Genomic DNA, 113250 nt, shown 5'->3' on the forward strand with positions numbered 1-113250 from the left:
ATTCGCGGGTATGCAGCAGCAGAAGCGAAGCTGTTGAAGGCGCTCAATTGCACTCAGGGTCAGCGCTATCTTGAAATAGCGGAAGCCGACCAATCGCAGGAGGAATTCCTGTGGGGCTGGCTGGACAGGGTGGAAATCTGATGGACGTCTTCAGCATGCTGCGTGGTAGCGCCGGCACAATATCTCTTAGCAGAACGCAGGCCGCACTTGGTTTCCTGGTGTGCAGCTGCTCAGTAGGCTGGCAGGCCTATCAGGGGACGCTATCGGACGTGATTTTCGGCCTGTACTTCGGCTTCTGCACTGCCGGCTACCTTGGCGCTAAAAAGCTGTCAGGCGATAAGGCGATAAAAGAGCAGCAAATCGACGCGGGTATGAACCCGGGAGAGAAATCATGAGTTTCATTGAAATGCTGATCGCCGGTGCATTCGCTGTGTTCGCAATTGCTGCCGGTGCCTTTGGTATTGGTCACTCAAAGGGGAAGGGGAAAGCCGAACAGGCCGCTACCGAGCGTGAAACCAAAACCAAAATCGAACAGGCTCAGGCTGCTACTGAGCGCCAGACCAAAACCAGCAAAGAGGCCGCTGATGTACAGGAAACCGTTACTCGCATGCCTGGCAGCAGTGTTGATGACGAGCTGCGGGAAAACTGGATCAACAAATAACACGGTTGTTGTTGATACGGCCTGCAATTGGGTGAAGCCGATCTTCGTTACTGAGGCCGATATTCTGACCATGGATGAACGCACCAAGCGATCCATCCTCACCCACAACAAAACGTGGAAAGCTAACTGCGCGACGGAAGCCAAATGAGTGCTTACTCCATCTACAACATCATCTCCGGCGGCTGCATCGCAGCGCTGCTTATGACGTGGCTTTTCTTCTGGATTTACTTGAAGCAGGAGCGACGGCATCGCGACGAAATCAGGAAGCTGCAGCGTGAGGTTGTGATGGAGATAAAGAACGCTCACAAGATGAACTAGCTGGACAACCCCAAGAAGATCCATCCACTACTGCAAAGCATCATCGCCCTGCTGCATGGGGCAGGTCCTCTCCATCCCGATGATTATCGAGTTTAGAGGAATACTGCGTCTCACACGCGCGCACCAATACACAGAACCTTTCAGGATGACCCTTGAGGATACCGGTTTGGCTATCGGTGCCTTCTGTGGGCCGGACTCCTGTGTGACAAGGTTCATCACTAAAAGGTAAATACCGATGCAATTAGTTGAAATAAAGAAGCTCGACCTGGTAACCAACAGTGCCGCCATCTCCGAAGGCGTTGGGCGAGACCATGACACCATCATCAAGCTGGTTGACCGCAACATAAGTGACCTTGAGGAATTCGGAGAGGTCGGATTTGAAATCCGAGCTGGGTACAACAACTCTCGGGTTCGCGTCGCGTTATTAAATGAGCAACAAACCACGCTGCTGATCACCTACATGCGGAACAATGAAGTTGTGCGGGCATTCAAAAAGCGTCTGGTCGCTGAGTTCTTCACTATGCGTGGCGCATTGGCGAAGAAGAAAATGGATCGCAACTCTGCGCGTCTGGAATACAAACCGATGACTGACGCCATCAAGCATGAGCGTGAAGCTCAGGGCAAGCAGATTGCTCCGCATAACTTCAGCAATGAAGCCGACCTGATTAACCGACTGGCGCTGGGCATGACCGCGGCTAAGTTCCGCGTACATCATGAGATCGGGAAGAAAGAGCCGATTCGCGATTACCTCACACCAGAGCAAATCCACTGCATCACCGAGCTACAGCGCGCTAATACCGTGTTCATCAGCATGGGGTGGGATTTCGATCAGAGGAAAGAAGTGCTGCGCGGGATGTTCGAACGCAACCATCGTCAACCGCTTATCGAAGAACAGCACCACCTTGCAGCGTAAAAAAGTTGAGAGCCACTTTCACAACGGCTTTTATCACAATGCCCGTTTTAACAAGCGGGCACGATGATGACTGTCATCATCTCCTCCTGTGTCTACGGTTAGCACTGCTGTGAAGCAGCGCGAAGCTGGAAGTTGAATGGTGTTAATATTTCCTCAAGTGAAATTAGGTATAATGCCGGAGCCATATGGCAAAACCATATAAGGATGCGAAATGAAAAACGGCATTTATAAGGTTATTTTTGACAGTAATGTTAACCGCAATGGTAACTGTGATGGGATTGTTACCGTTCGGGATGATCGCCTTAATGGTGGTGACTATGTTTGCTACTATCAAGGTGTGTTTGATGGCAATAAAATCTCATTGAAGGTCGTAAGGCATAATCCAAACGACACCACTGTTTTTAATGGAGTGGATAACGTTGATTTAGATTTGACGTTAAATGAATTGCCAGGAGGAACAGTGTTTAAAGGGAGCGTGAAAGGACGCCCTGGTTTGGTTATCGCCGGAAGCATGCATTATTTGAGCGATATCATCTAAATATAAGCCGCCTCCGGGCGGTTTTTATTGCCATTACAAAGTTCGCCTGCTGGTTGGTTTGATAATGCCGTAACGCTTTAACACAGCCAATCTGATAACCAGGCATGCGGTTTTGATGACATGATTGATAGATGGTGCATAAGCAATTGCTAAAGAGATTTCTAACTCAGTAACCATATTACCCCCTATAGAAAAGAGCAGGCAAATTCCTGCATCAATAATGGTCTCTATTGCACAGTGAATGGATTGAGTGCCAATGGCAATCACCACTTTCCCAATAGTGAGGGTTAAATCAGAAAGCACTTCCTGCGGAAAATTGGACATATTCTCAAGCAAATAAAGAGGCTTTTAATGTCCGACATCTACAAAATCACCATCACCACCACATCGAAAGAAACCTTCACCGGACTGATGAAGCGCAGCCAGCCTGAAATCGTAAACGGCTTCGTTGCGCTGGCGACCGACACGGGTGAATGGCGGTACTTCCGCCCGGATAGCGTGGAGCAGTTCCACTTTGTGCCGGTTGCAGAGGAGGCATCAGATGGCAGCGTGCAATCTGACGATTCAAGTGAAAGTGAAGTGGTGGCTCCCGTTGTATCTCAGGACGCTGACACTGATGTGTCTGATGATGCGGTCCGAACCTGACTACGAAAAGGTGAGAGCATTCATTGTTAAGCATGGCATCAACCAGAAACTGATGGTGACGCCAGTAGAAGATAAAACGGAGTAACCAATGAGCAAACCGGACTGGGAGGCATTGAAATAGAGACCAGCCCGTATTTGTTGGGGTTTATTGATTAATCCTCTTTAGCAAACTGCTCGTATTCAGGCCAAGCTGCAAAACCTATAGGGCGCTTTGGTTCTTCCGGATTGAGTCTTTTTTTCTTTAAAAGAAGAATGTTTATTTGGCTTACATGTTGCACTAGTTCAACTGGACTCCCATCTTCAAGCTTGCCTATAAACGATATCAATGACGGATCCCAATAACTAATGCCGGTAAAATGAAATTCGACTACGCGACCAAAACTTGCCAATTGCCCACCTACTTCATGGTCTTCATCAAGAGTGCGATGGAAATCATTTATCCAGACGATAAGCCGCCGGTGAAATTCATTTGCAAAATTACCCGTTACAGCAAACTGTCTATCACCTGCATCCTTATGCATTTTGGCCATAACTTCGAGATGCGCCGCTGAATCAAGGTGTGTCAGTGGATTGAAATTATTCATTAAATGATTCCTAAAAGGAAAAAGAATGGCACTCACCGACAAACAAGAAATGTTCTGTCGCGAGTACCTCATCGATTTAAACGCTACACAAGCGGCTATTCGGGCGGGGTACAGCGATAACACCGCCCGTAAGATTGGCAGTGAAAACCTCACAAAACCAGACATTGCGCAACGCATCATTGACCTTAAATCAGAGCGCAACGAAAGGGTAGAGGTAAATGCAGACTACGTACTGCGTCGCTTGGTTGAGATAGATGAAATGGATGTGCTAGACATCCTCAAAGATGACGGCGGCCTGAAGATGATTCACGAATGGCCCAAGGTCTGGCGCACCACGCTGAGCGGTCTGGATATCCTCACCACGGTCACCAACTTTGATGAAACGACCATGGAGAACATCCTCAAGAAGATAAAGTGGCCTGACAAGGTGAAGAACCTTGAGCTGCTAGGCAAGCACATCGATGTGAATGCTTTCAAAGAGACGGTTGACCATAAGTCATCTGACGGAACCATGACGCCGAAGCCAACCGTTATCCAGTTACTCCCTGTTGAGCCGAAAGCATGAGTGAATCCGTTCAACTTCCTATCCCGGCTAAGCTTGCTCCGCTGTTCACTGCTGTAGATAAGCGTTATCGGTGCTCACATGGTGGTCGTGGCAGCGCCAAGACGCGCACATTCGCGTTGATGACCGCCGTAAAGGCTTATCAGTCAATGATGAACGGCGAGAGCGGCGTAATCCTCTGCGCACGTGAGTTCATGAACTCGCTTGAAGAGTCGAGCATGCAGGAGGTGAAGCAGGCAATTCTTTCGGTGCCGTGGCTGGCCGCTAATTTCGACATTGGCGAAAAGTACATCCGGACCATTGATAAAACGGTGACCTATGTATTCGCCGGCCTGCGCCATAACCTCGATAGCATCAAGTCGAAAGCGCGCATCCTGCTTTGCTGGGTTGATGAGGCTGAATCAGTCAGCGAAATAGCCTGGCAGAAGCTGAGCCCGACCGTTCGTGAAGAGGGATCAGAGATTTGGGTGACGTGGAACCCGGAGCGAGACGGTAGCGCCACGGATAAGCGTTTTCGCAAAGAAGCCGGCGACGACTGCATCACCGTTGAGATGAACTATACGGACAACCCGTGGTTCCCTGACGTGCTGGAGGGTGAGCGACAGAACGATCAGAGACGCCTCGACCCGGCAACATACGCATGGGTTTGGGAGGGGGCTTACCTCGAGAACTCCGATAAACAGGTGCTGGCCGGAAAATACCGGATTGCTGATTTCTCGGAAAATCTCTGGAAAGAGGCTGAACGCCTGTTCTTCGGCGCTGACTTTGGTTTCGCAAAAGACCCTAACACGCTGGTGCGCTCTTTCATCCTGCACAACCGGCTGTACATCGAGTACGAGGCATACGGTCAGCAGACAGAGCTCGACCACATGCCAGAGCTATACGACACAATTCCCGGATCGCGTGACTGGCCCATCAAGGCTGACTCCGCGAGGCCCGAGACGATCAGCTACCTCAAGCGGCAGGGATTCAACATCTCGGCTGCCGAAAAATGGCAGGGAAGCGTTGAGGATGGGATCGCGCATCTTCGCGGCTTCGACGAGATTATCATTCACCCTCGATGCAAGAACGTGGCGCGCGAGGCCCGGATGTGGTCGTACAAGACAGACCGCATCACCGGTGAGGTATTGCCTAAGCTCGCCGACGGCTATGAACACTGCTGGGACGGCATTCGCTACGGTCTCGACGGTCACATTAAGCGTAAGGGTCAGGTGGCCGGGATGATGATACCGAAGCGCCTGCAAGGAAGATGACTATGGTCAAATGCAACAAACATGGTATTTGGCTTAACCCTCCAGTGGGATGCTGGAAGTGCTATGAGCATAAAATTAAGCAGTTGAGTAAAAGGGAGACTTTCATATCACCTAAAGCACCATCAATCCCACCGATAAAGCGTTAACGGATAACTCATGAATGACAAATTAACTCTCGCCGTCAATCACGCGCTGAATGACGTCAGGCTTGCCCGTGCGCGTGCTATGGCACTCAACCCCGGAATGGGGCTGGATGCGAAACGTGAGAGCGCATGGTGCGAATACGGCTTCAAAGAAGAGCTTACGTTTCATGACCTGCACAAGCTCTATCGTCGCGGCGGTATTGCTCACGGCGCGGTAAATAAGCTGGTATCGAATTGCTGGAGAACGAACCCTCAAGTAATTGAAGGTGAGCAGTCTGACGACTCGAGAGAGCTTACTGCTTGGGAGAAAGACAGTAATCAGGTATTCACCCATCGCTTCTGGCGTGCATTCGCTGAGGCGGATAAGCGGCGATTGGTTGGCCGCTGGGCTGGCATCCTGCTGCACGTTAAAGACAGCAAAAGATGGGATGAATCAGTTGTTAAAGGCAAGGCGCTTCAGAAGATTTCACCGGTATGGGCCAGCGCACTAAAAGTTGGCAGCCGTGACAATGCCGGCACCATCACAATGTGGCAGTACACCGAGTCACTTTCTGATGGCAGCACGGCGCAACGGAGCATTCACCCTGACCGAGTGCTGATTATTGGCGACATGTCTGATGATGCGATCGGCTTTCTGGAGCCCGGATATAACGCCTGTGTCAGCCTCGAAAAAGTTGAGGGAGGTTCGGGAGAGTCATTCCTTAAGAACGCAGCCAGGCAGCAGAATATCAACTTCGACAAAGAGGTCGATTTCAACAATCTGGCCTCAATGTATGGCGTTACCGTTGATGAGCTTCAGGAGCGCTATAACGAAGCTGCCCGCGAGATTAACCGTGGTAATGACACGCTGCTGATTACACAGGGTGCACAGGTCACGTCGATGGTTAACGCGGTTTCTGACCCGTCACCAACTTATGACGTTAACCTTAAAACATTCAGCGCATCGGTAGACATCCCATCGCGCATTATCGTCGGTAACCAGTCTGGCGAACGCGCCAGCACTGAAGACCAGATTTATTTCAACGGGCGCTGCCAGTCACGCCGCGGCGACCTGTCGTTCGATGCTGAGGACATGGTCGATAAACTCACATATCTGCAGATCATTAAGCCTGTGGCTAAGTTCAGCATCGTGTGGGATGAGCTTAACGAGCAGTCACCATCTGACAAGCTGGATAGTGCGGTGAAGATGAGCAATATCAACCAGACATCTTTAGCCTCTGGTGAGCAGGTGTTTACGGTCGATGAAATCCGCGTGGCCGCAGGTTACGAGCCAGGCGGGGGCGAGCCATTACCGGAGAGTGAGGAAGATGGCGAAACTGAAGAAGAAGCCGAAACCAGCAATACTTCCGACCAATAAGCTAGACCCGACCGGCGTTGACAGGCTGGAGCGCGGGGCTATGCGTGATTACGCGAAACGCCTGAAGCAGGTCAGCGCCCGATACATTGAACTGCTAAACCGCATCCCGGCGGAGCCTGTAGTAAACCAACGATACACCTTCCAGCTAGACCCGACCATGCTGTCGATGCTCTTGCAGAACGGCGATTCTATCGTGGATGAAATCCTGTTGCGGGGAGGCGAGTTCAACCCATGGCTGTTTCAGGACTACGTTTCGCCATCGTATCAGCGTGGCACGGCGCAGGAGTTTGCCAATCTTTCTCAGCAATCCCCTGCATACGAAGCCGACCGCGGCAGCGTGCAGGAAATACTTCTAAGCGACGCCTATCAAAGCCGGTTAATTCTGGTGAGAGCTCGCACCTTTGAAGATATGAAAGGGCTGGCTGCAGATGTGAAGCAGGATCTGGCGCGAATCCTGACAGATGGCATGGGTCGAGGACAGAATCCGAAAGAAATAGCCAGGCGACTGCGCGACCAGATAGGAATCGAGCAGGGTCGAGCTAACCGTATAGCCAGAACGGAAATAACCACCGCACTACGGCGTGCAAGATGGGATGAGCACGACTCAGCCAAAGAAGATTTGGGCCTGAATGTCATGCTGCTTCACCTGTCTGCCCTTAGCGCCACAACGCGTCAGGCGCATGCTCTACGCCATGGCAAGCTCTACACCTCGGAAGAGGTGCGCGACTGGTACAGCATCAACGGCAACTCTATCAACTGCAAATGCTCTCAAGTCACCGTGCTGGTAGATGAGAAGGGCGTGCCGCTCAATTCCTCAATAATCGATATCGCCAAAAAAGAGTTTGCCCAGACATGGGGGAAACGCATGGCAACCAACAAATCACATCACTGCTGCGACCATAAGCACGCGGCTTAATCGAGAGATAACCATGACTATGCAGGTTAACGTCACCACGAGGGTGAACAGTCAGGCTATTCGCCGTGAGACGTATAACGGCCGGCCGCATTTGGTTCTGCCGAGCTACACGCTGCCGGCCAACGTTGTGATGAACGGCGGTCTTTATCCGGAATCGGAAATCAACGCCCACTATCAGGGGTTGGAAGGCACGCTGGCCCCGCTCGGCCATCCGACTGTAGACGGAAAGTTTGTCTCCGCTTTCTCCCCGGAGGGCATCAACGCCGGACACATTGGCGCATGGAACCGCAACGTTAAGAAATCAGGAAACCGCGTTTATGCAGAGAAGTGGGTTGATACCACCGTAGCGAACCAGAGCGAAGGGGGGCGTGAACTACTTGAGCGTGTGGCCGCCATTGAGCGCGGTGAGGACGTTCCGCCGATTCATACCAGTGTAGCCGTGTTCCTTGACCAACTTGAAGCCACCGCGGATCAGCGGGCGCAAGGCATCGAGTGGGTTGCCAAAATCAACGCAATGGACCATGACGCCATCCTGCTGCATGAAGTCGGAGCTGCACAGCCTGAGCAGGGCGTCGGCCTGATGGTTAACGCTGATCAGGCTAAAACGCTACAGGTTAATTCCGGTGCGCTGATTGGTGAGTCTTACCGCGAACGTGAGCGTCGTCTTGAGCAAGCTGCCCGAGACAAGTTTGCAACCGGCCCGGACGATTACGCGTGGATTGCTGACTTCACCGATTCACAGGCGATCGTCATCCGTAACGGCGGTGATGCACAGGTTTACGGCTACAGCACCGAAGGCGGCAAGATCACTTTCGAAGATACCGGCGCAAAAGTAGCGCGGCAGGAGTCGTGGGTCGCCATCGCAGCCAACAAAATCAAATCACTTTTCACTCCGCAGGAAGCTCCTGCAACAAACCATAAAACGGAGGGCGACATGCCTTTAACCAAAGAAGAACTGGAACAAATCGGCAGCATGGTTAGCGAGGCTGTGGCGACCAATACCGAGAAGGCAATTAAGCCGCTCTCTGACAAGGTTGATGCACTGCAGGCCAATCAGGACAAGTTGTCTGAAACCCTGACCGCTAACTCCCGCGCTGAAGAACAAACAAAACGCGATGCAGTTGCCGCAGTACACGGTGAAATCGTGGCAAACGCACTGTCAGGTGAAGCTCTTGACGCGATGTTTAAATCCCTCGGCGAAGCCGCCCCGCTGGGCACTAACTCCGCCAAAACTCACCCTGTGACCGGCGCACCAGATCCGGCCGCTTACTTCGGAGGTGCTGCATAATGCCACGCTATCGCCGCGTTAATATCGACGGTCAGTCACTATACAAGACTGAAACCCGCGCCACCGCCTCAGACCTGCTGCCGGGTACTGCCGCTGTCATCAACGACGACAACGAGTTCGCTCAGGCTACTGCGCTGGCTGGTCGCCTCTATATCATCGACGTTGCTTACCATCAGGGTCTGAAAATCACCGAGGCGGTTCCTGCCGGCGATTCCGCCGTCGGCAACTACGTCGAAGAAGGGCGTGAACTTGCGCTGCTTTGCGTGCCGGGAACCTATGCCAAAGATGACCCCATCAAGCTTGGCACAAACGGTCAGTTTACCAAAGCTACTGCAGACACCGATTCGGTGATCGGCTACAGCCAGGACGATGCGACCATCGCGGCCAGTAATACCGATTTCATCCGCGTGCGTATGCGTGTCGGCACCGTTGCCGCAGCTGCTGGCGCTTAATCAGGAGAATAAGAATGTATTTTACCGCTGAAACACTGGCTGCTAACAGCCGACTGCGCGGACACTGGAATGAGCTGTGGGCGAACCGTGACATCTTCAATGCTCAGCACGACATGATGGTCAACGCGTTCCGCACGCGCATGACGCATGAAATGCTGGCAGCGAATGCCATCGGCGGCTTCACCCGCGAATTCTGGGCTGAGATTGACCGCCAGATTATCCAGATGCGCGATCAGGAAATTGGCATGGAAATCGTCAATGACCTGATGGGAGTTCAGACAGTTCTTCCGATCGGCAAAACCGCCAAGCTCTACAACGTGTCTGGCGATATCGCTGATGATGTATCTGTCAGCATTGACGGTCAGGCACCGTACTCCTTCGACCATGCCGAATTCGGTTCAGATGGTGATCCGATTCCGGTATTCACTGCCGGTTACGGAGTTAACTGGCGTCATGCTGCAGGTCTGAGCACGGTAGGCATCGATCTGGCGCTGGAGTCGCAGTCCGCGAAGATGCGCAAATTCCATAAGAAGCGCGTTAACTTCTACCTGAATGGTGACTCAAGCATCGTGGTTGATGGTCTGCCGGCTCAGGGCATGAAGAACCACCGCAACACGCAGAAAATCAACCTCGGTAGCGGTGCCGGCGGAGCTAACATCAACCTCACCACTGCAACCCCGGCACAGTTGCTGGCGTTCTTCGGCCCGACCGGCCCGTTTGGCCTGACAGCCCGCACTAACAAGGTAACTGCTTACGACAAGCTTTGGGTGAGCCCAGAATTATGGGCCAACATGGCGAAGCCGTATCTGGTGGATATTAACACCGGAACCAATGCGCTGCTTAGCGGCACAGTTTTGGATGCGATCAGCAAGTTTATCCCGGCTAAATCTATTCAGATGACCTACGCGCTGTCAGGAAATGAATTCCTTGCGTATGAGCGTCGTCAGGATGTGATTTCCCCGCTGGTAGGTATGGCTGTCGGTGTCGTGCCACTGCCGCGCCCTATGCCGCAGAGCAATTACAACTTCCAGATCATGTCTGCTGAAGGTCTGCAGATTAAGAAGGACGGCGAAGGCCTGTCCGGCGTGTTGTACGGCGCAAACCTGGCATAAGGAAACATCATGGCTGAGAAATACGAAGTAATTAAGCCGTGGCACGGCGTAGCAAAGGGTGATGTGGTTCAACTGGAGACTGTTCACCCGGCGCTAAAATCTCACGTCCGCAAGCTCTCGGACAAAGCATCAGCTGAACTGGTGCCGGCCACTCCGGATGCTGGCACAGACAAGCAAGCGCGCAAAGCTGCGATCGTCAAACGCCTGGATGAACTCGGCATTGAGTACAAAGGCAATCTCGGCGTTGACAAGCTGGCAGAGCTTTTGCCACAGGGCGAGTTAGAGAAGCTTTTCCCCGCTGAATAACGGCCGCCGCTAAGGCGGTTTTTTTATGCCCCGCTCCGGCGGGGTTATTTTCATGGAGTCGATGATGGTAAATCTTGAACAGGCGAAGGAATACCTGACCACTCAGGGAATTACCATTCCCGATTTTGTTCTTCAGGCTCTCGTAGATCACGCCAACAGCATTCAGGAATGTCTTGATGCGAATTATCCGGCATCGACCGCGCTGCTGATTCAGCTTTATTTATTGGCTCTTATGGGCCTCGGGCAGGGTGATAAGTACATCTCCAGCCAGACAGCTCCAAGCGGTGCGTCTCGCTCATTCCGATACCAGTCTTTCACCGATCGATGGAAATCCTCAGTGAACCTGTTGCGCGGCCTGGATAAGTATGGCTGTGCTACCTCGCTGATCCCTGCAGACCCGACAGCAACGCCGGCTTTTGCTGGTATCTGGATCGGGAAGGGTGGATGCATGTGCGGAGATAAATGATGTCATGGATATCAGTAGCCATCCGACTGCCTCGTTCATTCACCCGCGTATGGGTGATGACCGACAGTGGTCGTGAAACTACCGGCTACGTTAAATCGGACGGCGAGTGGCATATCAACTGTGAGCGCATTAGGGCGACTGGCGCGATGGTGATCCGCTGGAAGGAGGGCTGATGTCGGCAACAGCAAACTGGTCATACACCGCCATTGCCACTATCTGGCGCAAGCTGGAAGGCACTGACGAATACGGAGATCCGCTGGGATATGCCGAACCTGAGCAAATCCTCTGTGATTACGAAGGCGGCCTGTCGAAGAGAGTCGGAAGCCTGGGAGCTGAAATTGTCGTGAAAAACACCGTCTGGACGGAGTTCTCTCTGGCAGATGCCGGTGATTATTTGCTGATTGGCGCATCGACAGAGGTTGACCCTGTTGTGGCAGGCGCTGATGAAGTGCGGCAGGTAATTCGCTATGCAGATACGTTCGACCGACTGACGGATGACTATGCCATCCTGACCGGAGTCTGATATGGCCGGCAAAGTTAGAGGAATCACCCAGGCGAAAGCAAACCTCGACAGGCTCATCAATGACGTGCAGGGGCGCAAGGTTGTCCGGGCTATTCAGTCAGCACTAATCATCGGTAGCTCACAAGCTGCGCTTTATACGCCAATCGACACGTCCACGCTGTTGAATAGCCAATACCGCGAGCTGGAAGTTAACGGAACGAAAGTTACTGGCAGAGTGGGGTACTCTGCGAATTACGCTGTTTATGTCCACGACCCTAACGTGCCTCAGACATTCCGCCGCTCTACAGCTCAGAAAGAGTTCCTGACTAAAGGCTTCGAAGACACAAAAGACGCAATTGACCGCGTAATGAAAAAGGAGATGTCGTTGTGACCCCTCCAATGCATCAACGAGTGAAAAACCTGATTGTCGCAGCCGGTTTAACGCAGGGATACACCGTTCAGGCCCTTACCTGGACTGACTCAGGAAAACTGACCGACCGCTTCATCGTTTTCCGGCCAAACGGCGGCACAGCAGTAGACAGGGATATCGGCTCTGACCATTACGTACTTGTCGATCTGATTTCAGGAAAGGCTACTGGCGAATACGCAAATTCAGAGGCGGATGCACAAGCCATCATCGACTACGTGCAACAAAACCCCATCACCGACCCCTGCGTCGGGCAAATCACCAACATGGGCGGCATACCATCCCCGGTTTTAACGACTGAAGGGCGTATGGTCTGGCGTCTGCAATTTGCCTGTTTTTACGGCGAAAGTTAAAAACCAAAGAGGAATTACCCATGGCAGCAAATTGCCCAACAGACAACACAAAGTTGTTTGGCCGCGCCATTGTGCTCGAAGTAGCTGATGGATGTGCAGATACAGTACCGCAGGAATCCGAGTGGAAGGCGCTTGCCGCTGGAACATCAAAAACCTTTGATCTCAGCCCAAACTCAGTCACATCCGAGGCGGATGATTCAAAAGGCTACGTAGAAAGCATTGTTACCAATGCCGATTTGACGATCTCGTTTGAAGGCGAGGTACGGCAAAACGATCGGCTCGACCAATACGGCGTTTACCGACTGCTGAAGTACTTCAATACTGAAATCCAGGCTGCTCGCCAGCCAACTATTTGGGTGCGAATGGAGTTTGGTGCTGTCACCTTGCAGGGCTATATGGTCATCAACGCCTTTAGTATTGATGGTGGCAGTAATGACATTGTCACTTTTAGTACTGAATTCAAAGTTGCTGACGCCAGCACTTTCCAGATTGAAGACACTGATGAAACTGTGCCCACTACCGGTGTAACAGTTACACCGGCAACAACCTCAATCGCAGTAGGTGCAACTCGTCAATTAACTGGCGCGGTACAACCTGTTGATGCGAGCGACAAAACCGGCACCTGGACAACTTCAGACAATACAAAAGCAACAGTTAGCCCCACTGGACTTGTGACTGGTGTTGCTGCTGGCACCGCAACAATCACCTTCACATCGACTGACGGCGGCTTTACTGCCACCTGCTCGGTAACAGTTACCTCAGCGTGACCATTACAAAGGGCGGTTACGGTCGCCCTTGATAATGTTGTTACGGTCGCCCTTGATAATGTTTATGGAGGAGCCATGACACCACTAAAAGAGATTGGCGAGTGTCTTATTACGGTCGATGGAGAAGATTATTTCTTCCGCCCATCTTTCGCCAATATGACGAAAATAGGCGAACCTGATGAGATTGTTCAGGCTTTTTACGACCTGCACAACGATGAGGTTGGCGGACTCATCAATCGCGCTATAAGCGCATATGGCTGCATTCCTGATTGGCTGGTTGCCCACATTAGAAAAGCCGATTACGGCCGGCGTGCATTTATAGCGGCGGTAGTGGTGATGAATGCCTGTTGCGATCGTGATGCGGAGGCACTGACTGGTGTATTCCAGCCCGCTAAAGGCAACGGGCGCACCTTTAAAATACGCAAGGGTGCTTTGCCTGATTCAGCCATCCTGCTCATTGCTCAGTCACTGATAGCTCACGGAGTGATTGGTAAAGCGAAGGTCAGGCGCCTGCAGCGTCACGAGAAAAACGGAACGAGCACTGAGTTCCGAGCTGTCGACTACATCATTGCTGCACAGACCCACTTCAGCATGAGCCAGAAAGAGGCCAGTAACCTCACAATGACCAACTTCCAGATGCTGCTTAGCGCCAAATATCCGGAGCAGAAAGGCTTTACTCGCGAAGAGTATGAACAGGTTGCTGATGATTATCTGGCGAAGAAAGCTAAGCGTCTGACGAAGACAGCCTAGTCCACTCAGGCAGGATTTTTGATTGCATTCCTTAGAATAGTGGCAGGGGTTGCGGTATCTGATTTAGGTGTTAGGATGTTTCTGATTGCAATCAATGGAAACATACAATGAAAAAGGTATTTGCTTTAGTTCTTGGGGCGTTGCTGTTGTCTGGCTGTACAGTTCGAGTTGCCGACATGACTGTTGGTAGTACAAAAAACTATAACCTTAACGCAGCCAAGTTCGAAAAAGGTCAGCGTGTCACTGGTGAAGACAAAGCGCCGATCGTGATTTTCCCGTTAGGCATTCCTAGCGTTAAAACCGCAATGGACCGCGCTATTGAGAAAGATAAGTGCGCGGTTGGTTTAAGTGATGTAGTGATTTATCAACTAAACCATGCCTTCCTGTTCGGCACCTACGGATTCCGTGTTGAGGGGACACAAATCATCGACAAGTCTCAGATGGGTTGTGAGACACGATAATCAAAATGAGCAATGACAGGCCACCTTCGGGTGGCTTCTTTGTATTAGTGTGTGCGCAACTCCTCGCAACATTCCACCTCATCAGTTGATAAGTGATCGGTTCCTGATAGGATGTTTCTTAGCTATCAACATGAGATGGAATAATAAATGAACAAAAAATGGTTGGCGTTTGGGGTCGCTATTTTGGCTGCTTGTGGCATAGGATCCGTTTACTTGGTATCTCCTTCGGATGCCCAGGGAGCGGCGATGATCGATGCGTGTAGTAATTTAGTAAAAAGCCAAATGAAATCACCATCATCATACAGAATGATCGATTCAATTTTTGATATTAAGGTCGTCAATAAAGATGACCTTCCTGCAAAACTGGATGCAATCAATTCTGACGCGATCAGGCAGGGTGTTGAAAAAGGGTACTTCAGTATTAGTGAAGGAAAGGCTTTTGTTGAATTCGAATCCCAAAATTCATTTGGCGTAATGCTTAAGGGTAGCGCTCAATGTAACTTCAACCTTTACGACACTTCATGGGCTTCTTTCGAGTCTGCCACGGTTGGCGGCCGACAGGCATCTATGGCAGACCTGATTATTGTTTCATCGCAACATAAAGTTGACGACACCTTCAAATCAAAATTCAAATACCTTAAGTACAAGATATTTAAAACCATCTGAAAACTCTTCAGTAAATAGAACCCGCTTTAAGCGGGTTTTTTCATGCCCGGAGACTAAGAAATGGCAGGCGATAAGCAATTAGGCAGCATTGTTTACCAGGTTGAGATGGATGTTGCCGATCTGATTGCTGGTCAGCAAAAAGTTAACCAACGCCTTGACCAGATGGATAGCAGTTTCAGTAAATCATCGCAATCAGCTGGGCGTTTTGAAGGGGCATTAAATAAAGTTGGCCTGGCGATAGGTGCAGCATTCACGCTCGAAACCGCAAAACGACTTATTACCATCGGCGACGAGATGAACACCTTGCAGGCTCGAGTTACGCGGTTAAGCCCAAGCATCGATGTTGCCAGAGAGACAATGAAATCATTGTCGGCAATTGCATCACAAACAGGAAGCAGCCTGGCGGATACCGAGCGCCTTTGGGAGTCGATGACTTCAGCTCTCAAAGAAGCTGGAGCTACTAATTCTCAGATTCTGTCCCTGACATCAACACTCCAGAAAATTGGCACCATAGGCGGTTCATCAGCAGAAGAGATGTCAAACGCTCTTCGTCAGTTTGGGCAGTCTATCGCTGGCGGAACTGTGCGTGCCGAGGAATTCAATTCCATCCTTGAGCAAATGCCAGAGTTGGCTCGTCAGATCGCGGCGGGGTTAGGAATCTCTATTGGAGAACTTCGCAAGAGGATGCTTGATGGCAAGCTAACAGCCACCGACGCATTGAATGCCATTCAAAGCAGATCGGAATCTGTCAACGAAGAGTTTGACAAGATGCCGGTTAGTATCGACAGGGCTAAAAATAGTCTGGACGTTGCTTTCCGTAATGCCATTAGTGATTTGAATCAGGCGATAGGTTTGACCTCAACACTTGCCGGGCAGATGCAAAGTGTTGCCGATAACCTTAACTTCTATAACAACAATGCTGGCGACGCCTCAAGGATGCCAAAACTTATTGAGTTGCAGAAGAAATACAATGACGAGCTAAAAGAAGGGCGTAAGTGGTATGACTTCAGCGAGAAAGATTGGGCTATTAGGCGTGGACAGGCAGCATTTGAGCTAAAAAGAGTTGAGCAGGAAATAGCCAGCATTCGCGCAAAGTCGTCGCAGGATGCAAAAAACAACAGCGGATTTAAATCAGCCGCAACAAAGGGTGACGATGCCGCCACCCAAAAGCTGGTCAAGAACTCTGAGAGAAGGCTTGCTTTGTCAAAGCTTGAAGGTGAGGCTCGCGCCCGTCTTCAGGCGCAATATGACGCCGCTGATGCAGGGGTGACTGACCAGAAGAGAGTTAAAGCTATTGAAGATCAGTACGCAGCAACTTACCGCAATACTGAGGCTCAGAAAGAGAACAACAGGGAAGGGAAGACTTCTGCAAGTCAGGCAGAGGCCATCGCTCAGAAACTTGAGAACCTCAAAGAGCAGTCAGAGCTTGCTGCAGACTCAACAAGCAAGTTAAGTCGCGAGCAAGCCATCCTCAATGCCCAGCAATCTCTTGGTAAGTCGGCAACACAGGCTCAGATAGATCTTGCCGGCCAGTACGCTGCGAAGAAGTGGGACACTGCTAACGCCATCAAAGCTCAGGCAGCCGCAGAGAAGCTACTTCCGGAAGCGAGAGAGAACGCCAGTTATAAGCAGGATGTTCAGGATCTCAACACAGCCCTGTCAGCAAAGAAAATCAGTCAGGAGCAGTACAACAAAACCTCTGAGAGAATTGAGGCTGAGCATCAAGCTAACCTCGCGAAGATTAGAGCGCAGGAGGCAGTGACGCCGCAACAGGATGCGGCAGGCAGTGTTGATCCTGTCCAGCAGTTGGCTAATGAGAATGCCAGAAAACTGTCTCTGATTCAGTCTTTTGATCAGCAAGGATTAATTTCACACCAGAACGCACTGGCCTTACGCGCCGCTGCAGACAGGCAGTACGAGCAAGAGCGCATATCAGCCATGTGGGAGATATGGCGCAACCAGAGCGCAGGAAATGAAGCGGCAGCCGCAGCATTTGATGCCTTTGCTGGTAACGCCTCTAATGCCCTTACTGGCATTATCACGGGCAGCATGACCGCTCAGGATGCGCTTCGGTCTATCGGTAGCACTGTGCTTAACAGCCTGGTTAACACTTTCGTTCAGATGGGTGTTGAATGGGCTAAGTCTGCGATCATGGGTGCTGCAACTCAGCAATCAGCAATCGCGGCTACTACCGCGGTGCAGACGGCAGCAGTTGCGACACAGACGGCGGTGAGTACCGCTGCTGCTGCGACTACTGCCGCTGCGTGGACTCCTGCTGCAATTCTTTCTTCCATTGCATCTATGGGCACTGCGGCCGCAATAGGTATTGGTGCAGTAGCTGGCATCATTGGAATGAGCTTGCTGGGTAAACGCAAGAATGGCGGTCCGGTATCTGCCGGGGGCATGTATCAGGTAGGTGAAAGCGGACTTCCCGAGATTTACCGGGCCAGCACCGGTAAGCAGTACATGATACCAGGTGACAATGGCAGGGTAATCAGCAACAAGGACATGCAGGGCGGAGGAACCAGCGTGAGCATCATCATCGAGAATTATTCTTCCAATGCTGGCGTCCAGGATTATCAGGCTGAAAAAGGCCCAAGCGGCGAAGATATTATTCGAGTCGTGGTGGCCGATCTTCAGCAAGGGGGCCAAATCAGCCAGAACATTTCCTCTTATCACAACGCACCACGCCGGGCGAGGGGTTAAGCATGTCTATTCCATATCCCGACTGGCTTCCGCTGGCTCAGAAAGGTAAAACGCCTGCCATGGACACAGGATTCAGGACCGATACTCCTCAAGTTGGGGCGCCAATCTTCCAGAAATTAACTGATGATCTGAAAACATCGTTCTCTCTGACATGGATATTCACCCGGGCGGAGCACAGAGCATTCATGCAATGGATTCGCAGCCCTGATTATCTGGATAACGGGAATCAATGGTTCACAATGCCGTTAGGAACTGGTGCCGGCGACACTGGTGTGGAGGTGCAGGAGATGCATTTCACCTCCTACCCGACGTGGAGTCAGAGCGGATCCGTTTTCACGTGGACCGGTGACGTGGTATGCCGTCAGCTGCAAAATTCAGATGATGAATTCGACGATATTATCATTGAGCTTCCTCCGCCGTGGGCTTCCTGGCTCGACATCGTTGTCACGGGATATCCTGATGACCGAGATCCAGAATCACTACCGAGGGCGTAATTATGTCAACACTGCGTGAAATCAGAGCTCAGCGACCAAACCGCATCCAGTACGAAACAGTCACTTTCTATCACCCTTCTTTCGGTTACGTTCGAATCGTCAACAATCAGGTTTTCCCCAAAACACTTGCCGGCAATCAATATCTGGCGTGCCGGTTTGAGCTAACCGAAAGCCAGCAAAGCTCAACTCCTGTTATAGACAGCACGCTTAAGTTCAGTCGCCTTGCGCAAGACTTTAAGGTGAAGCTGAAGCTATGGAAGGGTGCAGGGCGCATCACGCCAATTACGGCGACGTATGCACTGTATGACGCGGATATGAGCACGTTGCTGCGTAGTTGGGTGCTTTACGTGAACGACTGCAATATGGACGCGGCAGACGTCACTGTTTCGCTGTCGATGACTAACCCGATCAACAAAAACGTGGGGCTGCTTTATGACCCGGCTGAATGGACAGGCCTCATTAACGGCTGAAGATTTTGCAAGCCTGATGATAGATGTTCCCTGGGTCAACAGGGCATGCACATTCAAGGCCTGTGACTGTTGGGGTCTTGTGGTTCTCTATTATCGCCATGTTCTCGGAAAAGAGCTGCACACGCTGCCTGGCTACGAATCGGGTTCTGACTTCTTCACCTGTCATAGCGATGAGGTAGTGTTCTGGAAGCGCAGCGAGATGCCAGAAGAAAATGGAATTTTCATCGGGTACACCGGAAATTCGCCGGCTCATATCGGCCTGATAGTGAACGGCAGGGCGTTGCACAGTCGCGGTGAAAATGGCGCAGTAAGAAGCGACAGACTGCAGGCTATAGAGAAAGTTTTTACACGCGTGGAGTATATGACATATGCCAGTAATTGAGCTTCAGCGCGTGCCTGGAACGCCGAAAGAACGCCATTCTGTACCGCATGGAATGCTTCTCTCTGAGTGGCTACTAAGCGCAGATATTCATGAAGACGTTGTTGTGGTGCTGAACGGCAGGGAAATGCGACCAGATGATGAGTTGACAATCAGTCTGCTCGAATCAGATCGCGTTCAGGTGTTCGATCAGCCGAAAAGCGTTATCGGCGACGTCCTGAGCCCTGTGTTTAAACTGGTATCGAAAGTATTCTCGTTTCTGGCGCCTCAGCCGGCTCTGTCATCAGCTGACACGAACGCAAAAGAGTCGCCAAATAACAAACTCACCGGTCAGACTAACATTGCCAGAACATACCAGGCGCGTCCCGATGTTTACGGTCAGGTTCGCTCTTACCCTGACCTTATAGCGCCATCAATTTTCGAATTTTCAGGTAACGTTAAGTACGTAACTGAATGGATGAACTTCGGCATTGGCAAATATTCGGTAACTAACGTCAGGTATTCCGAATCATCACTCGGAACGCTGGCCGGTGCCAGTTATGAGATCTACCAGCCAGGGCAGGTCATTCCAACAATGCTGGAAGGGTTCGAGTTTGATGATGTAGACGGACAGGAACTGCCGGGGCCAAACCAGAGCGGGAGTGTTCCGGTTGTCTCTGCTTCTGCAACAAATGTGGTATCCGGTACATATTCTGGCGGTCAGGTTGCGATGAAGATACGCAAGCAGACAAGCTTCGACTACTTCCTGAATATCGCAAAGCCGAGAGGTGTCACGTTTGTAATCAATGTAACGTACAACACCGCAAGCGGACCTGTGACGAAAGACATCACTCTTTCTGCAGACCTGTTTAATGCTACAGAAACCAATGATGGCGCGGTAACCAACCCCACATATTTTTATAACTTCTTTTTCCGATCGCTGAGTGGTGCGGATGCCTCGACTACCCCGTCTAATGCAACCGTCAACACGACGAAGTTTATTCTGAATGACAATCAGACGGTCACGATGGGGCCGTTCTTCTCACCGGTAGAGGGTGATCAGCTGTGGTTTCATTTCCAGGCTCAGCAGGCTGATGATGTGACGGCATCTTATTCAGTAACGCTATGGAAAGTTGATGATAACAACGTTCAGATACCGGGAACTACACAGTCATTTAATGGATCAGTCAGCAATAACTCCGGCGGAAGCGATTTCAGATACAGTACCGTTAAATTCACACCATCTGCAGGGCTTGGGCGTTACGCTGTACAGTTGCGCAGAACTGATAACTGGGCTGACTACAATATTCTTCAGCTTTCAGAAATTCATTCTGTTCGTGTCAGGCAGAATGTGGTTCACCCTGATGACACCCTGGTGAGGGTTACAGTGCGTGCGACTGAGCAGGCAACGGGTGTGCGTGAGCGTAAATACAACGCTCTCATTACCAGACATACGATCAGCTATAACATGGCGGACGGCACTGTAGATTATGGCCTCAGGCCATCTCGTTCATTTGCTGACGCAGTAGCTCATACGTGGCTGGTTATCGGCAAGCAGCCGGTCAGCAGTATCGACCTTTACGGGCTTTACCAGATAGCCGCAAGCATCCCGGACGCCCGCCTGGCGCAGTTCGATTACACCTTTGACGATGAGGATATCTCTCTCGGCAACAGGGTGGAAACCATCTGCAACGCTGCACGTGTAATCGCATACTGGGAAGATGGCGTTCTGTGCTTCGTTCGTGACCAGAAAGAGGCTTACCCGGCGACAATATTCAACCGAAACAACACTGCTGCGGAAGAGTATAAGCTCACATGGGAAATGACCCTACCCGGTGGATTTGATGGCGTTGAGGTGGAATACGTTAGTCCGGTTACGAATAAAAAAACCTATATTCGGTACCGAGTAACGAGCAGCGGGATAGTAGAGCAGGCTGCTCAGAACCCAAACAAGATTACGCTGCACGGCTGCAGGGATGAATATCAGGCCCGTGACAGGGCTTTGCTTGAGGCGCGAAAGCTAATCTACTCGCGAGGCAGGATGACGTGCAAGACGTTGGCAGACGGTCAATACGTCAGCGTAGGTGACATGGTTCAGGTTCCCGACACTTACGACACTAACCAGCAGTCAGGTTACATCGTGAGACGGTCAGGAAATAACTTTGATACCAGCGAAGCCATAACCTTTTCAGGAACAATGTATGTCACTGTGACGGACAATCTTGGCGTACCTACGGCGCGATATATGGCAACAGAGAGAGGAGACACTCGCTTCGGCTTTACCGCTGCAATCCCTGATATCCCTCTCAATATCTGGGACGGGCATGACGTTCAGTCACCGTCTCGTTATGTGATCGCGACAGAAGAGGAGCACGACGCAACCTTGTGGCGCGTAGAAGAGAAGAAGCCTAACGCAGATTCTACAACCTCTTTCACTCTGACAGAGTACAGCGATCTGATTTATCAGTAATCACCTCCATCATTCATCACAACCCGGACAACGCGCCGGGTTTTTTATTGGAATAAATATGGCCACGCAACCAACTAATCTCCCGGTACCAAGCGAATCACCGCGCGATCTGAAGTTTAATGCAGGTAAAATTGACGAGTTTGTTACCTCTCTTGTTAATGCCTATACTGACCGTTTTGGCAATGAGCATTACACCATCGAAGGTCTGCGCTGGCTGGCTCAACAGGCGATTGCTCAGTACGGATGGATTCCTTTCGGTACGTTCCAGGATGGAGCAACACTTACTCTGCCAAACCAGATCTTGAAAGACGAGACGGATGGAAATTACTACCGTTGGGATGGTTCTTTTCTGCCATCCGGGAAAGTGGTTCCTGATAACTCTACGCCGGCATCTACCGGTGGGGTTGGGGTTGGAGCATGGATAAGCGTTGGCGACTCATCGCTAAAAGCAATGCTTGCCTCAAGTCAGGGTGCAAGCATGATCGGCACCTCCTCAGGAGTAAATCTTCAGGTTGAAATTGACAAGCTTAAATCTTCTTCTTATATCAGCCCAGAAATGTACATGTCTGGAAGCGAAACCGATCATACCTCGGCGTTTAAACAGGCGCTAACCGCTGCTAAAGATCTGAATAAAAAGTTCATTGCCACCGGTTCATATGTTTTGTCAGCGAGCAACTCAGATCCCATAAGGATTGAGGTTGATGCTGATATGAGTCAGGCTACGGTTACCTGCTCCACATATCAGGCTGGCGACGTTTGGTTATTAAGTAATACTTTGTTCGAAATTCCACAAGCTGAAGTTGATGTTACAAGTAAGTTTTCCAACTCTACGTATCAAAAAGGCCAGACAAGCTTCCCGGTTACTGGCTTGCAAGGCACCATCATCCTGGATTCAACTGACGTTGTAATGGTAAGGAATAATGGCGGAGCTTTATCGAATCAGCTGAAATCTGAAGTTCATGAAATTGACCCTGATGGAACTCTGCGGTATCGAAACTATTACAGCTACAGTGATCGCCCGGTTGTGAAGTACAAGCCATTTACTAACATTTTAGATTTTAAAATGCCGAGGATAATACTTGATGGGGCAAGATTGAACAATATTGTGCTGTGCTCTCGGAATAATACGGTCATAACCGGATCCAGCATCGATATCAACAACAACGGAAGCTCCAGACAGGCAGTTAATTTCCAGTCTTGCTCCAGGGTTAGTGTGAATAACATTTACATGAGTCCGGTTGGTTATCTTGGTGCCAATGCTCCTGCAAATCCATCAGGCAGGAACGAGGCAGCATACTTTATCCTTACGGAGAAGTGCTCTGACGTAACACTGGAAAACTGCTGCAACATAAATGGCTGGGGCGGCTACGACGGGAACAAAACAAGAAACGTTCATATTAACCGCTGTGATTTTCCAGGCATCGGCGGTCACTTCAGCATGTCAGACATATACGTTAATGAATGCACAATCCGTTATCACTGCGCCTCACAAGGTTGGGGTCAATGGGTTGCAACAAACTGCATTCACCTGGGAATGTTCGGCATAGATGTTATGGAGTTTTGGTCAGCTAAGCGTGACTACATGTCCTCATGGGACGGAGAGGTTATTATAGATGGGCTAAAGGTATTATTGCCATCAACCTGCGCTGGGTATTTTGTTGTTTCAAGCCTTGAGCCAAAATACAATGGCAACTTTATGGCCACAAGCCCTGACGTAGTAATCAGGAACGTTACGATTGACCTTACCAATGCCTCTGCACTTGTCGATTTGAGGATTCTTGACTTAGGAGTGTCTGGTGGAAGCAATTTTGAGCAATATATGATACTCCCCAATAGCCATTACATTGAGAACATTAAGGTAGTAGGTTCTCGCTCCTATGGCCAAAATCTTGTAGTTAGCGTTGTAAGCAACCAGCGCAATTATTCAAGCATTACCCAGCCTCAGTTAAGCGCTATTGTTGGCAGGGGCAGGTATAAGTTGACGATAAAAGACGTTGACCTTTCAAGACTCGGTAATACTAATGCAGAGACTGTACCGAGATATAATGTCCAAGCATTTAAGTTCACAAACTATGGAGTCCCTCAGAGCATAGACATCATGAGGAGCTACAATTGCGTTCCGTACACGAGCGCGTGGAGTGATATGAATATAAGGGTTTCAGATCAGGACATGCTTCTCGGGTATGTAGATGGTGCTGTCGCGAGGACAGCATCGTCGTATAACAGAATTTTGTTTAATAACTGTAGGATATATGGTGTTGGTTGGGGTGGCTCTGGGGGTAAAAGGGCTGGAATATTCGACTTCAATTATTGCTTGTTTGGTTGGCCATCTGCCATAACGGGGATACCAGAAACATCATCCTCAAGCATTGGTGGTTACTTAGGTGGGAATGAATCAGGAAACGCCGCAACGGGCAAGCTCAGTGGATGCGCCATTTTTGTAGCTGAAAATTCTTACCAGGTTGTTGATCCTACCTTCAAGAGTCGAGTAGTTGGCAATTACATTAATACTGGTGTTTATCAATCATAACGAGTAGGGGAGCCCCGCACGAGCGGGGCTTTTATCATTTAAAGTCAACCACACAATAATCGTAGCATCTGATCGAATATGAATTCCCTTCGTAAGCTCTGACGTTGCTTATCTCCATCAATGATTCTTTTTTCCCAGGGAATTTATCGTTCCATGACATTACGGTGTTTTTCGCCCCAAGACTATATAGGAACATTCTCGGCCACCAAGCCTCTTTTTTTGTCATATCTTCTATTAAACTGAAAGCATTCGAACCATGAATTCCTATCACTGATCTTGATATGCTTCCATTTGTGTATATCTTTTTATCAAGCTCCGAGTGTTGTCTCAGAAGTGAATAAACCTCGGTCACCGTAAGTTTATCCTTGCTGTATTCTGCAGACAGCGTGTTGGTGTAAATGAAAGAAATTGCAAAAAAATAAAGTCCGATCACCATGTAAAATGGGATGATTAATTTATTAAAAAACTTCGCGTTATGATTTACCAAAAAAGGCGAAACCAAAGCAATTCCGCTAAATGTCCATATTCTCGGATCTATAGCACCTCCATTTATTACTAAGGTTATCCCATTAATGGATATAAAGAATATCAATGAAAAAGAAACGCTAAACAAAAACCCATAGAAAAGCTTATGTTTAATTGATAGGTTTATCTTCTTAAACGCCATGATGAAAAGAGATGTAAATATAGCAAACGCTAAGAATATTGATACATTCTCACCGTTCCACTTATAAAATAACTTAGTGTTTGATATTAAGTTATTGGTTATAAAATCTATAGTTATAGAGACACTGCCACGGCCTTCCTTAGTGCTGTCACCAAGTACCACATAATAATAAATTATTACCGCCAAGAACGACACCATCATTGACCTGGCAGCCTGTAGAGACGCAGCAATTATTCCTTTATCCATCAGTAAATTGGCAACCATGATAACTGCCAAAGCAAAAAATATATTTATCGATGACTGGTACAAGCATAATGACATCAAAAGCAACACTGCGGATATAACGATTCTTAAATCTCTAAACTTTGATGCCATAATGGCTGCGGATGAAAGCAGGATTGATAGCCCCATGCTTCCTGAATCGTATCGATAACTAAAGTTTTGCAAAAGAGTGGGGCTAATGCAGATAAATGTGACAACAACTAGCAGGTTGGTATTTCTGCAATCAAAAGACCTGCCAATTATATATCCTGAAAAAACAACAGAAATAACGAATAAAATTTGAGGCATAGGCCTTATATCGAGCCCGCCATCTCTAAATGTTAAGATGTAATGCAATATGTCTGCAAGCGGACGCCCCTGAGGCTCCCACACCGTAAAGGATCTGATGGCCCTGATTAGGTCATCCCTATAGAACACGTCAAGACCGATCAGGGGAAAGTAAAACAAAGCGGCAAATAAGGCCGCTATAATTAAAGTATTTCTATGTTCTGAATTTATCATCACACCGTTCACCGTTTGCGACTTACAATGTATCTTGGCCTGTTTTTAACTTCCACGTATATCCTACCTATATACTCGCCAAGAACTCCGATACCTATGAGTTGGATGCCGCCAAGGAACAATATTGACACGATAAGAGATGGATATCCTCGCACCGGGTTCCCGAAGGCCAGAGTGCCTATTACCATCCAGGCGCCATAAGCAAATGAAAGTCCGGCAACGATGAGGCCGATATACGTCCATATACGTAACGGAACAGTTGAGAAGCTTGTTATGCCTTCTATTGCAAGGTTCCACAGTTTCCATCCATTGAACTTTGAGCTGCCTGCCACGCGTTCGGCGCGGGCGTACTCAACAACATCGACTCGACCTCCAACCCAACTCAGAATGCCTTTCATAAACAGGTTGCGCTCTGGCATTTCCTTTATGCTTTCTACGATATCTCGAGACATCAGCCTGAAGTCGCCAACGTTCTCTTCTAACTTTGGATTGCTGATCCTGTTGTGCAGTCGATAAAACCACTCAGCGGTTTTTCTTTTTAGCCTGCCGTCAGTAGACCTATCTGAGCGCTTAGCCAGCACCATATCGGCTCCATGTTGCCACTTCTCTATCAGGTGCGGAATAACTTCAATCGGGTCCTGCAGGTCAACATCAATGGGGATTATGGCATCGCCTGTGGCATGCTCAAGGCCAGCGAAAAGAGCCGGCTCTTTGCCAAAGTTCCTTGTAAAGGAAAGGGGCTTAACCAGATGATCGGAAACTGCCAGCGCATTGATGATTGACTCTGTGGCGTCTTTGCTGCCGTCATTGATGAATACGATTTCCACCTCAACAGACTTAAGTGGCTCATACTCTCTAACGGCTTTATAAAAAATCGGTATCGCGTCTTCTTCATTAAAGACGGGAACAACCAAGGAAATCTTCATTGTGCTTCCCTGAAAACAATGTATTTGGAATAAATAAATCCGCAAACCAGGCTGATAGAAGAAAACATTATCAGTGTTACAAGGGGAGGTAGTTCGCATCGATCTGCAAACCATCCCACTGCGGCGCTCAGAGTACCCATGAAACCAACATAAAGCATATATCGGAGAGTGGTAGTGGAGCTGCTAAAAGTGAATCTGGCATTAGCGAAGAAGCTGAAGCTCACCGCGAATACGAATCCACTGAAATTGGCAAGAGATTGACTGGTTCCGAGTGCGTAGAAGCAACAAGCAAAAACCACCCAATGTAAAATCGTGTTCAGCACTCCAACTGTAGCGTACCTGGCAAATAGCTTTAACATCATGATTACCACAATTTTTTGAAGCAGGAATTCTAGCACCCAGCAGCACATCGATCGACCTTCCACGCTAATTACAGCGAGTCTTATTGATAGGCCGCTTCGTATTGATCTCCCCACCCACTATATCTACTGTATATGCATACAGTAATAATTGGTGTGGAGGTAGTTATGGGCAGAGTTTACGAGATCGGGTATGCGTTCGACAGAGCGGTGAAGGTAGACCAGAAGGGTAAGAAGACGGTAACCACAGCTGACTTTGTGCGTGAGCTGGCAAAGGTTAACTGGAACTGGACGCGCCGGCAGGCTAACGACTGGATAGAGATGAGCGTATCAACGTTCAAAGACATCTCTACTGAAGAAGGGGATAACCGCACCTTCATGGTTTACAACCCGAACGGAGGGAGGTAGGTCACCGGGGATGCGATGGGGCATGGATGGGGCAAAAATAGTTGGCGAACTAAGTCGAAATTGATGGTCTGCAAAATTTCCTTTCTCTAAAGTTCTGATATTTGGTGCGCTCTTGGACGATCTTAATTGTTTATGAAAACTGCGTAGTCATATGCGCAGTATGGAAGCGTTTATCGAACACGTGCAGGGCAAGCCGGTCACCATCGCCGACGCCGAGCAGGGTTTCATTATTCAACAACTGGTCAGCGCCATCTATGAGGCCGCGGAGAAAGGGACCTTCGTCGAACTATGAATACATTAACCTCGCTGATTCGCTCGCGTTTCGATCCGCACAGCCTGAACAAGGAGGCCGCGCTGATGGCCGCCGGGAACGGCTACGCAGGGATCCGCGCGACCCATGAAGAGGATTACACGCTCCAGACCCGCGGCATGTTCTGCGCGGGGTTTTACCATCGGGCTGGCGCGCAGGAGACCACGGAGCTGGTCAACCTGCCCGACGTGGTCGGTATGCAGATTGTCATCAACGGGGAGGTGTTCTCGCTGCTGAGCGGTACCGTACTGTCGCTGCGTCGCGAGCTTCATTTTGCCAGCGGTGAACTGAAGCGTGAGCTGATCTGGCTGGCCCCGGACGGGCAGCGCTTCGCCATTGAAAGCCGCCGTTTTCTTAGCGCGCGCCAGCTGCCGTGCTTTGCGCAGCGGCTGTCGATAACCCCGCTCTCCGGGCCAGCTAGTGTCAGCATCGTCACCGGTATTGATGCCACCCAGACCAACGCCGGGCGACAGCATCTTGACGAAATGCAGGTCAGGGTATTCGATCGCCGCTGGTTACAGGGGATCTATGCCACCCAGGACGGGGCGCACCAGCTGGCGATCACCAGCCACTGCCAGGTTTCCCGGGCGGAAAATGTGCGCTTCAGCGCTAAAAATCGCAGGCTGATGCAGCATATCAGCGCCAGCGTGGAACGTGATGCCACCTTTACGCTGGAGAAAATCAGTTGGATCGCCGTCTGGCTCGACGGCACCGGGCAGGGGAGCGACATCAGTAAGGATGGCCTTGAACATCTGCAGGGGTGCGTGGCACAGGGGTATGACGCTTTGCTGGAGGCCTCCGTGGCGGCCCGGGAAATGTACTGGCGTCGTAGCCGGGTGAAGGTCAGCAGCCGCAATCCGGAAGACCAGCAGGCGCTGGATTTCGCCCTCTACCAGTTGTTCGCCATGACCCCCTGTCACGATGCCCGATCCAGCATCGCTGCCAAAGGCCTGACCGGGGAAGGCTACAAAGGCCACGTGTTCTGGGACACCGAAGTCTTTCTGCTGCCGTTTTTCCTGTTTACCCGACCCGGCGTGGCGCGCCAGCTGCTGCGCTACCGCTGGTATAACCTTGCCGGGGCGCAGGAGAAAGCCGCGCGCAGCGGCTACGACGGGGCGCTGTTTCCCTGGGAGAGCGCCCGCAGCGGACATGAGGAAACGCCGCCCTTTGCTGCCATCAATATCCGTACCGGCGTGCGCCAGCGTGTGGCGTCGGCGCTGGCGGAGCACCATCTGGTTGCCGATATCGCCTGGGCGGTGGTGCAGTACTACCAGGTGACGCACGACGGCGATTTCATGACCCGCGAGGGGCTGGATCTGTTGCGCGAAACCGCGCTGTTCTGGCTGAGCCGCACCACAGAGGCCAACGGACGGCTCGAACTGCACGACGTTATCGGCCCGGATGAGTATACCGAGCACGTGAACAATAACGCTTTCACCAACCACATGGCGCACTACAACGTCGCCCAGGCGCTGCACTATCTGCGCGCGTGGCAGGCCTGTGATGCCCAGTTTGAAGCCCGGGCAGAGGATTTTCTTACCCGGCTATGGCTCCCGCAGCCTGACGAGCAGGGCGTGATGGCGCAGGATGACAGCTTTATGGCGAAACCCGCCATTGACCTGACGCGCTATAAGGCCGAGGCCGGCACCCAGGCCATTCTCCATGATTACTCCCGGGCGGAAGTGAACGAGATGCAGATCCTCAAGCAGGCTGATGTGGTGATGCTCGCGTATCTGCAACCGGGCACGTTTACCGCCGCGCAGCTGGCGGCTAACCTGGCGTTTTACGAACCGCGGACCATTCACGACTCGTCGCTCAGCAAGGCCATTCACGGCATCGTGGCGGCGCGCTGCGGCGATGCTGAAAGCAGCTACCGCTTCTGGCGGGAGGGGGCGCAGATCGATCTCGGCCCTGACCCGCACAGCTGCGATGACGGCATTCACGCCGCCGCCACCGGGGCGATCTGGCTGGGTGCCGTGCAGGGTTTTGCCGGGCTGTACGTCAGCGACGGCGAGTTGCGGCTGACGCCCTGTCTGCCCGAACACTGGCAGGCCATCGATTTCCCGCTGGTCTGGCAGGGGCAACCCCTGCATTTTCACATCACGCACGACACGGTTGCTGTCAGTGCCGATAGCCGGTTGCCGCTTACCCTGTGGGGTAAGCCGGTGATGGTCACGGGGCAGCACATTTTCTATCGCCGGGACTTTTGCAGTAGCGAACCCGGGAGCGCTACCACGGAGGGCAGAGCATGACGTTTGCAGCGGTAATTTTCGATCTGGACGGGGTGATTACCGATACCGCACACCTGCATTTTCAGGCCTGGCAGGCCACGGCAGCCGGGATCGGCATCGCTATTGATGCCGCGTTTAACGCGCAGTTAAAGGGGATAAGCCGCATGGACTCGCTGGAGCGCATCCTGCAACACGGCGGCAAAGCGGCCCGCTATGGCGCAGACGCGCGCGCGCGCCTCGCGGCAGAGAAAAACGCCCGCTATGTCGAACTGCTGGCCGGGCTGGACCGGCGGGCGATCCTGCCTGGCATCTCTGAGCTACTGGAGGCGCTGGCGCAGCGCGGTATCGCTATCGGTCTGGCGTCGGTGTCGCTGAACGCCCCGGCGATCCTCGCCGCGCTGGGCCTGACCTCGCGCTTTAACTACTGCGTCGACGCCAGCCGGCTGCGTCGCACCAAACCCGACCCGGAAATTTTTCTTACCGCCTGCGCCGGGTTACAGGTAGCGCCCGCGCAGGCGATAGGTATCGAGGATGCGCAGGCGGGCATTGATGCCATCAACGCCAGCGGCATGTGCTCCGTGGGGATCGGCAGCGGTCTGCAGGGCGCCGGGCTGGTGCTGGACAGCACCGCTGAACTCAACGTGCCGCTGTTACAGGCATTCTGGTCAACCCAACCGCGCGCGATCGCGCAGGTCAACTGAGGCAGGGACGATGGCTCAACTTTCGTTACAACACATTCAGAAAATCTACGACAACCAGGTTCATGTAGTGAAGGACTTCAGCCTGGAGATTGCGGACAAGGAGTTTATTGTTTTCGTCGGCCCGTCCGGCTGCGGTAAGTCCACCACGCTGCGCATGATTGCCGGGCTGGAGGCGATAAGCGATGGCGAGCTGCTGATTGACGGCATCCGCATGAACGACGTGCCGGCGAAGTCGCGCAACATCGCGATGGTGTTCCAGAACTATGCGCTCTACCCGCACATGACGGTGTACGACAACATGGCGTTCGGGCTGAAAATGCAGAAGGTGGACCCTGCGGAAATAAATGAGCGCGTCACCTGGGCGGCACAGATCCTCGGCCTGAAAGAGTATCTGAAGCGTAAGCCCGGTGCACTCTCTGGCGGCCAGCGCCAGCGGGTGGCGCTGGGGCGCGCCATTGTGCGTGAGGCGGGGGTGTTTCTCATGGATGAACCGCTCTCCAACCTTGATGCCAAGCTGCGCGTGCAGATGCGCGCTGAAATCAGCCGGCTGCATAAGAAGCTCAACACCACCATGATCTATGTCACCCACGATCAGACCGAAGCCATGACGATGGCGACGCGCATCGTGATCCTGAAGGACGGCATAATTCAGCAGGTAGGGGAGCCGAAAACGGTCTACAACGCGCCGGCGAATATGTTTGTCGCCGGGTTTATCGGTTCCCCGGCGATGAACTTTATCCGTGGGGCGATCGACGGCAGCGATTTTGTCACCGAAACCCTGCGGCTGCGCATCCCCGACGATCGTCTGGCGGCACTGCAGGCGCAGCAGTACCAGCGCAAGGCGGTAACCCTCGGTATTCGTCCCGAAGATATACATACTCTGCAGGACGGGGCCGGAGACGCCGCGGCGCGCATTACCGTGGCCGAGCTGACCGGGGCGGAATTTATGCTCTACGTCACCGTCGGCGGCCACGATATGGTGGTGCGTACCGGTGCCGACTGTGATTTTCAGGCAGATGACAGCGTGGCAGTTACCTTCGATATGACGAAGTGCCATTTCTTTGATACCGAAACCGAAGCTGCCATTCGCTAATGATGTTGTTACCCCGGAGCCGCAAGGCTCCGTTTTTTTATTTGTTCTCTGTGTAAAAGGAAAGACATATGACTGTATCCGGAAAAATCACATCGCTGGTTATTTTGCTTGCTGCCTGCAATATTGCAGATGCGCAAACGTCCCCGTCGCCTGCTGCATGGCATTTCGATATCGGCGGCATGTATGAAATAGAAAATGTAGAAGGGCAGGGAGAGGATAAAGACGTGTTATATGAACCCTCGATCTATTTTAACGCGGCTTACGGTGACTGGACGCTGGGGATGACCATGTATCAGGAAGGCCCGGCGGATTACGGTAATTTCACCCGCGGCGGTTATTTAAATCGGCCTGAGTTTCGCGTCCGTTATCAGTTTATTGATAATGACCAGGTCACCTTCGGCTTAACGGGTAACGTGCGTAATTACGGTTACCACTTTAAAGACGATCACGGTGCGCAAGCCGGCACGGCAAATACCCAGCGCTACGGTTTAACCCCTGACTGGAACATCAATTTTGATAAGCAGTGGAGCTTTAACGGCTGGCTGTCGCTATATCAGTTTACTGACGATCTTGATGAGACGGGATATTCTGACAGCCGTATTGAAGCTGAGACCGGGATTAAATATCAATTCAACCAGACGGTAGCGTTGAAAACCAACTACTACATCGAACGGGGATTCAACCTGGACGAGAACCGCAATAACGGTGAGTTTTCGACGCAGGAAATGCGTATTTATCTGCCGATAGAAGTGGGCAGTAATACTTTTATGCCCTATACCCGCCTCACCCTCGACCGCTGGAGCAACTGGGACTGGAATACCGATCTCGATCGTGAAGGGCATAATTACAGCCGCATAGGCTTATTCTATGGGCATGATTTCGATAATGGTCTGTCGATGTCGCTGGAATATGCGTATGAATGGGAAGATCACGACGACAACGACAGCAGTGACGATCGCTTCCACTATGCCGGGATTGGAGTGAACTACGCGTTTTAATGTGACAGGGGAGCTGCGGCTCCCCACTGCGTCGAATCACGCGTGACGGGTGATATCCGTCGCTACCAGGCTGCGCTGCGGCGTGGGTTTTCCCTGCAGGCGGTCGAATAACAGCGCGCTGCTGCGATCGCCCAGCGTCTGGGTCGGGACATTGATGCCATAGGGCGCGGGGTTCAGCATAAATGACAGCAGCTCGTTGCTGTAACCGACCACCATCAGATCATCCGGAATAGTAATATTCAGCTGCGCCGCGACGCGATAGATGCTCATCAGTTTTAGGCTGTCGGCAGCAAATATAGCATCGGGCCGTGAAGCCCCTGCCAGTAATTTCTCCGCCGCTTCACAGGCGCTCTGCTGGGTATATCCGCCATCAACAATATAGTCTGGTATTTCTTCCCGCTGATGCAGGGCGAGCGCCTGCTTAAAACCGTTCAGCCGATCGACCGAAACATGGTAATCGAGCGGGGCATGCAGGCAGGCAATGCGCTGGTGACCGGCGTTGATTACTACTTCGGTAAGGGCAATGCTGTCGCGGTAATTGTCGGTGTCCACCGAGTAAATATGCTGATAATCCCCGCTGACGCGGCCAATAACCACCACCGGAACGCCATAGCGATCCAGCTCGCTAAAAAAGCGCTCGTCAGCCGGTGAGCTGAGCATAATAATGCCCTTGATCATTTTTTGCTTAATCTTCGTCAGGCATTTCTGCAAATCTTCAGCGCTGTTTTTTGAGGTCTGCAAAATAACGTCAAAGCCTTCGCGCTCGGCGCGAGCGGTAATAGCGTCCAGCACTTCGGAAAAGAAAGGATTACCGCTGGTGGTTTTGGTGGAGCGGGTGGAAATTACCATGATGGCATCGAACCCGGAGGAGGTTAGCGCCCGCGCCAGTTTATTGGGCTGATAATTCAGCTCCTCTATCGCCTTTAATACCCGTTCGCGCGCCTCGTCAGAGATATTGGTCTGATTATTCAGCACCCGCGATACGGTGGATTTAGAGACGTTTGCCGCACGCGCAATATCATAAATAGTGGGTGACATAGAAACACGAAACTCCAGGATAATGCGACTGGCGTCATCTTACTCAGCGGGCTTAGCACTGTCTATTAAAGCGCGGGACTATTTTAAGCAATGGCCGGGATAATTGAATCTGCCGCTGCGCATCCCCATAACCTGATTAAGAAGCGGGGCAGCGCGGGGCATTTTTACGCTACACTGCCAGGCAATATGCAGATGACACGGGAAGGTTATGAAGCGACTCACTAACGAAATTCATGCGCTGGTCAATCGCGGTGTGGATCGCCATCTGCGGCTGGCCGTGACCGGTCTGAGCCGCAGCGGTAAGACCGCTTTTATCACCGGCATGGTTAACCAGCTGCTGAATCTGCACAGCGGGGCGCGGCTGCCGCTGTTCAGCGCGGTGCGGGAAGAGCGTCTGCTTGGCGTCAAGCGGGTGCCGCAGCGCAATCTGGCTATCCCGCGCTTCACCTACGACGAGGGGCTGGCCCAGCTCTACGGCACGCCCCCGGCATGGCCCACCCCGACCCGTGGCGTGAGTGAAATTCATCTCGCGTTGCGCTATCGCTCGAACGACTCGCTGCTGCGTCACTTCAAAGACACCGCCACGCTGTGGCTGGAGATTGTCGATTACCCCGGCGAATGGCTGCTCGATTTGCCGATGCTGGCGCAGGATTATCCCGGCTGGTCCCGCCAGATGACCGGTCTGCTGAAGGGCGACCGCGCTGCCTGGGCGCAGCCGTGGCGCGATCTCTGTCGCGATCTCGACCCGCTGGCCCCGGCGGATGAGAACCGGCTGGCGGAGATTGCTCAGGCCTGGACCGATTATCTGGTGACCTGTAAACGCGAAGGGCTGCATTTTATTCAGCCGGGGCGCTTTGTATTGCCTGGCGACATGGCGGGCGCACCTGTGCTGCAGTTCTTCCCCTGGCCAGACGTGGACGCTATCGGGGAAACCCGGCTGGCGCAGGCGGATAAATCCACTAACGCCGGCATGCTGCGCGAGCGCTACCACTACTATTGCGAAAAAGTGGTGAAAGGCTTCTATCGCGATCATTTTCTCGGCTTCGATCGTCAGATCGTGCTGGTGGACTGCCTGCAGCCGCTCAACAGCGGGCCGCAGGCGTTCAACGATATGCGCCTCGCCCTGACGCAGCTGATGCAAAGCTTCCACTACGGGCAGCGCACCCTGTTCCGGCGCTTATTTTCGCCGGTTATCGATCGGTTGCTGTTTGCTGCCACTAAGGCCGACCACGTCACGGTAGATCAGCACGCTAATATGGTCTCGCTGCTGCAACAGCTGATCCAGGAGGCCTGGCAGAATGCCGCGTTTGAAGGCATCGCAATGGACTGCATGGGGCTGGCCTCGGTGCAGGCAACCCGCAGCGGGCTGGTAGATGTGAATGGCGAACAGATCCCGGCGCTGCGCGGGAACCGGCTCAGCGACGGTGCGCCGTTGACGGTCTACCCTGGCGAAGTCCCGGCGCGGTTGCCATCAGCGGCCTTCTGGGAGCAGCAGGGTTTTCAGTTTGAAGCCTTCCGACCGCAGAGCATGCCGGTGGATCAGCCGCTGCCGCACATCCGGCTTGATGCCGCACTGGAGTTTTTACTGGGAGACAAACTGCGATGAGCGATCCGATTAAACCGCGCATGGACTTTACCGACCGCCCGGAGCGCGTTACTGCCGAGCAGTATCGCGGCGCGCACGCCTTCAGCGAACCGGACGCCGAGCGTTTTACGCCCGCCACGCTGCCTGAGGAGCCGGTCGATGACGGTCAGGCGGAGGCCGTAGTGGTGGCCGCGCTGCGTCCAAAACACAGCCTGTGGCGGCGGATGGTGACCGCCGGGCTGGGTATTTTCGGCGTCAGCGTCATCGCGCAGGGCGTCCAGTGGGGCTGGCAGGCGTGGCAGACCCAGGACTGGATCGCCCTTGGTGGCTGTGCTGCTGGCGCGCTGATTATCGGGGCTGGCGTCGGATCGGTGGCCAGCGAATGGCGTCGTCTTTATCGCCTGCGCGAGCGTGCCGAAGAGCGTGACGAGGCGCGTGAGCTGCTGGCCAGCCACAGCATGGGTAAGGGCCGCGCGTTTTGCGAGAAGCTGGCTCACCAGGCCGGACTGGACCAGGGGCATCCGGCGCTGCAGCGCTGGTACGCCGCCATCCATGAAACGCAGAACGATCGCGAAGTGGTAGCGCTGTATGCCCATCTGGTCCAGCCGGTGCTGGATACCCAGGCGCGACGGCTGATCAGCCGCTCGGCGGCGGAATCCACCCTGATGATTGCCGTCAGCCCACTGGCACTGGTGGACATGGCGTTTATCGCCTGGCGCAATCTGCGCCTGATCAACCGCATTGCCGCCGTCTACGGCATTGAGCTTGGCTACTTCAGCCGCATCCGCCTGTTCCGGCTGGTGCTGCTGAACATTGCCTTTGCCGGAGCCAGCGAACTGGTGCGTGAAATCGGCATGGACTGGATTTCCCAGGATCTCGCGGCACGTCTCTCTGCCCGCGCAGCCCAGGGTATTGGTGCCGGGCTGCTCACCGCACGTCTCGGTATCAAAGCTATGGAGCTGTGCCGTCCGCTGCCCTGGATCGACGACGACAAACCGAAGCTGGGGGATTTCCGCCGACAGCTGATCGGCGAGGTCAAAGCGGCAATGCAGAAAGGGAAAACGGTAAAGCAGGACAATTAACAATGAGCGTCGCGTTTTGCGACGCATCTGTTATTTACGGTTTACCCGCTGCGTTACGTTCATAAACTGCATCCTCAAACGTAAACCGGGTATTTCCTTCTTCACTTTCCTCTACCCACATCACCACTTTCTTATCAAGGCAGTTGTCGGGCGCAGGTTTATCCAGGAAGCAGATACGATCTTCTTTGCCCAGGGGTTTATAACTTCGCCGTAGTCCCAGATGTACCAGCGTCCGGTAAGCCCGGAGATACCACGCTGCGTAAGCTGATTTATTAGCTCCGGTTTACTCTCCTGCCACCAGGTAATGGTTTGTTCGTGCGTCACTGAGGGAGCGGTAACGACAACGTCAATACCATCAGATGAACGATGAAGAGCAACGAGGTTGGTAGGGAGATTTATCAAATAATGATATACAAGCAGGCCGGTCATTATGGCAATGAACATGCCTGTGTACAGATATCCTTTTTTCACGCAGTGCCATCCGAAATTTTGTTCATAACCCTTATTCTGGTCATCAGGAGATATTCTCTGTGAATGTAAAAAGGTAGCCATGATAATGGTCCTGACGCCCTGAACGACTACGCCGTTTCCGAATCCTGGTCCGCCGACACACCCGACAGCTGACCGTATAACTTTACGCCGCAGCGCCCGTTTTTCCGGCAAAGTGTCAATGATTGTTGACAGATTGCTTCCTGCTACCGGAGAGACAGAGTATTATCGGGCAACCTTGCTCCTCTTACCCTGAAAGGCTGGTGTTATGCGTCTGGAAGTGTTTTGTGAAGACCGGATTGGTCTGACCCGTGAACTGCTCGATCTGCTGGTGCTGCGTAGTCTTGACCTGCGCGGTATCGAGATCGATCCCGTCGGGCGAATCTACCTCAGTTTTTCCTCACTCGACTTCGACACCTTCAGCAGCCTGATGGCGGAAATTCGCCGTATCGATGGCGTTACCGATGTGCGCACCATTTCATGGATGCCGTCCGAGCGTGAACACCGGGCGCTGAGCGCGCTGCTGGAAGCGCTGCCGGAAGCGGTGCTGTCGCTGGATCTGAAAAGCAAAGTGGAGCTGGCGAACCCGGCCAGCCGCCAGCTGTTTGGTCAGAGCGAAGACAAACTGCGCAACCTGAACGCCGCCAGCCTGATCCCCGGCTTCAACTTTGTGCGCTGGCTGGACAGCAATCCGGTGGAGTCGCACAACGAGCACGTTGCCATCAACGGACAGAACTTCCTGATGGAGATCACCCCGGTGCACCTTGAAAGCGAGCAGGGGGAAAATCTGCTGGCAGGAGCGGTAGTGATGCTGCGCTCAACGGTGCGCATGGGGCGTCAACTGCAGAACCTCAGCCAGCAGGATCTGAGCGCCTTCAGCCAGATCATTGCCGTCAGCACGAAAATGCGTCACGTGCTGGATCAGGCGCGCAAGCTGGCGCAGCTCAACGCGCCGCTGCTGATTATAGGCGATACCGGCACCGGTAAGGATATGCTGGCGCACGCCTGTCATCTGGCCAGCCCGCGTGCCGACAAACCTTATCTGGCGCTTAACTGCGCCTCGATTCCTGAGGACGCGGTGGAGAGCGAGCTGTTTGGTCATGCGCCGGAAGGGAAAAAAGGCTTCTTCGAGCAGGCCAACGGCGGCTCGGTGCTGCTGGACGAAATTGGTGAGATGTCACCGCGCATGCAGACCAAACTGCTGCGTTTCCTCAATGACGGCACCTTCCGTCGCGTGGGGGAAGACAGCGAAGTGCATGTGGACGTGCGCGTGATCTGCGCGACGCAAAAAAATCTGGTGGAGCTGGTCCAGAAGGGTGCGTTCCGCGAAGATCTGTTCTATCGCCTGAACGTCCTGACCCTGAACCTGCCGGCACTGCGCGATCGGCCTCAGGACATTATGCCGCTCACCGAAATGTTCGTGGCGCGCTTTGCCGATGAGCAGGGCATTGCCCGCCCGAAACTCTCCGCCGATCTGAGCACGACGCTGACGCGCTATACCTGGCCTGGCAACGTGCGCCAGCTGAAAAACGCCATCTACCGGGCGCTGACCCAGCTCGAAGGCTATGAGTTAAAACCGCAGGACATTCTGTTACCGGACTTCGACGCCGCCGCGCTGCCGGTAGGGGAAGAGGCGATGGAAGGCTCGCTGGACGACATTACCCGCCGCTTCGAGCGCTCGGTGCTGACCCAGCTCTATCGCAGCTACCCCAGCACGCGCAAACTGGCGCGTCGCCTCGGCGTGTCCCATACCGCGATCGCAAACAAGCTGCGCGAATATGGACTCAGCCAGCGTAAGAGCGAAGAGTAATAATGAAAAAGCCTCCATACGGAGGCTTTTTTCATCACAGTGCGCGGAAATCAGTTTTTCAGCGCGTTCAGGGCCGCCGTGTAATCCGGCTCCTGAGTGATTTCGTTAACCAGCTGGCTGAACACCACCTCGTCGTTTTCGTTCAGTACCACAACGGCACGTGCGGTCAGGCCTTTCAGCGCGCCTTCATCAATGCTAACGCCATAGCTCTGCGCGAACTCCGGGTTACGCAGGGTAGAGAGCGTGACCACGTTGCTCAGACCTTCCGCGCCGCAGAAGCGGGACTGGGCAAACGGCAGGTCGGCGGAAATGCACAGTACCACGGTGTTATCCACTTCGGTCGCCAGCTGATTGAATTTGCGAACGGACGCGGCGCATACGCCGGTATCGATGCTTGGGAAAATATTCAACACTTTACGCTTGCCTGCATACTGGCTCAGCGCCACATCAGAGAGATCTTTTGCTACCAGCGTGAACGGCTGCGCTTTGCTACCTGCCTGCGGAAGCTGGCCGGCAACGGATACGGGATTACCCTGAAAATGGACGAGTTGTGACATGGTTATCTTCCTGTTTACATAGAGTTAACGTCGTCGGCTAGTGTATGCCATGATGAACTGTTTGAACATACAAACTTAAATCACGCCGGTGAAGGCCAGCTACACTCATCACAGCGCGGCTCACCGGGTACGCCGCGCATTCTCAGGAGAGAAAAACGATGAGAACCGTCAGGGTATATGAGGAAGCATGGCCGCTGCATACGCCGTTCGCGATTGCACGCGGTAGCCGCAGCGAGGCGGTGGTGGTGGTAGTCGAGCTGAGTGAAGATGGTGTCAGGGGCGTCGGCGAGTGCACGCCTTATCCGCGCTACGGTGAAAGCACCGCCTCGGTGATGGCGGAGATCGCCGCGCTGATCCCGCAACTTGAAGCCGGCATGACGCGCGAGGCGCTACAGCAGGCGCTGCCTGCCGGTGCGGCCCGCAACGCTATCGACAGCGCACTCTGGGATCTGGAAGCACGACTGCACAACACCACCCTGGCGCAACGCACCGCCAGCGCTATTCCCACGGATATCACCACCGCCCAGACGGTAGTCCTCGGCGAGCCGGCGCAGATGGCAAGCAACGCTGCGCTGCTGTATGAGAAGGGCGCGCGCCTGCTCAAAATCAAACTCGACGACCACTTTATTACCGAACGCGTCATGGCGATCCGCGCCGCCGTGCCGGAGGCCACGCTAATTGTCGATGCCAACGAATCCTGGCGCAGCGAAGGGCTGGCGGAACGCTGTCAGCTGTTAGCGGATATTGGCGTTGCGATGCTGGAGCAACCGCTGCCCGCCAGCGATGACGCCGCGCTGGCCAATTTTATTCATCCGCTGCCGATCTGCGCCGACGAAAGTTGCCACACCCGCAGCAGCCTGAAAGCGCTGCAGGGTCGCTATGAGATGGTAAATATCAAGCTGGATAAAACCGGTGGGCTGACCGAGGCGCTGGCGCTGGCGCAAGCGGCAAAAGAGCAGGGTTTTGCAGTGATGCTGGGCTGTATGCTCTGCACCTCACGCGCCATCAGCGCGGCGTTGCCGCTGGTCGGTCTGGCGCAGTTTGCCGATCTCGATGGCCCGACCTGGCTGGCGGTGGACGTCGAGCCGGCTCTGCCGTTTCGTACCGGCTCGCTGAGTTTTGCCTCTCACCAGTGAAGCAGACGGGTCATGGCATCGAGATAGCGTGCTGTGGCCTCGTCAGCGGAAATCGCCGGGAATTCAGCAGTAATGCAGGGCACGTCTCCGTCTGCGCACCAGCTGCCAAAGGAGCCGGGGGTGTCATAGCCGACGCTGCTCACCAGCGGCAGGCCAAACGCCCCGGACAACCATTCGCCCAGCGGGCTGCGCCGGGTGTCTTCGATGCACCCCAGCGGATCGTGAAACGAAACGACCCAAGACGGCTTCACGCTGTGGATCAGCTGACACAGGGCGCGGGTTTCCGGCTCGGAGCCCGCGCTCTCGCCGGTGGAAAGCAGCACGTCGCGCTGGTCCGCCCCGGAATTCCAGCGGTACACCGTATCACCGGCTTTCCAGTTGGCGGCCGGGAAGTTACGGTTGAGATCGACCCCGCGCGCATTGGCGCGCAGCCCAAGCTGACAGCCGTCAGGATTTACCGCAAGGATCACGTGATGACGACGCAGTTGCGGTTGCAGGGTGCGCAGGGCGCAGGAGAGGGTGACCAGCGCCGCGCCTTCGTCGCCGTGCGTGCCGGCAATAATCAGGCCGCTTTTCTCGTGGGCTTCCGGGGCCGGAAACCACAGCAGCGGTGCGCCAAGCACGGATTCGCCATAGCGTTGTGAATGGGGGGGCAACATACCGCGATCGGAACGGGGGCGCAGAGTGGTCATCACTTTCCTCAGAAACTCAGTCGGTTATCTACGCAGTGTTAAGCAAAACCGCCGGTTCGGCAAGCGGACAGCCTGGTCAGCTTCACGCTTTTGACACGCATCAGCGCGGCCCGGCTCAGGATATGTAATAAAGTATGACGGTTAAATGGCGCTCCGGTGGCAAATTGATGACGACGCACCGGGGATGCTGTGTAAAAATCAATGCATTAGCCTAATCTTCCGCGCCGCATATGGCGCGTTTCAGTCTGAATCAGAAGGGGATCGCATGAAATTATCGCTGGGATGGTCTGGTGTAGCGTTACTGGTGTCAGGCGCGATCTCCAGCGCCTGGGCCGCAGAGGTGCCGAAGGGCGCGACGCTGGCAAAAAAGCAGGAGCTGGTACGCCATATAAAAGATGAACCGGCCTCACTGGACCCGGTAAAAGCCGTCGGCCTGCCGGAAATTCAGGTGATCCGCGATCTGTTTGAAGGCCTGGTGAATCAGGATGAGAAAGGGAAGCTGATCCCCGGCGTCGCCACCCGCTGGCAGAGCAACGACAACCGGGTCTGGACCTTTACGCTGCGCGATAACGCGCGCTGGTCGGACGGTACACCGGTGACCGCTGAGGATTTTGTTTACAGCTGGCAGCGGCTTGTCGATCCGAAAAACACCTCGCCGTTCGCCTGGTTTGCCGCGCTGGCCGGGATCAGTAATGCCCAGGCGATTATCGACGGCAAGCAGACGCCCGATAAGCTCGGGGTAAAAGCGGTGAATAAAAATACCCTGACGGTACAGCTCGACAAACCGGTGCCGTATTTCCCTAATCTGGCAGCAAACTTTGCGCTTTATCCGGTGCCGAAAACCGCGATTGATAAATTCGGTAACGACTGGACCAAACCCGGTAATCTGCCAGGTAACGGCGCTTACGTGTTACAGGATCGCGTGGTGAATGAAAAACTGGTGGTGGTGCCCAACACCCACTACTGGGATAACGCCAGAACCGTACTGCAGAAGGTAACCTTCTTGCCGATCAACCAGGAGTCGGCAGCCACCAAGCGCTACCTGGCGGGGGATATCGATATCACCGAATCCTTCCCGAAAAACCTCTATCAGAAACTGCTGAAGGATATCCCCGGCCAGGTTTATACCCCGGCGCAGCTGGGCACTTACTATTACGCTTTCAACACGCAAAAAGGGCCAACCGCCGACGCGCGGGTGCGGCTTGCGCTCAGCATGACCATCGATCGTCGGTTAATGGCGGAAAAAGTGCTGGGGACCGGCGAGAAACCGGCGTGGCGCTTCACCCCGGATGTGACCGCTGGTTTCACGCCGCAGCCGTCACGCATGGAAGAGATGAGCCAGCAGGAGCTGAACGCCGAAGCCAAAACGCTGCTGAAAGCCGCAGGCTACGGGCCGGGCCGCCCGCTTAAGCTGACGCTGCTGTATAACACCTCTGAGAACCATCAGAAAATCGCCATCGCGGTGGCCTCGATGTGGAAGAAGAATCTTGGGGTTGATGTGAAGCTGCAAAACCAGGAGTGGAAAACCTATATCGACAGCCGTAACACCGGCAATTTCGACGTGATCCGCGCCTCCTGGGTCGGGGATTACAACGAGCCTTCCACCTTCCTGTCGCTGCTGACCTCGACCCACAGCGGCAACATTGCGCGCTTCAGCGATCCGGCTTACGACAAGGTGATCGAGCAGGCCAGCATCGAAACCACCGATGCAGCACGCAACAAAGATTACAACGAGGCGGAAAATATCATCGCCAGCAAGGCGCCAATTGCCCCCATCTACCAGTACACCAACGGGCGACTGATCAAACCCTGGCTGAAAGGTTACCCGATCGATAACCCCGAAGACGTGGCCTACAGCCGCACTATGTACCTGCTCGCGCACTAAATTATCCTGCTTGTGAGCGGTCTCGTAGGGCGGGTAAGGCTGTGCACTCGCCACTGCTGGGTTTCCAGATGTGAGTGTTGAGCGCATAAAAAAACCACGCCTGCGGGCGTGGTTTTGTGTCTCTGATGCTGAAAGAAACCCGGCGTAAGCCGGGCACCTCAGGCTATCATCATCAACAGATCAGGTGTTATCCGGCGCTTTTATTTTATCTTACCGGACCCTCCAGCGGAGGAATAAAAGGCATATAACCCGCTGCGGATGGCATTACCCGCAGCGAAGCGAGTCAGACGCTATCGCGTTTTCCAACACCGGGCAAGTGGCGACGCTGCCGGCATAAGTTAAGCGCGACGCGGAAAACAGGGTGCGCGGCGGGTTTATCAGTGATTGTGGGGGCCATAGCCATAAAGCGTGGCATAACATAGAGCAGCGCATCGCTAACCAGGCATAAAATTTTTTTGCCGCAGCCGCTACAAACGGCAGTACTTGCGTCGCTAACTGGCCGGGCTAGACTACAGCATCACGCTGAGATGAGAAGAAGAGGGAACGTGGAGACAATCAAAGGTAGCGACCTCAACGTACCGGATGCGGTATATGCCTGGATACTGAATGGAAAGGGCGGTGTGACGCCGCTGGAAAACGCCGACGTTATCGATAAAACGCACCCGTGTTGGCTGCACCTCAACTACACCCAGCAGGAGAGCGCCCAGTGGCTGGGGACTACGCCGCTACTGCCGAACCCGGTACGCGATGCGCTGGCCGGGGAGAGCACGCGTCCGCGCGTGTCGCGCATTGGGGAAGGGACGCTGATCACCCTGCGCTGCATTAACGGCAGCACCGATGAGCGGCCGGATCAGCTGGTGGCCATGCGGCTTTACATCGACGAGCGGCTGATCGTTTCCACCCGCCAGCGCAAGGTGCTGGCACTGGACGACGTCATCCACGATCTCAACGAAGGCACCGGACCGGAAAATATCGGCGCCTGGCTGGTGGACGTCTGTGATGCGCTGACCGATCACGCCAGTGAATTTATCGAGCAGCTGCACGACCGGATTATCGATCTGGAGGATAACCTGCTGGACGAGCAGTTCCCGCCGCGCGGTTTCCTGGCGCTGTTACGTAAACAGCTTATCGTAATGCGCCGCTACATGGCCCCGCAGCGCGATGTGTATGCGCGGCTGGCCAGCGAGCGCTTCCCGTGGATGGACGACGATCAGCGCCGCCGGATGCAGGACATCACCGATCGGCTGGGGCGCGGGCTGGATGAGATTGACGCGTGCATAGCGCGCACCGGCGTGATGAACGATGAAATCGCGCAGATGATGCAGGAGTCGCTGTCGCGCCGCACGTACACCATGTCGGTGATGGCAATGGTGTTTCTGCCGTCGACCTTCCTCACCGGGCTGTTCGGGGTCAACCTGGGCGGTATTCCTGGCGGCGAATGGCATCTGGGTTTTAGCGTTTTCTGTACTATGTTGGTGGTATTAGTCGCGGGTGTTATCTGGTGGTTACATCGAGGTAAATGGCTGTAAAATGACACGTTTTTTACTGCGAGGAGCCACGCAAATCCGCCAAACCTTGAGCGATATCAATAATTCATACGGATAACTGCGGCAATATCTTTCCCGCAGGTGAATGCAACGTCAAGCGATGGGCGTTGCGCTCCATATTGTCTTACTTCCTTTTTTGAATTATTGCATAGCACAATTGATTCGAACGATGCCGACGTGAATGTCGGCTTTTTTTTGCCTCTTTTCCAGGAGCATCTACCCTTAATAGACGGGCAGAGAAAACAGAGGAGGCAATGATGACGCATCATCTATTACGCATGAGCGACCCGGTGCCCACCGATCCCGTGCCGGTGCCAGATCCCATCCCGAAACCGCAGCCGATACCCGATCCACCGCTGGAGCCGGACCCAAAACCCATCGTCGATCCGCCGCCGCACATGCGCTAGCCATTAAAAAGCCCTCCGAAGAGGGCTTTCTGTTATTTGATTTCCAGGATATCGAGCCGCTGGTGCGGACGCTCATCGTCCTCTTCAGGCTGCCAGCTGGCGGGGGTCATCGGGATATCTTCCCGGTCAAACGCCAGATCGCCGCCGTCCACCACGTCTGCGCCGTGGCGAATACCTTGAAAGTCGAACAGGTTAATGTCGCTCAGGTGCGACGGCACCACGTTCTGCATGGCGCTGAACATAGTTTCGATGCGGCCCGGATAGCGTTTATCCCAGTCGCGCAGCATATCGGCGATGACCTGACGCTGCAGGTTCGGCTGGGAACCGCACAGGTTGCACGGAATAATCGGGAAGCCTTTCGCCTGGGAGAAGCGCTCAATATCTTTCTCGCGGCAGTAGGCGAGTGGACGAATGACGATATGTTTCCCGTCATCGCTCATCAGCTTCGGCGGCATGCCTTTCATCTTGCCGCCGTAGAACATGTTCAGGAACAGGGTCTGCAGGATATCGTCGCGATGGTGGCCGAGCGCAATTTTGGTCGCGCCCAGCTCGGTTGCGGTGCGATACAGAATGCCGCGACGCAGGCGTGAGCAGAGCGAGCAGGTGGTTTTGCCTTCGGGGATCTTCTCTTTCACGATGCCGTAGGTGTTCTCCTCGACGATCTTGTACTCAACTCCGAGCTTCTCCAGGTACTCCGGCAGAATATGCTCCGGGAAGCCTGGCTGTTTCTGGTCGAGGTTCACCGCCACCAGGCTGAAGGAGATAGGCGCGCTCTGCTGCAGATTGCACAGGATCTCCAGCATGGTGTAGCTGTCTTTGCCGCCGGAAAGGCAGACCATAATGCGATCGCCATCTTCAATCATGTTGAAATCGGCAATCGCCTCGCCGACATTGCGGCGCAGACGCTTCTGCAATTTGTTGAGGTTGTACTGCTCTTTCTTGCTAATATCTTGATTATCTTGCATTTACGCGTGTCTCTGACCACTGAAGGGCGCGTCGCCGCGCCGGATAAACGGTTCGTTACTGCCGCCGCTCATCGATAAGTAAAAGTATGCCGCGTATGGTACGGATTCCGGCGGCGAATACCAGCGCGTTTTATGGCAGCGTTGCATCTGGCTTCAGGACGGGATAAAGCGTAACAGGGGTTTTGGTGTAATCATTAGCAGAAAGAAATTTGCTTCGGATATGGATGTGAGCAGAGTGCTTTCCCGGCACAACGCTGCTATCTGGTTCGGCATCACTTGCCCTCAAAAAGCGCAAAACCAGAACGCTTAATGACTCAATTCCGCATTTTCCGTCGGACCGATCAGCGTGGTTCTTACATGCGGCAGACTCTGCGGATAATTTTGCTGAATAAACTCAATCATTTTTTCCCGCACGTAGCAGCGCAAATCCCAGGCGGTAGGGGAGTTTTGGGCAGTCATCAGCAGCCTGATGGTCATGGTTTTTTCCGTGGTCTCGGTAACCTGAAGCACCTGGGTTTGCTGATCCCACAGCGGGGTTTCACTGAGCACTTTTTCGAAGTGCTGGCGCAGCGGCGCGAGCGGCATGGAATAATCCAGATAAAGAAAAACAGAGCCGAGAATTTGTGCGTTATTACGCGTCCAGTTCTGGAACGGATTTTCGGTAAAGTAGGTAATCGGCAAAACCAGCCGACGCAGATCCCAGAGACGAACCACAACGTAGGTCAGATTTATCTCCTCAATCCAGCCCCACTCCTTTTCAACCACCACGGCATCATCAATTTTAATTGGCTGCGTGAAGGCTATCTGAATACCGGCAAATAAATTGACAAGGGATTTCTGTAGCGCAAAACCAATGATGATCCCCGCCACCCCGGCACCCGCCAGAATCGTGGTGCCAAATTTCCGAATGCCAGGGAAACTGAGTAAAATAAGCGAAAGACATAGCGTCACCAGCACCACAATAGCGACCTTTTTCACATACATTATCTGCGTGCGTATTTTGCGGGCGCGTAGGTTATTGGAGATAGTAATGTCGTAGCGTATAAACAACATCTCCTCAGCCACATTAATTAAGCGGATCAGCACTGAGCAGAATGATAAAATAATAAAGATGTTGGTTGTTGTTTTTATAAAGCCAAGCGATTCAGGTTCGATGTTGACATAATTTACCCCTACGCTTATCAACAGCAGGGGTATAAACAGAAACATTGACCCGCGAAGGTGTTTTTCAAGTGATTTGAAGAGCTTTCGGTCGCGGCTTTGCCAGTAGCGGATGAACTGGAGCAGGATAAATCGCGTCAGAAAACCCACCGCGAGCGAGAGCGTGACGAGCAATACAGCAGGCACCCATGCCGGAGCGCCAGATAACTCACCAAATAAAAATGGCATTATTTCCCCTTATAGTCTGCCAATACCCCTGATTGTCAGCGCGGTAAAAACAGTCACCCTGTTTGCCAGATTAGCGCGCATTATTATATGAAAATATGAAAAGCGGGCCGCGTCGGCATAGAGAATTATCTGGAAATTACAGATCGCTGCTGAGGGCGATCGATGCGTTAAGACGTGCGACGGCACACTACGTCTGCATTTTCAGGGCGTTTGCGTGCGCCGCTGTGCTTAATTCATTTTCTGCCGCTATTCATGCTAACCATAACCTAAATTGCTGGCTGAAATCGCTGATGCACTACACTGACTATTGCAGTAATGATTTCCTCAGAAGGCTGAGCAGGTTAATTACCTGACGCCAGCCTTACCGATGACTATCAGGAGAACGACATGCAAACGCGTAAGACCCTGAAAGGACTGCTGGCGGTATCAGCAGTAGCAGCAATGTTCAGCACGGCTGGCGTATATGCCCAGACCGCGACCACCGCCGCGCAAAGTGGCGCTGCAACTCAGACTGAATCGAGCGCTAAGCTCAGCGCCGGTGACGAAAAAGCGCTGGTGGACATGGCGCAGGCCAATATCAATGAAATTGCCGCTGCCAAAATCGCGCTGAACAAAGCCCAAAGCAGCGACGTTAAAGCTTTCGCTCAGCGGATGGTTGATGACCACGGCGCTGCCCTGGCGAAAGTCCAGCCGGTCGCCCAGCAGAAGGGCGTGACGTTGCCGACTGAACCGGACGCCATGCATAAAACCATGGCCGCCGAACTGGAGAAACAGAGCGGTGAGGCCTTCGACAAAATGTATATGGAAAATGCTGGCACCAAAGACCACGAAATGGTGCTGTCGAAGTTGCAGAGTGACGCTAAAAATATCAAAGACCCGGACGTGAAGGCGCTGGCCGATGCACATACGCCGGTGGTTGAGCAACACCTGAAATCCGCCCAGCAGATGACGAAATAAGTTTTCGGCAGGCACAGGGTTCTGCGACCCGGAAACTATTTTGTTGAAGGGTTGCAGACCGCGACAGGCACACAGATCCATTATCATCACGCTTTCACCTCCTTATTGCACATGACCGGACGAGACGGCTATGGTTGACGCCTGTTCCCTCCCTTCATCGGGGCACCCATGATTCATCTGGAACGTAAAACCTATTCGCAGCTCGGCACCATCACTGCGCCCTATGTGCATGCGGTGAAACACAAGGACACGCTGTATGTCTCCGGCCTGACAGCGTTTGGCAGCGCGGCGCAGGGCGGGGATGTTGCCCGTCAGGCGGAAGAGATTTTTCGTCAGCTTAAGGTGATTGCCGCAGCGGAAAATACCACGCTGAGCGCGCTGATTAAGGTCACCATTTTTATTACTGTGGTTGAAAGCCTGCCCGCGCTACGTGAGGTACTGTTCGCTAATTTCGAGGATCACCTGCCGGCCAGTTCCCTGGTGCAGGTCAGCGCGCTATTTTCACCGGATCTTAACGTTGAAATCGAGGCGATTCTGGCGCTCGACTGAGCCGCGCGGGCAAGTTTCATGACCGCAACCCGCGAGTCTGCTAGCATACGCGTCAGTCCTGTATACCTTGAGAATTCTGACGTGACATCTTTTTCCGACTTAAACGCCTTACCTGAAGCCCAGCTCGCCAACCTCAACGAGCTGGGTTACCTCGCCATGACCCCGGTTCAGGCCGCAGCGCTGCCCGCTATTCTTGCCGGAAAAGATGTCCGCGTGCAGGCGAAAACCGGCAGCGGCAAAACCGCCGCCTTTGGCCTGGGGCTGCTGCAGCACATCGATGCCAGCCAGTTTATCACCCAGTCGCTGGTACTCTGTCCGACCCGCGAACTGGCGGATCAGGTGGCGAAAGAGCTACGTCGTCTGGCGCGCTTTATGCCTAACATCAAAATTCTCACCCTGTGCGGCGGTCAGCCGTTCGGCGTGCAGCGCGATTCGCTGCAACACGCCCCGCACATCATCGTCGCCACGCCAGGGCGTCTGCTTGATCATCTCGAAAAAGCCACCGTGCAGCTCGATGCCCTGCAAACGCTGGTGCTGGACGAAGCCGACCGCATGCTCGACATGGGCTTCGCTGAGGCGATCGATGACGTGATCCGCCATGCGCCGGCGTCGCGCCAGACGCTGCTTTTCTCGGCGACCTGGCCTGCCGGCATTGCCGCCATCAGTAAACGCGTGCAGCGCGATCCGCAGAGTATTGAGATCGACACCGTGGACGAACTGCCGGCGGTGGAGCAGCACTTCTATGAAGTGTCGCGCGGTGCGAAAACCGGGCTGCTACAGGCTCTGCTCAGCAAGCACCAGCCCGCGTCCTGTGTGGTGTTCTGCAATACCAAAAAGGATTGTCAGGCGGTGTGCGATGCGCTGAATGCCCGTGGTCAGAGCGCGCTGGCGCTGCACGGCGATATGGAGCAGCGCGACCGCGACCAGACGCTGGTGCGTTTTGCTAACGGCAGCAGCCGCGTACTGGTGGCCACCGACGTGGCCGCGCGCGGGCTGGACATCAAATCGCTGGAGATGGTGATCAACTACGAGCTCTCCTGGGACCCGGAAGTACACGTGCACCGCATCGGGCGCACCGCCCGCGCCGGCGAGAGCGGGCTGGCCATCAGCTTCTGCGCGCCGGAAGAGGCGCAGCGTGCGGCGGTGCTGGCAGAGATGCTGAACCTGTCGCTTAACTGGCAGAGCGCGCCGACGGGCGGGGCGGTGAAACCGCTGGAAGCCGCGATGGCGACGCTGTGCATTGACGGCGGGAAAAAGGCGAAGATGCGTCCGGGCGATATCCTCGGGGCGCTGACCGGTGACATGGGGCTGGACGGCGCAGACATCGGCAAGATCGACATGCATCCGATCCACTCCTACGTGGCAGTGCGCGAGTCGGTGGCACGTCACGCGTGGAAGCAGTTGCAGCAGGGTAAAATCAAAGGCAAGTCGGTGAAGGTGCGGTTGCTGAAGTAATCCGGTCGGTAAAGCGGTGGGTGCGCTGCGCTTACCCACCCTACGATTATGTAATCGGGGCGCTGCGATTGCCCATTCTGAGATTGTGCAATGGGTGCGCTGCACGTAGCGCACCCACATTCATTTCCGCCGCTCTCCGGGAGCGGCGTTCTGCGTTACTCGCTTGCCGCTTTCTCCGCTTTGCCCGCCAGCTGCGCCAGAAAATCGTAGCGCTTCTGCAGGTCTGCGGCGGCGTCCTTCCATAATTGCTCGGCGACCTCCGGCTGCTGCGCGTTCAGGCGGCGGAAGCGCTGCTCTTTCATCAGCGTATCGGCCAGCGCATCCGACGGTGGACGTGAATCCAGCGCCAGCGGGATTTTCCCTTCATCTGCGCGACGCGGATCGAAGCGATACAGCGGCCAGAAACCGGTCGCCGTGAGCTGGCGCATCTGGTCATGGCTGAGCGCCAGGTCGTAACCGTGCTCCTCACAGGGGCTGTAGGCGATAATCAGCGACGGTCCCGGATAGGCCTCGGCTTCCTGAATCGCTTTCACCGTCTGGTTAAGCTGTGCGCCGAGAGAGATCTGCGCCACGTAGACGTGACCGTACATCATCATGCTGACGCCCAGATCCTTACGCGCTTTACGTTTCCCGTGCTCGCCAAACTTCGTCACCGCGCCGAGCGGCGTGGCTTTGGACGCCTGACCGCCGGTATTGGAATAGCACTGGGTGTCGAGCACCAGAATATTGACGTTCTCGGTCAGACTCATCACGTGATCCAGCCCGCCAAACCCAATGTCGTAGGCCCAGCCATCGCCGCCAATCAGCCAGATCGATTTCTCCACCAGCGCGTCGGCGTCGGTCAGCAGCTGTGCGGCGCTCGGGTCACCCTGCAGCAGGGCGCGCAGTTGCGCCACCTGTTCCCGACGCACTTCCGGTGCCGCGTCGGCGCGCAGGGCGTCTACCAGTTCAGCGGGCAGCTTATCAGCCTGGGCCTCCAGCAGGCGCAGCACGCGCTGCTTGTGCTGATCCACCGTCAGACGGAAACCAAGGCCAAACTCGGCGTTATCCTCAAACAGCGAGTTAGCCCACGCTGGCCCGCGTCCGTTGGCGTCGGTGGTGTATGGGGTGGAGGGCAGATTGCCGCCGTAAATGGACGAGCAGCCGGTGGCGTTAGCGATCAGCAGGCGGTCGCCGTAAAGCTGGGTCAGCAGCTTGATATACGGCGTTTCGCCGCAACCAGAACAGCCTCCCGAGTACTCAAACAGCGGCGAGATCAGCTGCGAGGTACGAATGTCGATGCGTTCAAGGCTGGTGCGGTCGATCTCCGGCAGGTCGAGGAAGAAATCGTAGTTAACCTTCTCCTCCTCAACGTGTTCAAGGCGCGACATCATGTTGATGGCTTTGATCTCCGGGTTCTGGCGATCTTTCGCCGGGCAGACTTCGACGCACAGGTTGCAGCCGGTGCAGTCCTCAGGCGCGACCTGCAATACGTATTTCTGGCCGCGCATATCCCGGGATTTCACGTCCAGCGACTGGAGTGAATCCGGCGCAGCCGCAAGGGCGTCAGGCTGAACCACTTTGGCGCGGATCGCCGAGTGCGGGCAGGCCGCCACGCAGTGGTTGCACTGGGTACAGATCTCCGGTTTCCAGATGGGGATCGCTTCGGCGATGTTGCGTTTCTCCCAGCGGGTGGTGCCTACCGGCCAGGTGCCGTCCGGCGGCAGAGCCGAGACCGGCAGCGCGTCGCCCAGACCTGCCAGCATGGCGGCGGTCACGGTTTTGACAAAGTCTGGTGCAGCATCGGACACCACCGGCGGGCGCAGCGGGCTGTCGGCGTTTACCGTTTCCGGCGGCACCTCGAACAGCGATTCACGCGCCAGAGCCAGCGCCTGCCAGTTGCGCTCGACCAGCTCCAGGCCTTTGCTGCTGTAGCTTGTGGCAATCGCGCCCTGCAGCGCCGTTAACGCGCTGTCTCCGGGCAGAATGTGGGTGAGATGGAAAAATGCCATCTGCATAACGGTGTTAATACGCGCTCCAAGCTGGCACTCGCGGGCGATTTTCGCAGCATTGATGACGTAAAGCCGCGCATGGCGGTTGACCAGCGTCGCCTGCACCTCCTGGGGCAGCCGCGCCCAGACTTCATCGGGTGAATAGGGGGTATTGAGCAGGAAAATCCCGCCGGGCTTCAGGCGCTCTGCCATCTGATACTTGTCGATAAACTGCAATTGATGGCAGCCAACGAAGTCGGCTTTATCGATCAGGTAGGCCGAGTTGATCGGCCGCTCGCTGACGCGCAGATGCGACACCGTCAGGCCGCCGGCCTTTTTCGAGTCGTACACGAAGTAGCCCTGGGCATAGAAGGGCGTGGCGTTGCCGATAATTTTGATGTTGTTTTTGGTTGCCGACACGCTGCCGTCGCTGCCCAGTCCGTAGAACAGCGCTTCGAGCTTCGCGTGAGACGGCAGGGTGTTCTCCGGCAGCGGCAGGGAGAGGTGCGTCACGTCATCATAGATGCCGACGGTGAAGCGCGGTTTAGGCTTCGCTGCGCGCAGCTCGTTAAACACCGCCAGCACGCAGTCCGGGCCGAACTCTTTAGATGACAGACATAGCGCCCACCGATCACCCGCGGCAGGGTTTCACGCTCGCCGGCGTTATACGCTTCCGCCAGCGCGGTCATCACGTCGAGATACAGCGGTTCCGCCAGCGCCCCCGGCTCTTTGGTGCGATCCAGCACCGCGATGGTTTTCGCGCTCTGGGGCAGCGCCGCCAGCAGGTGCGCGGCGCTGAACGGGCGATACAGCCGCACTTTCAGCACGCCGACTTTCTCACCGCGGCTAAGTAGTTCATCCACCACTTCTTCGCAGGTGCCGATGGCCGAGCCCATCAGCACGATCACGCGTTCGGCCTCCGGGTGGCCGTAATACTCAAACGGGCGATAGCTGCGCCCGGTGGTTTCGGCAAACGCCGCCATCGCCTGCTCAACGTGCTGGTAGACCGCGTCGTACCAGGGATTGGTGGCTTCGCGCGACTGGAAGTAAGTGTCCGGATTCGCCGAGGTGCCGCGGATAACCGGATGTTCGGGATTCAGCGCCCGGGCGCGGTGGGCATCGATCTCCGCCTGCGGCAGCAGGCTGCGCAGCGTATCGTCGGCCAGCGGCACGATTTTGTTAATCTCATGTGAGGTACGGAAGCCGTCGAAGAAGTGAATAAACGGCACCCGGCTTTTCAGCGTGGCGATATGGGAGATAAGCGCAAAATCCTGCGCTTCCTGCACGCTGCCGGCGCACAGCATGGCGCAGCCGGTCTGGCGCACCGCCATCACGTCAGAGTGATCGCCAAAGATAGAGAGCGCGTGAGTGGCGACGGTGCGCGCCGCGACGTGCAGCACAAACGGCGTCAGCTGACCGGCCAGTTTGTAGAGCGTCGGGATCATCAGCAGCAGACCCTGGGACGAGGTAAACGAGGTGGAGAGCGCCCCGGTCTGTAATGCGCCGTGTACCGCGGCAATCGCTCCGGCTTCGGACTGCATCTCCACCACGCGCGGCACATCGCCCCAGACGTTCTTCAGGCCGTTTCCGGCCCAGGCGTCCGCCTGTTCCGCCATCGTCGAACTCGGCGTAATCGGGTAGATAGCAATCACTTCGCTGGCGCGAAATGCCACCGAAGCCACTGCGCCATTGCCGTCAGTTGTGATCATAAAGAGATCCTCACATTGCGCAAAAGGAGAGGGGCGCGTGATACCGCAACACACCCTGTAATTATGGGGGAATTTTAGCAAACGGGTGCGGCGGCAATTTTCGCTTTTGTGTCCTTGCCGCCACAAAACGCAGGGGTAATAGTGGCTGTGCGCTGCTTCACAGAAACAAGCGAAACCGGAATAATCCGATGCGGGTCAAAAAAACGGCAGAAAGGCGCTGCAACGCTGTGTAAATTTTTCACCGCGCCTCGACAGCACGCCGCCGGGCTGCATAAGATGCAGGGGTTTTGCGTATTTCATGATGAGGGGAGATCTATGCGCGCGGCGTTTTTAGTGGGGTGTGCGGCACTTTTATTATCGGCTTGCAGCAGCGAGCCGGAACAGCAGGCAACGGCGGCGCATGTCGCGCCAGGCATGCGGGCAGCGCTGTCAGAGAGCGCGGCAGCAAACTGCGCGATGGCGGGTGGCGTGGCGCTGGCGGCGCGTCAGTTAGATGGTTCATCAACCGGTATGTGCGCGATGCCGAACGGCAAACGCTGCAGCGCCAGCGCGCTGGCATCCGGGAGCTGCGGTAGTTTTTGATCCCCGTGTCGCGTAGAGGAAAAGGTGGGTGCGCTTTGCTTACCCACCCTACGCAGAGATAAAAGGCAGATGCGTATCGCTTATCCAATCTACAGTAAGTGGGAAAGGACAGGCGGAAGCGCGATGCCGCCTCCACCCGGAGCATCAGAGCTCGTTGGCGCAGGGTTCGCCTTTTTCCAGCTGGCTCAGGTTCTGCAGCGTGGTTTCCGAAATGCTGATCAGCGCTTCTTCGGTCAGGAAAGCCTGATGACCGGTAAACAGCACGTTGTGGCAGGCTGACAGACGACGGAACACGTCATCCTGAATGACGTCATTCGATTTATCTTCAAAGAACAGATCGCGTTCGTTCTCATACACGTCCATCCCCAGTGCCCCGATTTTCTGGCTTTTCAGCGCGTCGATCGCCGCCTGAGAATCCACCAGACCGCCACGGCTGGTGTTGATGATCATCACCCCGTCTTTCATCTGGTCAAACGCGCTGCGGTTCAGCAGGTGATAGTTCTCCGGCGTCAGCGGGCAGTGCAGGGTGATCACGTCAGACTGGGAGAACAGCGTTTGCAGATCGACGTACTCCACGCCCAGCTCCAGTGCGGCGGCACTCGGGTACGGGTCAAACGCCAGCAGGCGCATACCGAACCCTTTCAGAATGCGCAGGGCGGCAACGCCAATTTTCCCGGTCCCAATCACCCCGGCGGTTTTGCCATGCATGGTAAAGCCGGTCAGGCCTTCCAGCGAGAAGTTGGCATCGCGGGTGCGCTGATAGGCGCGATGGATACGACGGTTCAGACACATCATCATGCCGATAGCATGTTCCGCCACCGCTTCAGGGGAATAGGCCGGAACGCGCACCACGTGCAGGCCCAGCTCTTTCGCCGCATCCAGATCGACATTGTTGAAACCGGCGCAGCGCAGGGCGATAAACTTCACGCCAACCTTTTTCAGCTCTTCCAGCACCGGGCGGCTACCGTCATCGTTCACAAAGATGCATACGCCGTCGCAGCCGTGGGCCGTTTTTGCGGTTTTCTCGGTGAGCAAAAAGTCATAGAAATCGAGTTCGAAGCCATATTCCTGGTTAACATGCTCCAGATACTTTTTGTCGTACTGTTTCGTGCTATAAATCGCCAGTTTCATAAGACTTTCTCCAGTGACGTTTTGGTCACGTTAGCATGGTTAAAATTTTCTTACAAATTCTAAAAAAAGATTTATGGAGCAGGTGGTTACCTCTAATTTTAGGTCAACTACGCTTACCCGGAACCCTCTGCTTCAACTGAAGGGGCAAACATGCCAGAATAACGCGACTCACTGGCAAAAATTATTCGCTTATTCAGGATATTAACTGCCCATGACGGGTAAATACAAAGCCATTATCGCCACTGCGCTGCTGATTGTGCTTTCGCTGCTCGCACTTCTCCACACCACGGCGTACTGGCTGCCGGGGTTCGCAGGCCTGTGGCTGCCAAAAGGTACCCGCATCGCACTGGAGTCCAGCCCGCGCCTGACCCGCAATGCGATTGTGATACCCGATCTGCGTTATCTCGCCGGTGAGTGCGAACTGGCCCGCGTTGACAACGCTATCCTGCGCCATCCGAGCCGCTGGCAGCTTGATGTCGACACCCTCACGCTTAACAGCGCCTGTTTGAGCCAGCTTCCGGAGAGCGATACGGCTGCCAGTGCGCCGCGCACCCTTGCTCAGTGGCAGGCGATGCTTCCGCGCAGCTTCCTCAACGTTAACCATTTTTCACTGGCGCCCTGGGATCAGTATGCCGGGACGCTCTCCGTGGCGCTTAGCCCGGAAACACAGCAGCTGAGCTTTCAGGGCGAGCGGCTCCGCGTCAAGGTTGCCGTGAAAGGGCAGACGCTGACCCTCAGCCAGTTTGAGCTGCCGCTGTTCGACGGCGAACCGCCGCTGGCGCTGGCGGGCGACCTGACGCTCGGGCTGATGCCGGACGGGCTGCCGACCCAGGGCAGTCTGCGCACCTCGCTGCATCTGCCGCGCGAGCCGCGCGATGCCACCGCGGAGCTGGAGTGGGACGCCAATCGCGGTCAGTTGATTGTCATGGCCCCCGACGCAGAGGATCCGCTGCTCGATCTTCCCTGGACCGCCAGCGCCGGGGCGCTAACCATCAGCGACGGACGCTGGAGCTGGCCGTATCAGGGGTTCCCGCTCAGCGGGCGGGTGGCCGCCAGGGCGCGGAACTGGCAGCAGGGGCTTGAGCATACCCTGTTTGATGGCCGGCTGAACGTGGTGACCCAGGGCCGCGCCGGGAAAGGCAACGCGGTACTCAATTTCGGGCCGGGCCGGCTGAGCCTTACCGACAGCGCCATGCCACTGCGCCTGACCGGGGAAGCGAAACAGGAGGCGATGATCTTCTACGCCGGGCTGCCGGGGGAACTCAGCGGCCCGCTGCTGACGCCTACGCTGCGTTTTCATCCCGGAGCGCTGCTGCGCTCCCGTGGCCGGGTGATCGACGCGCTGAATATCGATGAGATCCGCTGGCCGCTGGCAGGGGTGACGCTGACACAGGACGGCGTGGCTGGCCGCCTGCAGGCCATTTTGCGCGCCCACGAGGGCGGCACCGGCGACTTCACCCTGCATCTTGACGGCCAGGCCAGCAACTTCTTACCCGACAAAGGCCTGTGGAACTGGCGCTACTGGGGCGAGGGGAACTTCACGCCAATGCAGGCGGCCTGGGATGTGGCCGGGCGCGGGCGCTGGCAGGACAGCACCATTGAACTGACCGCGCTTTCCACCGGTCTTGACCAGCTGCAGTACGGCAGCATGACCATGACCACCCCACGCCTGACGCTCGCCGAGCCGCTGCGCTGGGTGCGCGACCCGGCTGCGCCGTCATTCACCGGCGATCTGCGGCTCAACGCCGGCGAAACCCGCTTCAGCGGTGGTAGCGTCCTGCCGCCGTCGGCGTTCACCTTTGCGCTGAAGGGCAGCGATCCCACTTCCTTTAATTTCAGGGGCGATCTGCGCGCCGGGGCGATTGGCCCGGTACGGCATCACGGACGCTGGGACGGCGAACGGCTGCGCGGCGAAGCCTGGTGGCCAAAGCAGCAGCTGACGGTGTTTCAGCCGCTGATACCGCCGGACTGGGAGATGGCGCTGCGCGACGGGTCGCTTTACGCTCAGGTAGCCTTTTCCGCTGCCGCCGGGCAGGGGTTTGAAGCCGGCGGTCACGGCGTGCTGCGCGACGGCAGCGCCTGGATGCCGGATAACAAAATCGACGGCGTGGACTTTGTGTTGCCGTTCCGCTTCAGCGCCGGCACCTGGCATCTTGGCACCCGCGGGCCGGTGCGCCTGAAGATTGGTACTATCGAAAACCAGATTGTTGCCCACAATTTCACCGCCTCCTTACAGGGCTGGTATCCCTGGAGCGAGGCGCAGCCGCTGGGGCTGAGCGACGTCAGCGTCGAGGCGCTCGGCGGCACTATCACCATGCAGCAGCTGCGGATGCCGCAGCACGATGCCGCCCTGGTGCGGGTGAATAATATCTCCACCAGCGAGCTGGTGAGCGCGGTGAATCCGAAGCAGTTTACGCTCTCCGGCCCGGTGAGCGGGGCGCTGCCGCTGTGGCTTGAGCACCCGCAGTGGATCATTAAAGATGGCTGGCTCGCCAATCCGGGGCCGATGACGCTGCGTCTGGATAAAGACACTGCGGATGCCATTGCGAACGATAACGTGGCTGCCGGGGCGGCCATCAACTGGCTGCGCTACATGGAGATCTCGCGCTCCTGGACACGCATCGATCTGGATAATCTCGGCGCGCTGCGTTTGCAGGCCAGCATTACCGGTACCGGCAAGGTGCAGGGCAAAAGCAGCACCGTCCATCTGAACTACAGTCACGAAGAGAATCTTTTTACCCTGTGGCGCAGCCTGCGCTTTGGCGATAATTTACAGTCCTGGCTTGAGCAAAACCTCTCGTCGCAGCCTTCGTCCTGCGCCGCGCCCGGGGCCGTTTGTGAGGAAAATAAATGAAACGACTTGCTGCCGGAGTGACGGCGCTGATGGCGATTGGGCTGACAGGCTGTACGCCGCGCATTGAAGTGGCCGCGCCAAAGGAGCCGATCACCATCAATATGAACGTTAAAATTGAGCATGAGATCCACGTTAAGGTGGATAAAGACGTCGAGACGCTGCTCAAAAACCGTAGCGACCTGTTCTGAGGAGGGTGGCGATGAAACTGACAGTGAAATCATGCCTGCTGACGCTGGTGATGGTCAGCCCGCTGGCGTTTGGCCTGACGCTGGATGAAGCCCGCCAGCAGGGGCGCGTCGGCGAGACGCTGAGCGGCTATATCGCGCCGCTGAAGCAGGACAGCGACACCCAGGCGCTGGTAAAACAGATTAACGCCGCCCGGGCCGAAAGCTATCAGGCGCTGGCGGACAGCAACAATATCGCCGTGGACGACGTGGCGCGTATGGCCGGGCAGAAGCTGGTGGCCAGAGCGCAGCCGGGAGAGTACGTGCGCGGCATCAACGGTAAATGGCTACGCAAATAGCCAGAGGAGATCGACATGAGCCATCAGGAATACAGCCTCGCGCTGGGTGACGTGAATCCGCAGGATCGTGCTGCGCTGAGCGCGCTGATAACCGACAACGCCCCGCTGTTTAAGCGCTTTGTGATGTCGGCCTTTCCCGATGATATGCGGTACGCGTACGAGCCGGACACCTTCAGCGTAACCGCTATCGACGACACGCAGTTCAGTTTCAGCTGCTGCGTACACTATTTCGAGCCGTGCGCCGACCGCAATATGCACGATCGCCATGACTATCAGGTGCCCTACGCGCTGCGCGACGGCACGCTGGTGTTCAGTCTCGATGAGACCCGCTGGGTGGTTGAGTAAACGACGGGCAAAAAAAAGCCGCCGGTGTGTGGCCGGCGGCGGGTCTGTCAGAGAGGAATTACGCAGCGATAACGCTGTCGATCGCGGCTTTCGCGTCGGCGTTGGCTTTGGTCGCCACTTCCGGACCGTAGGCGATACCTTCAGCAAACACGAAGTTCACGTCGGTGATGCCGATGAAGCCCAGGAACAGGGTCAGGTACGGGGCAATCAGATCGCTCGGGGTATCTTTATGGATGCCGCCGCGGCTGGTCAGGACCACTGCGCGCTTACCGGTGACCAGACCTTCCGGACCGTTCTCAGTGTAGCGGAAGGTCACACCGGCGCGGGCAACCAGGTCAAAGTAGTTTTTCAACTGGGTCGGGATGTTGAAATTGTACATCGGTGCCGCAATAACGATCACATCATGGGCTTTCAGCTCAGCAATCAGTTCATCGGAGAGGGCCAGCGCATCCTGCTGACGTGGGGTCAGCGGCGCATCGGAAGGACGCAGCGCGCCTACCAGCTCACCATCCAGTACCGGGATTGGGTTAGCAGCCAGATCGCGCACGGTGATTTCATCGTCGCTATGCTTTTCACGCCACTGGTCAACGAAATAGTCGCTAAGCTGACCAGACGTTGAATAACCTGCCAGGATGCTGGACTTCAGAACCAATACTTTGCTCATGGGTGATTCCTTTTTATGTTTGGTTATCAGGGCCGTTGCCCTTCGCTTGCTGACACTCTAAGCACATTGCCTGTGCAGTGATAGCGCAATATATCGAAGCCTATGTTCGAATTTATTGAACAAGGCTTCCGGCATTACCACCTGCCTTTCAGGGAATTCCCGCCGACAGGCGTGGGATATGATATTCTGCAGGGTATCTGTTTCAAAAAAACACTGGCAGAAAGCTGCCCAATAATACGATGAAAGAACACGAGAATTTTTCCCTTACGGGCCTTTACCAGCAGCTCGACACGCTGATGCTGCGCGACAAGCAGCGTTTTGCGCGCCGCCTGCAGGGTACAAAGAAAGTTAAAAATCCTGAATCTCAAAAGGCAGTGATGAGTGAGCTGGCACGCGAGATCGCCGCCGCCGCCAGCAAAGTCGCGCTGCGTGCCGCCGCGCGTCCGGAAATTGTCTATCCGGATAACCTGCCGGTCAGCCAGAAGAAGCAGGCGATTCTGGAGGCGGTGCGCGACAACCAGGTGGTGATCGTCGCCGGTGAAACCGGGTCCGGTAAAACTACCCAGTTGCCAAAAATCTGCCTTGAGCTGGGGCGCGGGGTAAAAGGCTGGATTGGCCATACCCAGCCGCGTCGTCTGGCGGCGCGCACCGTGGCGAACCGCATTGCCGAAGAGCTGAAAACCGAGCCGGGCGGCGCGGTGGGCTACAAGGTGCGCTTCAGCGATCACGTCGGGGATAACACCCTGGTGAAACTGATGACCGATGGGATACTGCTGGCGGAGATCCAGCAGGATCGGCTGCTGATGCAGTACGACACCATCATTATCGATGAAGCGCACGAGCGCAGCCTTAACATCGACTTCCTGCTTGGCTATCTGCGCGAGCTGCTGCCGCGCCGTCCCGATCTGAAGGTGATCATCACCTCGGCGACCATCGATCCGGAGCGCTTCTCGCGCCACTTCAACAATGCGCCGATCATTGAAGTGTCGGGCCGCACGTACCCGGTTGAGGTGCGCTACCGCCCCATCGTGGAGGAAGCGGATGATACCGAGCGCGATCAGCTGCAGGCGATTTTTGATGCGGTGGACGAACTGGGCCGTGAAAGCGCCGGGGATATCCTGATCTTTATGAGCGGTGAACGCGAAATCCGTGACACCGCAGACGCGCTGAATAAGCTCAGCCTGCCGCATACCGAAGTGCTGCCGCTCTACGCCAGGCTCTCCAACGCCGAGCAGAACCGCGTGTTCCAGTCCCATACCGGGCGGCGTATCGTGCTGGCGACCAACGTGGCGGAAACCTCGCTCACCGTGCCGGGCATCAAATATGTAATTGACCCCGGTACCGCGCGCATCAGCCGCTACAGCTACCGCACCAAAGTGCAGCGTCTGCCGATCGAGCCGGTTTCGCAGGCCTCGGCGAACCAGCGTAAAGGGCGCTGCGGCCGCGTTTCGGAAGGCATCTGTATTCGTCTTTATTCGGAAGATGACTTCCTGTCGCGCCCGGAATTCACCGATCCGGAAATTCTGCGTACCAACCTGGCATCGGTGATCCTGCAGATGACCGCGCTGGGGCTGGGGGATATCGCCGCGTTTCCATTCGTTGAAGCTCCGGACAAACGCAACATTCAGGACGGGGTGCGGCTGCTGGAAGAGCTGGGTGCCATCACCACCGATGAAACCCAGAGCGTTTACAAGCTGACCGCTCAGGGCCGTCAGCTGTCGCAGCTGCCGGTGGACCCGCGTCTGGCGCGTATGGTGCTGGAAGCGAGCAGGCACGGCTGCGTGCGCGAGGCGATGATCATTACGTCCGCGCTGTCGATCCAGGACCCGCGCGAACGCCCGGTAGACAAGCAGCAGGCTTCGGACGAAAAACATCGCCGCTTCCACGACAAGGAGTCCGACTTCCTCGCCTTCGTCAATCTGTGGAACTACCTCGGCGAGCAGCAGAAAGCGCTGTCATCGAACCAGTTCCGCCGCCTGTGCCGTACCGATTACCTGAACTATCTGCGCGTGCGCGAGTGGCAGGATATCTACACTCAACTGCGCCAGGTGGTGAAAGAGCTGGGCATTCCGGTTAACAGCGAGCCGGCGGACTATCGCGCGGTACACACTGCGCTGCTTACCGGCCTGCTGTCGCATATCGGTATGAAAGACAGCGACAAGCAGGAGTTTACCGGCGCGCGCAATGCGCGGTTCTCGATTTTTCCAGGCTCCGGGCTGTTTAAGAAGCCGCCAAAGTGGACCATGGTGGCGGAGCTGGTGGAAACCAGCCGCCTGTGGGGCCGCATCGCCGCGCGTATTGAACCCGAATGGGTGGAGCCGGTGGCGCAGCATCTGCTGAAACGCTCGTACAGCGAGCCGCACTGGGAGCGGGCGCAGGGTGCGGTGATGGCGACGGAGAAGGTCACGGTGTACGGCCTGCCGATCGTGGCGGCGCGCAAGGTGAACTACAGCCAGATCGATCCGGCGCTCTCGCGTGAACTGTTTATTCGTCACGCGATGGTGGAGGGGGACTGGCAGACCCGGCATGCGTTCTTCCGCGAAAACCAGAAGCTGCGCGCTGAAGTTGAGGAGCTGGAGCACAAATCCCGCCGCCGCGACATACTGGTGGACGACGATGCGCTGTTTGAGTTCTACGATCAGCGCGTCGGCCACGAAGTGGTCTCTGCCCGACACTTTGACAGCTGGTGGAAGCGAGCGAGCCGTGAAACGCCGGATCTGCTCAACTTTGAAAAGAGCATGCTGATTAAGGAAGGCGCGGAGCAGGTCAGCAAGCTCGACTACCCGAACTTCTGGCATCAGGGCAACCTGAAGCTTGGCCTCAGCTACCAGTTCGAGCCGGGCGATGCCGCCGATGGCGTGACGGTGCATATCCCGCTACCGCTGCTTAACCAGGTGGATGATGCCGGGTTTGAGTGGCTGGTGCCGGGCATGCGCCGCGAGCTGGTGATCGCGTTGATTAAGTCGCTCCCCAAACCGGTGCGCCGCAACTTTGTGCCGGCGCCCAACTATGCTGAGGCGTTTTTAGGTCGCGCCACGCCGCTGGAGCTGCCGCTGCTCGATGCGCTGGAGCGCGAGCTGCGCCGCATGACCGGGGTAACCATCGACCGCGACAGCTGGCAGTGGGATCAGGTGCCCGATCACCTGAAAGTCACCTTCCGCGTGGTGGATGAGAAAAACCGTAAGCTCAGCGAAGGCAAAGATCTCGCCGCCCTGAAAGAAGCGCTGAAGGGCAAAGTGCAGGAGACGCTGTCGGCGGTGGCGGATGACGGCATCGAGCTGAGCGGGCTGCATATCTGGAGCTTCGGCGCACTGCCGGAGAGCTACGAGCAGCAGCGCGGCAACTATAAGGTGAAAGCCTGGCCGGCGCTGGTGGACGAGAAAGAGAGCGTTGGCATCCGGCTGTTTGATAACCCGCTGGAGCAGCAGCAGGCGATGTGGCGCGGGCTGCGCCGTCTGCTGCTGCTGAATATTCCTTCACCAATCAAGTACCTGCACGAAAAGCTGCCGAACAAAGCGAAGCTGGGGCTCTACTTCAACCCGTACGGTAAGGTGCTGGATCTGATTGACGACTGTATCTCCTGCGGCGTGGACAAGCTTATCGCCGAGAACGGCGGACCGGTGTGGAGCGAAGAGGGCTTTACGCAGCTGCACGAGAAGGTGCGCGCCGGGCTGAACGATACCGTGGTAGAGATTGCGAAGCAGGTGGAGCAGATCCTGACCGCGGTATTCAGCATCAACAAGCGCCTGAAAGGGCGCGTGGATATGACGATGGCGCTGGGCCTGTCGGACATTAAAGCCCAGATGAGCGGGCTGGTGTATCGCGGGTTCGTTACCGGCAACGGCTATAAGCGACTCGGGGACACGCTGCGTTACCTCAACGCCATCGAAAAACGGCTTGAGAAGATGGCGGTGGACCCACACCGCGATCGCGCCCAGATGCTGAAAGTCGAGCAGGTGCAGCAGGCGTGGCAGCAGTGGCTTAATAAACTGCCGCCGGCGCGACGCGATGACGACGACGTGCGCGAGATCCGCTGGATGATTGAGGAACTGCGCGTCAGCTTCTTCGCCCAGCAGCTCGGTACGCCGTATCCGGTGTCCGACAAACGCGTGCTGCAGGCAATGGAGCAGATCGCGGGCTAGCCCGCATTTACTGGTAAGGAAAGACAGTGACAAGAGTACGTATTGGGTTAAGCGTGGCGCTAACTGCCGTGGCAATGAACGCTTCGGCGCAGGTGGCGCAGACATGCGATGCTACGCAACTGGCGATTAACGCCGCTAACCTGCAAATTATCGCGCAGGGTAGCCCGGCGAAGGAGCAATTCAAAACGTTTCACGTGAAGACGAAAGGCGAGAATATTGATTCTACCAGCGATACTCGTGCCATCTTTGAGACGTGTAACGTGCTGAAAAACGCTACGACCACACTCTCGCGTGACGACGGCGCGAGCAAAATGAAACTGGAATACAGGATCAGGCGCGACGCAGAAGGCTGGCTCACCGCAGAAGCCATGACCATCACGATGAAAGATAAAACGCTAACGGACTGGAAAGGTGAGACGCGTTATACGCCGGACAATTCCGGGCGCATAACGGATTCGGTCATGACGTTTACCCTGAATAACCAGCCAGCACAGACGCGAACGCATTATGACTATGATGCGAAAAACCGTGTTGTTCGCATGGTAGCGCATAGCTCGCTACAGTTTTTTGAAGAGACGACGGAGCTGAGCTATGACACGCGTGGCTTTCTTATCCGCACATCGAGCGGTAAAGAGAACACCACGCTTAGCTGGTCAGATGATGGTCGCTGGCTGAAGAGTGAAACAGAGACCAACCATCCCTACAGCGTACTGTATACCGTGAATGAGTGCACGAAATGGGATGAGCAGGGAAGCTGTCTGGTGCAGAAGCGTACAGAGACAGAAAAATACGCGAAACAGACCACCCGCTATACCTTTGCCGTCACCAGCGATTATCAATATTTCTGACCACCAGCAGGTGAAGGGCCGCTGTTACCTCACTTCACCTGCCAGCCGCCCCCTAATGCCCGGTAGAGATCGATCTGCGCCAGCAGCAGATCGTTGCGGGTTTGCACCACGTTGAGCTGGGTGGCGTAGAGCGTGCGCTGGGCGTCAAGCTCTTCCAGGAACGAGGAGTAGCCGTTGCGATAGCGGTTGTGGGCGATGCGCAGCGTTTCCTGCGCTACCTGCTCCTGGCCTTCCAGTTCGCTGAGCTGTTCACCCAGGCGGCGGATGGCGTCCAGACTGTCGTTTACCTCGCGAAACGCATTGCGCACCGTGCTCTCATAGCTGTACAGCGCCTGGTTGCGCTGGGACATGGCAATATCCACCTGGGCGTTCAGCGTATCGCGGTTCAGCAGCGGGGCGAGCACGCTGCCCCCGACGCTCCACAGCCGCAGCGGATTATCCAGCAGCCCGGCCAGGGTATCATCCTGATAAGTGCCCGACGCGCTAAGGCTCAGGGAGGGCAGCAGCTTCGCTCGTGAAGCGGCCAGCGTCTGATCCGACGCCAGCAGCGTCTGCTGCGCCTGCACGATATCCGGACGACGTTCCAGCAATGATGAAGGCAGCTGAGCCGGCATGCTCAGCGGCGTCAGCGCCGCAAAATTGCCGTCGCGCGACACGCCCGCCGGCAGGCTTCCCGCCAGCACCTGCAGCGCATTCTCCTGCTGGGCAATCTGGTGTTGTAGCTGCGGGATCTGCGCCCGGGTGGCGCGCAGCTCTGAATCGGCCTGCATCAGCTCCAGCCGCGACGAGTACCCGGTTTCATACTGGCGCTTTGCCAGCTGCCAGGCGTTTTCCCGCGCTTTCAGGGTGGACCGGGTGATGCGCAGCTGTTCATCCAGCGCCAGCAGGGTGATATAACCGGCTGCCGCCTGGGACGCGACGCTGAGATCCGCCGCCGCCGCCGCCGACTTCTGTGCTTCCAGCGTCAGAGTTGCCGCGTCGATATTGCGGCGGGTTGCGCCCCAGAGATCGACATCGTAGCTGGCGGTTAATCCGCCCTGATAGCGCGTGCCGTGGGTCGGCAGGCCGGTCGCCGCCGACTGCGAGCGCGCGCGGGTCACCCCGAGGCTGGCATCCAGCGTCGGCCACAGGGCGCTGTCCGCGGCAGTTACCCGAGCCTGGTACTCATCAATCCGCGCGCGCGCGGTCAGCACGTCGCTGTTGTAGCGCAGCGCCTGTTCAACGAAACGGTTGAGCTGCGAATCATGGAAATTACGCCACCAGAACCCCTCCACCGGACTTTCCGGCCCGATGCCGTCGCGCCACTGGGCGGGGATGGTGAGCGAGCTTGGCGCCTGCTTAACCTGCGCACTGTGGCAACCCGCCAGCAGCAGCGCCAGCGCAATGGCAGTCAGGCGCCTCATTGGGGTTTCTCCAGGGTATCAATGGTCACCTGTACCGACATCCCCGGACGCAGGCGCGCTTTGTGATTCGTATCGCCCATCACCGCAATGCGCACCGGAATGCGCTGGGCGATTTTTACGAAGTTGCCGGTGGCGTTATCCGGGGTGATGGCGCTGAACTCCACGCCGGTAGCCGGAGAGATGCTCTCCACCCGGCCACTGAAGGTTTCGCCATTAAGCGCATCGACGGTGAAGGTGACCGGCTGTCCCACGCGCACCTCTGCCAGCTGAGTCTCTTTCAGGTTGGCGATCACCCAGTGCTGTGGTGGCACCAGGGTAGTGAGGTGAGTGCCTGCCGCCACGTAGGCACCGAGGCGCACCGAGATCTGCCCGAGCTGGCCGTCGCGCGGGGCGACGATGCGGGTATTTTGTAAGTCGATACGCGCCAGCTCCAGCGCCGCGCGGGCGTTAGCCACGTCCGCTTCCAGTCCGGCGCGGTTCACAATCACGGTTTGCAGATCCTGACGCGACATCTCAAGCTGCGCCTTTGCCTGATCGATACTGGACGCCCCCTGGGCGGCGCTGGCCAGGGCGGCATCGCGTTCACGAATAGAGAGCGAGCCGTCGGACGTCAGCTCGCGCACGCGCTTCAGATCGGCCTGATTTTTCTGGTTCTGGGCGCGGGCATTGCTCAGCGCGGCTTCATCCCGGGCAATCACCGCCTCGGCGCTGCGGCGCTGTTGCAGGTTGTTAGCGAGCGTCGCTTCGCGCATCGCCAGCGTGGCGGCCGCCTGATGCACACGTTGCTGATAGATGCGGTCGTCAATGGTCATCAGCACATCGCCTTTTTTCACCACCGCGAAGTCCTGCACGTTGACCGTCGTGATGTAGCCGTTCACCTGCGGGCTGATAAAGGTGGTCATGCCGCGCACGTAGGCGTTATCGGTAAACTGCGTGTGGCGGGTAAAGGGCGGCAGCTGCCAGGCATACAGGATCACCAGTACGCCAACGATGCCGATAGCCGCGGCGGCAAAAATGGAAACCACGCGCAGGTTACTGCGGGTACTGGCCTGCTCTTTAGCGGCGTCCTGCTGACTCATACAAACTCCGGAATTATCATCGACAATATTATTGTTTGGTTCCCGTGGCGCGCTTCAGCGCCAGGTGGGCAGTAATACGCAGACGCAACAGACGCCAGCCGATCCACAGCAGGGTGGCGGCGGCAATGCTGGCCGTCAGCAGATAAGTATCGTTGTAAGCAAGAATATTTGCTTCCAGCGCGCTGGCGCTCTGTAACTGGGTGATGGCCTGCGTACTGCGTAGCGTGGTGTCGCCAATCAGGTTCTGATACATCTGTGTATAGAGCTGAATACGCTCGTTCACCAGCGGATTGAGCGTGGTGAGCTGGTCGGCCAGCAGGCTGGAGTGATACTTCTCCCGCCAGGTCTGAAAGGTGCCAAGAATGGCCGAGCCGAGCAAGCCGCCGAGGTTCTGGCTCATACCAAACAGCACCGAAAAACTCACCAGATTACGCGGTTCGGCGATCACCCCCCCGATCCCGGCGAGCATTGCCGGCGCAAGGAAGAAGGCGCTGCTGAACCCGAGCAGGAACTGGCTGATAATCAACTGGTCTGGCCGGGTCAGACTGGTGGACTGGCTGTCCATCAGGGTGGCGACAATCATCAGCGCCAGCGAAGCCATGATCGGCCACGCCAGCTGTTGGGGCTTGATGGTCAGGCAGCTGGCGACAATGCCGCAGACGATACCGGCAAAAATCGACCAGGCGAGATGGGTCATCTGCTCGTTTTGCAGGCCTACGTACTGCAGCCAGCCGATAACCCCGGTGTTCTGCTCCGCCAGCACGATGCGGATCAGCAGCATAATCAGGCCGAGGCGCAGAATACTGCCGCTGGAGAGCCAGCGGGTGTTGAGCAGCGGATTGCTGCGGTTATGTTCGAACACCATCGCACTGACGATCAGCACCACCGAGCCCGCCAGCGCCCAGCCTAGCCACGGGGTTTCAAACCACCACTCGATGCGCCCCAGCGACAGCACCGCGCACAGCAGCGCCATGCCGGGTGCCAGCAGAATGAAGGTCAGGAAATCCTTCTTCTCGAATACCTTTTTACGGTCGCCGGGCGGCAGCTTGAGGGCCATCACGCAGGCCAGTGACACCAGCGCCAGCCCCAGCTCGAACAAATACAGCCCGCGCCACTCGTCAATCTGCAGCAGTTCGCTGGAGAACAAGCGGGCGATGGGAATAGCCAGAGACGACCCGGTGATGCCGATGGTCAACGCCTTCAGGCGATGCTTCGCGGGCCAGGCCTGAATCTGGTAGTAGATGCCAAGCGAACTCAGCGCCGCCGCTACCATACCGTGCGCGGCGCGCACCATCAGCGCCGAACTGAGATCGTTGACGAACAGGTGAAAGAAGGTGACCAGCACATACAGCACCAGAAACCCTTCGGTAAAGGCGCGCAGCCCGAACTGCTGGCGAAACTTGACCAGCAGCAGGTTGATAGAGACGTTAGTCATTACATAGACAGCGGGCAGCCAGGCAATCTCGGTTGACCAGGCCGCAAAGGTGCCCTGCAGATTTTGCAGATTCGCCGACACCATCGCGTTGCCCAGCGCGCCGGTCAGGCAGACCAGCAGGCCAACGATGCCGTAGGCGATGCGTTTCGGCGTGGTGTGATAGGGCGTGGATGGCGAACCGAGCAGCATCGGTTTTTCATGCGGCTGCCACTCGCGCGGGGCATAGGGATCACGATGAGGGACGCGCATTATGCCTTCTGAACCTCTTGCAGCAATCGGGTGAGAACAGCGCGTACCTGCTGCTGTTCTTCCTGGGTAATGGTCGTCAGCACGTCTTCCCGGAAGCGGTCAGCAACCTGGCGCACTTCATGATAGAGCGCCTCGCCCTTCGGGGTGGCGACCAGCAGGCGCTTACGCTTGTCGTTATCTGTCATTGCACGTTCAATTAATCCATGTTCCACCAGACGATTCAGCAGCGGCACCAGCGTGGCGGTCTCCACGCCCAGCTCGTCAGCCAGCTCACGCTGGGAAAGCGGCGCTGCATGACGGGCGATGGCGGAAACCGCCATCCAGCTTGCCTGGCTCATGCCCAGCGCTTTCAGGCGACGGTCTACCGCCAGCCGCCAGTGGTGGGCCGTTAAATGCAGAAGATGTGAAAAGGTTAGCCGATCGTAGTCCACAGGCAATATCAGATTGTTAGAGGTCTAATTAGTTTAGGGCGACAGCAGGACAGACATCAAGTAGCAAAGCATAAGAAAAGCCGCTACGCTCAGGCGGTTACGAGAGAAAGCTGGTTCAGGTGGAGGTGACAGTGTCACAAGAAAGAGTCTATTGCGTTGCGCCTGTTGACCCGACGGAGCCGGATGCGGTCGCACTGCAGGCGGCGCTGTCGGAAACACTGGAGGGGCTGACCGGCAGCTCCGGACGCGCCTCGTTCAGCTATGACGACGTGCGCGTGAAAGGCGCCGGATTTTTTATTGCCAGAGATGAAGCCGGCAAACCCGTCGGCTGCGTGGGGTGTCGCCCGCTGCAGGAGGGGATCGGCGAGCTGAAGCGTCTGTTTGCTCTGCCGGGCAATCCTGGCGCAGGGGTCACCCTGCTGCGCTGGGTAGAGCAGTGGGCAGCCCAACAGGGCTATCATGAACTGTGGCTGGAAACCCGCACCAGCAACCAGAAAGCGGTGGAGTTCTACCTGCGGGCCGGGTATGAGATCATTGATAATTATGGCCGCTACGTCGGGCAGGAGGATGCAGTGTGCTTTGCCATTCGTCTGGAAGATAAACATGCTGAGCGGGCTTAACCATCTGACGCTTGCGGTAGCCGATCTGCAGCGCAGCATTGCGTTTTATCAGGCGTTACCAGGAATGCGGCTTCACGCCCGCTGGACGCGCGGCGCCTACCTGAGCTGTGGCTCACTCTGGCTCTGTCTGTCGCTTGACCCTGTCGCTGGAACTCCCCGTCAGGATTATACCCATTACGCTTTTAGCGTGGCGGAAGCAGACTTCTTACCCTTGTGTGCCCGCCTGGAGCAGGCGGGCGTGACCGTCTGGAAAAGTAACCGCAGCGAAGGTGAGTCGTTCTATTTTCTCGACCCCGATAACCACCAGCTTGAACTGCACGTCGGGTCGCTCGCGTCACGGCTGGAAGCCTGCCGTCAGCAACCTTATGACGGGATGATCTTCTATGATGACCCCTGATACGTGACGCCTGAGTCGTCATTTTTACGTCATTACCCGGTAATACCACTGTGCAACCGCCTTTAAGGATGATCTGATGTCGAAGCGGGGAAGCCCGATATATCTTTAAATCTGGCTTTTAACATGGAGTGGACGATGATAACGACTTTCCCGCGCCTTCCCGACGGGACGCTACAGGCCGTCAACACCATTGGGCAATGGCTGGCGTATGATGACGCCAACAGCACCAAAAATGCCAAAGCGGATCTGCTGGTTCTGGCTGGCAATGCTGTGATCCCAACTATCGATGCTGCCTGCGAGCGGGCGGCGACTCAGGAGATCCCGCTGCTGATCACCGGCGGCGTTGGGCACTCCACAACATTTCTGTATGCTGCTATCGCACGCCATCCGCGCTACAACACCATCCAGACCACCGGGCGCAGCGAGGCGGCGATTCTGGCAGACATTGCGCGCGAGTTCTGGAATCTGCCTCAGGAACGCATCATCACTGAAGAGCACTCCACCAATTGCGGCGAAAACGCGGCCTTTAGCCGTCGTCTGCTCGATGAGTGGGGCATGGCACCAAAGCGCATTATCCTGTCTCAGGACCCGACCATGCAGCGCCGCACCGTCGCCACTTTTGCACGCGCCTGGCGCGATGCGGATTTTCAGCCAGAATGGGTCAGCCAGCCGGGCGTCGTGCCGGTGCTGCGCAACGGTTCACGCAGCGTGCAGTTCGTCGTGGGCGACACCGGGATGTGGCCGCCGGAGCGGTTTATTTCGCTGATCCTCGGTGAAATTCCGCGCCTGCGCGATGACCACAGCGGCTACGGTCCGCGCGGCCGCGACTTTACTACCCATGTGGATATTCCACCCGAGGTTGAGCAGGCCTGGCAGGCGCTGTTCAACGATCCCATCCTCACCCAGGCGCTGCGCAACCGCTCGCTGCTGTAGCGCGCTGCCCGTTTCTGAGTGCTCTTGCTCAAACGGGCAGGCTAATGTTGCAAAACGGTAACCACAAAAGCGTTTAACGACGCTTTTTTTCGATCTCCTTCACACTTACCCGCCCTGAGCTGCCGCTCCCTGTTAACGAGATATAGATTTTTAACATCTCTTTTACCTTCCATACCTCATGTTAATTCAGGAGTAGGTCATGACAGCACCTGTGCAGCATTCCATGTATATCGACGGGCAGTTTGTTAGCGGGCAGGGAGATGCCTGGATCGATGTCATTAACCCGGCCACCGAGGCGCTGCTGTCGCGTATTCCGGACGGAAGCGCAGAGGACGCGCGTCAGGCCATCGCCGCTGCAAAACGCGCTCAGCCGGAATGGGAAGCGCTGCCGGCGATTGAACGCGCCGGCTGGCTGCGCAAGATCGCAGCAGGTATTCGTGACCGCGCCGCGGAGATCAGCGCCCTGATTGTGGCCGAGGGTGGCAAAGTGAAAGGGCTGGCCGATGTGGAGGTGGCTTTTACAGCTGACTACATCGACTACATGGCAGAGTGGGCGCGCCGCTATGAGGGTGAGATCCTGCAGAGCGATCGTCCGGGTGAAAACATTCTGGTGTTTAAACGCGCCCTCGGCGTGACCACCGGCATTCTGCCGTGGAATTTCCCGTTTTTCCTGATTGCCCGCAAGCTGGCCCCGGCGCTTATCACCGGCAATACCATTGTTATTAAGCCGAGTGAGTTCACGCCGAATAACGCCATTGCTTTTGCCGAAATTGTCCACGAAGCAGGCCTCCCGCGCGGGGTGTTCAACCTGGTGCTGGGGCGCGGGGAAACCGTGGGCCAGGAGCTGGCCGGTAATCCGGACGTGGCGATGGTCAGCATGACCGGCAGCGTCGGGGCGGGCGAGAAGATCATGGCGGCGGCGGCGAAAAACATCACCAAAGTGTGCCTTGAGCTGGGCGGGAAAGCCCCGGCGATTGTGATGGATGATGCCGATCTGGATCTGGCGGTGAAGGCGATTGTCGATTCCCGCGTCATCAACAGCGGGCAGGTGTGTAACTGCGCCGAGCGCGTTTACGTGCAGAAGGGCATCTATGACGCGTTTATCTCCCGCCTGAGCAGCGCCATGAGCGCGGTACAGTACGGCGACCCGGCTCAGCGCGACGATATCGCGATGGGGCCGCTGATCAATGCCGCTGCCCGTGAGCGTGTGGAAGCGAAAGTGGCACGGGCGGTAAGTGAAGGGGCCACGGTGCTTTCCGGCGGTAAAACGGCTGAGGGCAAAGGCTACTTCTATCCGGCGACGCTGTTGGTGGACGTGCGTCAGGAGATGAACATCATGCACGAAGAGACGTTTGGCCCGGTGCTGCCGGTGGTCACCTTCGATACCCTGGAGGAGGCGCTGGCGATGGCCAACGACAGCGACTATGGCCTGACCTCGTCGATCTACACCCGCAATCTGAATACCGCGATGAAAGCCATCAAAGGGCTGAAGTTTGGTGAAACCTATATCAATCGCGAGAACTTCGAAGCGATGCAGGGCTTCCACGCCGGCTGGCGTAAATCCGGCATCGGCGGAGCCGACGGGCGCCACGGCCTGAATGAGTATCTGCAAACCCAGGTGGTTTACCTGCAATCCTGACCCCCTTCAGCCCCTGCCTTCGCGGGGGCTTTTTTATCTTACCAGCCCGCCATTCACAGATGATGAACGTTCGTTCATAAAAAGTTGAACGCGCGTTCATCTTTTGCCATAGTGCCTCCGTCATCAGGAGGTAACCATCATGACGTATCTGAAACGGGACGCGCGCGAAGAGCAGCTGCTTGAGATTGCCGTGGGCCTGCTGAGCAGCAAAGGCTACCGCGCCACTACCACGCGGGATATCGCCCGTGAAGGCGGTGTGGCGACCGGAAATATCAGCCGCCTGTTTGGTTCGCTGAGCGCCCTGAAGCAGGCCGCGCTGTACCGTATCAACGACCGTATCGTTGAGGAGTATGAAGCGGCCAGCGCCGGGCAGACGCCGCTTGAGGGCGTGCTGACGCTGCTGGGCGATCCGACCGATTCGCGTAACCAGCACGTCTTAACCCTGTGGCGCGAAGTGGCGGTGCTGGCCGCTGAAGAGGCGACCCTGCGCGATATTCATCAGCACGCGCTGCGCAGCTGGGCGCTGTCCGTCGCGCGCTATATCAGCGAGCACATCCAGCATTTTCGGGTGCGGGATACCCCTGAACGCACCGCCTGGCGACTGATCGCGTTCATTACCGGTATGGATTTGCTCCAGGAGATGGGGGCGATGTCCGGCAGCTATGAAGAGATGAAACATGACCTGGTGCGTTTTATTCGCACCGAACTAATTAACGATGAGGTGAAGTAATGCCCGGTATCTGGCTGGTTCTTGGGGTAGCAATTGTGGCCGAAGTCATTGGCACCACGCTGCTGAAATATTCTGAAGGTTTTACCCGCCTGTGGCCGACGCTCGGCACGGCGGTATGCTACGGGATTGCGTTCTGGTGTCTGTCCCAGACGCTGGCGCATATTCCGACCGGCATCGCTTACGCCATTTGGTCCGGGGTCGGGATTGTGCTGATTTCCCTTGCTGGCTGGCTTATCAGCGGTCAGAAGCTCGATCTCCCGGCAATGCTGGGGATGGGCCTGATCGTGGCCGGGGTACTGGTGATCAATCTGTTCTCAAAATCAGCGGCACATTAATGGCCTGAATATGCCCAGGGACGGGCAATTTGCCGCTGCGGTGGAAAAAGTAATGAAATCAGCGGCGTCTCCCGCTATGTTGTCTCATCTGCTGCGGCTGACATGGTTAATTTATGCGCTCTCGCTATACAACTCTGCAAATTTCACTTCACTGGCTGGTGGTCCTGCTGGTGATTGTCGCTTACGCCACGATGGAACTGCGCGGTTACGCGCCGCGTAATCTGCGCTGGCTGGTCAACATGACGCACGTCAGCTGCGGCATCACTATTCTGGTGCTGACGGTGGCGCGCCTGCTGGTACGCCTGAAGTACCCCGCGCCGCCTATTGTTCCCAAACCGCGCGGTATGGTGACGGGCATGTCGCACCTCGGCCATCTGGCCATTTACCTGGTATTTATCGTGCTGCCGGTACTTGGCTTTCTGTCGATGTATTTCCGGGGCGGCAACTGGCTGGCGTTCGGCCTGCCAATGCCGTCTGCCAGCGAAGGGGATGAAGATCTGGTGGAGATGCTGGCGAGTTACCACGTGCTGATCGCCAACATCAGCTACTTCGTGGTGGGAATTCATGCGGCGGCGGCGCTGCTGCACCACTACCTGTGGAAAGACAATACGCTGCTGCGCATGATGCCCGGTAAACGCCAGTAGCCACACGCCCCGATACCGGGGCGTTTTTTTTGCCGTCAGAATGTGATCGTCGCGGCTGTTTTACCTTTGGGGAAGGGCAGGGATCACACTTTTCTCTTTCGCGCCTGGGCGGCGGTATCAGAAATAGCTTAAGTATATCTATTATAGAAACACCAGGCGGTAAACCTCCGTCGCCGGCGTAAGCAACGCCGATCCGGTAATAGCAACCCACCGCGTGGCGCCGCGCGCCAGAGAGGATGAGATGAACCACTCACATCAGCACGCCATATCGCGTCCGGAGCAGGATGCCACCCTGACGCGCAAGCTGCGCAAAGTTCTGCTCGCCACCGGCGTTGGGCATTTCGTCGAATGGTTTGATTTCGGACTGTACGGCACCCTCGCCGCCGTCATTGGACTCAACTTTTTCCCCGCCGCCGATGCCACTACCGCGCTGCTGGCCTCGTTTGCGGTATTTGGTGCCGGATTCATTATGCGTCCGCTCGGCGGGCTGTTTTTTGGTTCGCTTGGCGACCGGATAGGGCGGCAGAAGGTGCTCGCCACGGTGATCCTGCTGACGTCCGGCGCAACCTTTGTGATGGGCCTGCTGCCGACGTACCACACCATCGGCGTTATCGCCCCCGTGCTGCTGGTGCTCACCCGGCTGGTGCAGGGCTTTGCCGCCGGCGGCGAGACGTCAGGCGCGACGACCTACCTGGCGGAATTCGCGCCGGTGGCCAGACGCGGCTTCTTCACCTGCTGGATCGATAACTTCGGCTTTATGGCTTTCGTGGCCGGCTCCGGGCTGGTGTTTCTGCTCACCGCCAGCCTGGGTGAAGACGCGATGAATGCGTGGGGCTGGCGCATCCCGTTTCTTATCGCCGGGCCGCTGGGCCTGATTGGCCTGTACCTGCGTACCCAACTGGAGGATTCCCCGGAATTCAAATCCATCGCCGCCAGCGGTAACACCGAAGCCGCGCCGCTGCGGGTGGCGATCACCACCGCCTGGGGCGCGCTGGCGTTTTGCGTCGGGTTTGTGGTGATCAAAGCCGTCGGGCACTGGGTATTGCAGACCTTTATGCCGAGCTATCTTTCAACCCAGCTGCACTACAGCAAACTGGATGCCTATGCCATCACCACCATCGGGCTGTTTGCCATTGCGGTGATGGTGCCCTTTATGGGCTATCTGTCGGATAAATACGGCCGCAAACCGCTGATGCTGGCGGGCTGCGCGGGCTTTATTCTTTTCACCTGGCCGGCGCTGATGCTGATGGCGCGGGGCGATATGCTGTCCGCGGTGCTGGCGATGCTGATGCTGGGGGCGTTTATCGCCGCCTTTGATGGCGCGTGCAGCGCAGCCATGGCGGAACTGTTTCCGACCAGCATTCGCTACGGCGGCATGTCCATTGCCTATAACATTGCGGTGGCGTTCTTCGGTGGCATTACACCGTGGTTTTCGGCGTGGTTGATTGGCGCTACCGGCTACCCGTTCTCTCCGGCGTGGTACGTGATGGGTGCTGCGTTGATCACCTTCCTGACGGTACTGCGCGCCAGGGAAACCGCCGGACTGCCGCTGAAACGATAATGAAAGCAGGGCGGTGATAAACCGCCCTGAAAGATAATTTTATTTTCGCTACGTCATCACTGAAATAGCCGATAACGCTGCGTAAAGGCATGTCAGGGTGGTGAGTAATAAAATCGTAAATACTATTCTCAAAATGCTATTGCGTATTCCTCCCGTTATCGATGGGAATACCGTAGGGGCACAGTTTAAATAAGCAATTCTGGACTTGCCGACAATTATCCAGCCGGGGTTCACCATTGCCGGGACATTGCGCATTGCTTTTCAGACTCTCCCACAAGGCATCCGAATATGGAAAGCAGTGAATGATGTTAATATCGCGTGGCTTATCGTTTACAAATAGACCAACTTGACTTGTTATGAGTTTATTATCTGGCCGCAGAAACCAGCTTCCTTTGTACCAGATAATTAAACGCAATCCCTTACTGCTGGTCGCGCTCGCGAACGCTGTTCCTGTGCAGGGCGACGCGAGCATCGCATCAATATCCCATTCCATCTTGATTCCTTCTCCATGAGCATTAGCTCCGCATTGATGCCATCTTTGCTGAACTCCCTAAGCCAAATTAAAAATAGCAGGCAATAAGAATATCCTCAATTGAAAAGTGGATGTTTTACCTGCATTTAAAAAAAGGAAATTAATTTAAACTTATTTACGAAAAAGAGTGGGGATTCATTGAAAATGATTTTGCGCGGGATATTTTAGGCCCGGTTTTATTAGTGGGCTTATTACGGAGTGGTTAATTTTTGAGGTCGCTTGTAAAAGATTTGATGTGGAGGTTGGGTTGAAGTAAAGATAATGGTTATAGTAGATTTGAAAGCGGTGGTTTATTGGATGAAGAGATCTTAGTAAGATTGAGCCGCGATTTAAATATTTTAAAAGCAAAAAATAAGCCCGTTGGCGTACAGGCTTGTTTTTCATCATTATGCATCCTTCCAGCTTGCCCAGGCGGAAGTGTTAGCAACAATATGCTCAAGAGTGATGGTTGCAAAGTTAAAAGAGACAACTTCTTGCGGCTGCAAGTCATTATGCGTCATTGAATTAGGATATATATAATTTATTTCGGTAATACGAGCCTTAGTTAACTTTATTCTAAAATAAAACTCGTTACCACCATTTGCTGATGTCCTGTAAAAATCAAACGAACATTCAAGCGTTTCTTTGCCATCGAGCGCTTGTAAAAGCAAGGGTGTTGCCTTATCTACAGGCTTTCTAATTGTTAAAGGATGAAAACTAATATTGTCTTCACTTGAGACTGTGTTGTTGACTTCATAAATAAATATTTCGTTCTCGTGACCCTTCTGCCACTTATTTCCAATCGATTTTTCAGTCCCACACCCGGAGGAGATTAATCCTTGCTTTTCCCCACGCAGGTTAAGATGAATAATGTTTGCCATGAAATCGTCCTTAAGTAAATTTTAAGCTATACAATTAGTACCATTTTGAATATTTTATAAACAAATACCCAACAATAAAAGAAAAGATAATTGTTAAAGGTACGGTGTAGTAGTAGGGAAAAAAGTGAGCAATCAAGAGACCGAATGCGAAGATAATAATCGGAGGGGCTGTATAGAAAAAATATTGCCCTGCAATGTTTTTCAATATTTTAATTAACCATTGTTTCATTTTTTTCTCATTAGTTCGCTTACCAGATATAAAATGTTGTCTTCATCATTGCTTCCGGAATCGACCAAATACAGGATTTTTTTCATAGGCTCTTCAATAATATGATATACCATTTCAATATTATTACGATGAAGATCCCAATAGTATTCAGGGTGAGTGGATTTAAGCCGCCTGGCTGCTAATGCAGCTATTTGCACTTTACCGTAAAAGCTGGATAAACTTACAATGGTGCCTGAAGATTTTATTATGGCTTTTGCATAAGCATCTTTGAATTCTGATGAGCTTAATACCGCTAATGCCAGAAAATAGGTGAGCGTATTTTTGCTTAGCGTGCCGCTGGCTTCTTCTGCTGCCAATCCTGAAAGATACTCACCAATTTCAAGGTAAAAGGATCTTTCAACAGGCTGATTTATTTTCGAAATTTTACGCTTAAAATAAAGTTCCACCATATCGAGAATAATATCATTCCTGTTCAATATCTCTACTCTTGATTTGAGCCATCGGTAATCTTCAATAGCAAGCTCCCGGCAGGTTTCAGAGTGACCCGGGACCAGACATGATAAATACCAGGAAGCTCTCTCAGAACCAGCAAGGGTATCAGTCGCCATTTCATATATGGTTTGCCCTACAGCCTTTACAGAGCGATCGAGAACTTTAGCAAGATTTTTATCAGATTCTGTTTTAAGTTTAAGATAAGCGCTATAGTTGGTCATAAGTCTTCCTGACATTTTATTATCGAATTATAACTATTATGATCGGTTTGACAACAAAAAAATGCCATGCCAGAAAACGAGGCGACATTATGAAGTTCAGATGATAATTCGCCGTGTTTAGCTTATGGTGAAATATTATATTCAGTTCCGCATGCCTGTTGCCAGATATTGGTACCTGCTTTTACGGCCTTACTACAGGCTTATATAAATATGTTACCTTACATGCATCAGTAATTTATTTGACATCATTACGCCTCTAAACCACAAGCAAAGATAAGGTGATAATGCCATAAAACCCTAAAGCGTACGGCCTGATTACTATCAGCGGTTTTATATCTTGATCGCCTGTGGATTTACAAAATCCAGAGCGAAACAGTAAATACGATTAGTTACGAGAATCACCTCAGATACCTACCATATTTAGCGGGCATATGTTGGGGCTTTTATTTTTTTAATGTGATACAATGAGCGGGCTTTAACATAAATAATTATATCGATGGATAGGGCAGGGCACATTATCTTGCTCTGTACTATGTTCAATCAGGGAAAGATAAGTATTATGAAGTTATATAGTGACTTACACAGATATATGTGGATATTCAGTGTATGGATACTGCTAGCCATGACTTACTGGATGAATTCAGGGCAGCATTTGGCCGACAGCTTTTTGATAGGTTTACCCTCACTTATTATTCTGATATTAGACTGGAACCGCACTGAAAAGCATGGCGTGCCTGGCTGGTATATTATTTTAATAGTTATTATCCCCTGGTTATACATCTTACTAAGAGCAATTAAATTGCGTAAAAACTCAGGAAATTTCTACCTGGTGCCTGTGATAGTTGCAATGGCTTTACCTTATCTTTTTTAAGGGCAGATGGCGGGTGCGCATGGCTTACCCGCCCTACGAGACCGTACTCAAAACGTTACCAGCACAAATCTGGAGAATGTAGGGTGGGTAAGCGTAGCGCACCCACCTCTACAGACGTACAGACTACAAACGCGCAAGCTGCGCTATCCACTCATCATTCAACGACGCTTAACCCGCCCAGGCGGGTTTTTTCATGCCTGATAACCTCGACATAAAGATTTTACAACTATCGCATATCCGTACTACTATACCCCCCTATAGTATCCAGGAGGCCAGCATGCCACATTCACCGCAGGACAAAAAACGCATTCTTACCCGTGTGCGCCGCATTCGCGGGCAGGCGGAAGCGCTGGAACGGGCGCTGGAGGCCGGCGAGCCGTGTATTGCCATTTTGCAGCAGATCGCTGCGGTGCGTGGCGCGGCAAATGGCCTGATGGGCGAGATGGTTGAAATTCACCTTAAAGATGAGCTGGTCAGCGGCGACACCACGCCAGCTGAACGGGCGCAGCGCATGGACGAAATCGGCCAGCTGCTGCGGGCTTATCTAAAATAATATGTACTACTCACAACGAGGGAAGAGACGCTTATGAAATCACGTGCAGCCGTAGCATTTGGCCCGGGTAAACCGCTGGAGATCGTTGAGATCGACGTTGCGCCGCCGCAGAAGGGCGAAGTGCTGGTCCGCATTACGCACACCGGTGTCTGCCATACCGATGCGTTCACCCTCTCCGGGGACGATCCGGAAGGCGTATTCCCGGCGGTGCTGGGCCATGAAGGCGGCGGTATCGTGGTCGAAGTGGGTGAGGGCGTCACCAGCCTGAAACCGGGCGACCACGTTATTCCGCTGTACACCGCCGAATGCGGCGAGTGCAAATTCTGTAAATCCGGCAAAACCAACCTCTGCCAGGCGGTACGCGCCACCCAGGGCAAAGGCCTGATGCCGGACGGCACCACCCGTTTCTCTTACAACGGCGAACCGATTTACCACTACATGGGAACCAGCACCTTCTCTGAATACACCGTGGTAGCCGAGATCTCGCTGGCGAAAGTCAACCCGCAGGCGCCGCTGGATAAAGTCTGTCTGCTGGGCTGTGGCGTCACCACCGGTATCGGTGCGGTGCACAACACGGCAAAAGTGAAAGAGGGCGATAACGTTGCGGTGTTCGGCCTCGGCGGTATCGGTCTGGCGGTGATCCAGGGCGCGGTGCAGGCTAAAGCCGGTCGTATCATCGCGGTCGATACCAATCCGGAGAAGTTCAAGCTGGCAGGCGAAATGGGAGCCACCGATTTCGTTAACCCGAACGACTACGACAAGCCGGTGCAGGACGTTATCGTCGAGATGACCGACGGCGGCGTTGAGTTCAGCTTCGAGTGTATCGGCAACGTCAACGTGATGCGCGCTGCGCTTGAGTGCTGCCACAAAGGCTGGGGCGAGAGCGTGATCATCGGCGTGGCCGGTGCGGGTCAGGAGATCAAAACCCGTCCGTTCCAGCTGGTCACCGGTCGCGTCTGGCGCGGTTCCGCCTTTGGCGGCGTGAAAGGCCGCACCCAGCTGCCGGGCATGGTGGAAGATTCGATGGTCGGTAAAATCAACCTCGACCCGTTCATCACCCACCGTCTGCCGCTGGAGCAGATCAACGAGGCGTTTGACCTGATGCACGAAGGTAAATCCATCCGCACCGTGATCCACTTCGGCGAGAAGTAATCCCCTCAGCCAGCGGCGTCCGCCGCTGGCTTTAGTCCTCTCCTCAGCTTTTATTCCAATCTGTGAGCCAGCTAGCGCTTTTAGCGGTAAGCGTTACGCGCGAAATGCCGATGTTTATCTGGTGTTATTTCGCACCTTACCAATAAGAGAGTTGGGCCATGGAAAAAACAAAAACGATGCATTCATCGGGAAGCGTTGGCTTCCTGCATCACATAAGGCTGGTTCCGCTGTTTGCTTCCATCCTGAGCGGCATTCTGCTTCTGTTTGCGCTGTGCGTGGGGCTGGCGGGTTACTTCCAGCTGCAGAGCGAACAAACCCTGAATGACGTGACGGAAGAAATTCAGGTCCGTTCGGGCCTTTCCAACAGTTCCAACCATCTGCGCACCGCGCGCATCAACATGATCCATGCCGGAGCGGCAAGCCGCGTCGCCGAAATGGAGCTAATGAAAACGAACGTCGATGAAGCGGAAAAGCGTCTGAAGCAGGCGCAGGACGGCTTCACGCAGTACATGAATCGGCCGGTCAAAACGCCGGCGGACGAAGCGCTGGACGGTGAGCTGAAAGCGCGCTTCACTGCCTACGTTGACGGCCTGCAGCCGATGCTGAAATTTGCCAAAAACGGCATGTTTGAAGCCATCATCAACCACGAAAACGAATTCGCCCGCAAGCTGGACAGCGATTACAACGCCGTGCTGCTGAAAGCCATCGACATCCGCACCCAGCGCGCCCAGGCGTTGACGGTGGACGCCCATGAACGTACCCGCTTTAGCCTGATAGTGATGGGTGCGGCCTTCGCCGTTGCGCTGGTACTGTCGCTGCTGACCTTCGTGGCACTGCGCCGCACGGTGATTACCCCGCTGCAACACGCCGCAAAACGCATCGAGCTGATTGCTGCCGGCGATCTGACGATGCCGGAAGAGGCCACCGGGCGCAGCGAGATCGGCAAGCTGAGTCAGCATCTGCAGCACATGCAGCGCTCGCTGGTGGATACCGTGGGCACCGTGCGTCAGGGCGCGGATGCCATCTATCAGGGCACCAGCGAAATTTCTGCCGGCAATACCGATCTTTCCTCGCGTACCGAGCAGCAGGCGGCCGCGCTGGAACAAACCGCAGCCAGCATGGAACAGCTGACCGCCACAGTGAAACAGAACGCCGACAACGCCCATCACGCCAGCAAGCTGGCCGCCGATGCGTCGAACAAAGCCAGCGACGGCGGCCGCATGGTTTCCGGCGTCGTGAGCACCATGGGCGGGATCTCCGCCAGCTCGAAGAAAATCTCTGAGATCACCGCCGTGATCAACAGCATCGCCTTCCAGACCAATATCCTGGCGCTCAACGCCGCGGTGGAAGCAGCCCGCGCCGGTGAGCAAGGGCGTGGTTTCGCCGTGGTCGCCAGCGAAGTACGCACCCTGGCGAGCCGCAGCGCCCAGGCGGCGAAAGAGATTGAAGGACTGATCGGTGATTCGGTCACCCTTATCGACAAAGGCTCCAGCGAAGTGGTGGAAGCGGGCGAAACCATGAAGGGTATCGTTGATGCGGTGCGTCGCGTAACCGATATCATGCAGGAGATCGCCGCCGCCTCCGATGAGCAGAGCCGTGGCATTGAACAGGTCGGGCAGGCCATCGCCGAAATGGACAATGTGACCCAGCAGAACGCCGCGCTGGTTGAAGAAGCCTCCGCGGCTGCGGTGGCGCTGGAAGATCAGGCGGCACGTCTGACCCAGGCCGTAGGCGCATTCCGCCTGCGCGGCGTAACGGCGCGTCGCGAAGCGACACCACCACCGGCAGCACCGCGTGCCACAGTACGTCCCGCCGTCGCGCAGGGCGAGCACTGGGAAACGTTCTGACCCTTTCCGGGCGCGGTTCCCGCGCCCGTTTTCTCCCTCTCGATACGTTTTAGGACTATACCTGGCGTTTGCCGCCTGGCTTATTTCCGCATCTGTCTACCAGGCTTAAGGGGACTTAAACAAACACGGAGATAACCTATGCAGATCAAAACTATTCAGGACTTGTTTGTTCATTTACTTTCCGACACGTACAGCGCTGAGAAACAGCTGACGAAAGCCCTGCCGAAACTGGCACGTGCTGCCAGCGATGAAAAACTGGTGCAGGCCTTTAAAGCGCACCTCGAAGAAACCCAGGGTCAGATCGAGCGTATCGACCAGGTGGTAGAGAGCGTGCCCGAGCTGAAACTGCGCCGTATTAAATGCGTCGCAATGGAAGGTCTGGTTGAAGAGGGTGCCGAAGTTATCGAAGAAGTCGAAAAAGGGCCGGTGCGCGATGCCGGGCTGATCGCGGCGGCGCAGAAGGTAGAGCACTATGAGATTGCCGCTTACGGTACGCTGGTAACCCTGGCGCAGCAGCTGGGCTATAAAGATGCACAGAAACTGCTGGCCGCGACCTTGGAAGAAGAGAAATCCACTGACGTTAAGCTGACCACCATCGCCGAATCCGGCGTGAACAAAAAGGCCAGCGCTGCGTAAGCGTTTGGTTTTAAGTTCGAAAAAATACGCTCGGCAGTGCCGGGCGTTGTTCGTTACAGCGGTATCGATTTACGAATCGAATTCAACAGCCACTGCGCAGCAGGTGACAACGTCACGTCTGTGCGCGTCAGAATCCCTATCGGCTCGCCCGCGCCCAGCGTCGGGACCGGCAGTGCCACCAGCGTACCCTGACGCAAATCATCTTTCACCGCGCCGGAAGGCACAAACCACACGTAATCAAACTCTACCGTCAGCTGGCGCGACAGCGAGGCGGACAGCGTTTCTACGCAGGTCATCGGCAGTTTGCATCCCTGGCTTTCCAGCAGCGCTTCGGCGTTATCGCGCGGCACCGTGCCGCGCGGGGAGACCACCGCAGGCCACTCCATGATCCTGCTCAGAGTAATGTTATCGCTGAGCAGCGGATGGTTCGGGCGCACCACCAGCTTGAGGGATTCGAGAAAAAGCAGTTCGTAATTCAGCCCGGTCATCAGGTCGGGGTCCGACATACGGCCGATTCCGACATCAATCTCGCCGGTTTTTAACCCGGCCAGCAGCATATGGTTATTCATGGTTGCCACCTGCAGCGTGATGTCGCTCTGCTGTTTGTGGAACTGGCCGATAACCGGCGGCAGCACGCCGAGCGCCGCGGTGGGCAGTGCGCCGACGCGCACCACGTCGGTTTCCTGACCCTCCTTGCGCGTCAGGGATTGCCCGGCATGGTTAAGCGCGTCCAGCACCTTTACCGCATGGGTGAGGAACTGTTCGCCGACCAGCGTGAGCCGGGCACCGAGGCGACCGCGTTCGAACAGCCGCACGCCGGTGAGCTGCTCCAGCTCGTTGAGCGTCTTGGAGAGCGCCGGCTGGCTAAGGTTGAGCGTTTCCGCCGCGCGCCCGAGAGTTCCCTGCTGAGCGACGGCAACGAAGGTATGAAGATGGCGCAAGCGAATGCGCTGACTGAACAAACCGTTTTTTTCCATAGCCGATGTTTAATGCACTGCGCGGCGCGAAACAAGATAACTTGTTTATTTTTGATAACTTGCTAACAAATTAATTTTAACATGAACTTATTTTAGATAACAAAAAGTCATCATTAACTTTGTTATAGCGGCTTTACCGCGTGACGCTGTCACGGATGTGGTGAAAATTAGCGCGGGTTTATCAGCAGATCACACTTCCGCAATTCTTTACCCGGCGCAGTGCTGTGTTTTCTACACTCGTGATAACCACGAGGAGGAATACAGCATGACGAAGACCATCACGGCAGATGAAATACGGGAGCTATTTTCTCAGGCCATGTCTGAGATGTACCAGCAGGAAGTCCCGCAGTACGGCGCATTACTGGAACTCGTCGCTGATGTGAATCTGGCGGTGCTGGAAAACAATCCGGCACTGCATGAGCAACTGCTTAACGCTGACGAACTGGCGCGGCTCAACGTCGAGCGTCACGGGGCTATTCGTCTCGGCAGCGCCGCGGAACTGGCTACGCTGCGGCGGCTGTTCCGGGTGATGGGCATGTATCCGGTGGGGTATTACGATCTCTCCCAGGCGGGCGTCCCGGTGCACTCCACGGCGTTTCGCCCGGTGGAGGATGAGGCGCTGTGCCGCAATCCGTTCCGGGTATTCACCTCATTGCTGCGGCTGGAGTTGATTGCCGACCCGGCACTGCGTAAAAAGGCCGCGGCAGTGCTGGCGAAACGCGACATTTTTACGCCACGCCTCTACCAGCTGCTTGACCGCTACGAGGCACAGCAGCAGTTCACCCCTGATGAGGCGAAACAGTTCGTGCAGGAAGCGCTGGAAACCTTCCGCTGGCACAGCCATGCCACCGTTGATGCCGCCACCTACCAGGCGCTGCACGATGAGCACCGCCTGATTGCTGATGTCGTGTGCTTCCGGGGTTGCCATATCAACCATCTGACGCCGCGCACCCTGGATATTGATCGGGTGCAGGCCGCGATGCCGGAGTACGGCATCGCGCCAAAGGCGATTATCGAAGGGCCGCCGCGCCGTGACTTGCCGATCCTGTTGCGCCAGACCAGTTTCAAAGCGTTGGAGGAGCCGATTCTGTTTGCCGGTGAGCACCAGGGCACTCATACCGCGCGCTTCGGCGAGATCGAGCAGCGCGGTATGGCGCTGACGCCGAAAGGGCGGGCGCTCTATGACCGTCTGCTTAACGAGGCCGGTACCGGTAAAGATAACCTGACCCATCAGCTGCATCTCCAGCAGGTGTTCAGCGCCTTCCCCGATAACGAGATGCTGCTGCGCCGCCAGGGGCTGGCCTACTTCCGCTATCGCCTGACGCCGGTGGGGGAAGTGCATCGCTCCGCCATCCGGCCGGGGGACGACCCACAGATGCTGATCGAACGTGGCTGGATCACCGCCCAGCCCATCATCTATGAAGATTTCCTGCCGGTCAGCGCCGCCGGCATTTTCCAGTCGAACCTCGGCGACCACACCCAGGGGCGCAGCCACGGTAACGCCAGCCGCGACGCATTTGAACAGGCGCTCGGCTGTGAGGTGCTGGATGAATTTACGCTTTATCAGCAGGCGGAGGATCGAAGCAAACGCCGTTGCGGTTTCCTTTGAATCCGCCAGGATATAAGGGTGTGTACAATAAGGATGCGGTATGAACACGCCTGAACTCACCCTGATTCACCTCCCGCAGGGAGCGCTGCGCGGCAGCATCGAGGACGATATCGCCTGCTGGCGCGGCATTCCCTACGCGGCTCCGCCCGTTGGCGAACGCCGCTGGCGCGCGCCTGAACCCCCACTGGCCTGGCACGATGTGCGTGATGCCACCCGTAACGGCGATGCCTGCTGGCAGAACGCCGCGCTGTGCGCGGAAGTGGCCGGCGGCGATCCCGGCGGCTTTTCCGAAGACTGCCTGTGGCTCAATATCTTCGCGCCGGCGACACGCGCCGAACCGCTGCCGGTGATGGTCTGGCTGCACGGCGGCGGTTTTACCCTCGGCTCCGCAGGCCTGCCGCCCTATAACGGCGCGAACCTCGCCGCGCGCGGGGTTATCCTGGTGTCGGTGAACTATCGTCTTGGCCATCTCGGTTTCTTCGCGCATCCGGCGCTTGATGCCGAACAGCCTGACGGTCCGATAAACAACTTCGCGCTGCTCGACCAGATTGCGGCGCTGCGCTGGGTGCGGGAAAACATTGAAGCTTTCGGCGGCGACGCCGCAAACGTGACGCTGTTTGGCGAATCCGCCGGGGCGCGCAGCGTGCTGTCGCTGATGTGCTCCCCGCTGGCCGCCGGACTATTCCACAAAGCCATTATCCAGAGCGGCTACACGCTCCCGGACGTGCCGCGCGAGCGCGCGCTGAAGCAGGGCGTGGCGCTGGCCGCGCATCTCGGCGTCGAAAACGCCACGGCGGAGCAGCTGCGCGCCCTGCCGGGAGATGCCTTCTGGCCGCTGGAAAAACCCTTCAATTTACACCCGGCACCGATTGCCGGAGACGCCGTATTACCGGAACCGATGCTGGAGACCTTTTTCCATGCACGCCAACATCCGATGCCGGTCATCGTCGGCAGCAACAGCGACGAAGCCAGCGTACTGGGCCTGTTCGGCGTGGATCTTGCCGGGCAGATCGACAAATTACGCCGCGAGCGGCGCATGGGGCTTGGGCTGATTAAGCTGCTCTATCCCGGCGTCCGGGGCGACGGGCCTCTGGGGCGGGAAGTGTGCCGCGATATGGCGTTTACCACGATGGGTTACGTGGTGATGCAGGCCCAGCAGCGGCTGAATCAACCCTGCTGGCGATACTGGTTCGACTACGTGCCGCACTCGGAGCGCAAGCTCTATCCTCACGGGGCGTGGCACGGCAACGAGGTGCCCTACGTGTTTGATAACCTGATGGTGACGGCGCCGATCTGCCAGACCGCCGAGCCGCAGGATCGGCAATTTGCGGCGGCGATAGCCGATTACTGGGTCCAGTTTGCCCGCAGCGCCCGCGCTGAGAGCCGCGTGCTGGAGGGCGTAGTGCGCTGGCAGGCCAGCACCCGTGGCCGGGACCGTCTGCTGCGCATGGGGATTCACCGCGACGCCGGTTTTCGCATGGCCAATCGCTTTATGCGCGCCCGCATGGCGCTATTCCGCCGCGTGATGGCGCATCACGTCAGCTTAGACTGAGTAACGTCGCGCAAAAACGCTGCGCGGCGGCGGCATGTGGGCCACCATCGCGCTGTACCAGCCGGTAGCTGGCCCCGGTTTTTACACTGCCGGGGAACGGGCGTATCAGACGCCCGGTGCGCAGGTCGTCCGCCACCAGCTGCTCATCGGCGATGGCAATGCCAAACCCCTGAATCGCCGCGCTGATCGCCAGATCCATGGTGTCGAAATGCTGATTCCTGCGCATCACCGGGCAGGGGATCTGGCTGCCGTCGAACCACAGCGTCCAGTCGGTGGTGTCCCGGGTGGGATGCAAAAAGGTCAGGTTGCCCGGGGCGCTAAGCGAAAAGTCCGGTGGAAGCAGGGCGGCGCTCAGCACCGGCGTTAACGCTTCGTCAAACAGCTTCTCGCCGCTGTGCGTGGTGCCGAACACGATAGCAGCATCGAACGGCTCGCTTTTGAAGTTGATGTCGTGATCTGTGGTGGTGGTTAACGCCACCTGCAACTCCGGCTCGCGCGCCTCAAGCTGCATCAGTTTCGGCACCAGCCAGCGCATCGCGCAGGTTGGGGCTTTCAGGCGCACCACGCTCTGCTGGCCACGCGCCTGCTCGGCGCAGTTCACCAGCTGATGAAACGCGTTACGCAGTTCCGGCAGCAGGGCGCTGCCCTGGGGTGAAAGATGCAGCCCGCGGGCGTGACGTTCAAACAGCGGAAAACCAAACCAGGCCTCCAGCGCAGCGATCTTGCGGCTGACGGCGCTCTGGGTCAGACACAGCTCTTTCGCCGCCCGGGTAAGATTGAGATGGCGGGCAGTGACAATGAAAGCATCTACAGCATTCAGGGGAAGCGGGCGACGGGACATGGGCGGCTCCAGCTATGCGTTTTTCGCATGGCTATTATGACAACAATTCGGTTGTGGTCGCAACCGGCTGTGTTTGAATAGTTATGCACTATTCAGCCAAAGGTAACCACTATGCCGCTTGCTTCTCCGGTTCAGCTCCGCTCCCGTTTACCCGATGTCGGCACCACGATTTTTTCCGTGATCGGTCAGCTCTCCGCCGCGCATAACGCCATTAATTTGTCTCAGGGCGCACCCAACTTTCCGTGCGATCCGCAGCTCATCGCCGGGGTGACCCGGGCGATGGAAGCCAACCATAACCAGTACGCGCCGATGACCGGGCTGGCGGCGCTGAAAACCGCGCTCGCTGAGAAGGTAAATACGCTCTACGGCACACGCTACGATGACGAGTGCGAAGTGCTGATTACCGCCAGCGCCAGCGAAGGGATCTACTCCGCCATTAGCGGGCTGGTGCATCCTGGCGACGAGGTGATCTACTTCGAACCGGCATTTGACAGCTATGCGCCCATCGTGCGCTTACAGGGTGCCACGCCGGTCGCCATCAGGCTGACGGTGCCGGAGTTCCGCGTTAACTGGGATGAGGTGCGCGCCGCCATTACGCCGCGCACCCGCATGATCATCATCAACACCCCCCATAACCCCACCGGGCAGGTGTTTGACCGCGCCGATCTTGACGCGCTGGCCGCCATCACCCGTCACACTGACATCATCATTCTTTCTGATGAGGTGTATGAGCATGTGGTGTTCGATGGCAAGATTCACCACAGCATGGCGACCCATCCGCAGCTGGCGGAGCGCAGCGTAATTATCTGCTCATTCGGTAAAACCTTTCACGTTACCGGCTGGCGCGTAGGCTACTGTCTGGCCCCGGCGGCGCTGATGAATGAGATCTGTAAGATCCATCAGTTTTTGATGTTTTCCGCCGACACGCCGATGCAGTACGCTTTTGCCGGGTACATGGCCGATCCGACGACATATCTGGCGCTGGCGGGCTTCTACCAGCGCAAGCGCGATCTGCTGCGCACGCTGCTGGCTGATTCGCCGTTCCGCCTGCTGCCGAGCGCCGGGTCGTTCTTTATGCTGGCGAGCTACGGCCATTTCAGCGATGAACCAGACAGCGACATGGTGCAGCGGCTGATTGTCGATCACGGCGTCGCCACGCTGCCGCTGTCGGCGTTTTACAGTGACGCTACCGATAACAACATCATTCGCCTCTCGTTTGCTAAAGACGACGCGACATTGCGGGCAGGGGCGCAGGCACTCTGCCAGGTTAACCCACGTGGACCGAGGTAAAAATGCATAAATCAGCACTGCTGTTACTGGCTCTTGGCGTTTCGCTCTCCTTTACTGCACAGGCGGCGGGCGAACTGCGTTACGGTCTGGAAGCGGAGTATCCGCCGTTTGAAAGCCGCAATGCGGCGGGCGAGCTGGAGGGGTTTGATATCGATCTGGGGAACGCTATCTGCAAGGCGGCCAGCCTGAAATGCAGCTGGGTGGAAACCTCGTTCGACGCGCTCATTCCGGGCCTGACGGCGAAAAAGTATGATGCCATCAACTCGGCGATGAACATCACCGAACAGCGCCGCAAGAGCATCGACTTTACCCAGCCGATCTACCGCATTCCCTCGCAGCTGGTGGGGAAAGCCGGTGCCGGACTGGATGCCACGCCAGAGAGCCTGCAGGGGAAAACCATCGGCGTATTGCAGGGGTCGATTCAGGAAACCTATGCCAAAGAGCACTGGGAAAAGCAGGGCGTTAGCGTGGTGTCCTATAAAGATCAGAACCTGGCCTGGGCGGATTTACTGAACGGGCGTATTGATGCTTCACTGGTGATGTCGGCCGCGGGTCAGGCCGGATTCCTCAGCAAGCCTCAGGGCAAAGGCTTTGGCTTTATCGGTAAACCGGTGAGTGATGACACCATTCTTGGCAGCGGCATCGGTTTTGGCCTGCGCAAGGGCGATGCGGCGACCAAAAAGCAGCTGGATGCCGCTATCGACAAGGTGCGCGCTGACGGCACCATTGATAACCTGGCGAAAAAATATTTTCCCGGTATAGATGTCAGCGTGAAGTAAACCCCGTAATATCGCGCCACCCTGCCTCGTTCGCGACGCAGGGTTTTTTTACGTTTATTTGCATTGTTTTCGGGACTTTCCGGTGGCGTTTCAAAAAGTCCGGGCCTTTTTAACAAACCGGACGGAGAGTCATTGGATTTGGCGTAAATGTTGTCTAGAGTGAACGGCTTGCAGTCGTTGCACTCTCTTGCCGTTTCGTTCCGCCCCGCGCGGAAGTTGATTACCACGACAATAAGAAGGACGATTTTAAAGGCATGAACCGCAGACGTTTTATTAAAGCCTCAATGGCGCTCGCCGCAGCGTGCGGTACACCAGGTCTGGCTACGCTTTTCTCCCGCGAAGCCTGGGCGCAGGACGCTGGCATCGCGGACGGGCAGAGCCGCGCCTTTGATTTCTCTGTCCTTCAGTCGATGGCAGAAGATCTCGCCGGTCAGCCGTGGGGCGGTGCGCCGCGACCGCTGCCGGACACCCTCGCTAACCTGACGCCGCAGCAGTACAACAGTATTCAGTACGATGCCGACCACTCGCTGTGGAGCAACATTGAAGGCCGCGAGCTGGACGTGCAGTTCTTCCACGTCGGCATGGGCTTCCGCCGCCGCGTGCGCATGTTCTCGCTGGATGCCGCGACCCGTCAGGCGCGCGAAATCCATTTCCGTCCGGAACTGTTCAACTACAATGACGCCGGCGTGGATACCCGCCAGCTCGAAGGGCAGAGCGATCTCGGCTTTGCCGGTTTCCGCGCTTTTAAAGCCCCTGAACTGGCGCGCCGCGACATCGTCTCCTTCCTCGGTGCCAGCTACTTCCGCGCCGTGGATAACACTTATCAGTACGGCCTCTCCGCGCGCGGCCTGGCGGTGGATACCTTCACCGACACCCCGGAAGAGTTCCCGGATTTCACCTCGTTCTGGTTCGAAACCCCGAAAGCCGACGACACCACGTTTGTGGTCTATACGCTGCTCGACAGCCCGAGCGTCACCGGGGCGTATAAGTTCACCATTCACTGTGAGCAGGCGCAGGTGATCATGGAGGTGGAGAACCACCTTTACGCGCGCAAAGACATCAAACAGCTCGGCATCGCGCCGATGACCAGCATGTTCAGCTGCGGCAATCACGAGCGCCGCATGTGCGACACCATTCACCCGCAAATCCATGACTCGGACCGTCTCGCCATGTGGCGCGGCAACGGCGAATGGATCTGCCGCCCGCTGAACAACCCGCAGAAGCTGCAGTTCAATGCCTTCATTGATAACAACCCGAAGGGGTTTGGTCTGTTACAGCTGGATCGCGACTTCGACAACTATCAGGACATCATGGGGTGGTATAACAAGCGCCCGAGCCTGTGGGTGGAGCCGCGTAATAACTGGGGCAAGGGCACCGTCGGCCTGATGGAGATCCCGACCACCGGCGAAACGCTGGATAATATCGTCTGCTTCTGGCAGCCGGAGAAAGCGATCAAAGCCGGGGATACCCTCAACTTCAAATATCGTCTGTACTGGAGCGCACAGCCGCCGGTGCATACGCCGCTGGCGCGCGTCCACGCGACCCGCAGTGGAATGGGCGGTTTCCCGGAAGGCTGGGCGCCGGGCGAGCACTACCCGAAAGTGTGGGCGCGCCGCTTCGCCATCGATTTTGTCGGCCCGGGCCTGAAAGACGCGGCGCCGCGCGGCATCGAACCGGTGATCACGCTCTCGAACGGCGAAGCGAAGCAGGTTGAGATCCTCTACGTCGAACCCTTCGACGGCTACCGCATTCAGTTTGACTGGTATCCGACCAACGATGCGGTGGACCCGGTTGAGATGCGCATGTTCCTGCGCTGCCAGGGCGAAGCCATCAGTGAAACCTGGCTCTACCAGTACTTCCCGCCGGCACCGGACAAGCGTAACTACGTTGACGACCGCCAGATGCGCTAAGTGAAACGCCCCGATAATGGGGCGTTTTTTTATGCTTTACCGTAGTACATCCCTTCCAGCTTCATACCGTCCGGGTCGAGGAAGAATACTGCGTAATAATCCTCGTAATATTCTCCGGCAGGATCGGCGATCGGTACGTTGTGTTCTTTAAGCCAGGTTTGTAGCGCATCCACGCTCGCACGACTGTCGAGCTGCCAGGCGTAGTGGTGGAAACCCGGGTCGCCTTTGCGATAAGGGTGTTTCAGGCCCTGGGCATCGGCCTGGGCAATCCACAGCCGGGTCACGCCGTTGCGCCAGCCCACCATATTTTCTCCGTCGGACATCAGTTCAAAACCGAGAAAGGTCATCAGCCCGGAATAGAACTGGCGCGATACCGCCATGTCGCTGACCGAAATCACCAGATGATCGACGCCTTTAACTTCAACCATTCGCAGTCCTCCTGTAGATGACGATTTATAACTATAGTAAAAAGAAAGACATCGACCCAGACGGCAAAGGAGCAGGCATGCAGGAATCCGCGCAGTGGCAGGATGAAGAACTGAGAGTGAATGAGGACATCGTGCTGTGTTCAGTGCACGAGCGCTATGTCGATGCGCTGTATGCGCTGGTCGTCGCCAACCGGGATTATCTGCAGCAGGCGATGAACTGGCCGCAGTATGTGACCGGCCCGGAAGAAACACGCAAAACCGCGCAGGGTAACTATATGCTGCATCACCGCGGCTACGCCAAAATGTTTCTCATCTTCTGGCGCAATGAGTTATGCGGCGTGCTGTCCTTTAACCAGATCGAGCCGCTGAACAAAACGGCCTATATCGGTTACTGGCTGGCGGAGGCGATGCAGGGGAAGGGCATCATCAGCCATAGCGTGCAAACGATCATGCAGCACTATGCCGACAAAGGCGAGGTGCGGCGCTTTGTCATCAAATGCATCGTCACCAATGCGGCAAGCAACAGGGTAGCCCAGCGCAACGGCTTCACCCTTGAGGGGCGTCTGAAGCAGGCTGAATACCTCAACGGGGCGTACCACGACCAGCATATTTACGCCAGGATAGTCGGCGAAGATCAGAACACGCCATAGAACGGCGTGCGGGTAACCCGCTGCGTCCCGCTGATGGTTTTCGCCCCGCGCAGGTGCAGCGTCTCCCCGTGACCGCCTTCAACCTGCGCGTCATCGCACAGCGTCACCTGATTCTCAATCACCACGTCGCCGCTGATGCGGGCGCGGCCGTATACGCTAACGCCCTCGTCCAGCAGGATCGGGCCGCCGCACAGGATGGCATCGCCGTAAATCTCAACCCGGTGCTTGCAAACGCAGTCGCCCTCGATCAGCGCATTGCCATACACCCGGGTGCTGTAGCGCAGGGTGGGGCACTGATCCTCCCCGCTGCCGGCAAGGATGTGCGCCCGGCCATACACCTGCGCGCAGTCGCAGATCCAGACGCTATTCTCGTCGTTGCCCTGTACCAGCGCCTCGTCAAACACCCCGGCGCGATGCTCGACAAAGGCATGCATCACCATCGCCCGACCGTAGATCTGCGCCTGGTGCACCACTTTTGAATGATTCACCGTCGCCTGCTGGTAAATCCGCAGCCGCTGCGTATCGTCGGCGGTCAGCCCCTGCGAGGCATACACCTCGCTGTGGTTGATAACCCGTGCCTCGTCGGTAATGACACAGCTGCCGCGCACCACCGAACTCTGCACCGTAGCGCTGCCGCTGATGTCGGCGCCGTCGCTAAGACGGGCGTTATCGACCCAGGCGTTTTCCCGGATGCGCACGCCGTCGCCAATCACGCAGGCACCGGTAATCCGGGCGTTATCCTCAATGCGCGCCCCCGCCAGCACCAGACAGTTTTCGGCATAAATCCAGCAGTCGCCCTGCTGGCTAAGACAGGCGCCGTCCGCCACCCAGCCACCGCAGCTGCCGGCGGTAACATCGTTGAAGTCGCGCAGGGCGCGGATCTGATGCAGTTCCACCCACTGATTTTCGCCATCGATCTCAACGCTGATGCGCTGTGAGGCGGCGGTTAACTCATATTTATTCATCAAAGCGCTCCGGCAGTCTCCTGTCATAAAGCTAGCAGAGATTGCCGCGCCCGCCGTTGGACGTGAAGTTGCATTGGTAATACAATTTACGCCTCGCTTATCAGCTACAGGGGAGTGACATGACACATCGCGATGAGAACTACTTCAGTGAAAAATATGGCTTAACGGCGACGCACTCAGAAGTGCTGAATGCGCTTAACTATGTGAAACCAGGCCGGGCGCTGGATCTTGGCTGCGGCGGCGGGCGCAACGCCCTGTGGCTGGCGAGTCAGGGCTTTGACGTGACCGCATGGGATAAACACCCCGGTAGCCTGGCTCGCCTGCGCGAGATCGCGGCGGCGGAAGGTTTCGACAGCATGAAAATTGCCGAACAGGATCTTAACTCGCTGACGTTCGACGGCGAGTACGATTTTATTCTCTCCACGGTGGTGATGATGTTCCTCCAGCCTCAGGCGATCCCACGTCTGATTGGCGATATGCAGCGCGCCACGGTAGCAGGGGGCTATAACCTGATCGTGGCCGCGATGGACAGCGCCGATTATCCTAAGCTGGAGATGTTCCCGTTCGGCTTTAAGGAGGGCGAGCTGCGCGACTACTACGCGGGATGGGAAGTGATTAAATACAACGAGGACGTCGGCGAGTTACACCGCACCGACGCCCAGGGAAACCGTATCAAACAGCGTTTTGCGACGGCGCTGATGCGTAAGGCTTAGCCGCCAGCAGGCAGACCTGCAGGGCCACGTTATAAGAGGCTTCAAACGCCTTCAGCGGCAGGAACTCAAACTTCGAATGGAAGTTGTGCGCGCCGGTAAAGAAGTTAGGCGTCAGTAATCCCTTCGCCGAGAGCGCGGCCCCGTCGGTGCCGCCGCGCATCGGCGTCACTTTCGGCGCGATCCCCAGCTGCGCCATCGCTTCAAAAATCAGGTCAATGGCGCGGCGATCCTCGCCAATTGCATTGCTGATATTGCTGTAGACGTCACTGATGTCAAACTCCACCGTCGCGGTGGGGTAGCGGCTGGCAATGGCGTCGGCGACTTCCGCAATCTGCGCTTTGCGTTTCGCGAAGCTGTCGCGGTCGAAATCGCGAATGCTGGCCTGCAATACCGCTTTATTCTGGTTGGCGGAGATGCCATTAAACCAGACGTATCCCTCGCGGCCCTCGGTGTGCTCCGGGGTCTGCTGGCGGTCAAAGTGGCTGATGTAGTCGGTGGCCATCAGCAACGGATTCACCAGCACGCCTTTGGCGGACATCGGATGCGCCGACACGCCGTGGAAACGGATCTCCGCCTGGGCGGCGTTAAAGTTTTCGTACACCACTTCACCCAGCTCGCAGCAGTCGATGGTCCAGGCGAAATCAACGTCAAAGCGCGCCAGGTCCAGCGCTTTGGCACCGCGCAGGCCAATCTCTTCATCCGGCACAAACGCCACCACGATGTCACCGTGCTGGTGCTCAGGACGCAGGTTTTCCAGCAGCGTCATCACCACCGTCACCGCTGACTTATTGTCCGCCCCCAGCACGCTGGTGCCGTCGCTGAAAATAATCTCTTCTCCGGGGTAGCTGAGGATTTCAGGATGCTCGGCAACGCGCAGCCAGATCGCCTGCTCGGCGTTGAGACAGAGATCATCCCCTTCAAAGCGCAGGATCTGCGGATGAATATCCGGCGACAGTCCGACGTCCACGGTATCGATATGCGTGATAAACCCGACGCGCGGCGCGCCCGCGACGGTGCCCGGTTTCACCGCCGTTACCGTGGCGTGTTCATCAATAACGATATTTTCCAGCCCGAACGTTTTCAGCTCGTCGGCCAGCGCCTGCGCCATGGCGAACTGGCCCGGCGTACTGGGCAACGTAGTGGCTCTGGCATCGCTCTGGCTGCTGATAGCGAGGTAGCGGAAGAAACGCTGGGTTAATTGACTGGCGAGCGGCGAGGACATAGTGATTCCTTCTTTATTTGTATTATCAGGTGTTTGCGTTGTTACTTTAATGTTATTTATGCAAAGGCAAACTACAAGCATTCATTACGGCGCAATAAAAATAGAGAAGGAAACGCTATGAGATGCAAACTCACCACACTTGCTGTGGCTTTCGCCGCCCTGACGGTCAGTTCCACTGTCGCGGCCAACACCCTGGTTTATTGCTCCGAAGGATCGCCGGAGAACTTCAACCCGCAGCTGTACACCTCCGGCACCAGCGTGGATGCCAGCGCGGTCCCCATCTACAACCGGCTGGTAGATTTTAAAGCCGGCACCACTGAACTGGTGCCGAGCCTGGCGGAGAAGTGGGAGGTCAGCGAAGACGGTAAGGTGTACACCTTCCATCTGCGTAAGGGCGTGAAGTTTCAGAGCAACAAGTTTTTCACCCCGACCCGCGACTTCAATGCTGACGACGTGATCTTCTCGTTCATGCGCCAGAAGGACCCAAAACATCCGTACCACAACGTCTCCAACGGTAACTACTCCAACTTTGAGAGCCTGGAGTTCGGCAAGCTGATTACTGCCATCGACAAGGTGGACGACCATACCGTGCGTTTTACCCTGGCCCACCCTGAAGCGCCGTTTGTCGCCGACCTGGCCTGGTATTTTGCCTCGATTCTGTCAGCGGAATACGCCGACGCGATGCTGAAAGCCGGCACTCCGGAGCGGGTAGACATGGAGCCGATCGGTACCGGCCCGTTCAAACTCGCGCGTTATCAGAAAGATTCGCGCATTCTCTTTACCGCCTTCCCGGAGTACTGGCAGGGCAAAGCGAAGCTTGACCGCCTGGTGTTCAGTATCACTCCGGACGCGTCGGTGCGCTTCGCCAAGCTTGAGAAAAATGAGTGTCAGGTGATGCCGTTCCCGAATCCGGCGGATCTGCCGCGCATGAGGGAGAACAAAGACATTACCCTGATGCAGAAGGCCGGGCTGAACACCGGTTTCCTGGCGTTCAACACCCAGAAGCCGCCGCTGGATAACGTGAAGGTGCGTCAGGCGCTGGCGTTAGCCATCAACAAACCGGCAATTATCGATGCGGTGTTCCACGGCACCGGTACCGCGGCGAAAAACATCCTGCCGCCGGGCGTCTGGAGCGCGGACGCCGAGCGCGCCGATTACCCCTACGATCCGGAACGCGCTAAAGCGCTGCTGAAAGAGGCAGGTTTTGCCAATGGCATGACCATCGACCTGTGGGCAATGCCGGTTCAGCGCCCTTATAACCCGAACGCCAAACGCATGGCGGAGATGATTCAGGCCGACTGGGCGAAGGTGGGCGTCACCGCGAAGGTGGTCACCTACGAATGGGGCGAGTATCTCAAGCGTGTGAAGGGCGGCGAGCATCAGGCGGCGCTGATGGGCTGGACCACCGCTACCGGCGATCCGGATAACTTCTTCGGCCCGCTGTTTACCTGCACCTCGGCGCAGGGCGGCTCTAACTCGGCGAAGTGGTGCTACAAGCCGTTTGACGATCTGATCATCAAAGCGCGCGCTATCACCGAGCAGTCGCAGCGTGCGGCCCTCTACAAAGAGGCGCAGCAGATGATGCATGACCAGATGCCCGCGGTGATGATTGCCCACTCGACCATTTTTGAGCCGGTGCGCAATAACGTCACCGGCTATGAAGTGGACCCGTTCGGGAAACACATTTTCTACCAGGTCGATGTGAAAAAATAATCCCGCCATACCCCGCAGCCGCGGGGTATTTTTTATCATTTCTCAGCTTATCGCCGCATAATTTGTCACATTCATAAACACCATGAATGAAAAATGTGCGCGCCGTTATAATTATCTCATCGAGGCATTTTTAGACTCGCCGCCGCCGACGCAGTTAACTATAAATACAGAGCCTGAGGGCTCATCTATAGGGAACAACCAATGCGTATATCACCGTTTGTCAAAACCTCACTGCTTACCGCCGCACTGGTGCTGGCGGGCTGTTCATCAAACGTCACACAATCAGATAAGTATTCCGGTTTTTTAAAGGATTATTCAGACTTACAGGAAACGACGTCCGCGTCGGGTAAACCGGTGCTGCGCTGGGTCGCGCCTGGCTTCAACGAAGCGAATTACGACAGCATGGTGTATAACCCCATCGTCTTCTACCCGCCACCGCAACCCACCGCGCAGGTGAGTCAGGAGATGCTGGACGGCGTGCTGAATTACACCAACACGCGCATGAAAGAAGCCGCGGCGAAGCGTAAACCGCTGGTCACCACGCCGGGGCCGCGCAGCCTGATCTTCCGTGGGGCTATCACCGGGGTCGACAGCAGCAAGAAAGGCTTCCAGGTGTATGAGGTGCTGCCGATCGCACTGGTGGTGGCCGGCACCCAGGTGGCCACCGGGCATCGCACCATGAACACCGATCTCTATTTTGAGGGCGAGCTGATTGATGCGGCCACGCAGCAACCGGTGATGAAAGTGGTGCGCAAAGGTGCCGGTAAAACGCTGCGCAACGAGAACACCCCGATGACGGTGGACACCCTGAAAAGCGTGATTGACGATCTGGCGGTGGACGCCGAGATGTTTACCACCGCGCCCGCGAAGTGATCTTACGCTACCCGGCCTGGCCGGGTAGCCCATTCAGACAGCTCTGCGCCTCAGCAACCAGACGCTGACGCCACCGGCCACCAGGCCCCAGAACGCTGAGCTGATTCCCCAGAGCGAAAACCCGGAAGCGGTGACCAGGAAGGTCACCACCGCCGCATCGCGTTCTGACTCGTTAACCAGCGCCTGCCACAGGCTGCCGCTGATGGTGCCGAGCAATGCCAGCCCGGCGAGCATCACCACCCACGCCTCGGGCAGTGCGGTCAGCAGCGTCGCGATCGAGCCGCCCGCAACCCCCGCCAGCAGATAAAATCCACCCGCAGCGGCCGCTGCCAGCCAGCGCTTATCCGCATCAGGATGGGCGTCCGGGCTCTGGCAGATGGCGGCGGTGATCGCCGCAATACAGATGGAAAACACGCCAAACGGGGCGAGCAGCAGGGCGATACCCCCGGTCACCACCATCAGGGTGGAGACGGGCAGACGATAGCCCGCAGCCTGCATGGTGGCGATACCGGGCGCGTTCTGTGACGCCATGGTGACCAGAAAGAAGGGCACCCCGACGCCCAGCAGCGTGGAGAACGTAAAATGCGGGGCGATAAACGTGGGCAGCACCGGCGCAATAGCGACTGCCCCGGTGGCGATGTCGCCGCCAGCAGCGGCCAGCAGCAGACCGACCAGCAGCGTCACCACAATGGCATAGCGCGGGGCAACGGCTTTAGCCAGCAGCCAGGCGATAAACATCCCGCCGCACAGCAGGAGATGATCCTGCATCGAGGAAAAAGCCTGAAGGCCAAACCGCAGCAGGATCCCCGCCAGCATCGCCGCCGCCAGCGAGTGGGGTATCACCTTCATCAGCCGGGCAAACAGGCCCGTTACGCCGCACAATACAATCAGCGCCGAGGCGAACATAAACACCCCAATCGCCTCATTGAGCGAGACGTCTTCCAGGCTGGTGGCGAGCAGCGCCGCGCCGGGGGTTGACCAGGCAGTCAGCACCGGGGCGCGAAACCAGAGCGTCAGCACCAGCGTACTGACCCCCATACCGATTCCGAGCATCGTCATCCAGCCGGCAATCACCTCCGGGGACGCACCGGCGGCGTGAGCGGCCTGCCAGATAATGGCGGCGGAACTGGCGTACCCGACCAGCACCGCCACAAACCCGGCCAACAGCGTGGGCAGGGGAAGAGAAAATGCGCGCATAGTGTCTCGCTTGTGCGTTATAACGTCCGGTGAATGTAGCACCGTGCGCTATAGCGCACAACCCGGTATACTTCCGCCTCACAGGAGGACGCTATGGATATCACACATCACCTTGCCGCCACGCTGAAACAGCTGCGGCACGACCGCGGGCTGAGCCTGACCCAGGCTGCCGCCGTTACCGGCGTGTCGAAAGCGATGCTGGGGCAGATCGAACGTAATGAGTCCAGCCCGACGGTCGCGACGCTGTGGAAGATCGCTACCGGGCTTAACGTACCGCTGTCGCACTTTATTTCATCGGCTGATACCCCGCCGCGGCCGGTGTACGATCCGCAGCAGAACGGCATGAGCATCGCGCCGCTGTTTCCGTTTGATGAGCAACTGCGCTTCGACTATTTCGCCATCACCCTCGCGCCGGGCGCGCAGAGCGACTCCACGCCTCATGAGGCTGGGGTAACTGAACATGTGGTGGTGATCCACGGCGTGCTGGAGCTGCAGACGGCGGGCGAGTGGCGGACGTTACATAGCGGAGAGGGGCTGCGCTTTGCCGGTGATACGCCACACGCATACCGCAATGCTCAGCCAGAGCCGGTGCTGTTTCACTCGCTGATCCACTATCCGCCGCCGCGCTAAAAAAAACCGCAAGCACCTGGCTTGCGGTAAACAACGACGGATCACAACGACAGTGCGATCGGGAGGTAACAGTCCGGAAAACCACTTCAGCCTACCCCTGCGGTGCGCGCCGGGGAAATAACAAATTCACCGCTGCTTTGCCGGCTGACGGAAATAGCATTGCCGGGCGCGCAGCTATTCCCCTGTGACGGGCTTCTGACTACAATAGCCGCCTTTCGACATCCCGGATAATAATTAACTATGCGCCTGCCATCTTCTCACCTCGAACTGCTCAGCCCGGCTCGCGACGCCGCTATCGCCCGTGAAGCCATCCTTCACGGTGCTGACGCCGTCTACATCGGCGGCCCTGGCTTTGGCGCCCGCCATAATGCCAGCAACAGCCTGCGCGACATCGCTGAGCTGGTGCCGTTCGCCCATCGCTACGGTGCGAAGGTGTTTGTCACCCTGAATACCATTCTGCATGATGACGAGCTGGAGCCGGCGCAGCGCCTGATCACCGATTTCTGGCAGGCCGGGGTGGATGCGCTGATCGTGCAGGATATGGGCGTGCTGGAGCTGGACATCCCGCCGATTGAGCTGCACGCCAGTACCCAGTGCGACATCCGCACGGTGGAGAAAGCGAAGTTCCTTTCCGATGCCGGGTTCTCGCAGATCGTACTGGCGCGCGAGCTGAACCTTCAGCAGATCAAAGCCATTCACGAGCATACTGACGCCACCATTGAGTTCTTTATTCACGGTGCGCTCTGCGTGGCCTATTCCGGTCAGTGCAACATCTCTCACGCCCATACCGGACGCAGCGCCAACCGCGGCGACTGCTCCCAGGCCTGCCGTCTGCCCTACACCCTGAAAGACGATCAGGGGCGTGTGGTGGCCTACGACAAACACCTGCTGTCGATGAAAGATAACGATCAGACTGAGAACCTGGCGGCGCTGATTGATGCCGGGGTGCGCTCCTTCAAAATCGAAGGGCGCTATAAAGATATGAGCTACGTGAAGAACATCACCGCGCACTATCGTCAGATGCTGGACGCGATTATCGAGGATCGCGGCGACCTGGCGCGGTGTTCGGCCGGGCGCACCGAGCACTTCTTCGTGCCGTCCACCGACAAAACCTTCCATCGCGGTAGCACCGACTACTTCGTCAACGCCCGCAAGATCGACATCGGTGCCTTCGACTCACCGAAATTTATCGGTCTGCCGGTGGGGGAAGTGCTGAAAGTGGGTAAAGATCATCTCGACGTGGAAACCACCGAACCGCTGGCTAACGGCGACGGGCTGAACGTGATGATTAAACGCGAAGTGGTAGGTTTTCGCGTCAACGTGGCGCAGAAGACCGGTGACAACCGCTATCGCGTATTCCCGAACGAGATGCCGGACGGGCTAAAAAATCTGCGTCCGCATCACGCGCTCAACCGCAACCTCGATCACAACTGGCAGCAGGCGCTGCTGAAAACCTCCAGCGAGCGGCGTATCGCGCTGGATATCGAACTCAGCGGCTGGCAGGAGCAGCTGATTCTGACTCTCACCAGCGAAGACGGTGTCAGCGTTACCCAAACCCTTGACGGGCAGTTCGATGAGGCCACCAACGCGGAGAAGGCGCTGGCGAACCTGCAGGACGGCCTGGCGAAACTCGGCCAGACCATTTACTACGCCCGCGATCTGCAGGTGAATCTGCCGGGTGCGCTGTTTGTGCCGAACAGCCAGCTTAACCAGCTGCGCCGCGATGCGGTTGAGGTGCTGGATGCAGCGCGTCTGGCGGCATATCCGCGCGGCCTGCGTAAATCAGTGAGCGATCCGGCACCGGTTTACCCGGAAACGCACCTGTCGTTCCTGGCGAACGTCTACAACCACAAAGCGCGCGAGTTCTATCACCGCTACGGCGTGCAGCTGATTGATGCCGCTTATGAAGCGCATGAAGAGAAGGGCGACGTGCCGGTGATGATCACCAAGCACTGCCTGCGCTTCGCCTTTAACCTGTGCCCGAAACAGGCGAAAGGCAATATCAAGAGCTGGAAGGCCACGCCGATGCAGCTGATTAACGGCGACGAGGTGCTGACCCTGAAATTCGACTGCCGTCCGTGTGAGATGCATGTAATTGGCAAGATGAAAAACCACATCCTGAAAATGCCGCTGCCGGGCAGCGTGGTCGCCTCCATCAGCGCCGACGACCTGATGAAGACGCTGCCGAAGCGCAAAGGCGCGTCCGCCTGAGTTCACCCGGCGTTTTTTGCAGGTGGGTGCGCTGCGCTTACCCACCCTACGCATAGCAGGCAACCCCGGGACGAGTAAGCCTGCGCACCCGCCGTGGCGATGCAGAAGGCCGGTTACGCTGACCTGTGCTACACAGGAAAAAAAAGGGAGGCTTTCGCCTCCCTTGTTCGTTAATGCGACTTAAACCCCGCCGCCGTCATTAGCACCCTGAAGAACATGCCGACCAGCGTCAGGGCCAGCACGCTACCGCCCCACAGCACCACCATCCACAGCAGCCGTTTCCACAGGGGGTTATGCTCAGCCGTTTTATGTTCACTCATCAATGGTAACCCTCCCCATGCTGGACTTTGCCGCGGAACACGTAGTAGCTCCAGAAGGTGTAGACCAGGATCACCGGGATAATCAGCAGTGCGCCGACCAGCATAAAGCCCTGGCTTGCTGGCGGTGCTGCGGCCTGCCAGATGGTGATGGACGGCGGGATGATGTGCGGCCAGATGCTGATGCCAAGCCCGCTGAAGCCGAGGAAAATCAGGCCCAGCGTCAGCACAAATGCCAGAGTATGGCTGTTCAGGTTATTCAGGCAGCGCCATAGCCACAGGCTGAACAGCACCACCAGCACCGGGACCGGCATCAGGAACCACAGGTTCGGGAAGCTGAACCAGCGCTCTGAGATGGCCGGGTGCGTCAGCGGCGTCCAGGCGCTGATGATGGCGATGGTCACCAGCAGCGCCAGCAGCAGCGGTTTTGCCACCGCGCGCATCTTGTCCTGCAGCGGATTTTCACTCTTCATCACCAGCCAGCTGGCACCCAGCAGCGCGTAGGCGACAACCAGGCCGAGGCCGCAAAACAGGTTGAACGGCGTCAGCCAGTCGAGCGCGCCGCCGGCAAAGGTGCGGCCTTCCACCGGGAAGCCGTTGATCACCGCACCCACCGCCACGCCCTGGCTGAAGGTCGCCAGAATCGACCCGGCGAGGAACGAGATATCCCAGAACGGGCGGTGCGATTCGGTGGCCTTGAAACGGAACTCAAACGCCACGCCACGGAAAATCAGGCCAATCAGCATGGCGGTGAGCGGGATTGTCAGTGCATCGATAATCACTGCGTAGGCCAGCGGGAAAGCACCGAACAGACCGGCACCGCCCAGCACCAGCCAGGTTTCGTTGCCGTCCCAGACCGGTGCGACGGTGTTAACCATCACGTCACGGTCATGCGGGTCGCGGATAAACGGGAAGAGAATACCGATCCCGAGATCGAACCCGTCCATGACGATATACATCAGCGTGGAGAAGACGATGATGACGAACCAGATAATGGAGAGATCGATACCCATTATTTTTGCTCCTCAGTCTGTTCCAGTCTGTCGCCAGCCGCCGAAAGCGGACGGGCAGGGGTGCCGGTGGTGGAGGACGGAATGCTGTCGACCGCTTCCGGGCCTTTCTTGATCAGCCGCACCATATAGAGATAGCCGACGCCAAACACCGAGGTGTAGACCACGATAAAGGTCAGCAGGCTGAGACTCATGTGCAGATCGCCGTGAGCCGACACCGCATCGCGGGTGCGCAGCAGGCCGTACACTACCCACGGCTGGCGTCCCACCTCGGTGGTCACCCACCCGGCAAGAATGGCAATCAGCCCTGACGGCCCCATCCACAGCGCGAAGTGGTGGAACGGGCGCGAGTGATAGAGGCGGCCCTTATAGCGCAGCCACAGAGCGATCAGGCCCAGACCGATCATCAGGAAGCCCATGCCCACCATGATGCGGAACGACCAGAACACGATAGTGGAGTTCGGGCGCTCATCTTTCGGGAACTCCTTCAGCGCCGGCACCTGCTCGGTAAGGCTGTGGGTCAGGATCAGGCTACCCAGCTTCGGAATTTCCAGCCCGTATTTGGTGCGCTCCTCTTCCATATCCGGCAGGCCAAACAGCAACAGCGGCGTGGCTTCGCCCGGCGGGTTTTCCCAGTGGCCTTCGATGGCGGCGATTTTTGCCGGCTGGTGTTTCAGGGTGTTTAAGCCGTGCATGTCACCGACCATCGCCTGAATGGGGGCAACCAGCAGCGCCATCCACAGCGCCATTGAGAACATTTTGCGGATTGCCGGCGAGTCGTTGCCGCGCAGCAGATGCCAGGCCGCCGACGCGCCGACAAACAGGGCGCTACTGAGGAACGCCGCAATCGACATATGGAACAGGCGATACGGGAACGACGGGTTGAAGATGACCGCGAACCAGTCCACCGGCACCACCTGACCATTCATCACCTCGTAGCCCTGCGGGGTGTGCATCCAGCTGTTAGACGCGAGGATCCAGAAGGTGGACATCAGCGTGCCGAGCGCCACCATACAGGTTGCGAAAAAGTGCAGGCCAGGCCCGACTTTGTTCCAGCCAAACAGCATCACGCCGAGGAAACCGGCTTCAAGGAAGAAGGCAGTCAGCACTTCATAGGTCAGCAACGGCCCGGTGATACTCCCGGCAAACTCCGAGAAGCCGCTCCAGTTAGTACCGAACTGGTAGGCCATTACCAGACCGGACACCACGCCCATCCCGAAGTTAACCGCGAAGATTTTCGACCAGAAGTGGTACAGCGAGCGCCATACCGGATTTTTTGTTTTCAGCCACAGGCCTTCGAGCACCGCCAGATAGCTGGCAAGCCCGATGGTGATGGCGGGAAAAATGATATGGAAAGAGACAGTAAAAGCGAACTGTATCCTTGCCAACATAAACGCGTCTAAACCAAACATGCACAATCCTCATGACATTCTTGTGTCCTGCACATGATAAACAGTGCTGACAATCGGGAGCAGAATCAGAAATGGGTTATTTGACTATAACAGTTAGTGAAAAAAGTGTAGTTTTAACACTCTGTTATAGCCAGACGGCAGCGCGTTTTCCCGCACGGTGGTCTGGCTAAGGTGTTGTTATTCCGGGTCAGCCTCCCGGGGAGCGCGTATGAAAAAATATCAGCGGCTGGCGCAGCAGATAGCCGACCAGATCGCCCTTGGCGTCTGGCAGCCCGGTGACCGGCTGCCGTCCCTGCGTGAGCAGGTGGCCAGCAGCGGGATCAGTTTTATGACCGTCAGCCACGCCTATCAGGTGCTGGAGGGGCAGGGTGCGATCGTCGCGCGTCCGCAGTCCGGCTATTACGTCGCCCCGACGCCGCCGAAGCGTAAACCCATCGCGCCCGCCCAGGTGATGCGTGATGAAGCTGTTGACATCAACACCTATATCTTTGACGTCCTGCAGGCCAGTACTAACGCGGCGGTGGTGCCGTTCGGCTCGGCGTTTCCCGACCCGCGACTGTTCCCGCAGGCCCAGCTCAACCGCTCGCTGGCTAACGTCAGTAAAACCGCCACCGCCATGAGCGTGATCGAGAACCTGCCCCCCGGCAACGAAGCGCTGCGCCACGCCATTGCCCGGCGCTACGCCCTGCAGGGGATGACGGTCTCTCCGGATGAAATTGTCATCACCGCCGGGGCGCTGGAAGCCCTCAACCTGAGCCTGCAGGCCGTGACCGAGCCGGGGGACTGGGTGATTGTGGAAAATCCCTGTTTCTACGGCGCGCTACAGGCGCTGGAGCGGCTGCGTCTGAAAGCGCTCTCGGTTGCCACCGATGTGCAGGAGGGGATCGATCTCGCCGCGCTGGAAGAGGCGCTCAACAGCTATCCGGTGAAAGCCTGCTGGCTGATGACCAACAGCCAGAATCCGCTCGGCTTTACCCTCAGCCCGGAGAAAAAGCGCAAGCTGGTTGCGCTGCTGGCGGCGCACAACGTGGCGCTGATTGAGGACGATGTCTACAGCGAGCTCTATTACGGGCGCGATAAGCCGCTGCCGGCCCGGGCGTTTGATGAGCTGGGCAACACGCTGCACTGCTCGTCGTTTTCGAAATGCCTGGTTGCCGGGTTTCGCATCGGCTGGGTGGCAGCCGGGAAACATGCGCGCCGCATTCAGCAGCTGCAGCTGATGAGCACGCTCTCCACCAGTTCGCCGATGCAGCTCGCCCTGGTGGATTACCTGGCGACCAAACGCTACGACACTCATCTGCGCCGTCTGCGCCGCCAGCTGGCACAGCGCAAGCATCAGGCGTGGCAGACGCTACAGCGCGTCATGCCGCCGGAGGTGAAGATCCACCGCAGCGACAGCGGCTATTTTCTCTGGCTGGAGCTTCCCGCCCACCTGGATGCCAGCGTACTGAGCGAGCGGGCGCTGCAGCACAACATCAGCATCGCACCGGGAAAAATGTTCAGCACCAGTAACACCTGGCACCACTTCTTCCGCTTCAACGCCTCCTGGGAGTGGGGCGATCGTGAAGGCCAGGCGGTGGAAACCCTGGCGCGGCTGGTGCGCGAGATGTCCGGCAGTAAGTCATAGGAAATGATGATGCCTGCCGCTTTCTCAGCACGGCTATCTACACTGTAAACAGCGAGCCCGTAACGCCGTTACCGGGCTTCGTTGTCACACAGTGCGCTTCGTCACATCGTGAGTAAAAATCCGCGCGTCGGGCGGTGCGTCGACGTGCCGAAGGCTACTGTTTTTCATATACCTGACGAATGGGTCCGGGCCTTGATAGCGAGGGGATCACGATGCAAAGCCAGCTGTTGATAAATGGAAGTCTGGTGGAGGGGGGCGGTGCAAAGCTGCCGGTGTTCAACCCGGCCACTGGTGAGGTGCTGCTGGAGATTGCCGAGGCGACCGCAGCGCAGGTTGACGAGGCGGTACGCGCTGCCGATGCTGCCTTTGCCGAATGGGGACACTGCACCCCAAAAGCCCGCGCCGAAGCGCTGCTGGCGCTGGCGGACACCATCGAGGAGAACGCCGAGATCTTCGCCCGGCTGGAGTCGCGCAACTGCGGCAAGCCTTATCACTGCGTAATCAACGACGAGCTGCCCGCCGTGGTGGACGTGTTCCGCTTTTTTGCCGGCGCGGCGCGCTGCCTGAACGGGCTGGCCGCCGGGGAATATCTTGAAGGCCATACCTCAATGATCCGCCGCGATCCGCTGGGCGTCGTCGCGTCCATCGCACCCTGGAACTACCCGCTGATGATGGCCGCCTGGAAACTGGCACCGGCGCTGGCGGCGGGAAACTGCGTGGTGATTAAACCCTCCGAAATCACGCCGCTGACGACCTTTAAGCTGGCGGAGCTGGCAAAAGACATTCTGCCTGCCGGGGTGCTGAATGTCCTGTTTGGCCGCGGCCAGACTGTCGGTGATGCGCTGACCGGTCATCCGAAAGTGCGGATGGTGTCCCTGACCGGCTCCATCGCCACCGGGGAACACATCATCGGGCATACCGCCTCGTCGATTAAGCGCACCCATATGGAGCTGGGCGGCAAAGCCCCGGTGATCGTGTTTGATGACGCGGATATCGATGCGGTCGTGGAAGGGGTTCGCACGTTCGGCTATTACAACGCCGGCCAGGACTGTACCGCCGCCTGCCGTATCTACGCGCATCGTGCCATACACGATACGCTGGTTGAAAAGCTGGGTGCGGCGGTCGCCAGCCTGAAACAGGGCGCGCCCGATGATGCTGAAACCGAACTCGGGCCGCTCAGCTCGCTGGCACACCTGGAGCGGGTAGCCGCTGCCGTCGAAAAAGCGAAAGCGCTGCCGCACATCCGCGTGGTGACCGGTGGTGAAAAGGTCGCGGGCAGCGGCTACTTCTTCCAGCCGACGTTGCTGGCCGGGGCGAAGCAGGAGGATGAGATCGTCCAGCGTGAGGTGTTTGGCCCGGTAGTGAGCGTCACGGCCTTTGACGACGAGGCGCAGGTTATAGACTGGGCGAATGATTCAGAGTACGGGCTGGCATCATCGGTCTGGACTCGTGACGTCGGGCGCGCCCATCGCGTCAGCGCCAGGCTGCAGTACGGCTGCACCTGGGTTAACACCCACTTTATGCTGGTCAGCGAAATGCCCCACGGCGGCCAGAAACACTCCGGCTACGGCAAAGATATGTCGCTCTACGGGCTGGAAGATTACACCACGGTACGCCACGTGATGATAAAACACTGACCGCGGCAGCTAATCGTAACCATAACCGCCTGCGGGCGGTTTTTTTGCGGCCAAAAACCACCTGGTTTAAGAGTTAACTTTTCTCTACCGCTGCGTTACATTGATGGGCGTTATTTTTATATCGGAAAAGGATGATTCATGAAGCGGTATGCACTGTTATTTGTCTGCTTATTTCCCTCAATTGCCCTGGCTAAATTTATTCACCCGATGGATTTTGACGGTTCTGATGCGCAGAAGCAGGAAGTGATCGACTACATCCAGACAAAAGTGAAAGAGAACTACTGCGAAGGCCCGATCGACATGTGTCAGGAAAGCATGTTACGCATGATGGAGAAGCAGAACCTGAAGGCGTTTAAACAGGCTTCTGAAGCGACCGACCGCACGATTATGGATCAGGTGGTCAATGACTACTGTCGTTCAGGCATCGACATGTGCGACTACAATACGATCAATATGATGTATCAACAAAACCTCAAAGCCGCCGGTGAAAAACTCGAGTGGTAATCGCGCGCTGCGCATTTTTTACAGAGGCTCTGGCTCTGTGTCTTTTGACAAGGAATATTCAATGAAAAAATTAATTCTCCCCGCGCTGGCCGTAATGATGCTGGCAGGCTGTAACGAGCCGGAAATCGACACCACCACCGAAGAAACCATGAAGTCATCCATTCAGGAAGTCCGTAATAGCCTGGATGACGCCGACAAACCGCGGTTTGATAGTGCTGTTCAGATCGTCGCCCTGAGTAATATTTCCATGCGGGAACTCCTTCAGGCGAAGGAAAATAATGATGATGAATTTATGCAAAATAAATTCAAAGAAAGCCTTGATGGTAAATCAGGCAAAGAAGTCATCGCCCAGGCAGAAGAAATCCAGAAGAAGCGTCAGGCACAATAGCGCGAGCGGCCAGAAAAAAGTACGCGAATCAACCTAAAAAAAACCCTTCTGAAGTGAAATCCAGTACATTTCAGAAGGGAGACCAACAGGTCATTCGTTACAAAGAACCGCACTAAAATATTCATTCCAAAAATAATTACCAGCTGTATTAATTTCTTTACTAGAAACAATCCTTATGTGAAATTTCCTAATGCCTGACCAGCGCTGGTAAGGGCCAGGGCTGGCAGTGCCAAATCCCGTGGTGTCGACTACGCTTGAAAGAGGTTAACACTGAGGAGAGAGTGATGACGGACGTAAACCGTACGCAGGTAAACGATAAAGAAAGCGAAAAAAATCCGGCGAAGAAACCGCCTGCTAAACAAGGCGAGGTGCCGCGCAAGCGCGACGACAGTCAGGAAGGCTAATCGATATCAACAGGCACCTTGCGTGCCTGTTTTGCTTTTTACGGTCCGGTTACCCGATGCTGAGACCAATCACCGCATTGACCAGCGACGACGCCATAAAGATCCCCCCCACCAGCAGGAAGGTTTGCTGCTTTTGCGTGACGGCAAGGGCAAGCATGATCAACGCAGTAATGAAAAACGGGATGGCGATGATAGTAAATGTGGACATGCGTGTTCCTCAGGTAACGGGCGTGCTGGCAGTGTAACGGAACACGGCGCGACACATCAGCCCTTAAATATGAGAGGGGCGGTGAGGCTGCTCTGAAACATATGGTCAATTCTTGATATACGTCAAAAAATGGCGCATAGTGCGCGCGAATTTTTTTGATGCTGGATCACATTTTAGCGATGACGCTTTATCAACACATGCTGGTATTTTACGGCGTAATGGCCGCCCTGGCCGCGCTGATCACTTTCTTCCTGGCGAAAGATCGTATCAGCATGAAACTCCTCAGCGCAGTACTGGTTGGCGCAACCTGGCCGATGAGCTTTCCGGTTGCGCTGATGTTTTCGCTGTTCTGATTTCAGGCTGAACCACGGCGCTGGATCTCCCACGGCAGGATCTCGTCCACTGGCTCGCTCTGCGGATTGTCAATCCGCGCCATCAATAGCTGCACGCTGCGCACGCCCAACTGATGCATCGGCTGCTGCACCGTGGTGAGCGGCGGGGTAGTGACCGCACCAAACGGTACGCCGTCAAAGCCCATTACCGCGACGTCATCCGGCACGCGCAGCCCGCGCTCGTGGGCATAATGCAGTGCGCCGCCGGCTAACGAGTCGGAGATAGCGAACACCGCATCCGGCTTCTCATCCCCGCTGAACAGTTCGGCCATCGCCTGATACCCCGCCTGATACTCAAGCCCGTCGGCACGCGCCACGGCCTGCCATGCCGCACCGCGCGCGGCGCGATACCCGGCTTCGCGCTGCTGAGAGTAGAGGTAGCGCAGGTCGCCGCTGATCATGGCGATACGTTGATACCCTTTCTGCGACAGATACTCAATAGCGCTGACCGCCGCGGCATGGTTATCGATAGTCACCGATGACGCGTTATACCCGGTATTTCCCTCGCCGCACTGCACCCAGGGCGCGTTACCGATAAGTGTAGTCAGACCTGGCAGGCAGTCGATGGCGTCCATGGTAATCACGCCGTCCACCACTTTGCCGCTCAGAAGCTGCAGATAGGCAGATTCCCGGTGCAGGCGCGACTCAGAGTTACACAGCAGAATGTGGTAGCCCTGGTGTTCAGCTTCCTCTTCAATCCCGCGTACCACGCCGGCGCAAAACGGGTTGGTGATGCTGGAAACCAGCACCAGCAGCATCCGGCTGCGCGAGGTTCGGAGCTGGCGCGCCAGCAGATTCGGCTGGTATTCACAGGCGGCGATGGCGGCCAGCACTTTGTCGCGGGTAGCGGGTTTGACGCCGGGGTTGCCGTTCAGCACGCGGGAAACCGTTGCGGTTGAGACGCCGGCAAGCTGCGCCACTTTATCGATAGACATGCTGTTCCTTTTTGGCGGTATACGAACTGTGAAGCACCCTGCAAATTGCGTCGATAGTAGCAAATTATTGTGCTGTGCATTGGTGAAGCGCATAGCAATCGATTACATTTTGATTCAGACACCAATGTAATCGATTACAAAAACAATAACCCTACACGACCACACACTGCAGGAGGATGCTATGTCTTCTCAGCCCGTCACACAAACCGCCGTCGCGCAACACCGGTGGGTGATCCCCCGTCTGTCCCTGATGATGTTTCTGGAGTTTTTTGTCTGGGGTGCCTGGTACGTCACCCTCGGCATCGTAATGGGGAAATATGGCCTCAGCGCGATGATCGGCGATGCGTACTCAACCGGGCCCATCGCCTCGATTTTATCGCCGTTCCTGCTCGGGATGCTGGTGGATCGCTTCTTTGCCTCGCAGAAGGTGCTCGGCGTCATGCACCTGGTGGGGGCGGCGCTGCTCTGGTGGCTGCCGGGCCTGTTTGAAAGCGGGCAGAGCGGGCTGCTGTGGGTGATCTTCGCCTACATGCTGTGCTACATGCCGACCATTGCCCTGAGCAATAACGTGGCGTTTCACAGCCTGGCGAACAGCGAGAAGGGCTTCCCGGTGGTGCGCGCCTTCGGCACTATCGGCTGGATCGTCGCAGGTCTGATCGTCGGCGTGACAGGGCTCTCGGACAGCACCGGCATCTTCACCCTGGCGGCAATCGCCTCGCTGGTATTGGGGATCTACAGCTTCACGCTCCCAC

At 56.2% G+C, this 113250-nt stretch carries 114 protein-coding genes and 3 pseudogenes (1 of these 117 only partly in view); 84 read left to right on the forward strand and 33 right to left on the reverse strand.

The window, feature by feature from the left end:
• The 6 genes from ET34_RS21455 (at position 1) to ET34_RS0102540 (ending at position 2430) form a co-directional block, all read left to right on the forward strand.
• Positions 1-141 (forward strand): putative peptidoglycan-binding domain-containing protein, encoded by a 141-nt coding sequence (locus ET34_RS21455; RefSeq protein ID WP_081826891.1) that lies wholly within the window; start codon positions 1-3, stop codon positions 139-141.
• Entirely contained in the window at positions 141-395 is a 255-nt protein-coding gene (locus tag ET34_RS0102515; protein ID WP_031519209.1) for a hypothetical protein, read from the forward strand. Before ET34_RS21455 ends, ET34_RS0102515 begins: the two co-directional genes overlap by 1 nt.
• On the forward strand, positions 392-661 hold the full coding sequence (locus tag ET34_RS0102520) for a hypothetical protein (RefSeq protein ID WP_031519211.1): 270 nt from the start codon (positions 392-394) through the stop codon (positions 659-661). Before ET34_RS0102515 ends, ET34_RS0102520 begins: the two co-directional genes overlap by 4 nt.
• Before the next feature lie 144 nt (positions 662-805).
• Positions 806-979 carry a hypothetical protein gene (locus ET34_RS22740; protein WP_169738112.1) on the forward strand — a complete coding sequence of 58 codons (174 nt, stop codon included), beginning with the start codon at positions 806-808 and terminating at the stop codon, positions 977-979.
• Positions 980-1214: 235 nt separating this feature from the next.
• Positions 1215-1892 carry a Rha family transcriptional regulator gene (locus tag ET34_RS0102535; protein WP_031519212.1) on the forward strand — a complete coding sequence of 226 codons (678 nt, stop codon included), beginning with the start codon at positions 1215-1217 and terminating at the stop codon, positions 1890-1892.
• Positions 1893-2103: 211 nt separating this feature from the next.
• Positions 2104-2430 carry a GrlR family regulatory protein gene (locus ET34_RS0102540; protein WP_031519214.1) on the forward strand — a complete coding sequence of 109 codons (327 nt, stop codon included), beginning with the start codon at positions 2104-2106 and terminating at the stop codon, positions 2428-2430.
• A gap of 33 nt (positions 2431-2463) precedes the next feature.
• Here ET34_RS0102540 and ET34_RS22425 read toward each other — a convergent pair whose 3' ends face one another.
• Entirely contained in the window at positions 2464-2754 is a 291-nt protein-coding gene (locus ET34_RS22425; protein ID WP_152548335.1) for a hypothetical protein, read from the reverse strand.
• Between the two features lie 27 nt (positions 2755-2781).
• Here ET34_RS22425 and ET34_RS23155 point away from each other — a divergent pair, with 27 nt between their 5' ends.
• A complete protein-coding gene (locus ET34_RS23155) occupies positions 2782-3075 on the forward strand; it encodes a hypothetical protein (RefSeq protein ID WP_413783760.1) in 294 nt (97 codons plus the stop codon).
• Positions 3076-3227: 152 nt separating this feature from the next.
• On the opposite strand, the gene ET34_RS21465 is transcribed toward ET34_RS23155, so the two are convergent.
• A complete protein-coding gene (locus tag ET34_RS21465; RefSeq protein ID WP_236633806.1) occupies positions 3228-3659 on the reverse strand; it encodes a DUF6173 family protein in 432 nt (143 codons plus the stop codon).
• 25 nt (positions 3660-3684) lie between these two features.
• Between ET34_RS21465 and ET34_RS0102555 the strand changes: the two genes are divergently transcribed.
• From ET34_RS0102555 to ET34_RS22865, 23 genes are all read left to right on the forward strand, one after another.
• On the forward strand, positions 3685-4224 hold the full coding sequence (locus ET34_RS0102555; RefSeq protein WP_031519220.1) for a terminase small subunit: 540 nt from the start codon (positions 3685-3687) through the stop codon (positions 4222-4224).
• On the forward strand, positions 4221-5474 hold the full coding sequence (locus ET34_RS0102560) for a PBSX family phage terminase large subunit (RefSeq protein ID WP_031519222.1): 1254 nt from the start codon (positions 4221-4223) through the stop codon (positions 5472-5474). The genes ET34_RS0102555 and ET34_RS0102560 overlap by 4 nt, the downstream gene beginning before the upstream one ends.
• Positions 5475-5630: 156 nt before the next feature.
• A complete protein-coding gene (locus ET34_RS0102565) occupies positions 5631-6974 on the forward strand; it encodes a hypothetical protein (protein ID WP_031519223.1) in 1344 nt (447 codons plus the stop codon).
• Positions 6925-7890 carry a phage minor head protein gene (locus ET34_RS0102570; RefSeq protein ID WP_031519225.1) on the forward strand — a complete coding sequence of 322 codons (966 nt, stop codon included), beginning with the start codon at positions 6925-6927 and terminating at the stop codon, positions 7888-7890. The genes ET34_RS0102565 and ET34_RS0102570 overlap by 50 nt, the downstream gene beginning before the upstream one ends.
• A gap of 13 nt (positions 7891-7903) precedes the next feature.
• Positions 7904-9178 carry a hypothetical protein gene (locus tag ET34_RS0102575; RefSeq protein ID WP_031519227.1) on the forward strand — a complete coding sequence of 425 codons (1275 nt, stop codon included), beginning with the start codon at positions 7904-7906 and terminating at the stop codon, positions 9176-9178.
• Entirely contained in the window at positions 9178-9630 is a 453-nt protein-coding gene (locus tag ET34_RS0102580) for a gp53 minor capsid family protein (protein ID WP_031519229.1), read from the forward strand. The genes ET34_RS0102575 and ET34_RS0102580 overlap by 1 nt, the downstream gene beginning before the upstream one ends.
• A gap of 14 nt (positions 9631-9644) precedes the next feature.
• Positions 9645-10742, forward strand: coding sequence for a major capsid protein (locus ET34_RS0102585; RefSeq protein WP_031519231.1), 1098 nt, complete (start codon positions 9645-9647; stop codon positions 10740-10742).
• Positions 10743-10751: 9 nt separating this feature from the next.
• On the forward strand, positions 10752-11048 hold the full coding sequence (locus ET34_RS0102590) for a hypothetical protein (RefSeq protein ID WP_031519233.1): 297 nt from the start codon (positions 10752-10754) through the stop codon (positions 11046-11048).
• Positions 11049-11112: 64 nt separating this feature from the next.
• Positions 11113-11514 (forward strand): DUF7370 family protein, encoded by a 402-nt coding sequence (locus ET34_RS0102595; RefSeq protein ID WP_031519235.1) that lies wholly within the window; start codon positions 11113-11115, stop codon positions 11512-11514.
• Positions 11511-11687: a hypothetical protein gene (locus tag ET34_RS20775; protein ID WP_236633809.1), complete on the forward strand. Its 177-nt coding sequence runs from the start codon at positions 11511-11513 to the stop codon at positions 11685-11687. The genes ET34_RS0102595 and ET34_RS20775 overlap by 4 nt, the downstream gene beginning before the upstream one ends.
• Positions 11687-12037 carry a hypothetical protein gene (locus ET34_RS0102605; protein WP_031519237.1) on the forward strand — a complete coding sequence of 117 codons (351 nt, stop codon included), beginning with the start codon at positions 11687-11689 and terminating at the stop codon, positions 12035-12037. Before ET34_RS20775 ends, ET34_RS0102605 begins: the two co-directional genes overlap by 1 nt.
• Before the next feature lies 1 nt (position 12038).
• The gene (locus ET34_RS0102610; protein ID WP_031519239.1) at positions 12039-12407 is read left to right on the forward strand and encodes a hypothetical protein; all 369 of its coding nucleotides are present in this window, start codon (positions 12039-12041) and stop codon (positions 12405-12407) included.
• Positions 12404-12796 (forward strand): phage tail termination protein, encoded by a 393-nt coding sequence (locus ET34_RS0102615; protein ID WP_031519240.1) that lies wholly within the window; start codon positions 12404-12406, stop codon positions 12794-12796. Before ET34_RS0102610 ends, ET34_RS0102615 begins: the two co-directional genes overlap by 4 nt.
• Before the next feature lie 20 nt (positions 12797-12816).
• Entirely contained in the window at positions 12817-13563 is a 747-nt protein-coding gene (locus ET34_RS0102620; protein WP_031519241.1) for an Ig-like domain-containing protein, read from the forward strand.
• A 75-nt stretch (positions 13564-13638) separates the two neighbouring features.
• A complete protein-coding gene (locus ET34_RS0102625; protein ID WP_031519242.1) occupies positions 13639-14313 on the forward strand; it encodes a DUF6246 family protein in 675 nt (224 codons plus the stop codon).
• 107 nt (positions 14314-14420) lie between these two features.
• Complete coding sequence (locus ET34_RS0102630) at positions 14421-14774, forward strand: hypothetical protein (protein ID WP_031519243.1); 354 nt, start codon at positions 14421-14423, stop codon at positions 14772-14774.
• A gap of 147 nt (positions 14775-14921) precedes the next feature.
• Entirely contained in the window at positions 14922-15440 is a 519-nt protein-coding gene (locus ET34_RS0102635; protein WP_031519244.1) for a hypothetical protein, read from the forward strand.
• 60 nt (positions 15441-15500) lie between these two features.
• Positions 15501-18146, forward strand: a complete 2646-nt coding sequence (locus tag ET34_RS0102640; RefSeq protein WP_031519245.1) for a tape measure protein — start codon at positions 15501-15503, stop codon at positions 18144-18146.
• Positions 18147-18148: 2 nt separating this feature from the next.
• Positions 18149-18640, forward strand: a complete 492-nt coding sequence (locus ET34_RS0102645; RefSeq protein ID WP_031519247.1) for a hypothetical protein — start codon at positions 18149-18151, stop codon at positions 18638-18640.
• Between the two features lie 2 nt (positions 18641-18642).
• A complete protein-coding gene (locus tag ET34_RS0102650) occupies positions 18643-19110 on the forward strand; it encodes a hypothetical protein (RefSeq protein ID WP_031519249.1) in 468 nt (155 codons plus the stop codon).
• Entirely contained in the window at positions 19073-19492 is a 420-nt protein-coding gene (locus ET34_RS0102655) for a peptidoglycan endopeptidase (RefSeq protein WP_413783761.1), read from the forward strand. Before ET34_RS0102650 ends, ET34_RS0102655 begins: the two co-directional genes overlap by 38 nt.
• A complete protein-coding gene (locus tag ET34_RS0102660) occupies positions 19479-21938 on the forward strand; it encodes a host specificity factor TipJ family phage tail protein (RefSeq protein WP_031519252.1) in 2460 nt (819 codons plus the stop codon). Before ET34_RS0102655 ends, ET34_RS0102660 begins: the two co-directional genes overlap by 14 nt.
• 58 nt (positions 21939-21996) lie before the next feature.
• Positions 21997-24468 (forward strand): tail fiber/spike domain-containing protein, encoded by a 2472-nt coding sequence (locus ET34_RS22865; RefSeq protein WP_051640445.1) that lies wholly within the window; start codon positions 21997-21999, stop codon positions 24466-24468.
• A gap of 34 nt (positions 24469-24502) precedes the next feature.
• Here ET34_RS22865 and ET34_RS0102670 read toward each other — a convergent pair whose 3' ends face one another.
• The 3 genes from ET34_RS0102670 to ET34_RS0102680 are packed head-to-tail and all read right to left on the reverse strand — an operon-like array spanning position 24503 to position 27203.
• A complete protein-coding gene (locus tag ET34_RS0102670) occupies positions 24503-25918 on the reverse strand; it encodes a glucosyltransferase domain-containing protein (protein WP_031519256.1) in 1416 nt (471 codons plus the stop codon).
• Positions 25919-25926: 8 nt separating this feature from the next.
• Positions 25927-26844, reverse strand: coding sequence for a glycosyltransferase family 2 protein (locus ET34_RS0102675; RefSeq protein ID WP_031519257.1), 918 nt, complete (start codon positions 26842-26844; stop codon positions 25927-25929).
• Positions 26841-27203, reverse strand: coding sequence for a GtrA family protein (locus tag ET34_RS0102680; RefSeq protein WP_031519259.1), 363 nt, complete (start codon positions 27201-27203; stop codon positions 26841-26843). Before ET34_RS0102680 ends, ET34_RS0102675 begins: the two co-directional genes overlap by 4 nt.
• Positions 27204-27371: 168 nt before the next feature.
• Between ET34_RS0102680 and ET34_RS0102685 the strand changes: the two genes are divergently transcribed.
• The 6 genes and pseudogenes from ET34_RS0102685 (at position 27372) to ET34_RS0102710 (ending at position 32944) form a co-directional block, all read left to right on the forward strand.
• The gene (locus tag ET34_RS0102685; RefSeq protein WP_031519261.1) at positions 27372-27611 is read left to right on the forward strand and encodes a hypothetical protein; all 240 of its coding nucleotides are present in this window, start codon (positions 27372-27374) and stop codon (positions 27609-27611) included.
• Positions 27612-27759: 148 nt separating this feature from the next.
• Positions 27760-27903: pseudogene (locus ET34_RS22665) on the forward strand (Gfo/Idh/MocA family oxidoreductase); the annotation flags it as partial.
• Positions 27900-30173, forward strand: a complete 2274-nt coding sequence (locus tag ET34_RS0102695; RefSeq protein ID WP_031519262.1) for a glycoside hydrolase family 65 protein — start codon at positions 27900-27902, stop codon at positions 30171-30173. The pseudogene ET34_RS22665 and the gene ET34_RS0102695, both read left to right, overlap by 4 nt.
• Positions 30170-30853 carry a beta-phosphoglucomutase gene (gene pgmB / locus ET34_RS0102700; RefSeq protein ID WP_031519264.1) on the forward strand — a complete coding sequence of 228 codons (684 nt, stop codon included), beginning with the start codon at positions 30170-30172 and terminating at the stop codon, positions 30851-30853. The genes ET34_RS0102695 and pgmB overlap by 4 nt, the downstream gene beginning before the upstream one ends.
• A 10-nt stretch (positions 30854-30863) precedes the next feature.
• Positions 30864-31946 (forward strand): ABC transporter ATP-binding protein, encoded by a 1083-nt coding sequence (locus ET34_RS0102705; protein WP_031519265.1) that lies wholly within the window; start codon positions 30864-30866, stop codon positions 31944-31946.
• Between the two features lie 68 nt (positions 31947-32014).
• Positions 32015-32944: an OmpG family monomeric porin gene (locus ET34_RS0102710; RefSeq protein WP_051640446.1), complete on the forward strand. Its 930-nt coding sequence runs from the start codon at positions 32015-32017 to the stop codon at positions 32942-32944.
• A gap of 36 nt (positions 32945-32980) precedes the next feature.
• On the opposite strand, the gene ET34_RS0102715 is transcribed toward ET34_RS0102710, so the two are convergent.
• Positions 32981-33982, reverse strand: a complete 1002-nt coding sequence (locus tag ET34_RS0102715) for a LacI family DNA-binding transcriptional regulator (protein WP_031519268.1) — start codon at positions 33980-33982, stop codon at positions 32981-32983.
• A 208-nt stretch (positions 33983-34190) separates the two neighbouring features.
• On the opposite strand from ET34_RS0102715, the gene ET34_RS0102720 reads away from it, so the two are divergent.
• Positions 34191-35588 carry a YcjX family GTP-binding protein gene (locus ET34_RS0102720; RefSeq protein ID WP_031519270.1) on the forward strand — a complete coding sequence of 466 codons (1398 nt, stop codon included), beginning with the start codon at positions 34191-34193 and terminating at the stop codon, positions 35586-35588.
• On the forward strand, positions 35585-36649 hold the full coding sequence (locus ET34_RS0102725; RefSeq protein ID WP_031519272.1) for a YcjF family protein: 1065 nt from the start codon (positions 35585-35587) through the stop codon (positions 36647-36649). The genes ET34_RS0102720 and ET34_RS0102725 overlap by 4 nt, the downstream gene beginning before the upstream one ends.
• Positions 36650-36683: 34 nt before the next feature.
• Here the strand turns inward: ET34_RS0102725 and ET34_RS23160 are convergent, their stop codons facing one another.
• Positions 36684-36842 (reverse strand): DUF943 family protein, encoded by a 159-nt coding sequence (locus ET34_RS23160; RefSeq protein WP_413783762.1) that lies wholly within the window; start codon positions 36840-36842, stop codon positions 36684-36686.
• Positions 36770-37201 carry a hypothetical protein gene (locus ET34_RS22870; protein WP_031519273.1) on the reverse strand — a complete coding sequence of 144 codons (432 nt, stop codon included), beginning with the start codon at positions 37199-37201 and terminating at the stop codon, positions 36770-36772. Before ET34_RS22870 ends, ET34_RS23160 begins: the two co-directional genes overlap by 73 nt.
• Before the next feature lie 205 nt (positions 37202-37406).
• Here ET34_RS22870 and tyrR point away from each other — a divergent pair, with 205 nt between their 5' ends.
• A complete protein-coding gene (gene tyrR, locus ET34_RS0102740; protein ID WP_031519275.1) occupies positions 37407-38948 on the forward strand; it encodes a transcriptional regulator TyrR in 1542 nt (513 codons plus the stop codon).
• Between the two features lie 50 nt (positions 38949-38998).
• Here the strand turns inward: tyrR and tpx are convergent, their stop codons facing one another.
• Positions 38999-39505: a thiol peroxidase gene (gene tpx, locus ET34_RS0102745; protein ID WP_031519277.1), complete on the reverse strand. Its 507-nt coding sequence runs from the start codon at positions 39503-39505 to the stop codon at positions 38999-39001.
• Between the two features lie 158 nt (positions 39506-39663).
• Here tpx and ycjG point away from each other — a divergent pair, with 158 nt between their 5' ends.
• Positions 39664-40641: an L-Ala-D/L-Glu epimerase gene (gene ycjG / locus ET34_RS0102750; RefSeq protein ID WP_031519279.1), complete on the forward strand. Its 978-nt coding sequence runs from the start codon at positions 39664-39666 to the stop codon at positions 40639-40641.
• On the opposite strand, the gene mpaA is transcribed toward ycjG, so the two are convergent.
• A complete protein-coding gene (gene mpaA, locus ET34_RS0102755; protein WP_031519280.1) occupies positions 40632-41333 on the reverse strand; it encodes a murein tripeptide amidase MpaA in 702 nt (233 codons plus the stop codon). The two genes, ycjG and mpaA, sit on opposite strands and share 10 nt — an antisense overlap.
• A gap of 265 nt (positions 41334-41598) precedes the next feature.
• Here mpaA and ET34_RS0102760 point away from each other — a divergent pair, with 265 nt between their 5' ends.
• The 3 genes from ET34_RS0102760 to ynaL all read left to right on the forward strand — a co-directional run bounded on the left by ET34_RS0102760 (position 41599) and on the right by ynaL (position 45172).
• Positions 41599-43218, forward strand: coding sequence for a peptide ABC transporter substrate-binding protein (locus tag ET34_RS0102760; protein ID WP_031519281.1), 1620 nt, complete (start codon positions 41599-41601; stop codon positions 43216-43218).
• 545 nt (positions 43219-43763) lie between these two features.
• Positions 43764-44747 (forward strand): zinc transporter ZntB, encoded by a 984-nt coding sequence (gene zntB, locus ET34_RS0102765; RefSeq protein WP_031519282.1) that lies wholly within the window; start codon positions 43764-43766, stop codon positions 44745-44747.
• 272 nt (positions 44748-45019) lie between these two features.
• On the forward strand, positions 45020-45172 hold the full coding sequence (gene ynaL, locus ET34_RS22670; protein WP_201770415.1) for a proline-rich small protein YnaL: 153 nt from the start codon (positions 45020-45022) through the stop codon (positions 45170-45172).
• A gap of 32 nt (positions 45173-45204) precedes the next feature.
• Here ynaL and ttcA read toward each other — a convergent pair whose 3' ends face one another.
• From ttcA to ET34_RS0102780, 3 genes and pseudogenes are all read right to left on the reverse strand, one after another.
• The gene (ttcA, locus tag ET34_RS0102775; protein ID WP_031519283.1) at positions 45205-46137 is read right to left on the reverse strand and encodes a tRNA 2-thiocytidine(32) synthetase TtcA; all 933 of its coding nucleotides are present in this window, start codon (positions 46135-46137) and stop codon (positions 45205-45207) included.
• An 80-nt stretch (positions 46138-46217) separates the two neighbouring features.
• Positions 46218-46295, reverse strand: a pseudogene (locus ET34_RS22875) (hypothetical protein); the annotation flags it as partial.
• A 148-nt stretch (positions 46296-46443) separates the two neighbouring features.
• Positions 46444-47526: a mechanosensitive ion channel family protein gene (locus tag ET34_RS0102780; protein WP_031519284.1), complete on the reverse strand. Its 1083-nt coding sequence runs from the start codon at positions 47524-47526 to the stop codon at positions 46444-46446.
• 387 nt (positions 47527-47913) lie between these two features.
• Here ET34_RS0102780 and ET34_RS0102785 point away from each other — a divergent pair, with 387 nt between their 5' ends.
• The 3 genes from ET34_RS0102785 (at position 47914) to dbpA (ending at position 50487) form a co-directional block, all read left to right on the forward strand.
• Complete coding sequence (locus ET34_RS0102785; protein ID WP_031519285.1) at positions 47914-48483, forward strand: DUF4142 domain-containing protein; 570 nt, start codon at positions 47914-47916, stop codon at positions 48481-48483.
• Positions 48484-48651: 168 nt separating this feature from the next.
• Positions 48652-49032, forward strand: a complete 381-nt coding sequence (locus ET34_RS0102790; protein WP_031519286.1) for a RidA family protein — start codon at positions 48652-48654, stop codon at positions 49030-49032.
• 81 nt (positions 49033-49113) lie between these two features.
• Positions 49114-50487: an ATP-dependent RNA helicase DbpA gene (gene dbpA, locus ET34_RS0102795; protein ID WP_031519287.1), complete on the forward strand. Its 1374-nt coding sequence runs from the start codon at positions 49114-49116 to the stop codon at positions 50485-50487.
• A gap of 155 nt (positions 50488-50642) precedes the next feature.
• Here dbpA and nifJ read toward each other — a convergent pair.
• Positions 50643-54166: pseudogene (gene nifJ, locus ET34_RS20780) on the reverse strand (pyruvate:ferredoxin (flavodoxin) oxidoreductase).
• A 315-nt stretch (positions 54167-54481) separates the two neighbouring features.
• On the opposite strand from nifJ, the gene ET34_RS0102805 reads away from it, so the two are divergent.
• Positions 54482-54748 (forward strand): putative hemolysin, encoded by a 267-nt coding sequence (locus ET34_RS0102805; RefSeq protein ID WP_031519288.1) that lies wholly within the window; start codon positions 54482-54484, stop codon positions 54746-54748.
• Between the two features lie 144 nt (positions 54749-54892).
• On the opposite strand, the gene ET34_RS0102810 is transcribed toward ET34_RS0102805, so the two are convergent.
• Positions 54893-55879: a 2-hydroxyacid dehydrogenase gene (locus ET34_RS0102810; RefSeq protein ID WP_031519290.1), complete on the reverse strand. Its 987-nt coding sequence runs from the start codon at positions 55877-55879 to the stop codon at positions 54893-54895.
• Between the two features lie 211 nt (positions 55880-56090).
• Here ET34_RS0102810 and ET34_RS0102815 point away from each other — a divergent pair, with 211 nt between their 5' ends.
• Genes ET34_RS0102815 through ET34_RS0102830 form a run of 4 tightly spaced genes read left to right on the forward strand, consistent with a single transcriptional unit; the run spans position 56091 to position 59601 of the window.
• Positions 56091-58733, forward strand: a complete 2643-nt coding sequence (locus ET34_RS0102815; RefSeq protein ID WP_031519292.1) for a YdbH family protein — start codon at positions 56091-56093, stop codon at positions 58731-58733.
• Positions 58730-58921: a YnbE family lipoprotein gene (locus ET34_RS0102820; protein ID WP_031519294.1), complete on the forward strand. Its 192-nt coding sequence runs from the start codon at positions 58730-58732 to the stop codon at positions 58919-58921. Before ET34_RS0102815 ends, ET34_RS0102820 begins: the two co-directional genes overlap by 4 nt.
• A gap of 11 nt (positions 58922-58932) precedes the next feature.
• On the forward strand, positions 58933-59256 hold the full coding sequence (locus ET34_RS0102825; protein WP_031519296.1) for a YdbL family probable chaperone protein: 324 nt from the start codon (positions 58933-58935) through the stop codon (positions 59254-59256).
• Positions 59257-59271: 15 nt separating this feature from the next.
• Positions 59272-59601 (forward strand): hypothetical protein, encoded by a 330-nt coding sequence (locus tag ET34_RS0102830; protein WP_031519297.1) that lies wholly within the window; start codon positions 59272-59274, stop codon positions 59599-59601.
• A gap of 58 nt (positions 59602-59659) precedes the next feature.
• On the opposite strand, the gene azoR is transcribed toward ET34_RS0102830, so the two are convergent.
• Positions 59660-60265 (reverse strand): FMN-dependent NADH-azoreductase, encoded by a 606-nt coding sequence (gene azoR, locus ET34_RS0102835; protein ID WP_031519299.1) that lies wholly within the window; start codon positions 60263-60265, stop codon positions 59660-59662.
• A gap of 239 nt (positions 60266-60504) precedes the next feature.
• Between azoR and hrpA the strand changes: the two genes are divergently transcribed.
• Positions 60505-64407 carry an ATP-dependent RNA helicase HrpA gene (hrpA, locus tag ET34_RS0102840; RefSeq protein WP_031519300.1) on the forward strand — a complete coding sequence of 1301 codons (3903 nt, stop codon included), beginning with the start codon at positions 60505-60507 and terminating at the stop codon, positions 64405-64407.
• 26 nt (positions 64408-64433) lie between these two features.
• Positions 64434-65255 (forward strand): hypothetical protein, encoded by an 822-nt coding sequence (locus ET34_RS0102845; protein ID WP_152548337.1) that lies wholly within the window; start codon positions 64434-64436, stop codon positions 65253-65255.
• Positions 65256-65284: 29 nt separating this feature from the next.
• Here the strand turns inward: ET34_RS0102845 and ET34_RS0102850 are convergent, their stop codons facing one another.
• The 4 genes from ET34_RS0102850 to ET34_RS0102865 are packed head-to-tail and all read right to left on the reverse strand — an operon-like array spanning position 65285 to position 69852.
• Complete coding sequence (locus ET34_RS0102850; protein WP_031519304.1) at positions 65285-66658, reverse strand: efflux transporter outer membrane subunit; 1374 nt, start codon at positions 66656-66658, stop codon at positions 65285-65287.
• Complete coding sequence (locus ET34_RS0102855) at positions 66655-67737, reverse strand: HlyD family secretion protein (RefSeq protein ID WP_031519306.1); 1083 nt, start codon at positions 67735-67737, stop codon at positions 66655-66657. Before ET34_RS0102855 ends, ET34_RS0102850 begins: the two co-directional genes overlap by 4 nt.
• Positions 67738-67765: 28 nt before the next feature.
• On the reverse strand, positions 67766-69421 hold the full coding sequence (locus ET34_RS0102860) for an MFS transporter (protein ID WP_031519307.1): 1656 nt from the start codon (positions 69419-69421) through the stop codon (positions 67766-67768).
• Positions 69421-69852 (reverse strand): MarR family winged helix-turn-helix transcriptional regulator, encoded by a 432-nt coding sequence (locus ET34_RS0102865; protein WP_031519309.1) that lies wholly within the window; start codon positions 69850-69852, stop codon positions 69421-69423. The genes ET34_RS0102860 and ET34_RS0102865 overlap by 1 nt, the downstream gene beginning before the upstream one ends.
• A 131-nt stretch (positions 69853-69983) precedes the next feature.
• Between ET34_RS0102865 and ET34_RS0102870 the strand changes: the two genes are divergently transcribed.
• The 8 genes from ET34_RS0102870 (at position 69984) to ET34_RS0102905 (ending at position 76711) form a co-directional block, all read left to right on the forward strand.
• Positions 69984-70472, forward strand: coding sequence for a GNAT family N-acetyltransferase (locus tag ET34_RS0102870; protein ID WP_031519311.1), 489 nt, complete (start codon positions 69984-69986; stop codon positions 70470-70472).
• Positions 70456-70869 carry a fosfomycin resistance glutathione transferase gene (gene fos, locus ET34_RS0102875; RefSeq protein ID WP_031519312.1) on the forward strand — a complete coding sequence of 138 codons (414 nt, stop codon included), beginning with the start codon at positions 70456-70458 and terminating at the stop codon, positions 70867-70869. Before ET34_RS0102870 ends, fos begins: the two co-directional genes overlap by 17 nt.
• A gap of 135 nt (positions 70870-71004) precedes the next feature.
• Positions 71005-71802, forward strand: a complete 798-nt coding sequence (locus tag ET34_RS0102880) for a YdcF family protein (protein WP_031519314.1) — start codon at positions 71005-71007, stop codon at positions 71800-71802.
• Positions 71803-72001: 199 nt separating this feature from the next.
• Positions 72002-73441: an aldehyde dehydrogenase gene (gene aldA, locus ET34_RS0102885; protein ID WP_031519315.1), complete on the forward strand. Its 1440-nt coding sequence runs from the start codon at positions 72002-72004 to the stop codon at positions 73439-73441.
• 139 nt (positions 73442-73580) lie between these two features.
• On the forward strand, positions 73581-74171 hold the full coding sequence (locus ET34_RS0102890; RefSeq protein WP_031519317.1) for a TetR family transcriptional regulator: 591 nt from the start codon (positions 73581-73583) through the stop codon (positions 74169-74171).
• Entirely contained in the window at positions 74171-74506 is a 336-nt protein-coding gene (locus ET34_RS0102895) for an EmrE family multidrug efflux SMR transporter (protein ID WP_031519319.1), read from the forward strand. Before ET34_RS0102890 ends, ET34_RS0102895 begins: the two co-directional genes overlap by 1 nt.
• 113 nt (positions 74507-74619) lie before the next feature.
• Entirely contained in the window at positions 74620-75150 is a 531-nt protein-coding gene (gene cybB / locus ET34_RS0102900) for a cytochrome b561 (RefSeq protein WP_031519320.1), read from the forward strand.
• 241 nt (positions 75151-75391) lie between these two features.
• Positions 75392-76711, forward strand: coding sequence for an MFS transporter (locus tag ET34_RS0102905; RefSeq protein WP_031519322.1), 1320 nt, complete (start codon positions 75392-75394; stop codon positions 76709-76711).
• 918 nt (positions 76712-77629) lie between these two features.
• Here the strand turns inward: ET34_RS0102905 and ET34_RS0102915 are convergent.
• Both ET34_RS0102915 and ET34_RS21205 read right to left on the reverse strand, forming a co-directional pair.
• Positions 77630-78103: an Hcp family type VI secretion system effector gene (locus tag ET34_RS0102915; protein ID WP_031519325.1), complete on the reverse strand. Its 474-nt coding sequence runs from the start codon at positions 78101-78103 to the stop codon at positions 77630-77632.
• A 225-nt stretch (positions 78104-78328) separates the two neighbouring features.
• Positions 78329-79045, reverse strand: a complete 717-nt coding sequence (locus tag ET34_RS21205; protein ID WP_031519328.1) for a hypothetical protein — start codon at positions 79043-79045, stop codon at positions 78329-78331.
• 622 nt (positions 79046-79667) lie between these two features.
• On the opposite strand from ET34_RS21205, the gene ET34_RS0102930 reads away from it, so the two are divergent.
• The 5 genes from ET34_RS0102930 to ET34_RS0102950 all read left to right on the forward strand — a co-directional run bounded on the left by ET34_RS0102930 (position 79668) and on the right by ET34_RS0102950 (position 84104).
• Positions 79668-79916, forward strand: a complete 249-nt coding sequence (locus ET34_RS0102930) for a hypothetical protein (RefSeq protein WP_152548338.1) — start codon at positions 79668-79670, stop codon at positions 79914-79916.
• A gap of 277 nt (positions 79917-80193) precedes the next feature.
• Positions 80194-80469, forward strand: coding sequence for a metal/formaldehyde-sensitive transcriptional repressor (locus ET34_RS0102935; protein ID WP_031519331.1), 276 nt, complete (start codon positions 80194-80196; stop codon positions 80467-80469).
• Between the two features lie 33 nt (positions 80470-80502).
• Positions 80503-81621, forward strand: a complete 1119-nt coding sequence (locus ET34_RS0102940; RefSeq protein ID WP_031519333.1) for an S-(hydroxymethyl)glutathione dehydrogenase/class III alcohol dehydrogenase — start codon at positions 80503-80505, stop codon at positions 81619-81621.
• Positions 81622-81779: 158 nt separating this feature from the next.
• Positions 81780-83468, forward strand: a complete 1689-nt coding sequence (locus ET34_RS0102945; protein WP_031519334.1) for a methyl-accepting chemotaxis protein — start codon at positions 81780-81782, stop codon at positions 83466-83468.
• Positions 83469-83606: 138 nt separating this feature from the next.
• Positions 83607-84104, forward strand: coding sequence for a YciE/YciF ferroxidase family protein (locus ET34_RS0102950; protein WP_031519336.1), 498 nt, complete (start codon positions 83607-83609; stop codon positions 84102-84104).
• Between the two features lie 53 nt (positions 84105-84157).
• Here the strand turns inward: ET34_RS0102950 and pcaQ are convergent, their stop codons facing one another.
• Positions 84158-85081 carry a pca operon transcription factor PcaQ gene (gene pcaQ / locus ET34_RS0102955; RefSeq protein ID WP_031519337.1) on the reverse strand — a complete coding sequence of 308 codons (924 nt, stop codon included), beginning with the start codon at positions 85079-85081 and terminating at the stop codon, positions 84158-84160.
• 265 nt (positions 85082-85346) lie between these two features.
• On the opposite strand from pcaQ, the gene hglS reads away from it, so the two are divergent.
• Both hglS and ET34_RS0102965 read left to right on the forward strand, forming a co-directional pair.
• The gene (gene hglS / locus ET34_RS0102960) at positions 85347-86690 is read left to right on the forward strand and encodes a 2-oxoadipate dioxygenase/decarboxylase HglS (RefSeq protein ID WP_031519339.1); all 1344 of its coding nucleotides are present in this window, start codon (positions 85347-85349) and stop codon (positions 86688-86690) included.
• 40 nt (positions 86691-86730) lie between these two features.
• Positions 86731-88242: a carboxylesterase/lipase family protein gene (locus ET34_RS0102965; protein ID WP_031519340.1), complete on the forward strand. Its 1512-nt coding sequence runs from the start codon at positions 86731-86733 to the stop codon at positions 88240-88242.
• On the opposite strand, the gene ET34_RS0102970 is transcribed toward ET34_RS0102965, so the two are convergent.
• The gene (locus ET34_RS0102970) at positions 88229-89083 is read right to left on the reverse strand and encodes a LysR family transcriptional regulator (RefSeq protein WP_031519342.1); all 855 of its coding nucleotides are present in this window, start codon (positions 89081-89083) and stop codon (positions 88229-88231) included. The two genes, ET34_RS0102965 and ET34_RS0102970, sit on opposite strands and share 14 nt — an antisense overlap.
• 111 nt (positions 89084-89194) lie before the next feature.
• On the opposite strand from ET34_RS0102970, the gene ET34_RS0102975 reads away from it, so the two are divergent.
• The 3 genes from ET34_RS0102975 to ET34_RS0102985 all read left to right on the forward strand — a co-directional run bounded on the left by ET34_RS0102975 (position 89195) and on the right by ET34_RS0102985 (position 93062).
• Positions 89195-90373 carry a methionine aminotransferase gene (locus ET34_RS0102975; protein ID WP_031519344.1) on the forward strand — a complete coding sequence of 393 codons (1179 nt, stop codon included), beginning with the start codon at positions 89195-89197 and terminating at the stop codon, positions 90371-90373.
• 2 nt (positions 90374-90375) lie between these two features.
• On the forward strand, positions 90376-91152 hold the full coding sequence (locus ET34_RS0102980; protein WP_031519345.1) for an ABC transporter substrate-binding protein: 777 nt from the start codon (positions 90376-90378) through the stop codon (positions 91150-91152).
• A 254-nt stretch (positions 91153-91406) separates the two neighbouring features.
• Complete coding sequence (locus tag ET34_RS0102985; RefSeq protein ID WP_031519347.1) at positions 91407-93062, forward strand: glucan biosynthesis protein D; 1656 nt, start codon at positions 91407-91409, stop codon at positions 93060-93062.
• A gap of 29 nt (positions 93063-93091) precedes the next feature.
• Here the strand turns inward: ET34_RS0102985 and ET34_RS0102990 are convergent, their stop codons facing one another.
• A complete protein-coding gene (locus ET34_RS0102990; RefSeq protein ID WP_031519349.1) occupies positions 93092-93490 on the reverse strand; it encodes a VOC family protein in 399 nt (132 codons plus the stop codon).
• Positions 93491-93567: 77 nt separating this feature from the next.
• Between ET34_RS0102990 and rimL the strand changes: the two genes are divergently transcribed.
• The gene (gene rimL / locus ET34_RS0102995) at positions 93568-94140 is read left to right on the forward strand and encodes a 50S ribosomal protein L7/L12-serine acetyltransferase (protein WP_031519350.1); all 573 of its coding nucleotides are present in this window, start codon (positions 93568-93570) and stop codon (positions 94138-94140) included.
• Here rimL and ydcK read toward each other — a convergent pair.
• Positions 94125-95105, reverse strand: a complete 981-nt coding sequence (ydcK, locus tag ET34_RS0103000) for a YdcK family protein (RefSeq protein ID WP_031519352.1) — start codon at positions 95103-95105, stop codon at positions 94125-94127. The two genes, rimL and ydcK, sit on opposite strands and share 16 nt — an antisense overlap.
• Positions 95106-95224: 119 nt before the next feature.
• Here ydcK and tehB point away from each other — a divergent pair, with 119 nt between their 5' ends.
• Positions 95225-95818, forward strand: a complete 594-nt coding sequence (tehB, locus tag ET34_RS0103005; protein WP_031519354.1) for a tellurite resistance methyltransferase TehB — start codon at positions 95225-95227, stop codon at positions 95816-95818.
• On the opposite strand, the gene pepT is transcribed toward tehB, so the two are convergent.
• Positions 95778-97040, reverse strand: a complete 1263-nt coding sequence (pepT, locus tag ET34_RS0103010; protein ID WP_051640447.1) for a peptidase T — start codon at positions 97038-97040, stop codon at positions 95778-95780. The two genes, tehB and pepT, sit on opposite strands and share 41 nt — an antisense overlap.
• Before the next feature lie 117 nt (positions 97041-97157).
• Between pepT and ET34_RS0103015 the strand changes: the two genes are divergently transcribed.
• The gene (locus tag ET34_RS0103015; protein ID WP_031519358.1) at positions 97158-98753 is read left to right on the forward strand and encodes an ABC transporter substrate-binding protein; all 1596 of its coding nucleotides are present in this window, start codon (positions 97158-97160) and stop codon (positions 98751-98753) included.
• A 201-nt stretch (positions 98754-98954) separates the two neighbouring features.
• Complete coding sequence (locus tag ET34_RS0103020) at positions 98955-99626, forward strand: DUF3313 domain-containing protein (protein WP_031519360.1); 672 nt, start codon at positions 98955-98957, stop codon at positions 99624-99626.
• Positions 99627-99659: 33 nt separating this feature from the next.
• Here ET34_RS0103020 and ET34_RS0103025 read toward each other — a convergent pair whose 3' ends face one another.
• Positions 99660-100823 (reverse strand): benzoate/H(+) symporter BenE family transporter, encoded by a 1164-nt coding sequence (locus tag ET34_RS0103025; RefSeq protein WP_031519362.1) that lies wholly within the window; start codon positions 100821-100823, stop codon positions 99660-99662.
• A 93-nt stretch (positions 100824-100916) separates the two neighbouring features.
• Between ET34_RS0103025 and ET34_RS0103030 the strand changes: the two genes are divergently transcribed.
• Together ET34_RS0103030 and ET34_RS0103035 are read left to right on the forward strand one after the other, a co-directional pair.
• A complete protein-coding gene (locus ET34_RS0103030) occupies positions 100917-101453 on the forward strand; it encodes a helix-turn-helix domain-containing protein (protein ID WP_031519363.1) in 537 nt (178 codons plus the stop codon).
• A 240-nt stretch (positions 101454-101693) separates the two neighbouring features.
• Positions 101694-103664 carry a peptidase U32 family protein gene (locus ET34_RS0103035; RefSeq protein WP_031519365.1) on the forward strand — a complete coding sequence of 657 codons (1971 nt, stop codon included), beginning with the start codon at positions 101694-101696 and terminating at the stop codon, positions 103662-103664.
• A 170-nt stretch (positions 103665-103834) separates the two neighbouring features.
• Here ET34_RS0103035 and ET34_RS21480 read toward each other — a convergent pair whose 3' ends face one another.
• Genes ET34_RS21480 through ET34_RS0103050 form a run of 3 tightly spaced genes read right to left on the reverse strand, consistent with a single transcriptional unit; the run spans position 103835 to position 106403 of the window.
• The gene (locus ET34_RS21480) at positions 103835-103984 is read right to left on the reverse strand and encodes a DUF2474 domain-containing protein (protein ID WP_072001948.1); all 150 of its coding nucleotides are present in this window, start codon (positions 103982-103984) and stop codon (positions 103835-103837) included.
• Positions 103984-104994, reverse strand: coding sequence for a cytochrome d ubiquinol oxidase subunit II (gene cydB / locus ET34_RS0103045; RefSeq protein ID WP_031519366.1), 1011 nt, complete (start codon positions 104992-104994; stop codon positions 103984-103986). The genes ET34_RS21480 and cydB overlap by 1 nt, the downstream gene beginning before the upstream one ends.
• Positions 104994-106403, reverse strand: a complete 1410-nt coding sequence (locus ET34_RS0103050; RefSeq protein ID WP_031519368.1) for a cytochrome ubiquinol oxidase subunit I — start codon at positions 106401-106403, stop codon at positions 104994-104996. The genes cydB and ET34_RS0103050 overlap by 1 nt, the downstream gene beginning before the upstream one ends.
• A gap of 208 nt (positions 106404-106611) precedes the next feature.
• On the opposite strand from ET34_RS0103050, the gene ET34_RS0103055 reads away from it, so the two are divergent.
• The 5 genes from ET34_RS0103055 to ET34_RS23165 all read left to right on the forward strand — a co-directional run bounded on the left by ET34_RS0103055 (position 106612) and on the right by ET34_RS23165 (position 110963).
• The gene (locus tag ET34_RS0103055) at positions 106612-108030 is read left to right on the forward strand and encodes an aminotransferase-like domain-containing protein (protein WP_031519370.1); all 1419 of its coding nucleotides are present in this window, start codon (positions 106612-106614) and stop codon (positions 108028-108030) included.
• A 212-nt stretch (positions 108031-108242) separates the two neighbouring features.
• A complete protein-coding gene (patD, locus tag ET34_RS0103060) occupies positions 108243-109667 on the forward strand; it encodes an aminobutyraldehyde dehydrogenase (protein WP_031519372.1) in 1425 nt (474 codons plus the stop codon).
• Between the two features lie 138 nt (positions 109668-109805).
• A complete protein-coding gene (locus ET34_RS0103065; protein ID WP_031519373.1) occupies positions 109806-110171 on the forward strand; it encodes a hypothetical protein in 366 nt (121 codons plus the stop codon).
• Positions 110172-110232: 61 nt separating this feature from the next.
• Entirely contained in the window at positions 110233-110559 is a 327-nt protein-coding gene (locus ET34_RS20790) for a membrane lipoprotein lipid attachment site-containing protein (RefSeq protein WP_035890836.1), read from the forward strand.
• 284 nt (positions 110560-110843) lie between these two features.
• Positions 110844-110963 (forward strand): hypothetical protein, encoded by a 120-nt coding sequence (locus ET34_RS23165; RefSeq protein ID WP_236633807.1) that lies wholly within the window; start codon positions 110844-110846, stop codon positions 110961-110963.
• Between the two features lie 49 nt (positions 110964-111012).
• Here ET34_RS23165 and ET34_RS22745 read toward each other — a convergent pair whose 3' ends face one another.
• The gene (locus ET34_RS22745; protein ID WP_169738113.1) at positions 111013-111171 is read right to left on the reverse strand and encodes a hypothetical protein; all 159 of its coding nucleotides are present in this window, start codon (positions 111169-111171) and stop codon (positions 111013-111015) included.
• A 179-nt stretch (positions 111172-111350) separates the two neighbouring features.
• Between ET34_RS22745 and ET34_RS20795 the strand changes: the two genes are divergently transcribed.
• Positions 111351-111524 carry a GhoT/OrtT family toxin gene (locus tag ET34_RS20795; RefSeq protein WP_072001951.1) on the forward strand — a complete coding sequence of 58 codons (174 nt, stop codon included), beginning with the start codon at positions 111351-111353 and terminating at the stop codon, positions 111522-111524.
• A gap of 2 nt (positions 111525-111526) precedes the next feature.
• Here the strand turns inward: ET34_RS20795 and ET34_RS0103090 are convergent, their stop codons facing one another.
• Positions 111527-112498 (reverse strand): LacI family DNA-binding transcriptional regulator, encoded by a 972-nt coding sequence (locus ET34_RS0103090; RefSeq protein WP_031519375.1) that lies wholly within the window; start codon positions 112496-112498, stop codon positions 111527-111529.
• A gap of 181 nt (positions 112499-112679) precedes the next feature.
• On the opposite strand from ET34_RS0103090, the gene ET34_RS0103095 reads away from it, so the two are divergent.
• Positions 112680-113250, forward strand: the 5' portion of a protein-coding gene (locus ET34_RS0103095) for an MFS transporter (protein ID WP_031519376.1). It continues 674 nt past the right edge of the window; only the first 571 of its 1245 coding nucleotides appear in the window; it begins with the start codon at positions 112680-112682; its stop codon lies beyond the right edge, outside the window.

The organism is Siccibacter colletis, from assembly GCF_000696575.1.
Taxonomy (GTDB): Bacteria; Pseudomonadota; Gammaproteobacteria; order Enterobacterales; family Enterobacteriaceae; genus Siccibacter; species Siccibacter colletis.

Bases quoted from the DNA above. Each gene is read 5' to 3' on its own strand.
- ET34_RS0102515 (WP_031519209.1), top strand. From the start codon at position 141: ATGGACGTCTTCAGCATGCTGCGTGGTAGCGCCGGCACAATATCTCTT.
- ET34_RS0102520 (WP_031519211.1), top strand. From the start codon at position 392: ATGAGTTTCATTGAAATGCTGATCGCCGGTGCATTCGCTGTGTTCGCA.
- ET34_RS22740 (WP_169738112.1), top strand. From the start codon at position 806: ATGAGTGCTTACTCCATCTACAACATCATCTCCGGCGGCTGCATCGCA.
- ET34_RS0102535 (WP_031519212.1), top strand. From the start codon at position 1,215: ATGCAATTAGTTGAAATAAAGAAGCTCGACCTGGTAACCAACAGTGCC.
- ET34_RS0102540 (WP_031519214.1), top strand. From the start codon at position 2,104: ATGAAAAACGGCATTTATAAGGTTATTTTTGACAGTAATGTTAACCGC.
- ET34_RS22425 (WP_152548335.1), bottom strand. From the start codon at position 2,754: ATGTCCAATTTTCCGCAGGAAGTGCTTTCTGATTTAACCCTCACTATT.
- ET34_RS23155 (WP_413783760.1), top strand. From the start codon at position 2,782: ATGTCCGACATCTACAAAATCACCATCACCACCACATCGAAAGAAACC.
- ET34_RS21465 (WP_236633806.1), bottom strand. From the start codon at position 3,659: ATGAATAATTTCAATCCACTGACACACCTTGATTCAGCGGCGCATCTC.
- ET34_RS0102555 (WP_031519220.1), top strand. From the start codon at position 3,685: ATGGCACTCACCGACAAACAAGAAATGTTCTGTCGCGAGTACCTCATC.
- ET34_RS0102560 (WP_031519222.1), top strand. From the start codon at position 4,221: ATGAGTGAATCCGTTCAACTTCCTATCCCGGCTAAGCTTGCTCCGCTG.
- ET34_RS0102565 (WP_031519223.1), top strand. From the start codon at position 5,631: ATGAATGACAAATTAACTCTCGCCGTCAATCACGCGCTGAATGACGTC.
- ET34_RS0102570 (WP_031519225.1), top strand. From the start codon at position 6,925: ATGGCGAAACTGAAGAAGAAGCCGAAACCAGCAATACTTCCGACCAAT.
- ET34_RS0102575 (WP_031519227.1), top strand. From the start codon at position 7,904: ATGACTATGCAGGTTAACGTCACCACGAGGGTGAACAGTCAGGCTATT.
- ET34_RS0102580 (WP_031519229.1), top strand. From the start codon at position 9,178: ATGCCACGCTATCGCCGCGTTAATATCGACGGTCAGTCACTATACAAG.
- ET34_RS0102585 (WP_031519231.1), top strand. From the start codon at position 9,645: ATGTATTTTACCGCTGAAACACTGGCTGCTAACAGCCGACTGCGCGGA.
- ET34_RS0102590 (WP_031519233.1), top strand. From the start codon at position 10,752: ATGGCTGAGAAATACGAAGTAATTAAGCCGTGGCACGGCGTAGCAAAG.
- ET34_RS0102595 (WP_031519235.1), top strand. From the start codon at position 11,113: ATGGTAAATCTTGAACAGGCGAAGGAATACCTGACCACTCAGGGAATT.
- ET34_RS20775 (WP_236633809.1), top strand. From the start codon at position 11,511: ATGATGTCATGGATATCAGTAGCCATCCGACTGCCTCGTTCATTCACC.
- ET34_RS0102605 (WP_031519237.1), top strand. From the start codon at position 11,687: ATGTCGGCAACAGCAAACTGGTCATACACCGCCATTGCCACTATCTGG.
- ET34_RS0102610 (WP_031519239.1), top strand. From the start codon at position 12,039: ATGGCCGGCAAAGTTAGAGGAATCACCCAGGCGAAAGCAAACCTCGAC.
- ET34_RS0102620 (WP_031519241.1), top strand. From the start codon at position 12,817: ATGGCAGCAAATTGCCCAACAGACAACACAAAGTTGTTTGGCCGCGCC.
- ET34_RS0102625 (WP_031519242.1), top strand. From the start codon at position 13,639: ATGACACCACTAAAAGAGATTGGCGAGTGTCTTATTACGGTCGATGGA.
- ET34_RS0102630 (WP_031519243.1), top strand. From the start codon at position 14,421: ATGAAAAAGGTATTTGCTTTAGTTCTTGGGGCGTTGCTGTTGTCTGGC.
- ET34_RS0102635 (WP_031519244.1), top strand. From the start codon at position 14,922: ATGAACAAAAAATGGTTGGCGTTTGGGGTCGCTATTTTGGCTGCTTGT.
- ET34_RS0102640 (WP_031519245.1), top strand. From the start codon at position 15,501: ATGGCAGGCGATAAGCAATTAGGCAGCATTGTTTACCAGGTTGAGATG.
- ET34_RS0102645 (WP_031519247.1), top strand. From the start codon at position 18,149: ATGTCTATTCCATATCCCGACTGGCTTCCGCTGGCTCAGAAAGGTAAA.
- ET34_RS0102650 (WP_031519249.1), top strand. From the start codon at position 18,643: ATGTCAACACTGCGTGAAATCAGAGCTCAGCGACCAAACCGCATCCAG.
- ET34_RS0102655 (WP_413783761.1), top strand. From the start codon at position 19,073: ATGACCCGGCTGAATGGACAGGCCTCATTAACGGCTGAAGATTTTGCA.
- ET34_RS0102660 (WP_031519252.1), top strand. From the start codon at position 19,479: ATGCCAGTAATTGAGCTTCAGCGCGTGCCTGGAACGCCGAAAGAACGC.
- ET34_RS22865 (WP_051640445.1), top strand. From the start codon at position 21,997: ATGGCCACGCAACCAACTAATCTCCCGGTACCAAGCGAATCACCGCGC.
- ET34_RS0102670 (WP_031519256.1), bottom strand. From the start codon at position 25,918: ATGATAAATTCAGAACATAGAAATACTTTAATTATAGCGGCCTTATTT.
- ET34_RS0102675 (WP_031519257.1), bottom strand. From the start codon at position 26,844: ATGAAGATTTCCTTGGTTGTTCCCGTCTTTAATGAAGAAGACGCGATA.
- ET34_RS0102680 (WP_031519259.1), bottom strand. From the start codon at position 27,203: ATGTTAAAGCTATTTGCCAGGTACGCTACAGTTGGAGTGCTGAACACG.
- ET34_RS0102685 (WP_031519261.1), top strand. From the start codon at position 27,372: ATGGGCAGAGTTTACGAGATCGGGTATGCGTTCGACAGAGCGGTGAAG.
- ET34_RS0102695 (WP_031519262.1), top strand. From the start codon at position 27,900: ATGAATACATTAACCTCGCTGATTCGCTCGCGTTTCGATCCGCACAGC.
- pgmB (WP_031519264.1), top strand. From the start codon at position 30,170: ATGACGTTTGCAGCGGTAATTTTCGATCTGGACGGGGTGATTACCGAT.
- ET34_RS0102705 (WP_031519265.1), top strand. From the start codon at position 30,864: ATGGCTCAACTTTCGTTACAACACATTCAGAAAATCTACGACAACCAG.
- ET34_RS0102710 (WP_051640446.1), top strand. From the start codon at position 32,015: ATGACTGTATCCGGAAAAATCACATCGCTGGTTATTTTGCTTGCTGCC.
- ET34_RS0102715 (WP_031519268.1), bottom strand. From the start codon at position 33,982: ATGTCACCCACTATTTATGATATTGCGCGTGCGGCAAACGTCTCTAAA.
- ET34_RS0102720 (WP_031519270.1), top strand. From the start codon at position 34,191: ATGAAGCGACTCACTAACGAAATTCATGCGCTGGTCAATCGCGGTGTG.
- ET34_RS0102725 (WP_031519272.1), top strand. From the start codon at position 35,585: ATGAGCGATCCGATTAAACCGCGCATGGACTTTACCGACCGCCCGGAG.
- ET34_RS22870 (WP_031519273.1), bottom strand. From the start codon at position 37,201: ATGGCTACCTTTTTACATTCACAGAGAATATCTCCTGATGACCAGAAT.
- tyrR (WP_031519275.1), top strand. From the start codon at position 37,407: ATGCGTCTGGAAGTGTTTTGTGAAGACCGGATTGGTCTGACCCGTGAA.
- tpx (WP_031519277.1), bottom strand. From the start codon at position 39,505: ATGTCACAACTCGTCCATTTTCAGGGTAATCCCGTATCCGTTGCCGGC.
- ycjG (WP_031519279.1), top strand. From the start codon at position 39,664: ATGAGAACCGTCAGGGTATATGAGGAAGCATGGCCGCTGCATACGCCG.
- mpaA (WP_031519280.1), bottom strand. From the start codon at position 41,333: ATGACCACTCTGCGCCCCCGTTCCGATCGCGGTATGTTGCCCCCCCAT.
- ET34_RS0102760 (WP_031519281.1), top strand. From the start codon at position 41,599: ATGAAATTATCGCTGGGATGGTCTGGTGTAGCGTTACTGGTGTCAGGC.
- ynaL (WP_201770415.1), top strand. From the start codon at position 45,020: ATGATGACGCATCATCTATTACGCATGAGCGACCCGGTGCCCACCGAT.
- ttcA (WP_031519283.1), bottom strand. From the start codon at position 46,137: ATGCAAGATAATCAAGATATTAGCAAGAAAGAGCAGTACAACCTCAAC.
- ET34_RS0102780 (WP_031519284.1), bottom strand. From the start codon at position 47,526: ATGCCATTTTTATTTGGTGAGTTATCTGGCGCTCCGGCATGGGTGCCT.
- ET34_RS0102785 (WP_031519285.1), top strand. From the start codon at position 47,914: ATGCAAACGCGTAAGACCCTGAAAGGACTGCTGGCGGTATCAGCAGTA.
- ET34_RS0102790 (WP_031519286.1), top strand. From the start codon at position 48,652: ATGATTCATCTGGAACGTAAAACCTATTCGCAGCTCGGCACCATCACT.
- ET34_RS0102805 (WP_031519288.1), top strand. From the start codon at position 54,482: ATGCGCGCGGCGTTTTTAGTGGGGTGTGCGGCACTTTTATTATCGGCT.
- ET34_RS0102810 (WP_031519290.1), bottom strand. From the start codon at position 55,879: ATGAAACTGGCGATTTATAGCACGAAACAGTACGACAAAAAGTATCTG.
- ET34_RS0102815 (WP_031519292.1), top strand. From the start codon at position 56,091: ATGACGGGTAAATACAAAGCCATTATCGCCACTGCGCTGCTGATTGTG.
- ET34_RS0102820 (WP_031519294.1), top strand. From the start codon at position 58,730: ATGAAACGACTTGCTGCCGGAGTGACGGCGCTGATGGCGATTGGGCTG.
- ET34_RS0102825 (WP_031519296.1), top strand. From the start codon at position 58,933: ATGAAACTGACAGTGAAATCATGCCTGCTGACGCTGGTGATGGTCAGC.
- ET34_RS0102830 (WP_031519297.1), top strand. From the start codon at position 59,272: ATGAGCCATCAGGAATACAGCCTCGCGCTGGGTGACGTGAATCCGCAG.
- azoR (WP_031519299.1), bottom strand. From the start codon at position 60,265: ATGAGCAAAGTATTGGTTCTGAAGTCCAGCATCCTGGCAGGTTATTCA.
- hrpA (WP_031519300.1), top strand. From the start codon at position 60,505: ATGAAAGAACACGAGAATTTTTCCCTTACGGGCCTTTACCAGCAGCTC.
- ET34_RS0102850 (WP_031519304.1), bottom strand. From the start codon at position 66,658: ATGAGGCGCCTGACTGCCATTGCGCTGGCGCTGCTGCTGGCGGGTTGC.
- ET34_RS0102855 (WP_031519306.1), bottom strand. From the start codon at position 67,737: ATGAGTCAGCAGGACGCCGCTAAAGAGCAGGCCAGTACCCGCAGTAAC.
- ET34_RS0102860 (WP_031519307.1), bottom strand. From the start codon at position 69,421: ATGCGCGTCCCTCATCGTGATCCCTATGCCCCGCGCGAGTGGCAGCCG.
- fos (WP_031519312.1), top strand. From the start codon at position 70,456: ATGCTGAGCGGGCTTAACCATCTGACGCTTGCGGTAGCCGATCTGCAG.
- ET34_RS0102880 (WP_031519314.1), top strand. From the start codon at position 71,005: ATGATAACGACTTTCCCGCGCCTTCCCGACGGGACGCTACAGGCCGTC.
- aldA (WP_031519315.1), top strand. From the start codon at position 72,002: ATGACAGCACCTGTGCAGCATTCCATGTATATCGACGGGCAGTTTGTT.
- ET34_RS0102890 (WP_031519317.1), top strand. From the start codon at position 73,581: ATGACGTATCTGAAACGGGACGCGCGCGAAGAGCAGCTGCTTGAGATT.
- ET34_RS0102895 (WP_031519319.1), top strand. From the start codon at position 74,171: ATGCCCGGTATCTGGCTGGTTCTTGGGGTAGCAATTGTGGCCGAAGTC.
- cybB (WP_031519320.1), top strand. From the start codon at position 74,620: ATGCGCTCTCGCTATACAACTCTGCAAATTTCACTTCACTGGCTGGTG.
- ET34_RS0102905 (WP_031519322.1), top strand. From the start codon at position 75,392: ATGAACCACTCACATCAGCACGCCATATCGCGTCCGGAGCAGGATGCC.
- ET34_RS0102915 (WP_031519325.1), bottom strand. From the start codon at position 78,103: ATGGCAAACATTATTCATCTTAACCTGCGTGGGGAAAAGCAAGGATTA.
- ET34_RS21205 (WP_031519328.1), bottom strand. From the start codon at position 79,045: ATGACCAACTATAGCGCTTATCTTAAACTTAAAACAGAATCTGATAAA.
- ET34_RS0102930 (WP_152548338.1), top strand. From the start codon at position 79,668: ATGACTTACTGGATGAATTCAGGGCAGCATTTGGCCGACAGCTTTTTG.
- ET34_RS0102935 (WP_031519331.1), top strand. From the start codon at position 80,194: ATGCCACATTCACCGCAGGACAAAAAACGCATTCTTACCCGTGTGCGC.
- ET34_RS0102940 (WP_031519333.1), top strand. From the start codon at position 80,503: ATGAAATCACGTGCAGCCGTAGCATTTGGCCCGGGTAAACCGCTGGAG.
- ET34_RS0102945 (WP_031519334.1), top strand. From the start codon at position 81,780: ATGGAAAAAACAAAAACGATGCATTCATCGGGAAGCGTTGGCTTCCTG.
- ET34_RS0102950 (WP_031519336.1), top strand. From the start codon at position 83,607: ATGCAGATCAAAACTATTCAGGACTTGTTTGTTCATTTACTTTCCGAC.
- pcaQ (WP_031519337.1), bottom strand. From the start codon at position 85,081: ATGGAAAAAAACGGTTTGTTCAGTCAGCGCATTCGCTTGCGCCATCTT.
- hglS (WP_031519339.1), top strand. From the start codon at position 85,347: ATGACGAAGACCATCACGGCAGATGAAATACGGGAGCTATTTTCTCAG.
- ET34_RS0102965 (WP_031519340.1), top strand. From the start codon at position 86,731: ATGAACACGCCTGAACTCACCCTGATTCACCTCCCGCAGGGAGCGCTG.
- ET34_RS0102970 (WP_031519342.1), bottom strand. From the start codon at position 89,083: ATGTCCCGTCGCCCGCTTCCCCTGAATGCTGTAGATGCTTTCATTGTC.
- ET34_RS0102975 (WP_031519344.1), top strand. From the start codon at position 89,195: ATGCCGCTTGCTTCTCCGGTTCAGCTCCGCTCCCGTTTACCCGATGTC.
- ET34_RS0102980 (WP_031519345.1), top strand. From the start codon at position 90,376: ATGCATAAATCAGCACTGCTGTTACTGGCTCTTGGCGTTTCGCTCTCC.
- ET34_RS0102985 (WP_031519347.1), top strand. From the start codon at position 91,407: ATGAACCGCAGACGTTTTATTAAAGCCTCAATGGCGCTCGCCGCAGCG.
- ET34_RS0102990 (WP_031519349.1), bottom strand. From the start codon at position 93,490: ATGGTTGAAGTTAAAGGCGTCGATCATCTGGTGATTTCGGTCAGCGAC.
- rimL (WP_031519350.1), top strand. From the start codon at position 93,568: ATGCAGGAATCCGCGCAGTGGCAGGATGAAGAACTGAGAGTGAATGAG.
- ydcK (WP_031519352.1), bottom strand. From the start codon at position 95,105: ATGAATAAATATGAGTTAACCGCCGCCTCACAGCGCATCAGCGTTGAG.
- tehB (WP_031519354.1), top strand. From the start codon at position 95,225: ATGACACATCGCGATGAGAACTACTTCAGTGAAAAATATGGCTTAACG.
- pepT (WP_051640447.1), bottom strand. From the start codon at position 97,040: ATGTCCTCGCCGCTCGCCAGTCAATTAACCCAGCGTTTCTTCCGCTAC.
- ET34_RS0103015 (WP_031519358.1), top strand. From the start codon at position 97,158: ATGAGATGCAAACTCACCACACTTGCTGTGGCTTTCGCCGCCCTGACG.
- ET34_RS0103020 (WP_031519360.1), top strand. From the start codon at position 98,955: ATGCGTATATCACCGTTTGTCAAAACCTCACTGCTTACCGCCGCACTG.
- ET34_RS0103025 (WP_031519362.1), bottom strand. From the start codon at position 100,823: ATGCGCGCATTTTCTCTTCCCCTGCCCACGCTGTTGGCCGGGTTTGTG.
- ET34_RS0103030 (WP_031519363.1), top strand. From the start codon at position 100,917: ATGGATATCACACATCACCTTGCCGCCACGCTGAAACAGCTGCGGCAC.
- ET34_RS0103035 (WP_031519365.1), top strand. From the start codon at position 101,694: ATGCGCCTGCCATCTTCTCACCTCGAACTGCTCAGCCCGGCTCGCGAC.
- ET34_RS21480 (WP_072001948.1), bottom strand. From the start codon at position 103,984: ATGAGTGAACATAAAACGGCTGAGCATAACCCCCTGTGGAAACGGCTG.
- cydB (WP_031519366.1), bottom strand. From the start codon at position 104,994: ATGGGTATCGATCTCTCCATTATCTGGTTCGTCATCATCGTCTTCTCC.
- ET34_RS0103050 (WP_031519368.1), bottom strand. From the start codon at position 106,403: ATGTTTGGTTTAGACGCGTTTATGTTGGCAAGGATACAGTTCGCTTTT.
- ET34_RS0103055 (WP_031519370.1), top strand. From the start codon at position 106,612: ATGAAAAAATATCAGCGGCTGGCGCAGCAGATAGCCGACCAGATCGCC.
- patD (WP_031519372.1), top strand. From the start codon at position 108,243: ATGCAAAGCCAGCTGTTGATAAATGGAAGTCTGGTGGAGGGGGGCGGT.
- ET34_RS0103065 (WP_031519373.1), top strand. From the start codon at position 109,806: ATGAAGCGGTATGCACTGTTATTTGTCTGCTTATTTCCCTCAATTGCC.
- ET34_RS20790 (WP_035890836.1), top strand. From the start codon at position 110,233: ATGAAAAAATTAATTCTCCCCGCGCTGGCCGTAATGATGCTGGCAGGC.
- ET34_RS23165 (WP_236633807.1), top strand. From the start codon at position 110,844: ATGACGGACGTAAACCGTACGCAGGTAAACGATAAAGAAAGCGAAAAA.
- ET34_RS22745 (WP_169738113.1), bottom strand. From the start codon at position 111,171: ATGTCCACATTTACTATCATCGCCATCCCGTTTTTCATTACTGCGTTG.
- ET34_RS20795 (WP_072001951.1), top strand. From the start codon at position 111,351: ATGACGCTTTATCAACACATGCTGGTATTTTACGGCGTAATGGCCGCC.
- ET34_RS0103090 (WP_031519375.1), bottom strand. From the start codon at position 112,498: ATGTCTATCGATAAAGTGGCGCAGCTTGCCGGCGTCTCAACCGCAACG.